The 115,343-nt window shown below is 43.0% G+C and carries 103 protein-coding genes, 4 pseudogenes and 1 riboswitch (2 of these 108 cut by a window edge); of the genes and pseudogenes, 58 read left to right on the plus strand and 49 right to left on the minus strand.

The features are described 5' to 3' along the window. The 3 genes from BCU75_RS07295 to BCU75_RS07305 all read left to right on the plus strand — a co-directional run. Positions 1-206, plus strand: the 3' portion of a protein-coding gene (locus BCU75_RS07295; RefSeq protein WP_102473379.1) for a DUF3861 domain-containing protein. Its footprint begins 100 nt before the window's first position; 206 of the gene's 306 nt are visible here — the last part of the coding sequence; its start codon lies off the left edge, out of view; its stop codon occupies positions 204-206. Positions 207-412: 206 nt separating this feature from the next. After that, a complete protein-coding gene (locus BCU75_RS07300) occupies positions 413-1,177 on the plus strand; it encodes a hydratase (RefSeq protein WP_102473380.1) in 765 nt (254 codons plus the stop codon). 222 nt (positions 1,178-1,399) lie between these two features. Continuing rightward, a complete protein-coding gene (locus BCU75_RS07305) occupies positions 1,400-2,758 on the plus strand; it encodes a Na+/H+ antiporter NhaC family protein (protein WP_102473381.1) in 1,359 nt (452 codons plus the stop codon). Between the two features lie 105 nt (positions 2,759-2,863). On the opposite strand, the gene BCU75_RS07310 is transcribed toward BCU75_RS07305, so the two are convergent. Next, positions 2,864-3,424 (minus strand): cysteine hydrolase family protein, encoded by a 561-nt coding sequence (locus tag BCU75_RS07310; protein ID WP_076676336.1) that lies wholly within the window; start codon positions 3,422-3,424, stop codon positions 2,864-2,866. Positions 3,425-3,531: 107 nt separating this feature from the next. Between BCU75_RS07310 and BCU75_RS07315 the strand changes: the two genes are divergently transcribed. Further along, positions 3,532-4,464 (plus strand): GlxA family transcriptional regulator, encoded by a 933-nt coding sequence (locus BCU75_RS07315; protein WP_102473382.1) that lies wholly within the window; start codon positions 3,532-3,534, stop codon positions 4,462-4,464. Positions 4,465-4,528: 64 nt separating this feature from the next. Here BCU75_RS07315 and BCU75_RS07320 read toward each other — a convergent pair whose 3' ends face one another. The 3 genes from BCU75_RS07320 to BCU75_RS07330 form a co-directional block, all read right to left on the minus strand. Further along, positions 4,529-5,689, minus strand: a complete 1,161-nt coding sequence (locus BCU75_RS07320) for a multidrug effflux MFS transporter (RefSeq protein WP_102473383.1) — start codon at positions 5,687-5,689, stop codon at positions 4,529-4,531. Positions 5,690-6,009: 320 nt separating this feature from the next. Beyond that, the gene (locus BCU75_RS07325; protein ID WP_102473384.1) at positions 6,010-6,390 is read right to left on the minus strand and encodes a hypothetical protein; all 381 of its coding nucleotides are present in this window, start codon (positions 6,388-6,390) and stop codon (positions 6,010-6,012) included. Positions 6,391-6,543: 153 nt separating this feature from the next. Next, a complete protein-coding gene (locus tag BCU75_RS07330) occupies positions 6,544-8,256 on the minus strand; it encodes an RluA family pseudouridine synthase (RefSeq protein ID WP_102473385.1) in 1,713 nt (570 codons plus the stop codon). A gap of 291 nt (positions 8,257-8,547) precedes the next feature. Here BCU75_RS07330 and BCU75_RS07335 point away from each other — a divergent pair, with 291 nt between their 5' ends. Beyond that, positions 8,548-9,000: an NUDIX hydrolase gene (locus BCU75_RS07335; protein WP_102473386.1), complete on the plus strand. Its 453-nt coding sequence runs from the start codon at positions 8,548-8,550 to the stop codon at positions 8,998-9,000. Positions 9,001-9,042: 42 nt separating this feature from the next. Here BCU75_RS07335 and BCU75_RS07340 read toward each other — a convergent pair whose 3' ends face one another. From BCU75_RS07340 to BCU75_RS07375, 8 genes and pseudogenes are all read right to left on the minus strand, one after another. Continuing rightward, positions 9,043-9,597: a nucleotidyltransferase family protein gene (locus BCU75_RS07340; protein WP_102473387.1), complete on the minus strand. Its 555-nt coding sequence runs from the start codon at positions 9,595-9,597 to the stop codon at positions 9,043-9,045. Then, positions 9,598-9,885, minus strand: a complete 288-nt coding sequence (locus BCU75_RS07345) for a putative quinol monooxygenase (RefSeq protein WP_102473599.1) — start codon at positions 9,883-9,885, stop codon at positions 9,598-9,600. Between the two features lie 979 nt (positions 9,886-10,864). Continuing rightward, on the minus strand, positions 10,865-11,722 hold the full coding sequence (locus BCU75_RS07350; RefSeq protein WP_102473388.1) for a hypothetical protein: 858 nt from the start codon (positions 11,720-11,722) through the stop codon (positions 10,865-10,867). Then, positions 11,722-12,576, minus strand: coding sequence for an ABC transporter ATP-binding protein (locus BCU75_RS07355; RefSeq protein ID WP_065105320.1), 855 nt, complete (start codon positions 12,574-12,576; stop codon positions 11,722-11,724). Before BCU75_RS07355 ends, BCU75_RS07350 begins: the two co-directional genes overlap by 1 nt. Beyond that, positions 12,573-12,944: a GntR family transcriptional regulator gene (locus BCU75_RS07360; protein ID WP_102473389.1), complete on the minus strand. Its 372-nt coding sequence runs from the start codon at positions 12,942-12,944 to the stop codon at positions 12,573-12,575. The genes BCU75_RS07355 and BCU75_RS07360 overlap by 4 nt, the downstream gene beginning before the upstream one ends. Positions 12,945-13,168: 224 nt before the next feature. Further along, positions 13,169-14,911, minus strand: a complete 1,743-nt coding sequence (locus BCU75_RS07365) for an EAL domain-containing protein (RefSeq protein ID WP_102473390.1) — start codon at positions 14,909-14,911, stop codon at positions 13,169-13,171. Between the two features lie 838 nt (positions 14,912-15,749). Then, positions 15,750-15,908, minus strand: a pseudogene (locus tag BCU75_RS24545) (type II secretion system protein); the annotation flags it as partial. 10 nt (positions 15,909-15,918) lie between these two features. Beyond that, positions 15,919-17,925, minus strand: a complete 2,007-nt coding sequence (locus tag BCU75_RS07375) for a putative bifunctional diguanylate cyclase/phosphodiesterase (RefSeq protein WP_102473391.1) — start codon at positions 17,923-17,925, stop codon at positions 15,919-15,921. Positions 17,926-18,737: 812 nt separating this feature from the next. On the opposite strand from BCU75_RS07375, the gene BCU75_RS07380 reads away from it, so the two are divergent. Continuing rightward, positions 18,738-19,427, plus strand: a complete 690-nt coding sequence (locus BCU75_RS07380) for a response regulator transcription factor (RefSeq protein WP_076676364.1) — start codon at positions 18,738-18,740, stop codon at positions 19,425-19,427. After that, positions 19,420-20,763: a sensor histidine kinase gene (locus BCU75_RS07385; protein WP_102473392.1), complete on the plus strand. Its 1,344-nt coding sequence runs from the start codon at positions 19,420-19,422 to the stop codon at positions 20,761-20,763. The genes BCU75_RS07380 and BCU75_RS07385 overlap by 8 nt, the downstream gene beginning before the upstream one ends. Positions 20,764-20,896: 133 nt before the next feature. On the opposite strand, the gene BCU75_RS07390 is transcribed toward BCU75_RS07385, so the two are convergent. Beyond that, a complete protein-coding gene (locus tag BCU75_RS07390) occupies positions 20,897-21,442 on the minus strand; it encodes a GNAT family N-acetyltransferase (RefSeq protein WP_102466701.1) in 546 nt (181 codons plus the stop codon). A 226-nt stretch (positions 21,443-21,668) separates the two neighbouring features. On the opposite strand from BCU75_RS07390, the gene BCU75_RS07395 reads away from it, so the two are divergent. Then, complete coding sequence (locus BCU75_RS07395; RefSeq protein WP_076676370.1) at positions 21,669-22,934, plus strand: HD-GYP domain-containing protein; 1,266 nt, start codon at positions 21,669-21,671, stop codon at positions 22,932-22,934. 241 nt (positions 22,935-23,175) lie between these two features. Here the strand turns inward: BCU75_RS07395 and BCU75_RS07400 are convergent, their stop codons facing one another. The 4 genes from BCU75_RS07400 to BCU75_RS07415 all read right to left on the minus strand — a co-directional run bounded on the left by BCU75_RS07400 (position 23,176) and on the right by BCU75_RS07415 (position 25,919). After that, entirely contained in the window at positions 23,176-23,625 is a 450-nt protein-coding gene (locus tag BCU75_RS07400) for a PTS sugar transporter subunit IIA (RefSeq protein WP_198592528.1), read from the minus strand. After that, positions 23,622-24,878 (minus strand): PTS ascorbate transporter subunit IIC, encoded by a 1,257-nt coding sequence (locus BCU75_RS07405; protein WP_004729966.1) that lies wholly within the window; start codon positions 24,876-24,878, stop codon positions 23,622-23,624. The genes BCU75_RS07400 and BCU75_RS07405 overlap by 4 nt, the downstream gene beginning before the upstream one ends. Positions 24,879-24,888: 10 nt before the next feature. Then, on the minus strand, positions 24,889-25,158 hold the full coding sequence (locus BCU75_RS07410) for a PTS sugar transporter subunit IIB (RefSeq protein ID WP_076676374.1): 270 nt from the start codon (positions 25,156-25,158) through the stop codon (positions 24,889-24,891). Positions 25,159-25,442: 284 nt separating this feature from the next. Beyond that, a complete protein-coding gene (locus BCU75_RS07415) occupies positions 25,443-25,919 on the minus strand; it encodes a hypothetical protein (RefSeq protein ID WP_102473393.1) in 477 nt (158 codons plus the stop codon). Positions 25,920-26,531: 612 nt separating this feature from the next. Here BCU75_RS07415 and BCU75_RS07420 point away from each other — a divergent pair. From BCU75_RS07420 to BCU75_RS07430, 3 genes are all read left to right on the plus strand, one after another. Continuing rightward, the gene (locus BCU75_RS07420; RefSeq protein ID WP_076676378.1) at positions 26,532-27,740 is read left to right on the plus strand and encodes a NupC/NupG family nucleoside CNT transporter; all 1,209 of its coding nucleotides are present in this window, start codon (positions 26,532-26,534) and stop codon (positions 27,738-27,740) included. A gap of 337 nt (positions 27,741-28,077) precedes the next feature. Continuing rightward, positions 28,078-28,347, plus strand: coding sequence for a hypothetical protein (locus BCU75_RS07425; protein WP_102473394.1), 270 nt, complete (start codon positions 28,078-28,080; stop codon positions 28,345-28,347). Positions 28,348-28,392: 45 nt separating this feature from the next. Next, positions 28,393-29,004: a class I SAM-dependent methyltransferase gene (locus BCU75_RS07430; RefSeq protein ID WP_102473395.1), complete on the plus strand. Its 612-nt coding sequence runs from the start codon at positions 28,393-28,395 to the stop codon at positions 29,002-29,004. Between the two features lie 96 nt (positions 29,005-29,100). On the opposite strand, the gene BCU75_RS07435 is transcribed toward BCU75_RS07430, so the two are convergent. After that, positions 29,101-30,249: a DUF3541 domain-containing protein gene (locus tag BCU75_RS07435; protein WP_102473396.1), complete on the minus strand. Its 1,149-nt coding sequence runs from the start codon at positions 30,247-30,249 to the stop codon at positions 29,101-29,103. A 283-nt stretch (positions 30,250-30,532) separates the two neighbouring features. Here BCU75_RS07435 and BCU75_RS07440 point away from each other — a divergent pair, with 283 nt between their 5' ends. Together BCU75_RS07440 and BCU75_RS07445 are read left to right on the plus strand one after the other, a co-directional pair. Continuing rightward, positions 30,533-31,888 (plus strand): diguanylate cyclase domain-containing protein, encoded by a 1,356-nt coding sequence (locus tag BCU75_RS07440; protein ID WP_102473397.1) that lies wholly within the window; start codon positions 30,533-30,535, stop codon positions 31,886-31,888. 163 nt (positions 31,889-32,051) lie between these two features. Then, positions 32,052-33,647 (plus strand): DEAD/DEAH box helicase, encoded by a 1,596-nt coding sequence (locus tag BCU75_RS07445; protein ID WP_102473398.1) that lies wholly within the window; start codon positions 32,052-32,054, stop codon positions 33,645-33,647. Between the two features lie 555 nt (positions 33,648-34,202). Here BCU75_RS07445 and BCU75_RS07450 read toward each other — a convergent pair. Next, positions 34,203-35,732 carry a DUF3612 domain-containing protein gene (locus tag BCU75_RS07450; protein WP_102473399.1) on the minus strand — a complete coding sequence of 510 codons (1,530 nt, stop codon included), beginning with the start codon at positions 35,730-35,732 and terminating at the stop codon, positions 34,203-34,205. Positions 35,733-35,901: 169 nt separating this feature from the next. On the opposite strand from BCU75_RS07450, the gene BCU75_RS07455 reads away from it, so the two are divergent. Beyond that, a complete protein-coding gene (locus tag BCU75_RS07455; RefSeq protein WP_076676392.1) occupies positions 35,902-36,498 on the plus strand; it encodes a malate synthase in 597 nt (198 codons plus the stop codon). Positions 36,499-36,687: 189 nt separating this feature from the next. On the opposite strand, the gene BCU75_RS07460 is transcribed toward BCU75_RS07455, so the two are convergent. The 6 genes from BCU75_RS07460 to BCU75_RS07485 form a co-directional block, all read right to left on the minus strand. Continuing rightward, a complete protein-coding gene (locus BCU75_RS07460; RefSeq protein WP_102473400.1) occupies positions 36,688-37,704 on the minus strand; it encodes a GGDEF domain-containing protein in 1,017 nt (338 codons plus the stop codon). A 384-nt stretch (positions 37,705-38,088) separates the two neighbouring features. After that, positions 38,089-38,301, minus strand: coding sequence for a transcription antiterminator/RNA stability regulator CspE (cspE, locus tag BCU75_RS07465; RefSeq protein ID WP_004730009.1), 213 nt, complete (start codon positions 38,299-38,301; stop codon positions 38,089-38,091). A gap of 360 nt (positions 38,302-38,661) precedes the next feature. After that, positions 38,662-39,939 carry a cytosine deaminase gene (locus BCU75_RS07470; protein WP_102473401.1) on the minus strand — a complete coding sequence of 426 codons (1,278 nt, stop codon included), beginning with the start codon at positions 39,937-39,939 and terminating at the stop codon, positions 38,662-38,664. A gap of 9 nt (positions 39,940-39,948) precedes the next feature. Beyond that, positions 39,949-41,187 (minus strand): cytosine permease, encoded by a 1,239-nt coding sequence (codB, locus tag BCU75_RS07475; protein WP_102473402.1) that lies wholly within the window; start codon positions 41,185-41,187, stop codon positions 39,949-39,951. A 741-nt stretch (positions 41,188-41,928) separates the two neighbouring features. Continuing rightward, positions 41,929-43,152: an HlyD family secretion protein gene (locus BCU75_RS07480; RefSeq protein WP_102473403.1), complete on the minus strand. Its 1,224-nt coding sequence runs from the start codon at positions 43,150-43,152 to the stop codon at positions 41,929-41,931. Next, positions 43,146-43,496: an MFS transporter gene (locus BCU75_RS07485; protein WP_102473404.1), complete on the minus strand. Its 351-nt coding sequence runs from the start codon at positions 43,494-43,496 to the stop codon at positions 43,146-43,148. Before BCU75_RS07485 ends, BCU75_RS07480 begins: the two co-directional genes overlap by 7 nt. Before the next feature lie 133 nt (positions 43,497-43,629). Here BCU75_RS07485 and BCU75_RS07490 point away from each other — a divergent pair. After that, positions 43,630-44,636, plus strand: a pseudogene (locus BCU75_RS07490) (helix-turn-helix domain-containing protein). Between the two features lie 20 nt (positions 44,637-44,656). Here BCU75_RS07490 and BCU75_RS07495 read toward each other — a convergent pair. From BCU75_RS07495 to BCU75_RS07505, 3 genes and pseudogenes are all read right to left on the minus strand, one after another. After that, positions 44,657-45,067, minus strand: coding sequence for a hypothetical protein (locus tag BCU75_RS07495; RefSeq protein WP_102466492.1), 411 nt, complete (start codon positions 45,065-45,067; stop codon positions 44,657-44,659). Between the two features lie 33 nt (positions 45,068-45,100). Then, a pseudogene (locus BCU75_RS24820) lies at positions 45,101-45,379 on the minus strand (OmpA family protein); the annotation flags it as partial. A gap of 283 nt (positions 45,380-45,662) precedes the next feature. Continuing rightward, positions 45,663-46,604 carry a LysR family transcriptional regulator gene (locus tag BCU75_RS07505; RefSeq protein WP_076676409.1) on the minus strand — a complete coding sequence of 314 codons (942 nt, stop codon included), beginning with the start codon at positions 46,602-46,604 and terminating at the stop codon, positions 45,663-45,665. A 111-nt stretch (positions 46,605-46,715) separates the two neighbouring features. Here BCU75_RS07505 and BCU75_RS07510 point away from each other — a divergent pair, with 111 nt between their 5' ends. Continuing rightward, positions 46,716-47,528 carry a hypothetical protein gene (locus BCU75_RS07510; RefSeq protein WP_076676411.1) on the plus strand — a complete coding sequence of 271 codons (813 nt, stop codon included), beginning with the start codon at positions 46,716-46,718 and terminating at the stop codon, positions 47,526-47,528. Here the strand turns inward: BCU75_RS07510 and BCU75_RS24195 are convergent. The 3 genes from BCU75_RS24195 to BCU75_RS07520 form a co-directional block, all read right to left on the minus strand. Further along, a complete protein-coding gene (locus tag BCU75_RS24195) occupies positions 47,525-47,722 on the minus strand; it encodes a hypothetical protein (RefSeq protein WP_133148288.1) in 198 nt (65 codons plus the stop codon). The two genes, BCU75_RS07510 and BCU75_RS24195, sit on opposite strands and share 4 nt — an antisense overlap. A gap of 214 nt (positions 47,723-47,936) precedes the next feature. Continuing rightward, on the minus strand, positions 47,937-48,761 hold the full coding sequence (locus BCU75_RS07515; RefSeq protein ID WP_102473406.1) for an SDR family NAD(P)-dependent oxidoreductase: 825 nt from the start codon (positions 48,759-48,761) through the stop codon (positions 47,937-47,939). Positions 48,762-48,903: 142 nt separating this feature from the next. Beyond that, positions 48,904-49,683 carry a helix-turn-helix transcriptional regulator gene (locus tag BCU75_RS07520; RefSeq protein ID WP_076676415.1) on the minus strand — a complete coding sequence of 260 codons (780 nt, stop codon included), beginning with the start codon at positions 49,681-49,683 and terminating at the stop codon, positions 48,904-48,906. Positions 49,684-49,921: 238 nt separating this feature from the next. Between BCU75_RS07520 and BCU75_RS07525 the strand changes: the two genes are divergently transcribed. The 11 genes from BCU75_RS07525 (at position 49,922) to BCU75_RS07575 (ending at position 62,196) form a co-directional block, all read left to right on the plus strand. Continuing rightward, positions 49,922-50,737: an SDR family NAD(P)-dependent oxidoreductase gene (locus tag BCU75_RS07525; protein ID WP_102473407.1), complete on the plus strand. Its 816-nt coding sequence runs from the start codon at positions 49,922-49,924 to the stop codon at positions 50,735-50,737. Positions 50,738-50,918: 181 nt separating this feature from the next. Continuing rightward, positions 50,919-52,499: an arylsulfatase gene (locus BCU75_RS07530; protein WP_102473408.1), complete on the plus strand. Its 1,581-nt coding sequence runs from the start codon at positions 50,919-50,921 to the stop codon at positions 52,497-52,499. Positions 52,500-52,757: 258 nt separating this feature from the next. Next, on the plus strand, positions 52,758-54,062 hold the full coding sequence (locus tag BCU75_RS07535) for an anaerobic sulfatase maturase (RefSeq protein WP_102473409.1): 1,305 nt from the start codon (positions 52,758-52,760) through the stop codon (positions 54,060-54,062). 12 nt (positions 54,063-54,074) lie between these two features. Next, positions 54,075-54,611: a hypothetical protein gene (locus tag BCU75_RS07540; RefSeq protein WP_076676423.1), complete on the plus strand. Its 537-nt coding sequence runs from the start codon at positions 54,075-54,077 to the stop codon at positions 54,609-54,611. Next, complete coding sequence (locus BCU75_RS07545) at positions 54,608-55,636, plus strand: hypothetical protein (RefSeq protein ID WP_102473410.1); 1,029 nt, start codon at positions 54,608-54,610, stop codon at positions 55,634-55,636. The genes BCU75_RS07540 and BCU75_RS07545 overlap by 4 nt, the downstream gene beginning before the upstream one ends. Positions 55,637-55,700: 64 nt before the next feature. After that, positions 55,701-56,768, plus strand: coding sequence for an AAA family ATPase (locus BCU75_RS07550; protein WP_102473411.1), 1,068 nt, complete (start codon positions 55,701-55,703; stop codon positions 56,766-56,768). Next, positions 56,765-57,709: a DUF58 domain-containing protein gene (locus BCU75_RS07555; protein ID WP_102473412.1), complete on the plus strand. Its 945-nt coding sequence runs from the start codon at positions 56,765-56,767 to the stop codon at positions 57,707-57,709. The genes BCU75_RS07550 and BCU75_RS07555 overlap by 4 nt, the downstream gene beginning before the upstream one ends. Further along, complete coding sequence (locus tag BCU75_RS07560) at positions 57,699-58,217, plus strand: DUF4381 domain-containing protein (RefSeq protein WP_102473413.1); 519 nt, start codon at positions 57,699-57,701, stop codon at positions 58,215-58,217. The genes BCU75_RS07555 and BCU75_RS07560 overlap by 11 nt, the downstream gene beginning before the upstream one ends. After that, a complete protein-coding gene (locus tag BCU75_RS07565; protein WP_102473414.1) occupies positions 58,210-59,265 on the plus strand; it encodes a VWA domain-containing protein in 1,056 nt (351 codons plus the stop codon). Before BCU75_RS07560 ends, BCU75_RS07565 begins: the two co-directional genes overlap by 8 nt. Continuing rightward, the gene (locus BCU75_RS07570) at positions 59,262-60,857 is read left to right on the plus strand and encodes a vWA domain-containing protein (protein WP_241905360.1); all 1,596 of its coding nucleotides are present in this window, start codon (positions 59,262-59,264) and stop codon (positions 60,855-60,857) included. The genes BCU75_RS07565 and BCU75_RS07570 overlap by 4 nt, the downstream gene beginning before the upstream one ends. Further along, the gene (locus BCU75_RS07575; RefSeq protein WP_102473415.1) at positions 60,844-62,196 is read left to right on the plus strand and encodes a BatD family protein; all 1,353 of its coding nucleotides are present in this window, start codon (positions 60,844-60,846) and stop codon (positions 62,194-62,196) included. Before BCU75_RS07570 ends, BCU75_RS07575 begins: the two co-directional genes overlap by 14 nt. Before the next feature lie 76 nt (positions 62,197-62,272). On the opposite strand, the gene BCU75_RS07580 is transcribed toward BCU75_RS07575, so the two are convergent. Next, positions 62,273-63,181, minus strand: coding sequence for an urea transporter (locus BCU75_RS07580; RefSeq protein WP_102473416.1), 909 nt, complete (start codon positions 63,179-63,181; stop codon positions 62,273-62,275). 70 nt (positions 63,182-63,251) lie between these two features. Beyond that, positions 63,252-63,911 (minus strand): pyridoxamine 5'-phosphate oxidase family protein, encoded by a 660-nt coding sequence (locus BCU75_RS07585; protein WP_102473417.1) that lies wholly within the window; start codon positions 63,909-63,911, stop codon positions 63,252-63,254. A 90-nt stretch (positions 63,912-64,001) separates the two neighbouring features. Here BCU75_RS07585 and BCU75_RS07590 point away from each other — a divergent pair, with 90 nt between their 5' ends. Next, positions 64,002-65,459, plus strand: a complete 1,458-nt coding sequence (locus BCU75_RS07590; protein ID WP_102473418.1) for a PLP-dependent aminotransferase family protein — start codon at positions 64,002-64,004, stop codon at positions 65,457-65,459. A 69-nt stretch (positions 65,460-65,528) separates the two neighbouring features. Here the strand turns inward: BCU75_RS07590 and yjeH are convergent, their stop codons facing one another. Beyond that, entirely contained in the window at positions 65,529-66,794 is a 1,266-nt protein-coding gene (gene yjeH, locus BCU75_RS07595) for an L-methionine/branched-chain amino acid transporter (protein WP_102473419.1), read from the minus strand. Positions 66,795-67,038: 244 nt separating this feature from the next. Here yjeH and BCU75_RS07600 point away from each other — a divergent pair, with 244 nt between their 5' ends. From BCU75_RS07600 to BCU75_RS07610, 3 genes are all read left to right on the plus strand, one after another. After that, positions 67,039-67,500, plus strand: a complete 462-nt coding sequence (locus BCU75_RS07600) for an Lrp/AsnC family transcriptional regulator (RefSeq protein ID WP_102473601.1) — start codon at positions 67,039-67,041, stop codon at positions 67,498-67,500. Continuing rightward, positions 67,494-68,441, plus strand: coding sequence for a LysR family transcriptional regulator (locus BCU75_RS07605; protein ID WP_102473420.1), 948 nt, complete (start codon positions 67,494-67,496; stop codon positions 68,439-68,441). Before BCU75_RS07600 ends, BCU75_RS07605 begins: the two co-directional genes overlap by 7 nt. 99 nt (positions 68,442-68,540) lie before the next feature. Next, positions 68,541-69,155, plus strand: coding sequence for a LysE family translocator (locus BCU75_RS07610; RefSeq protein ID WP_102473421.1), 615 nt, complete (start codon positions 68,541-68,543; stop codon positions 69,153-69,155). Positions 69,156-69,272: 117 nt separating this feature from the next. Here the strand turns inward: BCU75_RS07610 and BCU75_RS07615 are convergent, their stop codons facing one another. Both BCU75_RS07615 and BCU75_RS07620 read right to left on the minus strand, forming a co-directional pair. Beyond that, a complete protein-coding gene (locus tag BCU75_RS07615) occupies positions 69,273-70,436 on the minus strand; it encodes an alpha/beta hydrolase (RefSeq protein ID WP_102473422.1) in 1,164 nt (387 codons plus the stop codon). Positions 70,437-70,489: 53 nt separating this feature from the next. Next, positions 70,490-70,720 (minus strand): hypothetical protein, encoded by a 231-nt coding sequence (locus BCU75_RS07620; protein ID WP_102466353.1) that lies wholly within the window; start codon positions 70,718-70,720, stop codon positions 70,490-70,492. A 275-nt stretch (positions 70,721-70,995) separates the two neighbouring features. Here BCU75_RS07620 and hcp point away from each other — a divergent pair, with 275 nt between their 5' ends. Further along, positions 70,996-72,657: a hydroxylamine reductase gene (gene hcp / locus BCU75_RS07625; RefSeq protein WP_102473423.1), complete on the plus strand. Its 1,662-nt coding sequence runs from the start codon at positions 70,996-70,998 to the stop codon at positions 72,655-72,657. A 121-nt stretch (positions 72,658-72,778) separates the two neighbouring features. After that, entirely contained in the window at positions 72,779-73,858 is a 1,080-nt protein-coding gene (locus tag BCU75_RS07630; RefSeq protein ID WP_102464984.1) for a hybrid-cluster NAD(P)-dependent oxidoreductase, read from the plus strand. 264 nt (positions 73,859-74,122) lie between these two features. On the opposite strand, the gene BCU75_RS07635 is transcribed toward BCU75_RS07630, so the two are convergent. Then, entirely contained in the window at positions 74,123-75,559 is a 1,437-nt protein-coding gene (locus BCU75_RS07635) for a glyceraldehyde-3-phosphate dehydrogenase (RefSeq protein ID WP_076676469.1), read from the minus strand. Between the two features lie 981 nt (positions 75,560-76,540). Between BCU75_RS07635 and BCU75_RS07640 the strand changes: the two genes are divergently transcribed. Further along, positions 76,541-79,132 (plus strand): ATP-binding protein, encoded by a 2,592-nt coding sequence (locus BCU75_RS07640; RefSeq protein WP_102473424.1) that lies wholly within the window; start codon positions 76,541-76,543, stop codon positions 79,130-79,132. A 32-nt stretch (positions 79,133-79,164) separates the two neighbouring features. Here the strand turns inward: BCU75_RS07640 and BCU75_RS07645 are convergent, their stop codons facing one another. The 3 genes from BCU75_RS07645 to BCU75_RS07655 all read right to left on the minus strand — a co-directional run bounded on the left by BCU75_RS07645 (position 79,165) and on the right by BCU75_RS07655 (position 80,733). After that, entirely contained in the window at positions 79,165-79,401 is a 237-nt protein-coding gene (locus tag BCU75_RS07645) for a hypothetical protein (protein WP_076676474.1), read from the minus strand. 164 nt (positions 79,402-79,565) lie between these two features. Next, entirely contained in the window at positions 79,566-80,192 is a 627-nt protein-coding gene (locus tag BCU75_RS07650; protein WP_102473425.1) for a D-Ala-D-Ala carboxypeptidase family metallohydrolase, read from the minus strand. Between the two features lie 226 nt (positions 80,193-80,418). Continuing rightward, positions 80,419-80,733 (minus strand): DUF496 family protein, encoded by a 315-nt coding sequence (locus BCU75_RS07655; protein ID WP_004730049.1) that lies wholly within the window; start codon positions 80,731-80,733, stop codon positions 80,419-80,421. 195 nt (positions 80,734-80,928) lie between these two features. On the opposite strand from BCU75_RS07655, the gene BCU75_RS07660 reads away from it, so the two are divergent. The 5 genes from BCU75_RS07660 to luxQ all read left to right on the plus strand — a co-directional run bounded on the left by BCU75_RS07660 (position 80,929) and on the right by luxQ (position 86,137). After that, entirely contained in the window at positions 80,929-81,129 is a 201-nt protein-coding gene (locus BCU75_RS07660; RefSeq protein WP_004730052.1) for a hypothetical protein, read from the plus strand. Between the two features lie 63 nt (positions 81,130-81,192). After that, positions 81,193-81,849, plus strand: a complete 657-nt coding sequence (locus tag BCU75_RS07665) for a YceH family protein (RefSeq protein WP_076676482.1) — start codon at positions 81,193-81,195, stop codon at positions 81,847-81,849. Then, the gene (locus BCU75_RS07670) at positions 81,850-82,164 is read left to right on the plus strand and encodes a GIY-YIG nuclease family protein (protein ID WP_076676484.1); all 315 of its coding nucleotides are present in this window, start codon (positions 81,850-81,852) and stop codon (positions 82,162-82,164) included. It abuts the gene before it with no gap. Between the two features lie 308 nt (positions 82,165-82,472). Next, positions 82,473-83,567: an autoinducer 2-binding periplasmic protein LuxP gene (locus BCU75_RS07675; RefSeq protein WP_102473426.1), complete on the plus strand. Its 1,095-nt coding sequence runs from the start codon at positions 82,473-82,475 to the stop codon at positions 83,565-83,567. Next, the gene (luxQ, locus tag BCU75_RS07680) at positions 83,567-86,137 is read left to right on the plus strand and encodes a quorum-sensing autoinducer 2 sensor kinase/phosphatase LuxQ (protein WP_102473427.1); all 2,571 of its coding nucleotides are present in this window, start codon (positions 83,567-83,569) and stop codon (positions 86,135-86,137) included. The genes BCU75_RS07675 and luxQ overlap by 1 nt, the downstream gene beginning before the upstream one ends. 61 nt (positions 86,138-86,198) lie before the next feature. Here luxQ and BCU75_RS07685 read toward each other — a convergent pair whose 3' ends face one another. Further along, positions 86,199-86,858, minus strand: coding sequence for a PilZ domain-containing protein (locus tag BCU75_RS07685; RefSeq protein ID WP_076678369.1), 660 nt, complete (start codon positions 86,856-86,858; stop codon positions 86,199-86,201). Between the two features lie 195 nt (positions 86,859-87,053). Between BCU75_RS07685 and BCU75_RS07690 the strand changes: the two genes are divergently transcribed. Next, entirely contained in the window at positions 87,054-87,404 is a 351-nt protein-coding gene (locus BCU75_RS07690; RefSeq protein ID WP_102473428.1) for a HopJ type III effector protein, read from the plus strand. A 116-nt stretch (positions 87,405-87,520) separates the two neighbouring features. Here the strand turns inward: BCU75_RS07690 and BCU75_RS07695 are convergent, their stop codons facing one another. Beyond that, a complete protein-coding gene (locus tag BCU75_RS07695) occupies positions 87,521-87,829 on the minus strand; it encodes a DUF1289 domain-containing protein (RefSeq protein WP_102473429.1) in 309 nt (102 codons plus the stop codon). Between the two features lie 160 nt (positions 87,830-87,989). Here BCU75_RS07695 and yegD point away from each other — a divergent pair, with 160 nt between their 5' ends. From yegD to BCU75_RS07715, 4 genes are all read left to right on the plus strand, one after another. Beyond that, positions 87,990-89,342, plus strand: coding sequence for a molecular chaperone (gene yegD / locus BCU75_RS07700; protein ID WP_102473430.1), 1,353 nt, complete (start codon positions 87,990-87,992; stop codon positions 89,340-89,342). A 492-nt stretch (positions 89,343-89,834) separates the two neighbouring features. Beyond that, positions 89,835-90,878, plus strand: a complete 1,044-nt coding sequence (locus tag BCU75_RS07705; RefSeq protein ID WP_102473431.1) for a porin — start codon at positions 89,835-89,837, stop codon at positions 90,876-90,878. Positions 90,879-91,218: 340 nt separating this feature from the next. After that, a complete protein-coding gene (locus BCU75_RS07710) occupies positions 91,219-91,851 on the plus strand; it encodes a fumarylacetoacetate hydrolase family protein (RefSeq protein WP_102465170.1) in 633 nt (210 codons plus the stop codon). Positions 91,852-92,021: 170 nt separating this feature from the next. After that, positions 92,022-92,654 (plus strand): LysE family translocator, encoded by a 633-nt coding sequence (locus BCU75_RS07715; protein WP_102473432.1) that lies wholly within the window; start codon positions 92,022-92,024, stop codon positions 92,652-92,654. Positions 92,655-92,776: 122 nt separating this feature from the next. Here BCU75_RS07715 and BCU75_RS07720 read toward each other — a convergent pair whose 3' ends face one another. Then, positions 92,777-94,501 (minus strand): phospho-sugar mutase, encoded by a 1,725-nt coding sequence (locus tag BCU75_RS07720; protein WP_102473433.1) that lies wholly within the window; start codon positions 94,499-94,501, stop codon positions 92,777-92,779. Between the two features lie 489 nt (positions 94,502-94,990). On the opposite strand from BCU75_RS07720, the gene coxB reads away from it, so the two are divergent. Genes coxB through BCU75_RS07740 form a run of 4 tightly spaced genes read left to right on the plus strand, consistent with a single transcriptional unit; the run spans position 94,991 to position 99,517 of the window. Next, entirely contained in the window at positions 94,991-96,250 is a 1,260-nt protein-coding gene (gene coxB, locus BCU75_RS07725) for a cytochrome c oxidase subunit II (RefSeq protein WP_102473434.1), read from the plus strand. Beyond that, positions 96,247-97,908 (plus strand): cytochrome c oxidase subunit I, encoded by a 1,662-nt coding sequence (gene ctaD / locus BCU75_RS07730; protein WP_102465174.1) that lies wholly within the window; start codon positions 96,247-96,249, stop codon positions 97,906-97,908. Before coxB ends, ctaD begins: the two co-directional genes overlap by 4 nt. Positions 97,909-97,919: 11 nt before the next feature. Beyond that, a complete protein-coding gene (locus BCU75_RS07735; protein WP_102473435.1) occupies positions 97,920-98,594 on the plus strand; it encodes a cytochrome c oxidase assembly protein in 675 nt (224 codons plus the stop codon). Positions 98,595-98,632: 38 nt separating this feature from the next. Continuing rightward, positions 98,633-99,517, plus strand: a complete 885-nt coding sequence (locus BCU75_RS07740) for a cytochrome c oxidase subunit 3 (RefSeq protein ID WP_102473436.1) — start codon at positions 98,633-98,635, stop codon at positions 99,515-99,517. 55 nt (positions 99,518-99,572) lie between these two features. Here BCU75_RS07740 and BCU75_RS07745 read toward each other — a convergent pair whose 3' ends face one another. After that, a complete protein-coding gene (locus tag BCU75_RS07745; protein WP_029203703.1) occupies positions 99,573-99,803 on the minus strand; it encodes a DUF2909 family protein in 231 nt (76 codons plus the stop codon). Here BCU75_RS07745 and BCU75_RS07750 point away from each other — a divergent pair. The 4 genes from BCU75_RS07750 (at position 99,691) to cyoE (ending at position 103,377) form a co-directional block, all read left to right on the plus strand. After that, positions 99,691-100,638, plus strand: coding sequence for an SURF1 family protein (locus BCU75_RS07750; protein WP_102473437.1), 948 nt, complete (start codon positions 99,691-99,693; stop codon positions 100,636-100,638). The genes BCU75_RS07745 and BCU75_RS07750 overlap by 113 nt on opposite strands. Further along, positions 100,631-101,239 (plus strand): hypothetical protein, encoded by a 609-nt coding sequence (locus tag BCU75_RS07755; protein ID WP_102473438.1) that lies wholly within the window; start codon positions 100,631-100,633, stop codon positions 101,237-101,239. The genes BCU75_RS07750 and BCU75_RS07755 overlap by 8 nt, the downstream gene beginning before the upstream one ends. Positions 101,240-101,357: 118 nt before the next feature. Next, positions 101,358-102,413 (plus strand): COX15/CtaA family protein, encoded by a 1,056-nt coding sequence (locus BCU75_RS07760; RefSeq protein WP_102473439.1) that lies wholly within the window; start codon positions 101,358-101,360, stop codon positions 102,411-102,413. Further along, positions 102,403-103,377: a heme o synthase gene (gene cyoE, locus BCU75_RS07765; RefSeq protein WP_102473440.1), complete on the plus strand. Its 975-nt coding sequence runs from the start codon at positions 102,403-102,405 to the stop codon at positions 103,375-103,377. The genes BCU75_RS07760 and cyoE overlap by 11 nt, the downstream gene beginning before the upstream one ends. 127 nt (positions 103,378-103,504) lie before the next feature. Here cyoE and gbpA read toward each other — a convergent pair whose 3' ends face one another. Next, positions 103,505-104,971: an N-acetylglucosamine-binding protein GbpA gene (gene gbpA / locus BCU75_RS07770; RefSeq protein ID WP_102473441.1), complete on the minus strand. Its 1,467-nt coding sequence runs from the start codon at positions 104,969-104,971 to the stop codon at positions 103,505-103,507. Between the two features lie 72 nt (positions 104,972-105,043). Further along, positions 105,044-105,133, minus strand: a riboswitch (cyclic di-GMP riboswitch). Between the two features lie 323 nt (positions 105,134-105,456). On the opposite strand from gbpA, the gene BCU75_RS07775 reads away from it, so the two are divergent. The 4 genes and pseudogenes from BCU75_RS07775 (at position 105,457) to aroG (ending at position 107,822) form a co-directional block, all read left to right on the plus strand. After that, the gene (locus tag BCU75_RS07775) at positions 105,457-105,810 is read left to right on the plus strand and encodes a transcriptional regulator (RefSeq protein WP_102473442.1); all 354 of its coding nucleotides are present in this window, start codon (positions 105,457-105,459) and stop codon (positions 105,808-105,810) included. A gap of 72 nt (positions 105,811-105,882) precedes the next feature. Then, positions 105,883-106,229 (plus strand): annotated as a pseudogene (locus BCU75_RS07780) (hypothetical protein). Positions 106,230-106,241: 12 nt separating this feature from the next. Then, positions 106,242-106,457 (plus strand): DUF3820 family protein, encoded by a 216-nt coding sequence (locus BCU75_RS07785; protein WP_004730103.1) that lies wholly within the window; start codon positions 106,242-106,244, stop codon positions 106,455-106,457. A 312-nt stretch (positions 106,458-106,769) separates the two neighbouring features. Continuing rightward, positions 106,770-107,822, plus strand: coding sequence for a 3-deoxy-7-phosphoheptulonate synthase AroG (gene aroG / locus BCU75_RS07790; protein WP_102473443.1), 1,053 nt, complete (start codon positions 106,770-106,772; stop codon positions 107,820-107,822). A 110-nt stretch (positions 107,823-107,932) separates the two neighbouring features. Here the strand turns inward: aroG and BCU75_RS07795 are convergent, their stop codons facing one another. Genes BCU75_RS07795 through BCU75_RS07805 form a run of 3 tightly spaced genes read right to left on the minus strand, consistent with a single transcriptional unit; the run spans position 107,933 to position 112,076 of the window. After that, the gene (locus BCU75_RS07795; protein WP_102473444.1) at positions 107,933-109,354 is read right to left on the minus strand and encodes a phosphomannomutase CpsG; all 1,422 of its coding nucleotides are present in this window, start codon (positions 109,352-109,354) and stop codon (positions 107,933-107,935) included. 16 nt (positions 109,355-109,370) lie between these two features. Beyond that, positions 109,371-110,906, minus strand: coding sequence for a mannose-1-phosphate guanylyltransferase/mannose-6-phosphate isomerase (locus BCU75_RS07800; RefSeq protein ID WP_102473445.1), 1,536 nt, complete (start codon positions 110,904-110,906; stop codon positions 109,371-109,373). A gap of 54 nt (positions 110,907-110,960) precedes the next feature. After that, entirely contained in the window at positions 110,961-112,076 is a 1,116-nt protein-coding gene (locus BCU75_RS07805) for a mechanosensitive ion channel family protein (protein ID WP_102473446.1), read from the minus strand. 187 nt (positions 112,077-112,263) lie between these two features. On the opposite strand from BCU75_RS07805, the gene BCU75_RS07810 reads away from it, so the two are divergent. Both BCU75_RS07810 and BCU75_RS07815 read left to right on the plus strand, forming a co-directional pair. Continuing rightward, the gene (locus BCU75_RS07810) at positions 112,264-112,920 is read left to right on the plus strand and encodes a potassium channel family protein (RefSeq protein WP_017106229.1); all 657 of its coding nucleotides are present in this window, start codon (positions 112,264-112,266) and stop codon (positions 112,918-112,920) included. A 33-nt stretch (positions 112,921-112,953) separates the two neighbouring features. Continuing rightward, on the plus strand, positions 112,954-114,321 hold the full coding sequence (locus tag BCU75_RS07815; protein ID WP_017106228.1) for a TrkH family potassium uptake protein: 1,368 nt from the start codon (positions 112,954-112,956) through the stop codon (positions 114,319-114,321). Positions 114,322-114,419: 98 nt separating this feature from the next. Here BCU75_RS07815 and msrB read toward each other — a convergent pair whose 3' ends face one another. Next, a protein-coding gene (gene msrB, locus BCU75_RS07820; RefSeq protein WP_102473447.1) for a peptide-methionine (R)-S-oxide reductase MsrB crosses the window boundary here: on the minus strand, positions 114,420-115,343 show its 3' portion. The gene runs 219 nt beyond the window's last position; the window shows 924 of its 1,143 coding nt (coding positions 220-1,143); the start codon falls outside the window, past its right edge — the gene reads right to left on this strand; it ends in the stop codon at positions 114,420-114,422.

A 115,343-nucleotide genomic window follows, 5' to 3' on the forward strand; every position in this document is an offset into this window, starting at 1 on the left:
AAGACAGAGAAAACATGTTCGCGATTGTTGAGAAGATCAAACAAGACAGTGGTTTAGACGAGCAATCTGCAGCGCGACTCGGGGTGAGCATCCGCTTACTCGGCCCAATGATGATGCAAGATAGAAAGCACCCTCTGTTTGTTGATTTCATGCCTCACTTCAGAAACTTCATGCAGAATCTGAAGAAGACGTTGAAAGGGCAGTAAAGCCTAATCATCAGTAATACATCGAAAAGCCAGTAACCAACTTACTGGTTTTTTTTGTATTTAAATCAACATAATTTCAGTTGCTTGCGTTTAGAATATGTGGAAATTGATGGCTGAATTTACGGTGTTGCTTCGTTGTTTAATTGTCTATTCAAGCTTCAACAAATCCGATATTATACTGGTCATAAAAATAAAGGTGATATTATATGACAAATGTATTTAAGCAAGCCGCGGAAGAACTGCTAAGTCGTCGAACTGCGGGCACTAAAGCTCCAAGGTTAAACAAACAGTACCGTCCGAACAGCCTAGAAGATGCCTTGAAAATTCAAGCATCAATGATTGATCTTAAGAGCGATAAAGTGGGTGGTTGGAAGTGTTTATTACCTCTTGCCGAAGACAAGTTTATTGTTGCGCCTATCTTTTCGGGCAGCGTTCAACAAGGCGAAGTTTGTGAACTATTTGCAGACAACAACGTTGTTCGCGTAGAACCTGAAATTGCATTTACGCTTGCTAAGAGCCTGCCTGCAAACCAAGAAGGTTACAGCGAAGAGCAAATCAATGAAGCGATTGGTTCTTGCCATATGGCTCTTGAGTTAATGCAATCTCGCTTTGCTGATGACAGCGGCGCTGAGTTCTACGAAAAGCTTGCTGATGGCCTAGTAAACCAAGGTCTGTTCATTGGCCCTGAGATTGACCGCGAAAAAGCGTTCACTTCTGCTGAGATCAATATTGAAGTGACTCAAGGCGAACAAGTTCAAGCATTCGCAGGTAAGCACCCAAATACATTACCACCAAGCCCAATCTACTGGCTGATTAACTACATGACGCGTCGTGGCGTAGATTTCCAAGCGGGTGAAGCAATCATCACGGGTTCTTACTGCGGTATCGTAGAGATGGACTTCGATAAACCAACGACCTTCCACTACGAAGGCATTGGCGAATACCAAGTGACGTTCCAACAAAAACGCTAACTTAGCAAAAGCGGTAAGTTAGCAAAAAGCTAGCTTCTGCGCATACGCTACCTGTTATCTAAAGGTTGCTTACTTGGTTAGTAAGTAGCCTTTTCTATTATGTGATGTTCAATGGCACGCTTATAACTTTGCATTAATTTGGGTGTTTAGACGTCTAGACGTTGACAAGTTCTAAGTGTGACATTAGTCTCTCTTCTCCCTGTTCTATTGCGTTGTCGTTCCATGTCTAATTCAAAAAATTCTAATGCTGTAATTGCACCTTCTGCAGTTGCACTTATCCCTCTGATTGTCTTCCTAACGCTGTTTATTGGCGTGGGCACGTACTTGTCGCTACAAGGTGTCGATTTCGCTTTCTATCAACTGCCAGCGCCGATTGCGGCTTTACCTGCGGTGATGCTAGCGTTGTTGCTAAGCAAAGATAAATTGAACCGTGCTATCGAACAGTTCTTAGGTGGAGTAGGTCACAAAGACATTATTGCAATGTGTATGATCTACCTATTGGCAGGTGCTTTTGCGGCCGTGGCCAAAGCCTCTGGTGGTGTCGACGCGACGGTAAACCTAGGGTTATCGGCGATTCCAACAAGCATGATCCTACCGGGTATCTTCCTAATTTCAGCTTTCATCGCGACAGCAATGGGCACCTCAATGGGTACTATCGCTGCGGTTGCCCCTGTGGCACTAGGCATTGCAGATTCAGCAGGTATGAGCATTCCACTGACGGCTGGTGTTGTTTTAAGTGGCGCGATGTTTGGTGACAACCTTTCTATCATCTCTGATACCACAATTGCCGCGACACGTTCGCAAGGCTGTGAGATGAGAGATAAGTTTAAAGAGAACATCCGCATTGCACTTCCAGCTGCACTTATCGCAATTGTTATCTTTGCTTTCAACAGCACGGCAACTCAAGTGCCTGAAACTGGCCCAATCGAGTGGTTGAAAGTCCTTCCGTACATCACTATTTTGATTCTTGCTGTATCGGGCATGAATGTATTCGTTGTGCTGACGATTGGTATCTTACTGGCGGGTGGCGTGAGCCTAGGTTCTGTTGAGAACTACGGTTTAACGGATTACGCTCAAGATATCTATGCAGGCTTCGGCAACATGCAAGAGATCTTCTTACTGTCGATGCTGATTGGTGGCTTGAGTGAGTTGATGCGTCGTCAAGGTGGATTAGCGTTTCTGACTAATTTAGTGAGCGCTTTGATTCGTGCATTTGGTTCTTCTCACTCTAAGCAAGCCAATGGCCGTGCGAGTGAGCTAGGTATTGCTGGCTTGGTGTCTATGGTTAACGTGTGTACTGCAAACAACACAGTAGCGATCATTGTATCTGGTAGCGTGGCTCGCCAACTGGCGGAAGAGAATGATGTATCTCCACGTCGCTCTGCAAGCTTATTGGATATCTTTTCTTGTGTGATTCAAGGTGTATTGCCTTATGGTGCACAAGTGTTGCTATTAGGTTCGGTATTTAACCTATCGCCTCTAGAGATCGTGTCTAATTCATACTACTGTTTTGCTCTGGCAATCGTAGCTGTGGTTGCTGTGTTTATCAAACACCCAGCACGTCAAGTTGCTAAAGCCTAGTAGTAATTGACCAAACTCAGTCGTAACTCGCTTTGATAAGAAGGCTCCTGAATAGGAGCCTTTTTTGTGTTTGTAATGAACAGACTGAAAATTTCGGCTTACTTGTTAAAGAAGACTTTCAAGCTCATTGGCTGTTGCGACATTGCAGTAACCAAAGCTCAGTGCAGCCATGAATGCGGCATGGACATGCGCTGCTGGAACTTGAACGCCATTGAACTCCATGTCTAAGGTTGTGCAAGCGTCATGCGCTACGTGGCATTCATAGCCCAAATCGGTTGCTGCACGAGTCACAGCATCAATACACATGTGACTCATTGCGCCAACGATGATCAGTTTTTCAACGCCTTGCTCTTTTAGCACCTTGTTCAGTTCGGTGTCTCTAAAGCTATTGATTTGATGCTTTACGATAACAGGTTCGCCTTCTAGCGGAGTCACGCTGCTGTGGATTTGAGCACCGTCTGATTCTGGCAAGAAGAAAGGAGAATCATTCGTCGGAAACTCATGACGTACATGAACCACAGGAAGTTGCTTGTCTCTGAAAGCGGATAATAACTGTGCACCTTTTTCGGCTGCTTTCTCTGTTTCAGACAGCGCCCATTTTGCCCCCTCGTATGAAGGGAAATAGTCATTTTGAAAGTCGATAAGTAGTAGTGCAGTGTTCTTCATAGTCTATACCTTTGTATTTGGTGTATTTGGTGTATTTGGTGTATTGCGGTGTAGGGATATTATGAATACTCTGTAGTTTTTAGCGCACGTCAAAAATGACAGACTCTATGGCAATAGTGACAAAATCAGTAATGGTCGAAATCATCGACTATCCAGGCTCTCTGCAAAGTGCCGTGTTTGGCGTGAAAGAGTTTCTGCAGATGGCAAATTCTCTTGAACCTTCGGCTGAGAAGACTCAATTCAACGTTCAGATCCAAGCGCATGACAGTGTTGGCGTATCGAACACCGATATCATCATACTCCCACCGAATTTAGATGGTTGTTACTATCTAGAGCCGAGTGACACCTTGCTTGAGTACCTGATTGAGTCTCACCAAAGGGGGGCGATACTTTGCTCAGCTTGTGCAGGCGTGTTCATTTTGGCAAAAGCAGGTTTGTTAGAAGGGCGAACCGTGACCACGCACTGGCAAGCGCAGCAGAAGTTTACGGAGCTTTACCCACAGATCGCAGTCGATATCGACAAAATCTTGATTGATGATGCGGATGTGATGACCGCTGGTGGTTTGATGTCGTGGATGGATCTCGCTTTGTTTATCCTGACCAAATACACGACACCGACCAACACTCGTAATCTAGGTAAATATTTGGTGCTTGATACGGGGTTGAGAGAGCAACGTTACTATCATAGCTTTGTGCCGAACTATGCTCACGGTAATGACAAAATTGTGTCGGTGCAGCGTTTTATTCAAAAGAACCATCACCTTTCGTTGTCCCTTGATCAATTGGCTGAAGAAGCGTTCATGACTCGAAGAACCTTTATTCGTCAATTTACCAAGGCGACCAGCTTTACGCCGATTAACTATATCCAACACGTACGTATTCAAAGTGCATGCGAGTTATTGGAAAGCTCCCATAAGCCGGTTGAGCAGATCAGCTACCTAGTTGGTTATGAGGACGTAAATAGCTTTCGTAAGGTCTTTATGAAAATCATTGGCTTAACACCATCAAGATTTCGTTCTAGATTTCTCTCTGAGGAATGATTTTTAATAGTCACTATTCCTCAGGCTTCTTGAATCGTACTGTCAGTGAGCATCTTGGAGAGGCTTAATTCAGCTTCTTAGTCACGAACTCTTTGTTTCTGACCATCAACCACATCAGGCCGCCTAGCGTACCGACGGATAATTGAATAAAGCCTAGGTTTTCAATCAGTGAATCTGGACGGATTGAAACCAACACCATGCCAAGCGAACCACAAATCATGCTGAAGAACTGTATCAGTGCGACGGCAGAGCCCGTGTCATGATCTTGTTGGTTCAACATCAAGTTGGTACCCGGTACTCGCATGATGATCGCCATTAATGTCGCTGGTGCTGCGATGAACATGAAGAACCAAGGGGACAGGTCACCAATGGTTAGGGTAAAGATGCCCGCAAGCGCCAGCAAAGCGAAACATCCTGAGATGACCTTTTGAACCGGCATTCGGTAGGACAACTTCATGTAAATTGTTGGACCAAATGAGGCACATAATGCATTGAATGCAAACGCGTAACTAAACTGTTGTTCGGTCAATCCAAAGTGATCGATGTAGATATAAGAACCCGCCGCAAGAAAACCCATCAACGCCATCGGTATGATAGAGAAAATGACCAGCAGCTTGACGAACGAGCGGTTTTTCATGACCACGCCCATTCTTCCCCATGAGCGAAATATAGAACCTTGGTATTTGTTTTCGAGTGTTTCTCGGTAGCAGCAAGCTAATACTGACGCAAATGCACCAAAAATGGCGAGCGTGACAAACATCATTCGCCAAGACGCTATTTTCAGCAGGAAAGCACCAAATACAGGTGCGACCATCGGCGCGATGATCACCAACGACATGATAGTCGCCATGATCTTTTCGCGTTCTCGGCCGTCATAAAGGTCTTTCACAATGGCAGTTGCGATAACGGTGATAGCACTGCCCGCAAAGGCTTGGAATATACGAGCACCAATCAACTGCTCGATGCTATTGGTCATGGCACATAAGACGCTCGCCACCATATAGCTTGCGATGCCAATGAGTAGAATCGGCTTACGCCCGAACTTTTCACTGAGCGGTCCCCAGAACAACAGGCCAACCGCATAGGTCACGAAGTAGCTGCTCAGGGTTAGGTTGACCATCGATTGGTCGGTATTGAACACTTCAACCATTTGCGGAAGGGCTGGCAAATACAAGTCGATGGTCAATGGAGGAAACGCACTGATGATGACGAGGAAAAATAGCATACCGGTCTTACCCAGTATTGGTTGTGGTTGCTTCAAGGTATTCCCCGCTATCCCATAAAGGGTTTTTAATGGATGTGTGTTGGTTTCAGAAGGTTTAAGACACGCTAGACATGAAGAATGGATTTGCTCAAGAACTTGGCGGAAAATCTCTAATGGCTTGTCTTGGTACTTATTGTATTACAAAATATTATCACTCTTATAGTGAACGAGTTCAACCTGTTAGTGACTAGGTTAGATTACAATGATGATTGATAGATTGTAATGCGGATCGATAGTTTGTAATGCTTATCGAAAGGTTGTAGCAGCTATGAATTAGCTGGTTATCTTTTCTTTGAGCGTTTTTCTACCAAGCCGTTTCGCTCCAAACCACGTCTAACGCTACTGCACAGCTTACCAAAACGGCGCAGTTCTTCGAAGTTGGGGCCTTGGCCAATTGAAATACTGTGCTCCCAGTACATCAACTCACTGTCGACCATCTCTAGTAGCTTCTTAGAGCAACCCGAGCAGTTTCCTTTTGGCCCACAGATAAACGTCTCCGATTCGTAAAGTGGGAGTTCGTTTTTAACTTCTTCAATTAAACTTAGCATTGCCAAATTTAGATTAGGCTTTTTGGTTGCTAGTGGTTTCAAGCTTGGTGCTTGCGCAGTTATCAAAGAAGAAGTTTGTGTGTTGTGGTGCAAATTCAAAGCAGCTGATGACATATCAAAGGCCTCAAGGAGAGAAGAAGGTGGGCATGCTACTCTTCACAACAAAGTGAATCTTGATGTAGTGCAATAAGCGTGGAGATATACCCAAAAGAGGTAGGAGCCACAAGCGGTGTGACTCCTTTTAAAGCTCGGTACTAATGAGAGATTTTAGAATTCAGCGTTGAACTGGAACTCCATCCACTCTTTGGTTACTGGGTGGTGCAGAGCAAGCCTTTCTGCGTGTAAGTGCAGTCGTTCGGCTTTGTTTCCATACAATCCATCACCTAAAATAGGCATGTTAAGCCCTTCTTCATGTGAACAGTGAACACGTAATTGGTGTGTGCGGCCCGTTTTCGGGTGCAGATAAACCTTGGTGGTGTCTTGGTTTCGCTCAATCACTTCCCATTTCGTTTCAGCAGGCTTGCCGTGTTCGAAGCAGACAATCTGACGAGGACGATCGTATAAATCTCCACGGAGTGGTAAGCGAACATAACCTTCATCTTGCTCTAAAACGCCTTCTATCATTGCCACGTAACGTTTTTCAACTTCACGAGTAATGAATTGCTTCTGTAAGCTTTTGTTCGCGCGTCGTGTAAGAGCGAATATCAAGATGCCAGAGGTGGCCATATCTAAGCGGTGGATAACAAATGGCCCTTCAACATCGGGATGCATTTCTTGAACACGAGTGTAGGCCGAATCTTTGATGGTTTTACCCGGTACGGATAGAAAACCTGCTGGTTTATGTACCACGACGATGTGCTCATCTTGGAACAAGATATCGAGGTCTTTTCCTTCCGCAGGGTTTTCTAATAATGGGTTCGGATCCACCTCAAGGCCTTTCATCATATGGCCGAGAATCGGAACGCATTTGCTCTGACAAGATGCATAGTATTTCTTGTGCTTACGGATTTCTGATTTCGGGGAACGACCCCACCAGAATTCAGCAAGCGCCAGTGGTGTGTAACCGTTCAAATAAGCGTACTGAAGTAATTTAGGAGCGGCGCATTCGCCAGAGCCTGCTGGTGGTATCTTGTTGGGGGTGTCTTCAAAGATCTGGTTAAGATCCTCAATGTTACCTTCCGCATTCTGGAAAGCATATTGCGAAAACAGTTTGTGTTGAAGCTGATGAGAAAGGTGCGCTCTTTGCTCTTTTAGTTCAACTAATTGATTAGTAAACACATCAACTTTGATTTGTAACTCGTTTAAGATCTGTTCCCAGTTGAGCTTAAGATATTTTTGCTGATTTTTGTCGGCAACACTAGCCTTGTTTAGCTCGTTATTTAGCTGCTCGAAAGCTTGCTCATCAAGGTTCTCTTTACCTTGTTCTCGCTGTTCTTTACGTGTTTTTCGGCCTTCTATAATCAACAAACGTTGCGCTTCGATCTCCTGTTCTGCCTGTGCTTTTTGTTGTGCCAGTTGCTCGCACAGTTCAAGGTAATCAGCGTTCGCTTGTAGCGCTTTAAATTTCGCATTCACAGCCATCATATCGGCTGTATCTTGATGGAAAAAGCTGTCGCTGCTCAACATGTCGAATACGGGCGGCACAAAGTGAGGCAGTAGGTTTTGGTCGGCGATTTTTCCAGAGAAAGCAGAGAAGTAACCCAATTCACCTTCTGGGCTTCTCACCAACAACACGCCAAACATCTTGCCGCGGCCTGCGTCAGAATCTAAGCCGAAGTCATGCTGCCAGTCGGTTTGAGTTTCTAGATATTGTTGAAGCTGATGAGAGGCGATTTCACACAGTGGGTGCGGTTCGTAGTAGAACGGGAATGTGAAACGCTCAGGCAACGAATATGACTCGATCGGCTGTTGAAAGCGGGTGAAGCAATGCTCAGGTGTGTGGCCGTTATCTGAGTCGTGCGTTGAGTTTGATGAGTGCATAGTCGTCTTAATACTTATATCGTGGTGATAAATGTTTGTGAGTCTACTGTGTATGTTTAAAGGCTTTAAACACAGTACAAGGCGGCGATTCTACTCTTTATCGAAAAGCGCCTCAAATAAGAAATGGTTCTATTACTGGATAGCTAAGCGAGATGGTTAACACTGAACCGATAAGTTATTGCTTGAACTTCATTAATTGATGAGTGGCCTCTCGTTTTTAATCATAGAAGACAACTTCACAAACGAAGGGTGGTAGCCTTGCCGCCCTCTTGTTCAATCTAAGGTAACGTTATGATTCCACTCAATACTTCGATTGTATCCGGTGTCGCTATTTCAGAGATCGACGGACAAATGAAAATGTTATTAATGAAGCGTGTGAAAGGCGAATTTTGGTGCCATGTCGCAGGCTCAATTGAAGCAGGTGAAACAGGCTGGCAGGCTATCGTGCGCGAGTTTGAAGAAGAGACCCAAATTAAAGTGAAAACTTTGTATAATGCGCAGTTTCTGGAGCAGTTTTACGAGGCTCACGTTAATGTGATTCAGCTAATCCCAGTGTTTGCGGTGCTATGCCCGCCCAACCAAACGATTGAACTGAATGACGAACATACAGAGTACCGCTGGTGCGATTTAGAGGAAGCGAAAACACTTGCGCCGTTCCCCAACCAACATGCCGTCTACGATCATATTTGGTCGTATTTTGTCGATAAGCCAGTCAATCCGCTTTATCGAGTGAAATTGAATTAGCTCGATTTAGTCAATGGTTTTAGCTTTGAATTCGAAAGCTAGTTAACTGTGACCAATCGTTAACTTGGGCCAATGAGTTAACCAGTTTTTAGATTGAACTCGTTGGTCAAACACGTCTTTGCTGCGATTGGGGTTCGGTGTGATCTTTAAATCAAACAAACTCTCTAAACCAAAAGCGGAAATACACTCGATTTCTCCTGTCGGGCTTTGCTTTACGGCGACGGCGGTTTCTTTCTCTGGCCAGTAACGCATCGCATCCAATGAACCTTGGTAAGGCCCATCCCCATTTCTGGTGTGCATGTTGGCTTGATTGCGAACTTGCCAGTTGAGTTCAGGTAACCACTCTTGAAGCTGAACCTCGTATCGAAGAGCCGATTCGTAATAGGTATCGCTGGGATCAAAGTAGATCACATCAATATCATTAAGTGGAGTCGGGGAAGCATAGTTATGTAGGTAGTCCCAAACGAGGTTTCTTACAAAGCCCGCAGCAACATAGCACTGCGGTAAATCCAGCTGAGCGATACAGTCTAAAACCTGCATTCGCAAGGGATCTTGTTTGATCAGCCTGGCTATGCGGTCGGCTAATAGCTCGGACATTTATGAAGTAGTAACGTCTGTTATTTGATAATGACGAGTCACGTTCTTGGAGATTTCACCCCACTCAGAAGTTTTTACTCGCTGTTGGTGCGCTTCAAACGCCTCACGGCTAGTGAATTCTTCATAAACTTCAAAACGATTAGGTTGAAGTGAGCTTTGACTGACTCGAAACACGATACAACCGGGTTCTGAGAGTGTGAGTTCCTTATGAACAACCAGCGCTTGTGTGACGGCTTCTAGGTCGTTGTCTGGCACAAGAATATGCCCTTGTAGAATGACTTTACTCATAATCACGTCCATTTGATTTTATCCATTACTGTCTTTTTCTATTAAAAGCTCTTCCGTTACAAACATAATCCCATTTTGAGTTTGTGTCGTATAGGCCTGTGGAATAAAAAATAGTCAATACAAAAAGCACGCTAGTTACGTTGTCACTATAATTGGAAGAAAGACAAATATTACGTGAGAAAGGCCAGTTAATGGCAGGAGCAGGAAAGGCAAATTATTGGGAACTAAATCCGTGTTAGTCCGGTCTATTAAATACGTATCACTGAACTGTATTGATACTGAAATGAATTTGTCATCTGAGATAACTAATCTAAATTTCGAACAACGGCTTAAGAGATTGAATTGAGCCATAGTTGATAACTAGGTCATACTTTGATGTAAATGGTACTCAAAACTCTATATATTTTGTGATTTGTATCATTGATCTGGCCGTCAAACACCGTTAGATTCGAATAGTTGGCAATAAAAATAGCTCATGAAGAGCAGTTAAAGAAAAGGAAATATCCCTTATGAAAAAAATGAGAAGAGCACAGCTTCATCGCGTTCGCATCCAATACTGGAAAGACACAGCGAAAGAAGCTTCAAAGAAATAAGCTTTAAATCGTAAAGCTTTAAAAAAGCTGAACAGCTTAATCAAATGTGAAACGCAACAAACCGATTTCAATAGCGCTCTCAAGGACCTTCATCTGGTCGGCGACTAAAGAAATCATCCCCCAAAGAGCTGGCAGGCATTAATAATAATGCAATTTAATGTCAGCTCATTAATACCTCCTAGTTTATCCTCACTCAGCACTCTGAAGCAAAACCAAAACCAACCACCAATCCGTATCTTTGCCTCTATCACGAAAACCGTTGTTATAATTCAAAGCACCTAACAATAAAACAGCAGCCAATAAAAAAGCTCCCGATTTCTCAGAAGCTTTGATTTAGATTTTGATATCTGATTTGGTTACCCGTTGAGGGCTCAGAATAAGTGACTCTATCGTTGGAACAGCGTCTTCAAGCTCACATCGTCCGTTCTATTTAGCTTTAGGCTCAGCAGATAGCCGCCAACACCAATCAGTACATAAATACCCAAAGACAAAACCGGCGCTTCTGCAATCACGCTGAATGGATTGCTTGCTGTGAGTAGATTCATCGGCAGTGAAGCGATGAGAGAGAAGAAGTCATTGATGCCATAAAATCCCAACACGGCGACAGACAGAAACTTAATCGCATAGCTTGAGATGAAAATGACAAGCAATGGAGAGTTTACCAGTTGTGAAATCGCCAGAGTAACCGTTGCTAATGGCAGCAGAACTAACGCAATTAGCATCATTCGTCCAAAGAACACCAACCAATTGCTCAGCACATAAAGCAGTGATTGCTGCTCTACTATCAATGCCAATTGTTGTTCGCTTGAAACGTTCAGTACCCAAAACAGGAAGTCAGCGAATAGAACTAATAGCGCGCAGATAGCCGGAATAACCACTAGACCGAAGCCTAGCTTCACGCCGTGAGTCATTGCATTGGATACTGGCATACTTCTCCAAAACATCGAACTGCCTTCTTGGCGCTCTTTACGCAGTGTTTTGGGGATGTAAAGCGTCGAAAGTATGAGTGAAATAAGGCCAGCACCAAAGTAGATCACTGAGTTGAGGTCTTGTGCGAACTCTCTGTGGATGTCGCTCACGTCACCATTCACTTCCATTTGGAAGAAAAACTCATGCTGCGCTGCGCCATTGAAAAACAAACTAACGAACAGTAAGAAACCACATAACGCGATAAATAGAGGTAATCGAGTGTTAATTTTGTGCTCGATCAGTTCTTTTTCTAGCATATAAAAAGTTGGGTGCATTATGCCTTCTCCGTCTGTGTTGCAAGGAATAGGTCTGCGAGACCAACGTTGTAGATGTTACCCAATGATTCAACTTGCGCTTTGTATTGGCCTTCCAATAACCACTTAGTGGTTCCTAGCCCAGGCTGTGAGGTCAGTGGGTTGAGTTTCTGGATTTCGCTTGAGTGGTTGTTTGCGACATCGATAATGAAATAGTCGTTCTCGATGTCTTCCATGCTCTTTTGCAGCACACAATGGCCTTGTTTCAGAATCAACACATCCGTTAATAGGTGTTCAATCTCTGAAACTTCATGACTGGCGATGATCATCGCGCGTTCGCCGTCATGGAACCACTCTAGGAGGTGGCGATAAAAAGTATCGCGGTAGAGCAAATCTAGACCTAGCGTTGGCTCATCTAAGATCAACACCTGAGTGTCGGTCGCGATGATAATCGCAAGGTGAAGCTGTACCTTCATCCCTTTAGAAAGCTGTTTGATCGTTGAAGACAGTTTAATGTTGGTGCTACTTAACGTTTGTTCTGCTTTTTGCTTGTTGAAGCTTGGGTGAACGCCTTGTGTGTATCGAAGTAGTTGCTTTACTGTCATCCACTCAGGCAATACGTTCACATCTGAAATGTACGATAAGTGCAACATGAGTTCAGCGTGCTGGTGGATAGGGTGGTAGCCATTTACTTCAATCTCACCTTGATAGTTGTGCCCACCAAGCAGTGATTTGATCAATGTCGATTTACCTGCGCCATTGTGACCTAGCAGCCCAAGCACTTGCCCCGGCTTTAACTCAAAGCTGATGTTCTCGACACCCACTTGATTTGAATAGGTTTTGGTTACGTTTTTCACTGAAAGTAAAGTACTCATGACTTGTCCTTTATATGTTGTTCTAGCTGTTTCACGAGTTCTTCGACACTCATATCAATTATGCCTAGCGTCTCAGCGATGGCTGGGATCTGTGTGTTGATGAATGATTGATGTGCGGACTCTTTCAATTTTTGAAGTGCCCCTTCGGCCACATACATGCCTTGGCCGCGTTTTTTCTCGACTAAGTCTTCATCAACCAGTAACTGATAGCTTTTCATGACAGTAAGGTGGTTGATCTTAAGATCGGCAGCAACCGTACGCACAGAGGGTAATGCTTGTTGCTCTAACCAAACACCTTGAAGAATTTGGTCACTGATCTTGGTGGCAAGTTGCCTAAAGATCGGTTGGTCGTCTTTCCATTCGGTCATAATTAAAACTGCATGGTGATATACATGTGTATAACACTATCCTATTTATTCAAATTGGCAAGGTTTTTATATAACGTATTAGGATATTTTATTGTCTAGATAAAAATGTTTGGTAGGAATAGGGGACTTGAAGCCCACTTCCTTGTCGGCTCTCAAGCAGTTGTATTAGAGGTCGTTATTTGAATGGAAAATCGTTGCTTATCAACATTTCAAATAGGGAGGCTTTACTCATCAGATTTACTGGGTCTGCTATACAGGTAACCTTGATGCAAGTTGTAGCCCAATTGACACAAGATATATTGTTGTCTGCGCGTCTCGACACCTTCATAGATCATTGTGATATTTGATAAGCGTCCAATCTCTGAGATATTAAGCAATACACCCTGGTGGTGCTCTCCTGACTCGATATCCTTAACAAAGCAGCGATCCAGTTTTAGATAGGTAGGAGAGATAACATTGATGATTTCGATGTTGTTATTACCCGTACCAAAGTCATCCAATGCAATGGTGATACCAAGCTTTTTGATATCATTAATGTTATCGATAACCTCACATCCATAGCCAATGTTCGAATATTCAGTAATCTCGACGACAAATTCATTCGCTTCCATTGCCGCTAAATGCTCTCTGAGTCTTGCGAAGTTAGATCCCACTAACGCACTCGGACACACGTTGACACCATAGATCTCATGGCTGTTGTGTAATTTGGCTTTTCTGACCGTCTCGATGAGTAAGATAGTGTGGAAGGTGAGTAAATTGGTTCGTCTCATGGTGTTGATGAAGCTTAAAACACCGACGTTACGAACTCGAGATAGCAACTCGTAATACAGAACGCTGTTGTCTTCAGTGTTGATTATGGGCTCTTCCTCAAAGGAGATGTGTTTCCAACGAAATAGGTAGAGCACAAAACCTAGAATATAGGAGCGATAAAGCAGTGTGGCGAGAATCAGAGAAAGCGCGGTCCACAGTGCGATAATATCGTCACTGAAGAAGGTGATGGTTGCACCGGTTGGTAGAAGTGTTTGATAGATAGCTTTACTTTCTTCACCAAGGTTTAGAATGTAATAACCATTCTTCTGAATAGAGACTGAGTCAACTAACAGAGGTAACAATGAGTTATTGTACCTAGCTTCAATAGAGCGTTTAGAAATACGTACAGTAAGGTCAATGTCACGCTTAGTATCGACGAAACGTGAATAAGCGAAATCGGCACTATCGTAAAAGTCATCGACGTTATCAAGGTCTACCATTTTCGAGCGTGTTTTGGATATATAGCATGAACCATAAGACGTGGTCATGATGACAGAATCAAGGTTGAGAGAGTGCCTTAATGAGTGTACTGCTCCTTGGTTATCGCAACCATAGGTCATGACCTCTTCTGCAATATGTCTGGTGTTTTCGCTGTATTCATCTGCAATCTTCGTCGTATAAAGGATTTGGAAAAAGTAGATAACGAAGAGGAAAAATAAAGAGATGCTGAACACGGTTATCAGAGCCTTAATCAACTCTCGATGATAAGTGTTGAACATCATCTTCAACATTTCTATCTGACTGGGCTTGAATTGATTGATGTCGTACTTTGGTGCGACGCAGTTTGTAGAGCTCTTATCGAGATCGATGAAGTAACCCACCTTATAAAGGTTAGAGATAAGTTCGCTATTATTATCTATCTTTGCTTTTTTACATAAGTTTCGATACTTCTTTCTTATTGAGGCGATGATGTTTTTTAGTGCATATAAACTAAACTCTTCATCAAAATGTAATTTAAAAGACTCTTCAACATCTCGTGCAGATTGAGGACTAGATATTGATGAGTGCTCAATAAGGTATTTGAATACAAAACTCTCTTTACTATTAAGACTTTCCTCTGATATCTTATTACTGTTGTTCTTTATATATATTTTTTCTTCATTGTAGATCAGTTGCAAGCTCTCATTATTGTTGTTTATATTGAAAGAACAGTGCATGGCTCAACTCCTAAGCGACAGTTATTATATTTATGTGATTGATGTGTATTGGCTGGGATTTTCATTCAACCTAAGAGTCCTTTCCAAATAATATAACTAAAATGTCACCATTTTCTCTTAAGGTGTTGATACTAATCGCAGAATTTGGGTTTGAATGAAAGGTTATGGAGATGTTCACCCAAAAGCTGAATTTATAAATGAAAGCCAATGATTTACAAGGGATTAAGAGGATTTATCCATTTGTTTTGGTATTTATCCATTTCATAGCTTCTATGCGCAAGGTTTAGCTACTGGGTTTAGAGGTTTCTAATGTAGCTTTTAATGGTATTCATTCAATTTATTGATGTGTAAGATTTATCAGAATTTTTCAAGATAAAATTAGATTATGCCAATTTATGTGATATTAATATTTATTTAATTGAGAGATGATTTTAGCCATTAAATTATATGGCTAGATGATGGAATTGATAATATTGTATTTTGAGTTTACTTTATCTTTATTTTTGCGTGTTGTTAAATAATGAAACGTTTAGGTAGGAAGCTTTAAATAGCGCGAGAGTGCTATTTACACCTATCTGTTTATGAAAGGTATTTAATAAAAACACTGTTGATATCTATATCAGACATGCACCTATGTAGATCGTTATAGGCTAATTATATAAAATAAGATATGAATTAATCTAGTGTTATATGGTAAACAGCACTTAAAGATATAAATAGCAACAAGTTAGCCCTATTCGTATTGTTTTTGAACAAATGTTATCGTAACTACATGATATTCCAAGATCTGTCTCGATGGCTTAGTACTAACTCCAGAATGATTACAATCGTTGAGTATTTAACATGCGCCATCAAGTACGACGATTTGAGGTTCTTTTTCTGGTTGATAGAGTACCTGACAAAAGTCACCTTCAGGTGAATAGGTGTAGTTGTCTGCGTCAAAAGAGATAGCAGCTACTCTTTCGGCATTGCTGCCAGAATCTACTTCTTTGTTGATAAATAAATTTTTAAATGTTTATTAATCGACCCGTTAAAAATTGTCTTTCGACTTCATTTGACGGGATGGGCTTACTAAACAAGAACCCTTGAAGATACTGGTATCCGCAATCGATTAAGAACGCTTTTTGCGTTTCGGTTTCGACGCCTTCAGCAACTACTTTTAGCCCCAATTTGTCGCAAATAGCATGGGTGGCTTGGACTATTGCTTTGCTCCCTTTGTGCGAGCCATGGACAAAACTTTTATCGAGTTTAACGGTGCTAATTGGCAGGTCATGCAACATTGAAAGTGAGGAGTACCCTGTACCGAAGTCGTCAAGGTGAAGTTCTACGCCCAATTTTGATATATCACTTAAAGCTTGTCTGACTTCACCATGCTTGAAGATCATGGAAGACTCTGTGATTTCAAGGGCAATGCTTTGTGGTTGGATGTTGTAGAAGTTCAGCATTGCCGATAGCTGTTCGGCAAAGGTAGCGTGCATCTGAATGCTTGAGATATTGATGCTCATCATCAACTCATTATTAAACTCTCGTTGCCACATCGATAACTGTTTGAGTGCGGAATTGAGAACCCACTTCCCGAGCGGAACTATTTGCCCACTTTCCTCCGCTAAGGTAATAAACTCGTCAGGAGCGATGTTACCTAGTTCTTCGTCCGACCATCGAAGTAAGGCTTCAAATCCTTTCACTTTGTCGCTGTTAATGTTCATTATCGGTTGGTAATAAAGGTTGAGGTCGTCGTTCTCTAAGGCATGTGTGAGTCGATGACGGATCTCTACCTTGCGGTGAAGGGTCTGTGCTAAGCAAGGTGTAAAAGTTTGAAATCGATTTCGTCCATTTGCCTTGGCAATATGCATCGCCATACCCGCTTGCTTGAGAAGTGACTCTTGATCGACGGCACTATCTGGGAAATGAGCGGTACCGATGCTGCAACCAACGGATAAAGTGCCAATCCCTCTGATGTGAAAACTCCTGTTCAAGGCATCAATAATACGAGAGCAGAGTAGCGGGATATTATGATTTCGACAGGTGTGAGCAATAACAATAAATTCGTCTCCACCAAATCGACCGATCATGCACGTTTCGTCGACGAGGTGTTTAAGACGTTCACCCACCTGCTTAAGTAGTTGGTCACCGACGCTGTGTCCATAAGTATCATTGACCAATTTGAAGCCATCAAGGTCGACAAACATCAACTCAAAGGGCGAGCGATAGGCAATACTGGTTTCCAAAAGGTTGGTGATTCCTCGGCGGTTGTAAAGCTCAGTTAAACAGTCGTGCTCGGCGTTGTATCTGGCTTTGATCAACTTTTCTTTTTGTTTAGTTGTACAGGTGAGGTTTAACAGCAGCTCGCTCTTATCAAATAACCACTTTCCTTGAACGTCAAAGTGATGGGTTTTGCCATCTATTTCGCAGCTGACTTCTTCTAAAATCTCGCGGCCTTTGCGCGCAGCAAACAACCATTGTGCTGCCGCCTCCTCGCTTGAAACGAAATCGGATAGGGTACTAAACGGTGAGCCATAGTTTTGAAAGAATTCGGAGTTAGCACTCACTACGTTTCCTGAGTTACCAAATAGAAGGGATAGATTTGCGCCATCAGAGCAAGCTAGGTCGTGTTTTAGGCTGCTCTCTTCGGCAATGACTTGTACCAACATCCCAGTTCGACTATCGGGCAATGGGATCCCCGAAAATAGGCATAATGCACGTTTAGAAATGTAGTTTGGCGTGAAGTTCCACCATGTTTTGATGCTTTCGTTACGTAGAAATTGTCTTTGGTATTCTTCCAGTGTTGCTTCTATCGCTTTTGACATCTCGACACTAAAGTCACGTGATGTCAGTTCAAACAGAGACTCAGATTCCCAGAGGGGGAGGGCGCTGCTATTTGCCCAAGTTATTCTTTTATTATCAATGTCATATATCCAAATAGGACACTTGAGATGCTCGAAAGGTTGATAATTGGTCATCATATTGAACTCGGTGAACAGATGTGTTGGTCGGACAGTGCCTACCGAACTCATGCGTTCAGCAGGCGCTTATTAATTTGAATTGAGGTCTTTAACAACTGCTAAGAAGCTGTGTTGAAGAAGAACAAGCGCTATAGAAAGTGCTGCGTTATAGAACTCACAGTTGAAGACCATCTTTTGAAGAATGTTATTTTTGGTGCGACCTGAATGGTTACCCAAGAATTTGCCTGCGCTTGAATCGGATTCACTATTTGTTGCTTATTGCTATCAGCTATTAACTGAGTTGAAAATGAAGCGGCGCCAGTCTGTAACAGTGAAAGCGGTTTAATCATCTTAAAGTGGGACCTTTGAGGTAGTGGTTATTACCAAACTCTGGAGTAAGTTATCAATGTTATGAATATTACTTGAAGAAGTTACTGCTTAATAGCGCCTGCCGCGGTCCTAAAAATGCAAAACACTGAGTGGTGGACAAAGTGATCGATTTCCTTCGGCTGTCGAACGCTAGAGTCGGATTTTAAACCTCTAAATATGTCATTTGTCAGTGATATTAACCGCCAAGTCATTACTATTTGGAGGGTTGATTTGATCGGGTTTTGTAAACGCCTTAAATGTAAGTGCGAGTAAGAAAATAAAGCAAACGTAAGCGTTGTAGAGGCAATTGAAACACTACAAATAGCGAATTATTGATGGTTAAGCCTCATAAACCAATGAGCACTGGTGGATGAACACTGCGTTTTGTAAACGTGTATGTACAAAAGTGATTACAATGTTTTGCGTACGGTAAAAATGAGGCTCGAATCACAACATTGATGATATATGACCAGTATATATACTGCCCTCGCTTTTAATAAATACTGGTGATAGGAATGTCGAAAACCAAAGTGCTCATTGTCGAAGATGACCAAGAGATAGCTCGTTTAACTACGCTTTACCTAGAAGCTGAAGGCTACGATGTTAGCGTTGTGCATGAAGGGAATTTAGCACTTGAAGCAATCCGCAGTATTGAACCTGATTTAGTTCTGCTGGACTTGATGCTTCCAGGCATGAGTGGCGCTCAAATTTGCCGTCAGGCTCGTGAGTTTTACAATGGAATAATTTTAGTGTTGACCGCCTCTGCCGATGAAATGAGTGAGGTAAGCTTGTTTAAGTTTGGCGCGGATGATTACGTTGCAAAGCCTATTCGGGGCCATGCCTTGTTGGCGCGAATTGAAGCGTTATTACGTCGAGCTGCTCCTATTGCTATCGCGCCAGAAAATACGCCTGAAAAGCAATGCGATATTGTGGTCAATAATATCGCTCAAAGTGCCACTTTGTATGGGCAAAATCTTAAGCTTACTTCTGCCGAGTTTGAAATCTTAAATCTTCTTGTTAATAACATCTGTCAGGTCGTCACTCGAGATCAATGTTGTCAGTTGTTTCGAGGAATTGACTATGCGTTTAATGACCGCTCGATTGATATGCGAGTATCTGGTTTACGCCGAAAGCTGCGTATTCACGCAAAAGACAAGCAATTGATCCGCACGGTTCGCAATAAAGGGTACATGCTGGTTGCGTAAGTTCATTGCTACGAAACTTCGCTCAGTTTCGATGTTTGCTCGTTTATACCTTGGGATTGTGACTGGGATGTCGGCGACGATATTCTTGTTTTTGAACCTGGGTGAAGGGCACATGCGACGTGACGAGATTGAAACGTTCCTTAATGATGGCATTTACTTTGCTGAGCAGTATGTTCGTCAACACCATCAGGAAAACTCGCTATATAAAGAGCTCGATAGAACAGGCTACCAACAATTTTATATCTTCAATTTACGCCTGTTGAAAAATTGGTCGGGAGAGGCTCCTTGCCAACGATGTAAGTTATATACGACCTTGAACGGTGTGCCGATCTACCTCAGTGATAACAATCTCTATTCGGCGGTGTTTCAGTTGCCAAATTCAGAATCTAGCTTTGCGTTCAGTGAGGTAGGGGACTTTTTCTCTCCTGAGATTGAATGGTATGAGGATTCAGAAAGGCACTTTTTATTAGGGCTGTTATTGGCTGTCATTGTGGTGATTGGCGCAAGTGTTTACTTACCTGTGAGGCGGTTTCAAGAAAGAATAGAGCTATTGGTTGATAAACAGAAGCAGTTTGGTAAGGGAAAGCTCAGTACTCGATCTGACTTGGACGATGTCCATCCTGTTTCTGAATTGGCCAGAAGCTTTAATTTCATGGCTGAAGAAATAGAGAGCAAAGTAAAACAAAGTCATATCTTTGCGCAAGCTATCCCTCATGAGGTACGTACTCCGTTGAGTCGAATTCAACTAGCGACCGATATTTTGAGAAGGGGAGCACCCGAGAATCAGCAGGTTCTTTTCGATGATATTGATACCTACATTGAAGATATCAACGAGCTCACTTCAGAAATTATCATGTTGTCGAAATTGAATGTCATGGATAACTCTTTCTTTGAACTGGTAAAAGTAAGAGCCAACTTATTTGAATATTGTTTAGACCGGATTCGTTACTCCGAACTGGATAACGTGACTTTCGAATCAAATGTAAAGCAAGATTGCTCCATTAAATGCGACTGTTCGATGGCGCGTTTGGTGTTTGATAACATTCTTAAGAATGCAGGCAATTACACGCAAGACAAAGTATGGATGACTCTGGATGAGAACTCAGAAAATTGGCTAGTTCTCATTGAAGATAACGGTTGTGGAATACCAGAGGATAGGCGTGACGAAGTATTTCTTCCGTTTTCTCGCTTGGATTCTAGCAGAACGTCAACTACAGGTGGTTTGGGTTTAGGCCTCGCGATTGCGATTTCGGCGGCTAAAAAGCTTTCTTGGGATATCAAAATTGACGACAGCAACCATGGTGGAGCTAAGCTCAGTATCGTAATTCCAAAGTAGCGTAAATGACTTCTAGTAAGTAACGGGTCAGTTAGGCTCATAAAAAATGAAAGCCACGATTAAATATCGTGGCTTTTTACTAATATCAACTTACCAATTTACTACCATTAACTTGTCAAATAACAAATCAGGGTTAGGTGTTGTTGGCGTGTGAACGATGCAAGCCATAAATCGCGTGGTCAATGATGCGGCCATTCAAGTTCTCATTGCGAGTTATAATACCTTCTAACGTGAAATGTAAGCGCTCACAAACCTTGCGACTGCTTTGATTGCCAGTTGCTGCTGATATCTCTACTTTTTCCATATCTAACTCATTGAAAGCGATATCAATCAGTTTTTCGACCACACGGGTGACAATCCCTTTACCTTGATATGGATTAGACAACCAGTAGCCTATCGTGACTTTTTGCTTGCTATGGTCAATGGTGTTAAAGCTACAGTTACCGACGATACTGTTTTGATACACAATCGCACATGTCATGCTTTTGCCTTCAGCGTAATCGTGCAGAGAGCGCTGGATGAAAATCCTAAAGTCTTGCTCGGTTTTACAATGTGGCGGCCAGGCGAGCCACTGGCTTAGGTACTCATTTTGGTTCTGTGAGATCTCGGCGTAGTGAGTGGCGAAACTCTCTTCAACCAATGCGATGGATAGTTCGTTATCGATAACCGTTTTAAACATGTATTTCCTTTTCTTTTGGCTGATGAATTTAGTGACTTTCGGTCGGCAGGCTATAATGTCGCATGATTTTTAATATGCAACCACTTGTGGCACGAATTTTTCGTGATACGTTAGTTCTATCACGAAACTCATTAAACCTTACAATAGTTGTGTATATAATCATTACCTATGCATTAGTATTAGCAACCTAAATATATAAAAAATATAAAAATTCTAGGCTTAAATAATGAATCAACATTGCCAAGAGGTAACCGTAGACCTAAGAAAGGCTCTATTTGGTGTTGCTAAGGCGCTTGATAACGTCGGCTTCGAAAGCAAAAATCATGGGCAGCGGGTCGGTTATATCGCGTATCGATGTGCTCTGAGTGTCGGATGGGAAGAAGAGCAGGCGCAACTTGCGTTTTCATTAGGGTTAATTCACGACTGTGGCGTATCGCAAATTGATGAGCAGCTCAGCCTGACTTCTGGGTTTGTTCCAGATTCGAGCTATCATCATTGCCAAAAGGGGTATCAAATTTTAAAGGAGTGCCCGGTTCTTTCTATATTCGCTAAGCCAGTTCTTTATCATCACACCCCTTGGTTTGAGCTAAAGAGCATGCACATTAGTGAACTAGAAAAAGAGCTGGCCGCAATCGTAATGCTTGCCGATAGAGTCGATTATCTATATGGCATAACCTCTTCTGATCGTTACGGAAACCTAACACCAGATGGAAAAGTGAGCATTATTGAACGTTTGACCGAACAAGCGGATGAGATGTTCGAAACCAACCTTGTACAACATATGTGTGAGTTGGTTGATTTGGATGATTTTTGGTTCTCGATGGAAATCCCTTATATCGAGAACATGAGGGATAACTTTGAACCTGTACCGTTCTTCTCTCAACAAATGTCTTTGGATGAGACGGTGGCCTTTGCCGAGTTTATTGCTAATGTTGTTGATACCAAGAGTTCATTTACCTTTAAGCACTCTTTGAAGGTTGGCCAGCTTTCTGAATATCTCGCCAAGCAGTTGGGTTATTCATACACAACTCAGCGTAAACTCTATTTAGCGGGTCTAGTTCATGACATAGGTAAACTGCAAACACCTAATGACATTCTACATAAGCCAGATTTACTGACCGAAGAAGAGTATTGCTGCATTAAGCGCCATGCAACGGACACTCGATTTGCACTGCAGGAGCTGTTTAGTTCTCCTCAGGTTTGCCAATGGGCATCTAATCATCATGAAAGGCTAGATGGCTCAGGTTACCCGATGGGTAAAACGGCGGAAGATCTGGATCAACCAAGTCGGATCGTCGCTGTGGTGGACGTATTCCAAGCATTATCTCAGTCACGCCCTTATCGTGCGGGTATGACGTTAGAACAGACCTTAGCGATTTTGACGGATCACGTAGACAACTATAAGTTGGATAGAGAAGTGTTTGAATGTCTTAAAAAGCACGCGCAATACTGTTTCGAGTTATCAACTGATAAAAGAATGTACGCGTTTTAACGCTAGTGAATGCTTATTGGGTGTGAGGCATTGGTGTGATGCACTTGTTAGTCATGCATTTGTAAGCCATACATTTTTGTAAACCATGCCTTTTTGTAAATCATGAATTGGCAAGCCATGCGTTTCAATTCATGCTAAAAGATAAATGACTAAGCACCAGAAACAGAAAAGCGATAGCCTCGGCTATCGCTTTTTTAATGGGGGCTCTCAAGAGATAAATATCAGGGTTTAAACCTCGAGATTAGTATCGCTTTAAGATCTCGATGATCTCTTGCTCTGTTTCCGCTGCGATAATGGCATCAATGTCATCATCATTTTGGAACAACTCCGATAGCGCCATAATAGTATGGATATGGCTATCTGAGTCCATCGCTGCCAGAGTAATTGAGAGGTAAACATCACCGTTATCTTCCGACTCTAAATCAACACCCTTTTTGAATACCGTCACTTGTAGAGATGCTTCGTTCACACCATCTTCAGGACGAGCATGAGGCATCGCAATCTTTGGTGCTAGAACATAGTACGCGCCAATGTCCTTGTGCTTTTGTTTGATAGCTTCAACATAGCTTGCTTCAATTTTGTTGCTTGCTAGCAGTGTTGAACAGGTTAAATCAATCGCAGCATCAACCGTTAGGTTTTCGTCAGAGTTGATGATAACGCCTTGGTTACCGATTAAATCGAATAGGCTCATGAAACAATCCATCCTAGAATCAGACCAACTACACCGAAGTCGAAGTCAGCAAAGGTTGTTGCTTCAAGACCCAGGCCACCCAGTACAGGAAGTAGCAGCATCGGTAGGAAAGAGATACACAGACCTTGCGTGAATGAACCTAGGATTGCGCCACGTAAACCGCCAGTTGCGTTACCGTAAACACCTGCCGCACCACCTACGAAGAAGTGTGGAACCACGCCCGCTACAATGATTGTCCAACCAAGTGCACCTTGTACTGCCATTGCTAGTAGACCAGCAGCGAAAGAACAAAGGAAACCGATAAGTACCGCGTTTGGCGCTACAGGGAATACCATTGGGCAATCTAGAGCAGGTTTTGCACCCGGAACTAGTTTGTCAGAGATCCCTTTAAATGCAGGAACGATTTCAGCAATTAACATCTTCACACCTTGCAATACGATGTAAACACCACCTGCAAAGATTAGAGATTGCATGAAGGTAAATACAACCCAGTTTTGACCGCTTGATACTGTTTCTACAAACTCGCCGCCCGCAATAATAGATGCAAGCATGAAGAAGATTGCCATTGTTGTTGCTACCGCTACTGGCGTATCACGTAGGAACATTAAGCTCTTAGGAACTTGGATGTCTTCTGTTGATTTTGATGTGTCACCGAATTTGCTACCAATGAAGCCAGACACGATGTAAGACAATGTCGAGAAGTGACCGATAGCCAGTTGATCAGTACCCATTACTTTTTCAGTGTACTTTTGACCTAGTGCTGGCATCACAACCATTAATGTACCCACAATAATAGAGCCGATTGCGACTAGAGCTGTGCCTTCAATGTTTGCTGTAGACAGAATTACCGCTACTAACATAGACATGAACATTGTGTGGTGACCCGTTAAGAAAATATATTTTAAAGGAGTAATACGAGCCAATAAAATATTCACAACGAATGCGAAGAACATAATTAGAGCCATTTCATAACCGAATGCTTCTTGTGCTAATGCAACAATTGCTTCGTTATTTGGAATAACACCACTTACGCCGAATGCTTCAGTAAATACAACTGAGAAGTTATTTAGTGCGCCAACAAGAGCGCCAGCACCAAAACCTAAAATTAGGAAACCCATTACGGTTTTAATTGTGCCTTTTAGAATGGTAGAAATATCAGCTTTTTGTGCGACAAGGCCAATGAAAGCAATTAAACCTACCATGATTGCTGGCTCTTTTAATAAGCCGAGCATGAACTCGAAAAAGTTTTGCATAATTTTGACCTTACATGAAAGTTTTTAGTTGTTCTTCGATTGATGCTTTGTCAAAAATATTTTTAAGGCTGATGATGTTCTCTTTCCCGCCTTCTTTTAGTTGGTTTGCAACGTCTGTTGCAGCTACCCAAATATCAGCATTGCTTGATGCAGCTGAAGATAGATCTTCGTGATCAATTTCTGCTTCGAAACCGATTTTTTTAGCCACTTCTTTTACTGCCATTTCCATCATTAGTGAAGTACCAAGGCCGTTACCGCAAACTACAAGAATCTTTTTCATAATATTTGTCTCAATTGGATTTTAGGGGTTGAGAAACTGCGTTCTCTTATTGTGTGAGAGCATAGTAATGGAAATATTCAGATTTCAATAAGATCTACATCACAAAGCGAAAATGAGATTGTGATGGAGATCTCGTTAGGTTGTGTTAAAGATCGAGAGTGAGATCTTGATCAAATTTAACTTTTTACTCGAATATGCAACGTATTTTATTGAGAATGGTGCGCTTATTTATTTGAGGCGTTAAGGTATAAATGTCGAGAGGATTTATTTAGGAAAATGGACAATTAATCGTATCGACCGTAATCGGTAAGCATTTTCTTAAGCATACTATTAACGTCTTTGGTCTTTTTACTTCTTTTGGTTAGTTGGCTAAGAGAAGTCGGTTTTGGAGCCTCCGTTTTCTCATTATCAACTTCTTCAGTTTTATCTTTCATTTTTTGTACGGCTGGTAATAACATCCGAATTTCTTCGTTATTCCTATTGGTTAGTACCACAATATTTTCAGATTCAACTTGGGTAATGGTTAATATTCCATGTTTAACGGATTCAACCTTTTCACCAATCATAATAGATTCAGGTGCGACAGAACGGTCGGTTAACTGACCTGTACGTAATTTCGCCGCACTGATAGCGCGGATATTTCCGGTGTTTTCAAACGCGACAATAACAGTATAGGTATTATAATATTCAACTACTGTCACATAGCCATGTCTATTTGTTTTGAATTTAGCTCCATTGTTCATGTCGTGCGGAGCTTCCATTTTCTTCAAGTGTTTCCTCTCTTAGTCTCGATGGCTGTTATATCTAATCAGCTCTATTAGTATTTTATAGATAATTATTTGGTGAGATCATACAAAGTATATACGCATCTAAACTTAAGATGAATCTTGAAGTGCCGTGAAATGAGGCAGAGCACAGAAAAGGGATAAGAATTACACAGAATTAACCGAGTGATTACGCTCGTACGTTTAAAGGCTTAACATTGCAAATTCAACCTCATACAGGTTGTTTACAGTTTTTATGCATACAAATGACGATAAACACAGCGTTTTGTTTAATCCTTGACCGCGCGATCGTTTGCGTCAAAAAATGTGATGAAAGTCTCACTTAACTGTTTATACTTCTTTTCCGGTTTTAAGCCGGTGCTTAGCCAATACAAGCCGTCACATGGATATGTGAATGACCCCACGGACCGGACCAGCTACGTTCCACTGCTTGTATAAGGTGATTTTTACATGAACAACTCGTTGTTACAGTCGCTAACGTTGTTAGCTCCTTCATCGCGTAGCGTTTTGCTTGCGGTTCTTTGTCCTATTCCTTTGATGTCATTCGTTTGGCTCATGTTCACTCTTTAAGGATTACTAGGACACATTATGAATATTCTATTTGGTCTTGTCGGTGTTATTGCACTGATTGCTTGCGCATGTCTGCTATCTGAGAGCCGCTCTTCTATTAACTGGAAAACGGTCTCTCGTGCACTATTACTTCAAATCGGCTTCGCTGCTTTGGTGTTGTATTTCCCGTGGGGACAATTGGCACTAACGAGCATGAGCAATGGTGTTTCAAGCCTGCTTGGTTTTGCTGACGTTGGTATCGCTTTCCTTTTTGGCGATCTTGCTACTGAAGGTTTCATTTTTGCGATTCGCGTACTTCCAATCATTATCTTCTTCAGTGCTTTGATCTCTGCGCTTTATTACTTAGGTGTCATGCAGAAAGTGATTCAAGTTCTTGGTGGCGCCGTGCAAAAACTGCTAGGTACCAGTAAAGCTGAATCTCTAGTTGCAACAGGTAATATCTTCCTTTCTCAGGGTGAGTCTCCTCTTCTTATTCGTCCCTTTTTAAAGTCTATGACTCGTTCTGAACTGTTTGCTGTAATGGCGGGCGGCATGGCGTCAGTGGCCGGTAGTGTGCTGGGTGGTTATGCAGGACTAGGTGTTGAACTTAAATACCTGATCGCAGCAAGCTTCATGGCGGCTCCGGGCAGCCTATTGATGGCGAAGATCATTGTTCCTGAGCGCAGTACGCCAAGTGATTACGAGCACATTGAGCTAGATAAAGCTGACCAAAGCAACGTGATCGATGCATTGGCAAGTGGCGCAATGAACGGTATGAAAGTGGCGGTAGCTGTCGGTACTATGCTGGTCGCATTCGTGAGTGTGATTGCAATGGTGAACACGGGTTTGGAAAGCCTAGGCGAAATGTTCGGTTTTGCGGGTATTACACTGCAAGCTATCTTCGGTTACCTGTTCTCGCCTCTTGCGTGGCTAATTGGTATCCCGAGTGATGAAGTATTAATGGCGGGTTCTTACATCGGTCAGAAGATCGTGATGAACGAGTTTGTTGCTTTCATCGACTTCGTTGAGAACAAAGCTCTGCTATCTGAACATAGCCAAGTCATTGTGACTTTTGCTCTATGTGGCTTTGCTAACATTGGTTCTATCGCAATTCAATTAGGTTCGATTGGTGTAATGGCACCAGAGCGTCGTGCAGAAGTGGCAAACTTAGGTTTGAAAGCGGTAGCGGCTGGTACGCTAGCAAACCTAATGAGTGCATGTTTAGCGGGTATCTTCATCCTGCTTTAAGCTAGATTAAGTTAAAGTAGCTAGATTCAATAAAAGCGCTTAAATTTAGTAAAAGCGGGTATCTTACTTACGGAGTTTACGTAAGAAGGGTATCCGCTTTTTTGTGCCTGCTGGTTAGGTTGATTCAGATTCAAACCACTACTTTCATTACTCTGCAGTGTATAAGGCTCACTCGGAAGAGTAATAGAGCAAGTCCATTTTATCCGATATACTTGAATATCATTAGGTTGCGATTAATATCGTTCGGTTTCGGCTAAGAACATTCGGTTTCGACTAAGCACATCCGCTTTCGATTAAGAATAATGGCAACCAAGTCCAATAAATCAAAGGTCTCCCCATGAACATGCGCGTTCTCATCGGTCTTATCACTGCCTTTATCGGCTTGTTTGCGATGGTTTATCTTATTGCTGGTGGTACTCAGTTTCCTATCTCTCAGTGGCCGCAAGAGGCTTACCACGGTTTAGTCTTCAGCATCGTATGGGGCACTGGTGTCGCCGCATCGGTGGGGCATTTCTTCTCGGCATTGGTGTTTGTGACTGTTGCAGTGGTTTGCTATGCGATTGGTTATAAGATCGGTGGGCTCTTTTCTTCCAATTCTAACGCTTAATCTCACTAAGGTGTGCTGATGTTCATTACAGTGGGACAGATTTGAATGCACTGGTGTGATCGTTGGAAGGTGTATCGCTATCACCGAAAGCAGACTAAGCGCTCAAATGGCGACCAAGCCAAAGCTCTAGGTTGGACTAGCGAAGAGAGTCAATTGTGTCGCTTTGAAGTGATCGCTCGTTCGGCTGACTTCGAAAAGAAAAGTGTTTTGGATTTGGGCTGTGGTTATGGCGAGCTGTTTGCACTGCTCGACAGTATCTATCGAATTCAATCGTACACAGGCGTTGATCAACACGCAGACTTTCTGAAAAAGGCCAAGCAAAACTACACTGAAGATCGTTGTCAGTTTTTGTCGGGAGACATGAGCAAAATGAGCCTTGAGGTGCACGATATTGTTATCGCCAGTGGCTCGTTGAATTATATCTCCCGTGATTCTGATTACCTGACAAACATGATTACTCGTATGTATGAATTGGCGAATCACACGGTGATCTTCAATCTGTTGAACTCAAGTTATTATCCATCACGAAATACCTTAATGAGTTATCACCCTCAAGGTGTCTATCGCTTCTGTAAAACGCTTTGTGATGATGTCTCTTTGATAGAAGGTTACGCAGAAGGGGATTTCACGATAGTGATGAACAAAGCCGTGTTCTGAGTCTGAATGAAGTGTTGGTGTGGTAAGAATTAAAAAAGCCGCATGCCTTGAGAGGTTTGCGGCTTTTTAGGTTTTTATAGATGAACTCCGGAGTTTCTATTTACTCAATGGCTGGTTTTCAATTAGCCCATACGGAATCGTAGTAAACACTTTAGGATTGCCTTTTAACGTCGGTGCTTCGTTCACTTGTTGCCAATCGAGTAACATGATTGCTAACACGTTGCGGTGTTCACCGTACTCAAGGTCAAAGTCGCCGGTGATAGAAGGGATCATTCCTTGTTTCTCATCGATAGAAGCTTGAATCGCGAGTCGAGTCTTTTCGACAACCGGGTCATTTTCTAGGCCTGCGAGTAAGAAGGTTAATCCAACTTCTGCAATTACATCTTCTTTAGCGCGCAACAGAATCGTATCGATGTTCTCTCTGAAATAATCGTAGATCCATTGATGATCTTGTTCACTTACTTGATGCTGATAGTACTCGGAATCACCAAAGATGACGTGTGTCATGCCATAGAGCTTGTTGCCGAATTGCTGGCTTGAAAGCTTCCTGTCTTCATCGTCTGGGTAAGCTTTTTTAAAGGTGTCGACGAACTCATCAACGACATCTTGCTCACTCAGTTGGCGTAGCCAGTAGACCTGATTGGCGAGTTGAGCCGCCCACGCTTTCACCATGTCTTCGTTGGTGACGTATCGTGAAAAGTCATAACGACGAATGATCTCACGCAACTTGGCATCGTTCTTGTGCTCTAAACCGTATTCATTGGCACGTGCCATTGAGCCAAGAAGGTCAACACCAAGGTAGAGGTATTCTGGCATGTGCTTGGTGATGTTGTAGCGTCGAACACTGCGCTCGTCATTATCGCCAACATAAGAAGCAACGCGCTTCTCCGAGTAGAGTACGATTTGTTCCATGGTATGAACGTCATTCGACAGGGTGCTGAGCTTACTTGCCACTCGTGCCATGTCACTCCATACCGCAGCAGAATATTTATCATCTAATGTTTGTCGATACATACGTAAACCATAATGACCCTCTTTGAAGGCGGGCAGGGTATACAGTTGTTTTTCATAGGTAGAACGAATGAGGTTTGCAGATTGTTTGAAAGATTGTTCATGAGAGTGGAGAGAATCTGCTTGGGTTTGAATTCTCGGTACATTTGTTGCAAGAGCGTTCTCTTGTGCGTGAACAGCGACCGTAACTGAGGTTGATAGCAATGTGCACAGTGTAATCGTTTTTAGCTTCATGTCGTGAGGTACCAAGCTGATTAATAGTCTGTGTAAAATAACACCGATGAATCATTTGATGTAAGGTTTGAGTCAATACAATGCAAGGTTTATAAGGTTTACTAACATTTTTTGACTAAGCAATTAGTATAGGCAACAAACCTGAAGTGATGAATGGCACAATATTTGATCGATAGTAGACGTTAGTATAGATTTTTAGTGACTTAGCGGCATACTGGAAGAATAAGCCAGAAATGAGCCGTCATAAGGCAGTATATAGAACAAAAGTGTTAGAGGTTCGTAAATGCCAAGTGGTTCTAGCAAGCAGTGGTCTGCCAAAGTAGTATCTTTTCTTTTTTTCCTTGCGATAGTTGGTGCGATTGAGTTCTTTCACGCCAAGCAATTAAATTTTCTTAAGAATGAATCTTATTCTGAGGGGAAAAAACAATTATCCATTATTCGTTCTCGGATCGAAGCTGCGATCGTGTCAGATATGTACGTCCTCAACAACTTCTCGACTTTAGTGACCATCAACCCTGATGGTAACGTTAATAATTGGGACAAGATTGCTGAGAATATCATTCAAGATGGCTTTCATATTCGACTGATCGGACTCGCCAAAGATGACATTCTAAACTTTGTTTACCCTTTGGAAGGCAACGAGCAGGTTCTCGGTATCAATTATCGTGATCACCCAAATCAGTGGGAGTCCGTTGAGATCGCTCGTAATATTGGCAACACGTTTATCGCTGGCCCTTTCGAATTGTTCCAAGGTGGTCAAGCACTCATCACGCGAACTCCGATCTTTCTAGACCCGCCTTTCAATCAAAATTATTGGGGTGTTTCGAGTGCTGTTATTGGCTTAGATGAGCTGTTTGAAGATGTCGGAATTGGGGACATTGAGAAAAAATACGAACTCGCGATACGTGGTGCAAATAGTTCGGGCAAAGGTGGCGCCGTCTTTTATGGTATTCAGAACGTATTTGACAATGCGTTTGCCACCGAACAAGTGAGTTTTCCATACGGTGGTTGGTACCTTGCTCTTTCTGGTAACGAGCATGTATTGATGGACGTACCTTGGTATCGTATCTACGGGGTAAGGCTGGTGGGCTACACCATTATGCTAGTATTAGCATTTGCCTTCTTAACTATTTATCGTCTGTACCGTATTGCAGATAGCCGCTCTATGCATGATGAACTTACCAAGCTACCGAATCGTCGATACTTCATGTATAGCCTAAGGCTGGCATTTAAGACCTCCCAAAAACAAAGGCCGAGAACCTTTGCAGTTGTAAATATCGACCTCAATGGTTTCAAAGCAATCAACGATACCTTCGGTCATGCGGCTGGTGATCAAGTGTTAGTTGAATGTGCTAAGCGCATTAAGAGTGAGTTGCGCGTTTCAGATATTGTCGCAAGGATAGGAGGGGATGAGTTCTTAGTCTTGTTACCCCGCATCATGGATGATCAACATGTCTCTTCGATTGTCGATAAGCTTAGAAGAGAGATATGTACGACACCTGTTATCTACGAGGCGCACTCTATTTATCTTCGAATTAGCGTTGGTTGGGTAATTCATAATAAAAACTATGATGATGTCGATGCACTCTTGAAAGCCGCTGATGAAAAAATGTACCAACAGAAGCGCCAAGTTATCTAAGTTGAATATGGTCAATGATTAGAATTTAGTTGCTGAATGTGGGGAAAAGCCTCAGAATACCGCGCTTTGCTTCGTATCAATGATTTGATAAGCAAAAGCTGCAGCAATACGCCTTCATGGGGTGTTGCTCATACTAAATGTTATTCAACTGAGAAAATAATTTATGAGTTTTACCTCCCTTGGCCTTTCTGAACCGATCCTTAAAGCTATTGAAGCACAAGGTTACGATAAGCCATCACCAATCCAAGAGAAAGCCGTACCAGCTGTCCTAACGGGCAAAGATGTTATGGCCGCTGCTCAAACAGGTACAGGTAAAACTGCAGGCTTCACGTTACCTATTCTTGAAATGTTATCAAAAGGCTCTCGCGTACGTCAGAATCAAGTTCGTGCATTGATCTTAACACCAACTCGTGAGCTTGCAGCACAAGTGAATGGCAGTGTGGTTAAGTACGGTATTAATCTACCTCTGACTTCTACGGTTGTATTCGGTGGCGTGAAAATTAATCCTCAGATGCAAAAACTGCGTAAAGGCAGTGATGTACTGGTAGCAACACCGGGTCGTCTACTTGACTTATATAACCAAAATGCAGTGCGTTTTGATCAGCTAGAGATCCTAGTTTTAGATGAAGCTGACCGCATGCTAGACATGGGTTTCATTCGCGACATCCGTAAGATCTTGGCTTTCTTGCCTAAGAAACGTCAGAACCTACTGTTCTCAGCAACTTTCTCAGATGATATTCGAGGCTTGGCAAAAGGCCTAGTCAACAACCCAGTTGAAATCTCGGTGAGCCCTGCGAACTCAACGGCACCAACCGTTGAACAAAGTATTTATCCAGTAGATAAGAAGAAAAAAGCCCCAATGCTAGCTAAGCTGATCAAAGATAATGATTGGCGACAAGTACTGGTGTTTAGCAAAACAAAACATGGCGCGAACAAACTTTCACACTTCCTTGACGAGCAAGGCATCACTGCGGCACCTATTCATGGTAACAAGAGCCAAGGCGCGCGTACTAAGGCCCTAGAGAACTTCAAAACAGGTAAGGTACGAGTACTAGTAGCGACCGATATCGCTGCTCGTGGTATCGATATTCCGCAACTACCTCAAGTGGTTAATTTCGATCTTCCAAACGTATCAGAAGATTACGTTCACCGTATTGGTCGTACTGGCCGTGCTGGTGAAGTTGGTAAAGCAATTTCATTGGTGTGTGCTGATGAAGTAGGTGAACTGTTTGGTATCGAGCGCCTTATTCAGCAGGTGCTTGAACGCCGTGAACTTGAAGGTTTTGCACCTGTAAACAAGTTGCCAGAATCTCGTTTGGATTCGCGTCCGATTAAGGCTAAGAAACCGAAAAAGACACGCGAACACTCGGATGGTCAACGTTCTGGCGAGAATGCTCGTGGGCATAAACCAGCAGGTAAGAATAAGCGTCATGTCTCTGGTTCAGGTTCTGCTCCTAAACGTAAGCCTAATGCGAGCAAGCCTAACTCCGGCAACAAAGCTTCTGACAGCAACTCAACAGCTGCGGGTGATGATAAATCTTTAAGAAACAATGGCAGTAACTATAAGCGCGGTAATGCAGCTAACAAGCCTTCTACGAATAGTTCTGGTAAGCCAGCTGGCGCAGGTAAACCTAAGAAGTCTGGTTTCGGTGTAGGTAATGGTTCGAGCAAACCGTCTAACAAATCAGCAGGTAACAAGCCTACAGGCAACAAGCCTTCACCATCTAGAAGCCGTTCTAAGCCTGCACCTCAGAAATAGGTGTTCTTTGGTAGACTGAAAGGTTGAGAAGGTAACTTTGTAGCGATTCAGTAACGAGAATTACTTTTAAGCAGGTTCTTGTTCACTAGTGAATTTCTGCAATCTAACTTAAATAAGCGCGAATATTGATTTTCAATATTCGCGTTTTTTTATGGGTATTATTTTGCGAATTAGAAGTGATTTTTTTGGCGCATGAAACTATTGAATCAACAGGAAATACGGCATTGATAAGAAGGGTAATGATTCGTTAATGATTTATTAATAACAACATAATCACTAGCGTTTTTATGGATTTTTGCAATTTGCAATTTCAGTTTGCAAAACAAGCAGGGGTTTATGGCCAATACGTGTTCAGATGCTTAGTAAATACGTACTTTAAAAGTTGGCACGTATGCTGCATTAATAATGGTGACCCTTCTTAAGCCGAGGGTCACCTAGCCAACTGACGTTGTTAGTGAACCCATATTGTTCACACAAAATATATAACCAATCACCTTTATTGTGGTTGGTTTTTTTTTGCCTGAATTTTAAGTTCTACTTGTTGGTTTTACTTTTTTACTCACCACACTTTGAGTAACAGCTTGGTTGGCGTGGGCACTCTCCACCTCTGGAGCAGATAAGCCTAGCCTCTGTCTCAATTCCACGTTCAATCCAATTTATATTTAGAATCTTGGCTACTGTCGTGAGATCTTTTTTGATGTTACGTGGGATTACTACAGAGCCACCATTGTTGACGCATGACGCTTTAAGCTGCTCAGCTATGTCTCTTGAATTACCGCCTTGAGCGTCAATCGCTGGGTTTAAATCTATACCAGCGCACAGTACACGGTTGTTACCCGCAGGATCCGTCATATTGATGGATTCACAGCAATAGATTCTTGGCTCATCCCCTACATTTAGAATGGATATTTGAGCTGAGCTACCTGCCCGAGGTTCTGATAATCGACGAAACACAGCCCAATGTTGACATGGGTCGGCGACCGTTCTCATGTTCCCCCAAGGCAGTGGAATCCCGTTCCCGCGGTATACCGCTTTGAGTTTCCCCGGGCCATAAGCATCAAAGTAGTGCCAATGAGGGTAGGGCGATACTACCGTCATTCTACGCATCGCAACAGAGGGGGAAACCCCCGCTCTTTTGTGAACGTCTATTTCGTAACCAGTGCGGTCAAGCAGCTGTCTAAACGGGACTTTCGGGCACAGAAGTGCTCCAGCAAAGAAACTGGATTCAAAGTCTCGCCACGCTTGCAGAATGTCTTGAGAGTTCAGCTGTGAAGAGCCTGAAACCTGGTTGTCATCCCATGTGTTGTTGTTACCGACCGACAACACACTCTTTAGGCCTTCTTTGCTATGCAGAATGCAATGGCCGATATAAACCGAGAGATCGTATTTCAGACGAGTTGGATACTCTTTGAGTATCTCGTTTAAAAAGATCGTGCCGGGAGGCTCAAAGAATGAAGTAACCAGTTGCTTGGCATTAATTCCGAGCTCATCAACAACGTCCTGCGGCGTGCGCGTAACCCAGCGGATGTTAATTCCGAGGGTTCTAGCGATGTCTATAAGGTCTTCTACGCTCAGGTTAAGGCGTTTTAGGCCAACTTCCTCTGCGGCACGTTCAAGGTCAGGGAAGTGGTTCTGGTTACTCTCTTGGTGTGCCCTAATCAAGAGGTGCGCAAACTGACGACCTGAGATCCCCGTTTGTGACAGCATCTCAGGAATCGCAATCTGCAGGATGTCGTTGGAGAAAAGAAAGCTAGGCTCGAGTGCCATGCCATTTATCCCACCACGATTCCCTTTGTCAGGTGCAATGGCTTGTTGTTCTGATTCGTCGTCGAGGAACCACGTTGGGGTCTTCTGAAAAACCTGCGCAATCACTTCCAGCATGTCGATGCTTGGCACACGCTTTCCACGTTCAATCATTGAAAGGTAAGAAACGGAAGGTGCGTATTCTGGGTTGATTCTAATACAACGCGCAGACAGATCTTCCATCGTTAAATGGTTACGTTTTCTTAGGTTACGTATTTTCGTACCTAGGAAATGAGACTGACGAACTAAACTTTTTGACAAGGCCATATTTGTAAAATTCACATTGTAAAATTTTTGTTGTGAAATTGTATGTAAAAAAGCGCTAATCTACAAACTAAGCAATTCACAAAATGACAAATAAGTTAAACGTTAGTTTGGAATAATTGCTCTAGGACACATTTTTGCTGTAGAAATCGGTGGTTATCACCGGGCTAGTCAAGAGGGAAAGACTATGAATATGCTTACATTCGATAAAACAGAAATCCAAAAACAATCAAAACCATTTATCGCTGAAGCTGTCTTTGCCGTGGAGACAATCAGTGCCAACCAGCAAACAGAGAAGCAAGTGAAAGCAAAACAGCTGCTTGATCGACTGTTCCCACTAGAGAATGGTTCACATCAAGACGTAACCAGCTACGTAGTTGATTACCGCCATATCATGGCTTACTTTAAAGATGGTCAGCACAGCGGTCTAAAGCACCCTAAACAGTTTGTAGCGTACATGGGGGAGAAGAATGACCCAGACTCTATCTTGTTCCGAGATGGCAGTGGCAGTCACTTAGAAGTGATGTTTGGTTGTCATAAAGGGACGGGTTGCATTGAGTTGGTGGAGATTGATGACATTCAGTTAGAGTCATGCACCACGTTCGGCCAATCGCCAATGGAAGCAACGACCACGATACGCGAAGAGACCATTGCAGCAATGCGCCATTGGATCAGTTTGATTCAAGGTGATGCAAAGGGTAAACCAAAGGCATGCAGCGAAGATAAAGAGTTCAGAGCAAAGAGTGGTGAAGATTACTGCCTGAATTACTGCTACCAACTTTAGTCGTATGAAATAAGGTTTGGAACACTGAAAGGTTTAAACCCAGTAAGTACTAAGCCGATACATATAGCCAACGGAAAAGCCCCAAAGAATAACGTAATAGTGAGTCTTTGGGGCATTTTTGGGTTCTTTCTCAAATGTATATCAATTCGTGCTCGCTGGTTCTAATTGAGTAGAATCAGCGGAGAAACCTTACAGAGGCATGACTCGGTTACGGCCGAGTGATTTCGCTTCGTAAAGTAGCCTATCGGCTCGTTCGATCAGTGATTGTGATGACTCACCGGGTTCAAGTTCAGCTACACCAAACGATGCGGTGATACTACCGACTTGTTCACCACTACGACGATCTTTAATAGACAGCTTTTCTAGAGAGCGTCGATTAGTATCAGCGAGCTGACGAGCAATACGCAAAGATCTGTTTGGCACGATGAGAGCGAACTCTTCACCACCAAATCGATAAGCAGAAATACCCTCACGGCTACTCAACTTCAGCTTGCGAGCTATCCCTTTAAGAACCATATCGCCAAACAAGTGGCCATAGGTATCATTGAAATTTTTAAAATGATCGATGTCGAGAAGAATCAAACACAAAGATTCTTTCGCTTCACACAAGGTTTCTATATCACGGTCGAAAGAGCGACGGTTATAGAGTGTCGTTGTGCTGTCAAAGAGTGCATCTTTCTGTACTTCTACAAGCTGGGTTTTAAGCTTGGTAATTTCTGATGTAGCAGAGTGCAGCTGAGAATTTAGAAACTGAGTAGAGTGACGAATATGACGAGACTCAGAAACTAACTGACGAACCAACGACATGACTTCGTCGAGCGATAAACTTTCATTATCAACACGAGCCAAATCCTCGAAGCTTTTATCGATCATGTCAGAGAAAGCTGAGGTGTCGGTGAGAGTATCATTCATTGAATTCGATACTTCAGAAACTAACAGTTCTAGGTTAGCGCGAAGATCGTTGATATTGGTTTCAGATTTGCTCGCAACATAATTGTTGTAAAGCTGTTCACCGACGGCTGGAGGACAAATGCCGTAGTGTTCTAAAATACCATCCATGTCTTTAGTAAGCTGTGGGATAGCATTATCGACATAGGTGTACCAAAGTGCGTAATTTGCAGGTGTGGTAGACACTCTGTTCTTCATCATAAGAGGTACCGCTTTTTTTAGATTAGCGGTGGATTTCTGGAATTCGTCTTTTTTCATTATTTTTACTGCAGATACCAAACTAACTCGAGCCACTTGTGGACAAGGTTAGCGGATTTCGCAGGTCTTTGCTTTAAAAATTATATGATTAATAGATGAGGATTGGATAAATAACTCATTTTTATTATGAATATCGATTGCGCATTCATAAATGGTGGCTAATGGTTTGTTCTTTAACCATATTTTTGGTTATTCACTATGGAACACTGGTTGAGTTTTGTATTAAAACTTTAGTAAGGGGGGAGCACGGTGATCTCGTGATCGATTGGAGAAGTAACGCTGAAACTTGTATCGAGAAAGGGAAAGGATGAAAATATTTATGAGCAGATACAAAAAAGCGCCGAAAAAATCAGCGCTTTAAAATTCTTTTTAGCTAAAAGCTAATTATTGAGCAACAACGTTTGCTGCTTGTAGGCCTTTTTGACCGTTTTCAACTTCGAAAGAAACCTTTTGGCCTTCTTTCAGAGTTTTGAAACCTTCTGAAGCGATTGCACGGAAGTGTACGAATACGTCAGCACCGCCGTTGTCTTGAGAAATGAAACCGAAACCTTTCTCTTCGTTAAACCATTTTACAGTGCCAGTATTTGTGTTAGACATAATTTGTCCCTTATTCATAAATTTTCTAAATTGTTGATTGCATTACTGCAATGCGCTGATAATTGAATTATTTAATATTGCTAAGAAATAAGGAAAAACTACTTACAAAAACGGGTAACGATTTTACATGTCATTTTTTACTATTTATCTAACTTAAATAACTCCGGCTAACAGAGCGAATGCATGTTAACACAGTCTTTCCGGTTGTACACTCATTGATTGAGAAATCAGCGAGTTTTTTTGTCATGTTGTGCTCGTTAACAAAACCAACTGAAATAGCGGTTGGTTTTATAAAATTGCATGAAATGACAAATTAAAAAGGAAGCCTAAGCCTCCTTTTCCTCATTAGTATAGACGATATTATCGTTTGAAGTTGATATCTTCAGTCTTATCTAAATTAATTTTTGTTTTAGCTGGTTGAGTCTCTGCTATTACTTTGCCGTGGCGAATAGAGAACTGAACAGGTACTTGGCGACGAACAGCATCAAAGCCATTGTCCGCAGGTAAGATCAGTAGGCTACCAGGCTTACCTTCTTCAATACCGTAGTTGTCTTGTATGTTCAATGTACGAGCTGAGTTCTTGCTGATTAAATCAAGTGAGGTGTTTATTTGGTCGTAACCCATAACCTGTGTTACGTGCAGCCCCATGTGCAGAACTTGAAGCATATTCGCTGTGCCTAGCGGGTACCAAGGGTCAAACACGTCATCATGGCCGAAACACACATTGATGTTAGCCGCTAGCATCTCCTTAACACGAGTGACACCACGGCGCTTCGGATAGTCATCGAAACGACCTTGTAAGTGAATGTTCACTAACGGGTTCGCGACGAAGTTAATACCCGACATCTTTAACAGACGGAATAGGCGAGATGCGTAAGCACCATTGTAAGAACCCATTGCAGTAGTATGGCTTGCCGTTACTTTTTCACCCATGTCGAATTTATGAGCAAGGGCCGCCAGTGTTTCAACAAAGCGAGATTGCTCGTCATCGATTTCATCACAGTGAACGTCGATCAGGCAGTCGTACTTGCGTGCAAGCTCGAACGCATAGTGCAGAGATTCAACACCATATTCACGAGTGAATTCGAAGTGAGGGATAGCACCGATAACATCGGCACCGATCTTTACTGCTTCTTCAAGCAGTTCTTTGCCGTTAGGGTATGAAAGAATACCTTCCTGAGGGAATGCAACGATCTGGATGTCGACCCACTCTTTCATCTCTTCACGAACTTCAACCATCGCTCTTAATGCAACTAACGTAGGGTCTGATACATCTACGTGAGTACGCACGTGTTGAACACCGTTAGCTATTTGCCATTTCAGTGTTTGCTTGGCACGAGACTTTACGTCTTCAATTGATAACAATTCTTTACGCTCAGCCCAACGCTCAATACCTTCAAACAAAGTACCAGAGATGTTCCAGTTAGGTTCTCCAGCCGTTTGCGTAGTATCTAGGTGAATATGCGGTTCACAGAAAGGAGAAACTGCAATGCCACCTTCAGCATCAAGGATCTCACCTTGATGATTGATTGGTGCGTCATTATCGAGAATGCGAGAAAATTGACCATTTTCAATCAGGATTTGTTTCAAGCCATCTTGGTCTTGAAGCTTCGCGTTCTTGATTAATAAGGTTGTCATAGTGTGTCCTTAAGCGGCCTGAGATTTCAGAGCGTTTTTATTCAATAGAGGGTTAAGCACGAGGTAACTGATCGCACCACCAAACACGGCGTTCAAAGGAACGATACCAGGAAGGAAGTGACCAGCGGCTACGCCTGTTGCTACCGCGATAATGCCAGCCCAGTTAACGGTTTGGAACTCTGCTTTTGCAAAATCTTTGTAACGTTTACGGTTCGCAAAGAAGTCGGCGATGATTACGCCACCAATCGGTGGAATTGCCAGCGAAAGGAAGGTTAACCAGCCGACGAAGTTGTTGTATAACCAAAGCGCGAAAATCGTACCTACGATGCCATTAATGATAGACATTGTAGTACTTGAGCGACCAGTGATGTTGGATAAACCAAGACCTGACGCATAAAGTGCGTTTTCATTGGTTGTCCAGATGTTCAAGCCTAAAACGATGATGGCAGGAAGAAGTAGTCCTTGCGCAATCATCACATCTGAAATGTCAGAGAGACCCGTGGCTGCTGCACCGGCTGCACCAAAGATAAACATCAGTGAGTTACCGATGAAGAACGCGACCATTGTAATTAATACTGCGCTCGCTGGCTTTTTACCAAAGCGAACGAAATCGGCAGTCAGCGTCCCTGCACTCACAAACGAACCCACAACCATTGCTAATGCCATTGAAAAATCCATTGGCGTCTCAGGCTTAATCAGTTGCAGCTGTTCTAACCCGCCAACACTGTCTACCGCAGTCAGAACTGAGTAACCACCCAGAATGGCAATCGCTGGAACCGCAATCGCTGAAAGTACCATTAGCGCTTTAATACCGAAGTACACCGTACCCGTCATCAACAAGCCAGATACAATAATCAAGGTGTTGGTATCAATCCCCGTTGCTTTCTGGACTGGAATGGCAAACATTGCAACGCCCACACCAAACCAACCGACTTGTGTACCACCAAGTAGAGCCGAAGGGAGCCATGAGCCTTTAGTACCGAAAGAAAAACGAGCAAGAAGGTGAGTAGAGAGGCCAGTAGATGAGCCGATGTAGCCAAGAAAAGAAGTGTAAATACCGAGAATTAGGTTACCGATGAGAACGGCGAGGAAGAAATCGTTGAATGAAAGACCAGTCCCGAGTGAACCACCTGTCCACATACTTGCAGAGAAGAAAGTGAGTCCAAGCATTACCATGGTCAGTGAAGCGACTCCTTTTCTCGCCGATGTAGGAACCGGCCCAAGACTGTAGTTATTATCAGCAGCCATTTTTTACCTCCGCAAATGATCAAAATTAGAATTAACGGTCGCCGTATTGCAGGCAAACGTGCGCATTATGGTGATATAAATGACGCAGTCAATGCTAATCTTGTCAATAAAAGCGGTTTGGGACCAGTTATTGGACTAAAGTTGCTATAAAACATAAGGTTATATTTTGTATTTTTTTATTAAAATAAATAGAAAACGTTTTCTATAACGCATCAGATGTCTTTTGATTGTGGTTGGCTATGGATGTTGATTATTATGTTTATGAATGGGTATCTGTATACTGGGTGGGTGATGTTTCTCAAATTGCAGGCAAAAAAATAGCCAATCGCAATAATCGCAATTGGCTTATATATATCGTGAACAAGAATAGGTTCACTAACAACGTCAGTTGGCTAGGTGACCCTCGGCTTAAGAAGGGTCGTTATATACATTGCAGTTAGTGTGCCAACTTTTAAAACCACGTAAAACGGTGGTTTTATAGCAATCTGGTGCGTATTTAAGCGTTTATTTCGCGTTTTCGTAATGGTTGGTTGCATTTTGCAATCGCATTTTGCGATCTGGTGTAATTTAGTGGAAGGAAAAACAGATAAAAGAGAATGTTGAATGTTGAATGTTGAATGTTGCTTAAATTCTCATTTTTGGAGGGTTCTTTCTGAAGCTTAGACCCTAGAATTAAGATACTAGAAAGCCCGTGCGATCTGAGAAAGTACGGGCTTTGTATGGTTGCACCTAAGATAAGTTTTAGATGGAGTAGAAGAAGTACAGTTGCGACTTCATTCTAATGATGATCCCGCGTATTACGTCTAGGAACGCCATAAAGCTGATAGGTTTCTCACCGCTAACCCACGCTAACCCGACAGAACCAACCGGAATATCGTAACCCTCTGCTTCGTCAATTTTTAAACGAACAAAGTGGTGCTTGTTCTGAAGATTTTTGCCTGTAGTAACGCGAACCTGCTCATCAATACCGAGCAAAGTTGCTTGCGCTTCTCCTGTCGCTTCTACAATGCCTTCTACGGTTGCAGAGAATACTTTCCCGGGGTATACCGCTGTCGCAAATTCTGCTGGCTGACCTACCTTAATATTGCGAATCGCTTGGTGATTGACTCGCATTAAAACGTACTTCTCTTCGGTATACATTTGGATACGAGGCATCAGCGAAACTCGTTGTCCTTCACGAAGAATAAAGTTCGTCACAAAGCCATCGGTCGGTGCTGTTACTTTCGTGCTGTTAAGATCCCATTGCGCTTGCGCCAGAGTTGCCTTGGCTGAATCGACCTCTGTTTGTTTCTTGCTAACGTTGGTTTCAGCTTTGTGGATGTTTAATTTCGCGCTCTCGGCATCGACTTCTTTCTTGTTGAGTTGAGATTCCAATGTAGTGACGTTATGTGTCGCTAAATCTACCTTTGCTATTTGTTGGTCTATGTCGGTTTCTGTAATCGTATGTTCTACAACACTGTTTTGTTTCTGATAACGGTCAAGCGTCTTAGATTGCAGCACTAGGTCTGTCTTTGCTGACTCTATCTGTGCAATAGATGTTTTGATGTCTTCTAGCGCCGATTGATAGCTAATTCTAGCAATGCTGACTTCTTGGCGAGCTGTGTCTAAAGCGACTTCCGTTGACTCAAGTTGAACGCTTGCTTTGTCTCTCACAATCACATATTTAGTGTCATCAATTTCGTAAAGAAGTTGCCCTTCAACCACATCTTGGTTTGGACTGATGTGAACCTTGGTGGTTTTTCCTTTGACCGCTGTTGAGTCCGGACGCAGTTGAATATGCGGGGATTGGACAACTGAACCACCCGAGAGATCCATTGGAGTGAAGTTGATTAATCCAACCCATACGAACAGCAACCAAGATGTACCACCAAGGTAAGAAAAAGCCTTGGTGCCTTTGTTCCATGGCATGCCGACTAGTCTAAGTAAGTAAATAAACAGTGCCCAAATAGCTAAGCCTTCTAACATACTGGGCTCTCCTCATTTTTATCGTTTTGTTCTGGCGGTACATCAGACGTTGCCGGCGCTTTCCACGTGTCTCTCAGGTTGATGATGGCTTTTTCCATATCTACAAAGGCCAAGATCACGGCGAGTACCCATACCCAGTGCCAGATAAAACCAATCCAGGTTAATGCGGTGATTAAGCCGAGTTGTTGGTGCTCTTTGCTGTGAGCTTTATTGATTGGTAATTCATGCACACGCCAGAACCCGTAACATGCAGCAGCGATAGTTGCGATCAATACAACGCCTGCTACGACGTGTAGAGCAGTATCGGCGCCGGTACCGACAAATGGGACACTCACTAAACTCATTGATAAACCCTAGGTTAAATTGAGCACAGAGTGTGATTGATATCAGATTTAGAGGTTGAAAATTTACTAATTATTTCAATAACAATGACAATATGATTTGATCTGTCATTTTTACTTTGAGGTTTGGTAGCTAATGAACAATTGTAACTTCTTAAGGGCATTAGGGATTTTGGGTATTTATCAACACGCAACGATTAATAAGCTCGTGAATGTAGAGAGATTAGGTATCCCCAAGTCGGTATTTAATAACCCAATGAGCCTTATTCCCGTCAGCGAGGTAGACAAATGGTATGGTGTGCTTGAACAGCAAACTGGCGATTCCGACATTATTTTGAAGCTTGCTGATAGGGTGGATATTGAAAGGCTAGGTCCTCTCTCAAACTGGTTTTTCTCAGGGCATGATCTGGCTTCTACCATACGTCGAGTTAACATCGGGTTGCACTGCTTGCAGTCAGGTGCTTTTCTCTATGGTGCCAAGTCGGTAAGTTGATTAAATGGTGCTACGACAACCCTGCTTACACAGAGGCGGGCAAGGTTCATGACTCAATCCGAGTCGCCATTTTTATGATGAAGATATTAAGACGTTACTTGGGAGACGACTTTACTCCCGCAGCCATATCTATCTCAGGTTATCGAGAAAACACTCAACTTTATCAAGAGTATTTTGGATGTAACATTCAATGGGGACAACCACGAACGGAAATTTGGATACCGGGTCATTTGCGGCTCTCGATCAATCAGTCACCTTCCGTAGGCAAGATGAGTTTGGCGATGAATTTTCATGACTTAGATAACTATCTTAATATGCCGGATGCCGGTGATGAACATAAGGTTACTTATGAGATGATCAATTACAGCCGACATTTCGGCCTGCCCACCTTACATAAAGTTTCCAGTCTACTCGGTTTATCCGAACAGCAGTTCCAGCGACGATTACACAAATTGGGTGTTAACTTTTCTACCATCATGGGATACGCGTTAAGCAACGTGGCGGTGGAACTATTGTTGTATTCAGTGCCGATAGAAGAAGTCGCGACGAGGCTAGGCTACACCAACGTCGCGAGTTTTAATCGGATGTTTAAGAAACATCGAGGCCTGACACCCAGGCAATATGTGGAGCGCTTGAAAAACGATCTTTGAGTAGCAAACCTTCTCTCGGCTTAAGCGGTCACATTTTTTCTGATCTTGTAGTTTTCGTACCAGTAGCCAAGTGTGTAGGTACAAATGATGATATCTGTGACGGCGAATGGAATAAAACTAGCGTTCAAATGTGCTGTTTCTGGGTTGAAAAAGTTACTCACATATAAGTAGACCATGAATAATTTTTCAATAAATGAATAGAGAACAATAGGTGCGCGCCAGCTAGGTTTAAATGCTGATAACACAATGAAGAAGCCCATTAGTCCTACCATGATGCCCCAGTGGCGAAACAAAAATACGTAGTTTGAATCGAAGGGCAGGTTATTCATGCCCATAAGAGCTTGTTCAGGATCGATAGCGTAGACGACGGCAGACATGGTGATTATGCCGCCAACAGTCAAAAATGGTTTGAGGTATTTATTAAAAAACATCGAATTGCCTTATTTCATTGAGAGGATATTGATTTATATACGACGGTTACACGTTCGATCTTCTGCGTTGATTTTCCACAAACAGGGCAGCGCACTGTAGCCTTTTGTATTAAATCGGCCATTAGGTACTTGTTGGCTCACCTGGTAATCGCCGACTGATTTAGCTTGTTTCTTAGATAAAGTTTGATTGGGTATATCGCGACCTTTGCTATCCGTGTGACCAATGACCTCTTTGCGCGTATCAGGGTATTCGCCAAGTACGATAGCGATGCCGTTAACGGTCGAGTAAATAGAACTGTCTAGTCGGTAAGATTCTGTCTCAAATCCGAATCCCCAATGGTTACATTAGAGCGCTGTGTGGCCTTACAGGGTAAACATGCCTAGATATACAAGAGCCAGTAGTTGTGGTTTTTTGTTCATTATTGCTATACCAAACATCTATATCTTGGATGCGATCTTACTAAAGTGGCCTGCTAAAACATGCAGTAAGATCTACTGCATTTTACGCATTCGAACCCGTGTAAATGTACTCCAAACGTTTCTGATGATTTCGCGATACGATGCAAATTTCGTACGATATACTGGTTGCGTAACACTATATTGATTGAGTTACACCATGCTGATTGCGTAGCGCCATGCTAATTGCCTCAATGCAGTGTTCATAAAGCGATGTACGGTGATTTTTTTCTAGATAGTAAACCGCATGACTTCGTGAGTTCGGTATATAGTCTTTTAACCAACTAGGTTGATGAAAAGCCACTCTATGTTTCGCCATGCTCGACGATAGATTTTCAGCAATAACAAGTAAGTCAGAATGTTCCACTAAATTTGTCAGAACCGACATGCTGGCCGAGCGATACTGAAAATCAAAAATGTCAGGATAGTTCTTCTTTAGTTTTGCACCGTAGTCAGGAAGACCAGGGACAAACATACCGCCACATGGATAACTCTTGAACATCTCTAACGAGCAATTGGTTTGGCATATAGGGTGATCGAGTCGAGATATAATCACGGGTTGGCTAGGAGTCAATGGTACGGCACGAATCGCTTTACTCGTATCTGTCGGGTGAAAGTTAACCCCAAGCTGTACACGTTCATCTAATATGTCTTGCTGGGTGTCATCATCCCAAATCGTAATATTCAATCGTAGTTTAGGAAAGTGGTTGAGCATAATTGAACTGGTCAATTCATTTGCAATCGCTTCTAGTAAAACACTAGATACAGCAACTGTTATTTCACCATCAAATGTTTTCGGATCGGTAAATAGATTATTAGACAGTTTTTCATCAAGAAATTTTATTTGTTGCTGTAAGCTCTCTCCTATCACATCCGCTTTCTGTGTTGCATGTAATTTTGACCCTGAGCTATAAAACAACTTATCACCAGTATATTCTCGTATTTTACTTAGAGTTTGGCTTACTGCCGATTGGCTAATGCCTAAATATTCCGCGGCCTTTAAAGTATTCCTGTATGTATATACGGCTTCGAATACACGAAGGTAATTCAGATTTAATAGGTTGTTATAGCTACTCTTCATGGTGTTTATTTTTCCTAAATAAGATTTACTAATTGTCGCTATAAGTAGCGCTATTCATAACCTTTATTTATTCTCACGGCATTCAAGTTATGATTGTAAAGGTATCGAATAATGCGTCATTTAAGTTCTCTGTTTTCTTTAGTAGCGTTGACCAGCGCTGCTATTTCCTCACCAGCATTGGCTAGTGAAAACCATGATGAATATCATGATGCGGATCCTCGCAATAGTAGCCGACGAGCCGCTGTGTTTTCAGATGACCAAGGCGAGCTAAAGCTGTTGGCTGGTGGCGGGTTCAGCGGGCTTACCAGTGATATTTCTCAATCGGTAGGCTTTGCTGAATACTACACTCAGTCTGAAAATGCTCGCATACGTGGTGCGCATTTTGATCACTTTGGTGGTGTTTATGTCGACGTCTATCATTTAGCCGATGCAGCAAACATGTATACGTCTGGTTATATGCTGCCTTTGGCTAGCAAAGATGGCACATTGTTTTTTCCATCAGTTAATTACACCTATGTAGATTTCAAAACAGATGATATTGCAACCTTAATGAACTCCAGATTAGCTCTGTCAGGAGGTTATCCGCCTTCGTTACCAAAAGGAGTAACGTCAGGTAACATCAAGCAACTCATTGGTGGCGATGATGCACACCTTGGTTCTGTTAACATGTACGCACTTCACCCTTGGAACGATACACACTTCTCTGTCTTCAACATAAATCTTGGCTCATCTTATAGTGGTGCTGAAATGCAAGTAGCCAACCTTATGTGGATACAAGGGATCAAAACCAAAGTCGCAGACAAAGACTTCAATATTATGTTTGAGCTGAAATACGACGTTCTCTCTATCCAAAATGATGCAACACATTTAGATGAAACATCAGAAGAAGTTACCGCATCCATTGGTATCGATTACCGATTCTAAAAGACGGGGAAAGAACGTTGATCACCTTGTTCAACGTTCTGATTCACTTGTCGAACATGAAAAATACCAATCGAAGGCATTAGCGTGTTTGCGCTTGCGTTGCCATCGCGTGTGTTTAAATGGCTGTCATCAATGGATGCACCGGTATCGTCCATTTGTAAGTAGAGTGCCATTATGTTGAGCGTTGTTCTCATATTTAGTGAGCTCGACGAGCAGTAAGTACAGACCAGTAGTGAGCATGAATAGTCACGAATAAAATAGGTGAGTGGTCACTTAGTTGGCCAAATGCATTTTAACCATGACATCATTCGTAATAAGGTTCATCGAACGAGCTTGTGTGGATAATAAGCACTTGTTAGTGAATAAGTTATTCGATGGTTGAAGCATCTATTCATTGGATAAATCGGCTTAACTGCTAATTCTATGGATTAGTTTTAAGAATATTTTTCCCATAGCACGCTCACCAATAACGGATTGTGCCCACCACATTAAACGTGCATCCCAAGTGCTGCGGTAACTCAGTTTTGGATTCGCTGCCATGCCTGCTTTGATCATGATCTTCACTGTAGATGTTGGAGAAACCCCTTTGCTATAAGCTTGGTCCAGGAAACGATGTGATTTTTTCACTAGTGGGGCGTATTCAGGTAGCGAGTTGCTATCTAACATGTCACCTAATTGGATTGCATCGAATTCTGTCTGTACACAACCGGGTTCAATAGTGATGATTTTAATATTAAAATCAGCGACTTCTTGTGCGAGCCCTTTGGCTAACCCATTGAGTGCATGCTTACTGGCCGAGTACCAAGAGTTCATACTTGTTGAGACGCGACCAGCAATCGATGTAGTGAATATTAAGCGCCCACCCCCTTGTTGACGCATGATAGGTAATGCGGATCGAGCCACCCGAGCTGCTCCAAATAAATTGGTATCAAGCTGTTGTTTTGCTTTCTCTATCGAGGTGTCTTCGACAGGACCTGCAATTGCGTATCCTGCATTGGCATAGACGATATCAATACCTGATTGCTCGCTCATGATTTTGTCAAAGATAGCTTGTACATCGCTTTCATTTCGTACATCAACAGCGAGTACTTTTGCGCCTTTTTCAGCAAGAGGCTGAAGTCTATCAATGCGACGAGCTGCGCAATAGACGATGTGGTTTTGTGTCAGGAGTGTTTCAACGAGTTCGAAGCCAATACCCGATGAGGCGCCAAGGACCAGTATTCTTTTTTGCATCTTATGCCTACCATTAGTGTTGGTTAAAGCGGGATGCAGAGGATGTTATTCGAGTGTTCAGGGAGGGAGTAGAGTAAATTTACTGAGTTTTAAAAAGGTGCTTCAGAGAGCACCTTCAGAGAAAAGTAGAATAAGCGAACGTTTATCCATCAATACCTAGGCCGTTTCTGAGCGCGAACTGAACTAATTCGGTATTACTTTCTAGTTCAAGAAGATCAATCATTCGATACTTATGTGACTCAATCGTTCTTGGGCTTAAGAACAGTTTTTCAGCGCATTGCTTTGCTGTGAGGCCTTGTGCCAATAGAGTTAACACGGTGCATTGTTTCTTACTCAACCTCAGCAGTTTCTCGTTTTCATCAAACAGCTTTTCTGTTCCGTGGTTCAGGCTACGAGTGACTGTGGAGTGTTGCCAGTAAACAAGCCAGGTGTCACAAAGCAGTTTGAGTCTTTTTAGCTCTTGTTGAGTGATTTCTGGTTCATCATCGCTGAATCTAGCAAACGCTAACGCGCCCCATGTTTGACCAAATAGTTCTAAACGCACAATACCATGCCATCGAGCACCTTCATCATAAAGTGCTCTTAGTGGTTCAATCTTTGAATTTTTAAGACCCTCACAATCGAAGATTTGATATTCCTGTTTAGAGCGAAGCAAATTGAGATAATCCAAATAGTTACCGAGTAAAAATCTGGGTTTATCTAATTCGGGAATATTCGGTCGTGAAACAGAGATAGTCTTGCCGTCATTCAACAAAATCATTGAATTAGGGAAAAGGGTGATTCTGTCTAACCTAAACCATTCAATACCTTGCAAAGCCAACTCTCGAAACTTCGCGTTGAAATCTTTAGGTTGGCAAGAGGTCATTGCCGCAATTTGTGAATGAAGAAGCTCTTCGTAATCTGGAGGGTTGATGTTTCGCATAATAAGCTCGCTTGGTGTCCTATTTAATAAGATAACTTGTCAGTCAGAAAAGTGTCAATTTCTTCTTCAAAAATACGAGCATTCACTCTAAATGCAGTATTTCTTACCGTATAACTCCGAGCAATATCGCCATAACATCATTGCAAACCTGCATTTGAAGTATTCAGGTTAGGCCTGTATTAGAAAAATATTTGGTTATTTGAATGAGAAATAACCAAATATTTTTAGTCGGAGATCAATGATGAAAAGCGTTATGAACAAAACCGTTTTGGTTACAGGCGGGGCAATGGGCATGGGTAAGGCGTACGTTGAGCGCGCTGTTAATGATGGTGCTAAGCATGTGGTTATTTGGGATCTTAACGAAGCCGAGATGGAAAAAGTTAAGGATGAATTTAAAGGCAGTAAAACGTCTATTCATACCTTTGTCGTGAATGTAACCGATACCGATCTTATCTATGAAACGGCCCAAGTTGTGTTGGATGAGATCGGCCCCGTCCACCTGTTAATTAACAATGCTGGCATTGTATTCTCCGAACATTTCATTGAGCATCAGCGTAAAAGCATAGATCTTTCAATGCAAATCAACAGCATAGCTCCAATGCATATCACTCGTGCATTTTTGCCGGCAATGGCCGAAGAGTTCGACTGTCATATTGTGAATATTTCGTCTGGTGCGGGTTATATGTATTGTCCCAAAATTGCGGTTTATTGCAGCAGTAAGTGGGCAATGGTTGGGTGGTCAAACTCATTGCGCGTTGAGTTAGCAGAATCGCTACCTCATATTAATGTAACAACCGTCAACCCTGGGCATATTAACACTGGGATGTTCGATGGTGCACATTCTAAATTAATGCCAGAGATTACAACTGATGAAATGGTTAATGCTGTTTGGAATGGAATTAAGAAAAACAAAATCAGCGTTGCTCGTCCACGTTTGGTTGGTTTAATTCCTCTTATACGAGGCCTCATTGGTTTCAAAGGTTACGACTGGCTATCAAAAATTAGTGGAACGAATGATTTTATGGCTGGCCATAACGATCAAAGAAAAAACTAAACAAATTATTCGGCTAATTAAATTAGTAGTATTACTGCTTTTTATTTTTAATTAATCGAACATCAATAACACTTTTTCTAAATTTATTAATTATTCAGTAATTGTACTGATTCACTTTTCTTTTATATTCCAAATAATAGTCAGTGACATCAATACTTCTACTTAAAATAAGGTCTAGGTCATGTTCAAGAAAAAAACTTTCCTACAACTTGCTGTGGGCGCTGCATTAGCAACGACTTCAATGGCGAGCTTTGCAACTACAGATACATCACGTCCGAATATTCTGGCTATTTGGGGTGATGATATCGGTATTGATAACATCTCTGCGTATACGCGTGGTCAAGCGGGTCACTGGACTCCAAATATCGACCGTATCGCTAATGAAGGTGTGTTATTTACTGACTTTTATGGCGAGAACTCATGTACTGCAGGTCGCTCAGCATTTATCACGGGTCAGCACCCAATGCGTACGGGTTTGACTAAAGTAGGTATGCCTGGCGCTGCTGAAGGTATGAAGCCGGAAGATCCAACTATCGCAACGATGCTAAAAGACAAAGGCTACATGACAGGTCAATTTGGTAAAAACCACCTTGGTGACCGTGATGAGCATTTACCAACGGAGCATGGTTTTGACGAGTTCATGGGTAGCCTATACCACCTAAACGCGGAACAAGAACCAGAGCATCCAGATTACCCGTCGGAGCCTGGGTTTAAAAAGCGTTTTGGTCCTCGAGGCGTGATCCACGCTTATGCTGATGGACGTATCGAAGACACTGGTGCACTAACCATTAAGCGTATGGAAACGGTAGATGAAGAGTTCCTTGAGGGAGCACTAGATTTCATTGACCGCGCACATAAAGAGAAAAAACCGTTCTTCGTATGGTTCAACTCAACGCGTATGCACGTTTGGACTCACCTAAAAGAAGAATCAAAAGGTCTTTCTAAGCGTGGTGGTCTATACGGTGACGGCATGGTTGAGCATGACAACATGGTTGGTCAACTGCTTGACAAACTAGACGAGCTTAAAATTGCTGATAACACCATCGTTTCTTACACTACAGATAACGGCGCAGAAAAATGGTCTTGGCCAGATGGTGCGACATCACGTTACTACGGTGAGAAGAACTCTACGTGGGAAGGAGGTTTCCGCGTACCAGCAATGATGCGCTGGCCTTCTAAGATCCCGGCAGGAACAGTGGCAAATGAAATTGCTGCGCACAATGACTGGGCTCCAACTTTCCTTGCTGCTGCAGGCGAAGAAAACCTAGTTGCTGACCTTAAGAAAGGCAAAAAGTTAAACAGCAAGGAGTACAAAGTACATCTAGACGGTTACAACCTAATGCCTGCTCTTAAGAAAGGTAACAACACGACAGCAGACAACAGTGCTGATTGGCCGCGTAAAGGTTTCGTATACGCAGCGGATGATGGCCATATTTCAGCAGTACGTATGGGCGATTACAAAGTAATGTTTACTGTCAACACTTGTCACAGTATCGAAACTTGGATGTGTCAGTTTGATGAGTTGCGTTTCCCATACATCTTCAACCTTCGTCAAGACCCGTATGAGAATGCGCACAAAGATGGTATTGGATACTCGAAATGGCAAGTAGAGCACCTACCGTACATGTACTTAGGCGCAGCTTACACAGCTCAATTCCTACAGACATTTAATGAGTTCCCACCACGTCAAGTTCCGGGTTCTTGGTCTATTGATAAGACTGTTGAAAAAATGCAAATTTGGCAACGTGCTCAGTACCAATAAGATAGGTTGAGAAATTCGTTCATAAACGAACGAACAAGTGAATCAACTGAGTTATCACGGTTGGTTTTTTGAAAACCTCTTTAAAAAGCGATCCTTGTGATCGCTTTTTTTATTTTTATAGCTCAGGAATAGAATCAGTAATACTACTGATTACGCCAGGAAAACGTTGTTGAATAATGGTCAAAGAGAATCGGTATAGGCTTCAAACTTAGGGAAGTAATCGCACAGTGAATGTGAGTGAACGAGAAGAGGAATAACATGACCCAATCAGCTCAGCACAACACCAGTATGTTGCCTAAAGCAGCACCCGCGAAACGAATGAATATCATGACTAAGCCAATTGGCTCAGCGTGTAATATTGATTGCACTTACTGTTATTACCTAAGTAAGGAAGAATTGCTTGGACATGAACGAGGCTGTCAAACTCAAATGACAGAAGAGATGCTCGACACGTACATCAAAACCTATATTGAGCAACATAACTTTCCTGAAATCGTTTTTCATTGGCAGGGCGGTGAACCTACTTTACTCGGGGTGAATTTCTTTCGTGATGTGGTTCGTCTGCAAAAAAAATATCGTCCGAATGGCGTGAAAATTGAAAACAATTTGCAAACCAACGGAACGTTATTGAACGATGAGTGGGGCAAGTTCTTAAGCAAGAACCATTTTATGGTCGGCTTGAGCATTGATGGGCCTGAAATGATTCACAATGCTTACCGCACCAACCGCTCTGGGCGAGGGACGTTTAAGCAGACCATGAAAGGCGTCGATATTCTGCATAAACACAACGTTAACTTCGCGACGCTGACGTGTGTAAACAACCTGACTGGTTCCAACCCTCTTGACGTTTACCGTTTCCTGAGAGATGAGATTCGCTCACCTCAAATGCAATTCATCCCAATTGTTGAACCCAAATCGTTTCGTGATACGGCACCACAAAAGTGGGCTGACGAAGACGTGATATTTCAAGGTATGCCAGAAACTGAACCTAGCCACCCAAACTCGATTGTAGAGTCATGGTGCGTATCCGCTCACCAATGGGGCGACTTCCTATGCACCATCTTTGATGAATGGTTGGAGAACGATATTGGCAAAGTGAATGTCCCGTATTTTGAAGCTGCAGTTGAAACTTGGATGGGTCGAGTTAACCCGCTTTGTACTCTCGCGCCAATGTGTGGGAAAGGGTTGGCAATAGAGCACAACGGCGATGTGTTTGCTTGTGACCACTACGTTTACCCTGAATATAAACTTGGCAATATCAATGATGCCAAGCTTGAAGATATGCAATTTTCTAAGGGCCAGGAAGAGTTTGGTCGTGCGAAAGAATCGTCGTTACCAAAGCAGTGCCGTGAGTGTACGTATCAGTTTGCTTGTTTTGGTGAGTGTCCAAAAAATCGTTTTATTAAAACTTTGGATGGAGAAGCCGGCCTGAACTATTTGTGCGCTGGGTGGAAGCATTTCTTTTCACACATTGATCCCTATATCTCAATGGTTGTCGCCACAATGGGTTACCCAGTAAACAAAGGCATCAATAGTGATGCGATGAAGATTAAATTTAAATAGAGGCACTACGTAATGAAATTAAAAACTGCTGTGTTACTCGTCGCTGCATTTATTAGCCAAACGGCTACCGCTCAAACTGATGAAGCTTTGTCTACAGACTCTCTATTCAACCAGACGTCGGTAAAAGCTGTAATTGATATGGCTTTCCGCACTAAAAGTGAACGCTATACTGAATTTGCTACGCTGTTTAATCTTTGTCAAAAGTTGCCTAAAAACCCTCAATGTGGTGAAAAATACGAAGCAAAGCGCACAAGCTACGAGGTAGCAAAAGCGAATCACGATGTACTACTCATGACCAACAATCCTCAATTTATTGCTTTGATGATGCCGCCATCTAACTACGACGAAGTCGTTACTGCTTTAAAAACATTAGGTTATTTGAAGAAAAACCAAGGAAATGTTGAATACGCCCAAACACTGGATGCTTTGAATCAATGGCTTGTATTGCATAACTTTTCTAAAACAGAAGACATTTACCTCATGCATGCTCTTTTGGTGAGGGCTGAAGAGTTATCTCAGCAATTACAAATAGAGCGTCACTCAGTATGAACAACCGGTTAGTTAATGGCAGAGCTACGGTGTTCATCATTATTGGAATACTGTTTAGTGTGCCGTCTGCGTTATCTTTAGCTGCAGATGTTCAACTTTTAGGTGATTCAGGTAGTCAAGTTATCGCTGTCTCTGAACAACGCGAACAGTTGCTAGCCGAATATTCGCAAGATGAATCGTTAACTCTAGACCAACGTATCGCAGCAACTGTCAATTTAGGGATGTATTACGGCCCTAATTCAATTATCGCAGTGGCGCGAGCATCACGATCTGAATTTCCCCAAATGCGCTTGGCTGCGATACAAGCGGCAGAGCAATGGCAGGGGAAAGCCAAGTGGGATGTGGTTGCACCAATGCTAAACGATGTTGACCGTGATGTAGAAGCGCAGGCAGTTCGGACATTGGTTGTACTCTGGCCACAGCTTGCCGGTGAATATTTAGAGCGTTTAAGCCCTGCAACCGAAAAGCACCTTTCATTATTAGCTAATGACTTGAATGGTAACTTAGAGCGAGCTTGGATTTATACATTGCAGAACAAACACCGAGAGGCTGAATCGATTTACTCGGGCTTATTCGAATCTCATAAACAACCTAGAGTTGCTATCGCTTATGCAGAGTATCTGAAAAGTATTGATGACGATGAACGCGCTCAAGCGATCTTAAAACAAACGCTACTGGAGTCTCCTACTTCAGCGATGTTGCACTATAGCCTTGGGTTGTCTTACTTACGCTCTAGTGAAAGCGCGATGGCATTGGGCCATTTAAAAGAAGCTTATGAACTTGAGCCGACTAGCGGTTCATATGGATATATTTACGCAACTGTGGTTCGAGAAACAGACGCTGAAACCGCGATCAGTGTTTATAGAACTATTTATAAAAACCATGCTCAACCCACCTACTTATACGCTTTGTGTGAAACCTTGTTAAGTTCGGGTAAAGATGCTGATGAGTGTCTCACCGAACTTGAAGTTGTCGCACCCCAAGATGTTGTATCAAAACTAAAAAAAATCTATCTGCCAAATTAAAATGACGTAGGTCTCCCTTATGAAGGAGATCTGCGTATTTAGGCAAGCCCTACAAGGTAACGTTATGTCTACAGATACTCGATCAATCATTTGCCAACTCATTGAACAGACGAATCATTCCATTATCGGCCAAGCTCATGTCACTCAATCGATGATGATTGCATTGCTGACGGGAGGACACATTCTATTGGAAGGCCTTCCGGGTACAGCGAAAACTCGAGCCGCTAAAATATTGTCTGAACGGTTAAACCTCGCTTTCAGCCGTGTCCAATTTACGCCTGATCTGCTTCCTTCAGATGTCACGGGCACGCAGATTTATCATCAAGAACAGACGAAGTTGACGTTCCAAGCTGGGCCCATTTTCAGCTCTATGGTGTTGGCGGATGAAATTAATAGAGCACCCGCCAAGGTTCAGGCCGCACTTTTAGAAGCGATGGCAGAAGGTACAGTGACGGTTGCCGGTGAAACGATGTCGCTACCAGAGCCATTTTTAGTCATCGCAACGCAGAATCCGGTTGAACAGGAAGGAACCTATCCGCTACCAGAAGCGCAGATGGATCGTTTCATGATGAAGGTAAACGTTGACTATCCAGATCGAGAATCTGAAATGTTAATCATTGACTTGGTTCGCCAAGAGGAACTTGGATCCATCAATGGCGAAGAGAAAGAAACGACAGACGCAGAAAGTGATACGGACATTGATACGAATGCGCGAGAACAACATGAATCTGAACTACTACACGCGGCATTTGAAGGCTGTGCTCAGCATATCGCTGATGGTAAAGAAGCAGTAAAACGAATCCATACATCGCAACCCATCAAGCAATACATTGTTGATCTTGTTATGGCGACACGATTCCCACATTTGTATCCAGATTCTAATTTGGACAAGTGGATTGATGTTGGAGTCAGTCCTCGTGCATCCATTGCTTTGGACAAATGCAGCCGCGCACATGCGTGGCTCGCAGGGCGCGATTACGTCACTCCCGATGATGTGAGAACCGTCGTTGTTTCGGTGTTAGGCCATCGAATTACCCCAAGTTTTGATGCCTTATCGAATTCGGTGAGTACTGAGCAAATCGTTGATGAGCTGTTGCTCAATGTGCCTCTTTCTAGGAAGTGTTGGTTATGAATCCATTTGATGACGCAAGAGTCGTTACCTCTTTTGAATCTCTGATGGCGATGAAATTGAAATCGACAGGTTTCTCTTTGCCGCCAATGGCTAAAAGTCGTTCTCGACAAGCCGGTAACTATTTATCTCGTTACCGTGGTCGAGGGCTTAACTTTGAAGAGTTTCGTCATTATCAAATGGGAGACGACATTCGCAGCATCGACTGGAATGTGACACAACGAATGCGCGAGCCCTATGTCAGAGTTCAAAGTGAAGAGAAAGATTTACCCGTGGTGTTGCTTATCGATCAGCGCAGTAGCATGTTTTTTTCTTCGGTCGATACAATGAAATCGGTAGCGGCAGCTCAGGTCGCTGCTTGCTGCGCTTGGAAAGTTTCAAAAGACGGAGACCGCATCGGCGCGTTGATCTTCTCAAATGATCAGCTGCACTGGCATAAACCTCAGCGTCATCCGGCTCATGTTTCTCGAATCATCCAGTCTTTGGCATCGGCGAATCAAGCTCTGTCTCGTCCAGATGACAAGGACAAAAACCGTGTTCATTCGGGGCTATCGGATGCTTTAACAAAGCTGATTAAGCAAAAGTTGAAAGGCTGTTTGATTGTGATGATAAGTGATTTTAATGATGCGAAAGAACAAGATGTTCAGCGGATAAAATGGCTAAAACAGCACAATGATTTGATGGGAGTTGCGGTGAATGATCCTATGGAATTTGAGCTTCAATTCTCTCAGCCTATCCATATCAGTGATGGTGAGTGGCAGCTCTTGGCTGATACTTCGCTAAACCAGAAACTTCATCGGTACAACCAAATGACACAACAAGGATATCAAGACATACATCAGCTGATGAGCGCTGGTGGCATTGATGTTGTTAGGTTAGATACCTCTGGTCATCACATTGCTGATTTTGTCAAAAAAATGAGTGGGGGCTACCGTGTCAGATAATCGAATGTTACTCAAAGGTTTCATCGATCCTGTGGCGAATATTGACGTCAGTTGGCTTCCATCGACGGTTGGTTGGAAAGTCGTCTTCATTTTAACGATGAGCTGGGTTGTTTGGAAATCGTTCCAATTCTTACGCATTTATAAAGCCAATAAGTATCGCCGTGTGGCTGTGCGAACGATTAATGCAAGTCGAGGTAATGTGGAGGGGAATGCGAAAGGTAGTGATGAATTACAACAAGAACTGCGTAGGATTAACCGCGTAGTAAAGCGAGTGGCTTGTTGCTCCTATCCAAAGAGTAAGGTTGCTATGCTCAGTGGTGATGAATGGAGCGAGTTTCTCACTGATTCTTCACTGGGGGCCGTTTTTAATCACGCGCTATTAAGCCAATGGCAAAATGATATTTACAAGGCCTCATCGGATTATGACTGGACTGATAGAGAATTAAGCGAGATACGAACAAGTTCTGTTGTCTGGATTAAAACTCATACGAGGGCTTCAAATGATTGAATTTGAATATCTTTGGGCCTTCTTGTTACTGCCCTTACCGATTTTGGTTTACCTTTTTGCCCCAAGTCATCAAGTTCCACAAGTAGCACTCAAAGTGCCTTTTTTTGATGCGCTGATATCAAGCTTAGGGCTGAATGCAGATAAAGGTTCGAATCAACTAAAAGCGGGTATTTGGCAACGTTCTTCTGTGCTTCTTGGATGGTTATTGGTGGTCTCTGCCGCAGCAAAACCCGTTTGGTTAGGCCCAGAGGAAACCCGAGATTTGGCCGGACGGGATGTGATGATAGTTCTGGATCTATCTGGTTCTATGGCAACGGATGATTTCTCTAATCGCGCGGGTGAACAAGTGACGCGTTTAGCGGCTTCAAAAACGGTATTGAATACGTTCAGCCAAAAGAGAGAAGGGGATCGGTTAGGTCTAATCGTGTTCGGAGATTCGGCTTTTTTGCAATCACCTTTCACGGTCGATCATTCGGCATGGCTTGCGCTACTTGATGAAACTGAACCTGCGATGGCCGGGCAAAGTACACACTTGGGTGATGCGATCGGCTTAGGTATCAAAACCTTTCTGTCAGAAAAGCAACCGGAAGACACTCGACAACAACCTGATCTCGATACCGTTGAACGGTTTAATCGTAATCATCTGATGATTGTACTCACGGATGGCAATGATACAGACAGCTTAGTTCCACCCATTGATGCGGCTAAAGTTGCAGCGGCACACGGTATTAAAATTCATCTTGTGGCGATGGGTAGCCCCAATACGTCAGGTGAACAAGCCATAGATATAGATGTTATTGATACTGTCGCCAAGTTAACGGGAGGGCGCAGCTTTTTAGCGATGTCGCCTACGGAGCTAGACAAAGTATACGACACGATAAATGAGCTTGAACCGAGTGTATTTGAAAGTTACCGATACCAACCTAAGCAAAGCCTTCATTACTTGCCTTTACTCATCGCATTTGTTTATCACCTGCTGTTCATGATAGTTCGCACCATCTTGAATCTTTACACCAAGTCATCGGCTCATAATATGGAGCAAATATGATAGGAAACTTCCATTTTTTGCGACCTGAATGGCTATTGCTCATTGTGCCATTGTTCGCTGTATTATTGATCAATTGGCGTCGGAGCCAGAAGCGACATTCATGGGTCACGCACCTACCGAAGCACTTGTCTGATGCTTTGCGAGTGGGTGAATCGTCTCGGATTAAGCATCTTCCTATCTTGTTGCTGGGTGTCATTGGAATCATCTCGGTCGTGGTAGGTGCAGGACCAAGTTGGTATCGACAATCGTCGCCCTTTGCTGAAGACACTACGCCTTTAGTCGTTGTGCTTGATGTTTCCGAGTCAATGCTGCAGCAAGACGTTGCTCCAAGTCGGTTGTTTCGAGCGAAGAAAAAGATAGCTGAGTTAATCGACCTACAAGGAAAAGGGAAAACGGCTTTGGTCGTTTACTCAGGTACTGCGCACTTAGCGATGCCTTTGACGCAAGATATTGAGGTGTTCACGCCCTTGTTGGACGCAATTCAGCCCAATGTGATGCCAAGGGAAGGTAAGTTTGCTGAATATACTTTGCCTGTTATCAATAAACTGATATCAGAAACGGATATGGCCACAGTATTACTGGTGACAGACGCTGTTAACCAACAAGCGTATCGCAGCTATCAAGATTATTTCAATGAAACAGGACATCAACTACTTATTTATGGGGTTGGTAATTCAGATGTTCCATCACCGTTGCCAATGGAAGCTAAAAAACTGTCGAGTTTAGCCAGTGCGGTGCATGGGGACTTTATTGCTTTCACACAAGATGACCAAGATATCCAAGACTTAAGTGGACAGATCACGTCTTTTGCTGAACTGTCCGCTGATCAAGCGGAACCTTGGTTTGACGCCAGCTATCCTTTGGTGTGGTTGGTTTTGGTGCCTTATTTACTGTGGTTTAGAAAAGGTTGGTTGGTTCAATGGTGCTTCGTTGCATCGGTATTTTATAGTGCTGTTTACAGTCCGAACTTGTATGCCGCCGAGTTTTCGTTGGCCGACATCTGGCTAACAAAAGATCAGCAGGGTGCTTTGTATTATCGAGAGCAAGACTATCAGCAAGCGGCACAAGTTTTTGACAATGAATATTGGAAAGCAACGGCCTACTATCAAGCTGGAGAATATGAAGTTGCACAACAATTTTACATGCGCAGTGACACCTTGCAGAGTCAATTAGGTGCGGCGGCCTCGTTGGTCAATCTAAAAGAGTTTGTTGCTGCAAGATCGTTATACCGAGATATTTTGGAACAATTTCCAGGGCAACAAGAAGCACGCCACAATCTAAAAATAGTAGAAGACGTGATTGCTTACATTGATAATTTTACCGATGGGCAATCCGAAAGTAGTGAGCGCCAAGTGAGCCGAGAAAATGGTGATAAGCCGAAGCGGTCCGAGGGTGTTGAACAGCAAGTTGAACAAGACCAAGTGATTCAAGAAGTACTATCGGCTGAAGATATATTGAATGATCCTCGAGCCAATGATAAATGGATGAAACGTGTTCAAAGTGATTTGTCTAACTTCATTACCACTAAGTTCGCGTTGCAGCACCAACAGGGGCTATCCAATAAAACGGAGTGGAACGATGTTTCAAAGTAGGTCAATTCAGCTTTTGTGTTTGGTTATTAACCTAGTGAGTCATTGTGCTTATAGCCAGCCTTCAGCTCACAGCCAAAATCCTGTTTACAGCTCAAACCCTGTTTATAACCAAGAAACGGTTTATAGCCAAAAAACGGTTTATAACGAGCAGCTAGCTTCGCTCTATGAACAAGGCAATGTGAAACTTAATGCTTGGCTGAGTCATGCCAGTTCGGATATTGCAGTGCATGAGCAGGTCACTCTCAATATCGAAGTGATGACCGATACATGGTTCACTCAAGGCACCAAGGTGCATCGTGTCGAAGTGGATAATGCGGTCGTGTTGCCGATCAGCTCGTTTGCCGTCAATTCTACAGTGCGTATTGATGGGAAGGTTTACTCCAGCCAGCTTTGGGAGATCGTGCTTTACCCACTGCAGAGCGGAGAGTATCTAATCCCGCCAGTCGCGCTTGAAGTTGGGGTAAAGCAGGGACGCAATAGTGTCGAAGGGATTGTGATGACCAAAGCATTGTCTTTTGACGTACATAAGCCGTCGGTCAATATGATGCCTGTTCGAAAATGGTTAACCGGAAAAGAAGCCAAGATCGAAGAGAAATGGACATTTATCTCTCAGAATGAACAGTCGCAAAGTCTAGAAGGTAAGCTCAAAGTGGGTGATGCCATTACTCGTGAAATTACGCTATCAGCACAAGATACGATCAGTATGCTTTTGCCTGAAGTTGTCGTGCGACCGGATACCTCAGAAAATGAATTTTTGTTTTATCGCGAATCAACAAAATACAATGACAGCGAGCAAAGAGGGGTACGTCAGGCACAAAGCTTTGAGAAAGTGACTTATATCGTTAATAGCGCGGGTGACGTCACGATTCCTGCTATTCGTATATTTTGGTGGGATTCTGAATCTCAAATAGAAAAAAAACTCATCCTTCCAGAGCAACGCTTGGATGTATCACACACGTTTACGTCTCTTCTAAAAGAGTACAAAGTGGAAATTAGCGTAAGTATTGGTTTTCTCTTATTGGTGGTTTTTGGGTGTGTTTCTTTTTATCGGTTCGTTAAAACTCAACCAAATAACAAATGGGTTTCTTTAGCTCGCGCCACCTATAACAAAGATATCGTTTTATATGAAACGGCGGTGTATCAGATTTTACTGGTGCATTTTCAACGCAGGGTGTTGGCTATAAATCAAGAATCAGTCGAGGGTATTGGGTTGATATGGCGAAAATATCAAAAAAGCGCAATGAGAGAGCAACTGGTGAACGGTGATTGCTCACGATTTCTTTTAGCAAAAACGCTGTTAACGCTGCTCATTTCGGCTAGGGCTTCTCATGCTGGCTAGAGCTACTCGTGTTGGCTAAAGCTACTCATGTCTGCTAGATCTAATTATGTCGGATAGAACAGGCAATGGAGCGTCGTTAACTTGAAAATTGTCTATTTATCCATCGGGATAGATAGACGATGGCCCAAGCACTGATAATAAATGGGGCGGTGAGCGGCAATAAAGAGAAAGTATGAAAGCCTAATGTGATGAGACAAGTAAAAAGGATACCAACAACAATCAATGGCCAAGTAATCTGTTGATAGAGAACGAGCGCTAAAGTCACCAATACGGCATTGTAACCATACAACCCTTGCTCTAGGTATTCATTTGGAACGCCAATCATATTGCTAAATAAGGTACTAATAACAACCGCAGTAACCACCCACATCGCATGCTTGGCGCTGTTGAACGCGACGGCAAACAACATGACTAACCCCGATAGTTCATTGTTGATAAAGCTAACTTGGCTTATGCCCTTGAGAAACGGTATTACGGTACTTGGTGGCTGGAACCAGTCACATAAATCATTCTTTGAAATTGTGATTAAGCTTGATGGGGTAGTTGAAGCATCAAAGATCGCGAAATTGAATATTGCGTAGATTAAGTAGATCAACCAAGACACGAGCACGAAGGCGCTGGTGTAACCTCGATAAACTTTGAATCGAAACACGATATGAGCAAGAGGTACGGTAAGCAGTGCGCCAACTGCGGTAACCAAGATTAACCACGGCGTCACACCAAAAAAATTGCCAATGAACAAAGCAACGAGTGCGCCGTTTAAAGCATACAATCCATTATCGATATTTAGTGTGGGTTTGTTGGTGTATTTGGCTAGCCAGTAGCTACAAGCTGCGCCGAATAAGGTAAGAACGGCCAGTGAAAGCGATTCAAGCGTAATGGCAAATAATAGCAAAAGAGACGTTATGACAGAGGGCGTGAAATAGACTTGCCCAATACCATTGAGCAAGCCTTGAAGTGGGAGAATGTCCTTATTCTTCTGCATTTTCTGACTATGTTGAATTTTTGATAAGTAAGATTGTATACAATTTTATCGCGTTGACCATTATAGAAGACTAATTCTGATACCAACGTTCGCCATAGGCTGCTTGGTAATCCGGCTTGTCGACAAGGCCTTCTTGCTCTGGAACCGTTTCTAATGGCCCTACGACCGTTCGATAAGGCAACACGCCCGCCCATACTGGGATATCCATATCAACTTTATCGTCATTCACTCCATGTTTACCAATCTTCACGGAGGCTTCCGTTAAAGGTATCGCCAATAGCTCGGTCGCGGTGAGCTCTTTCTCATTACTGAGCCTGACTTCATCGGTTCTTCCCGGCGCGATTTTCTCAATAAAGATATTCAACAAGCGATCCTTTTCTTGGTTGTCATCGATGACTGAAAATGACCCCAACACCACAGCAGAACGATAATGCGCACTATGATGAAATGCCGAACGAGCTAACACCCAACCATCGAACAAAGTGAACGTTAAACAGGTTGGCTCTCCTTTTTTTAAGCCTTTCAACAAGCGGCTGTTTTTTGCGCCATGGATGTAGACCATATCATCCACTCGCCACGCGAGCATAGGGATAACCATCGGGCCTTGTTCACCTTCTAGTGCAATGTGCGCGATTAAGCTTTCATCAATGATTTGATGCAGTTTTTCTTGTTCAAATACGGCTTTGTGAGCCCCTTTTTTAATCGTGGTTCTTTTCGTGTTAGATAACATAATCGCTCCTTAATCATTGCCTTTTGATTAATGTAGCGATTAACTGGTCTATTAAATAGGGCCACTTTTAAACACTATTTGGATCCAGTTATGCAGCCTATTGATGTCGGTGATCTACAGTTAGACGAACAACACGAGACGCGCCAAACCGCCTTGTTTCACGCGATCAGAGAGAAGATCGTCCAAGATTTATGGAGCAAAGGCAGTAAGTTACCTTCAACGCGTAAGTTGGCGCTTGAGTTGTCGGTGAGCCGAAATACGGTAATTTACGCGTATGAACAACTGGTCACCGAAGGTTATATCGAGAGTAAACAAGGTTCAGGCTTTTATGTGTCGGTTGAGCAGCCAGAACACTTCCTAAGTTTGCCTCAGCCGAAGCGTGTTCAGGATGTACAGGTTAAGCACGTGGTAAGTCAACCGAGCGCAAACATAGCCACGCCTAACGACATTAACCGCAGCTTTGCCCCCGGAGTTCCTGATTTAGATGCATTCCCTTTTGCTAAGTGGCAGAGGCTATTACAACGTCACTCTACGCGTCAGAACATTGCGGGCAATCAAGACGTTCAAGGAAGTCTAGCCTTGAGGGAAGCGCTCAGCGGTTACCTAGCGAGCAGTCGCTCGGTTCATTGCAGTGCCGATAGAATCATCATCACCGCAGGTGCGCAGCAGGCAATCTCCATAGGTTTGATGGCAACGTTAGCGATGGGCGACAAAATTCTTGTGGAAGAACCCGGCTACCGACAAGTGCATAAAATCATCGATCTGTTGAGGCTAGAGCTAGACGGTGTGAGTGTGCGTGAAAAGGCGGGGCTAGATATTGAAAAAGTGCTGTCCAGTAATGCTAAGGCTCTCTATGTCACGCCGAGTAACCAATACCCGATGGGAACGACGCTTAATACTGAACAACGCCTCAAATTGATCGACTGGGCCAATAAACATCAGTCTTGGATCGTTGAGGATGATTACGACAGTGAGTTTCAGTTTGCTCACCGCCCTTATACCAGCATGCAAGGCTTGGCGGGAAAGTTAGGGTTCGATGATCGCATCATCTATGTCGGTTCCCTGAGTAAGGTGATGTTCAATGGCCTTCGACTAGGTTATTTGGTGGTGCCAGAAAGTCTGGTGGCGAAGTGTCTTGAGATTAAAGATGCGCTCACTGGAGACACGGCGTCACATACACAAGAAGCGCTGGCGGATTTTGTTCGCGAAGGCGATTTATTGCGTCATATTAGAAAGATGCGTCGTTCTTACAAACTCAAATACGAAGCGATGATCGAGGCTATTAATCTTGAATTCAGTGGTGATCTTGAGGTTATCAGTCAAGCTGCAGGGCTGCATGTGACGGTGAAGTGGTATCGCGGGATATCAGAACAAGAGTGGAGCCGTAGAGCGGATCAAGAAAATATTGTAATTAGACCGTTTGATTTTTATGAATACGGCTCGAGTGCTGCGCGTGATTGGAATGCCGTGGTATTGGGGTTCAGTAACATTCGTTTGGATGATATTAAGCCGAAGATCAAAGCGATCGCTCGGCTTTTTTATCAGTAGCGTTGTGGCTTTTATAAATAGTTGTCGGCATTAGTTGCATTAACTACATTAATGCATGAGGTTCTATGTTTATAGTTTGTCGATAGAAACCGTCGGCTTACCTAACCACTTGCGCCAAGGTAGTGACAATGTCACAAAAACAGTCACAGCATAGAGCATCGACCATCCAAGACAGATAAACACTAGAGTACATATAACCAAAGCTGCCATTGCTGTGTATCTCGACGTGCCGTTTAACAAGCGACAAGCCGCTAACATTGCAAGCAAGTAGACCAGAACAAAAATACCGTTAGCAAGCTTGAGAAAGAACTCTAGATCCAAATCCGACAGCTCTCCAATTACACACGAGATAAGCGCGATAAAGCCAATTGCCAAAGTTGGGTAAAGTGGTACACCACGTCGATTGAGCTTCGCCATTCTACTTTCCGGTCTGTGTTGGCGTGCTTGAGCCCATATCATGCGTGATAAGCTTTGAGTATAAAGGTTCAGGCTTGCAAAACATGCAAAGAACCCTAGAACGCTAATCACCGTTTTCAAGCCATTTCCAAATAATTGCTCAGTCACCCATGGGATTGAAGTTGCGTCAAACTCAGGTGAGCCGTACGCACCAATTTTGAGTATTACCACGGAACAAGCCCAATAGACGATGCCTGCGATAAAGCATCCGGCAATGATCGCGATGGGAAAATCACGTTGTGGGTTTTTAAACTCTTCACCCATGTGAGCAAAGGCTTCTATTCCAACAAAGCACCAAAACATAACCGCAAGCGCCGCGCCAAGTGACCAGACTGAATCTGATGTTATTGTCGGAATCGCAATATCAGCGGTGCCGATGTCGGCTTTCCATACAAAAGCACCAACCAAAGCAAAGATCGACAAAGCAATGATGGTTTGTAGTCGGCCAGAAGACTTACTGCCCATCAAATTGACGGCAATAAGCAGAGCGACGGTAAAGGACTGAGCGCCAAGTGGTGTGTCGAGTGGTGTTGGTAACAGTTGTTGAGCGAAGCCGCCTGCTAAGGCAATAGCTGCTGGAATGCCCACTGGAACAACACTGACGAATAACCACGCCACGCTAGTTTCTAACCGCTCACTAAAGGCCTGACGAACAAAATAAGCCGTGCCACCCGCATTGGGAAAACGCTTTCCCAATGATGCAAAGGTTAGGGCGATCGGACAAATGGCGATAAACAGAATTAACCAAGCTAACAGTGATAATTGCCCTGCGATTCCTGCTGCGATAGCTGGAATCATGAATAACCCGGTACCTAACAAAGTGGTCGAGAGTTGTCCGATTCCTGAGATCAGCGTGATTTCTTGTTTGAGTTGCGTCATTCGCTATCCTTGCTGGTGGTGCGGTGTTGTCGTTATTTAAAATGGAGGTGCAGAGTGCATACTCTGCACTGTGTTTGAAAGCATACATTGTCGCTATCAATAATACAGCTAGCGAAACGTCTTAAGACACCGTCATTTTAACGTTATTAACTTGATTGAACGTGAAAGTGTTGGCTGTTCTATCGAGGAGAATTGTGTCAAATTAGTCTCTATAAATAGAACAATAATGGAAGTTATCGTAATCATGGATAAGTTTGATCGCCAAATTTTAGATATCCTCAAAATTAACGCTCGATGCTCAGTGAGTGATATTGCTAGAGATGTGAGCCTTTCTCGCTCTGCAGTCAATGCCAGAATTAAGAAATTAGAAAACGATAAGGTGATTACAGGATACTGCGCGCAGATAGTAGAACCTGATCAAGCTAAGAACGTGAGCGCTTATATTACATTGAAGTTTGATCTATCGAGCAGCGACCATAGCTGTGAGTCTTACGCGAAACGTATCCAGAGTATTGATGGTGTTCAGTGCTGCCATTCGATCAGTGGAGAGACTGATATGATGTTGTACGTTGAAGTGGAGAGCATGGAACGCTTGAATCAAGTCCGCGATCAATTGCAAAGCTACTCAGACCTACGTCACCTCATGACGCATACGGTTTTGACTGAGTTTTTTAACAAGCAGAATTCGCAAGGTCGTTCATGTTAGGTAATATGAATTTAAATTTGCTGCGTTCTCTGCATGTGCTTCTTGAAGAGTGCCATGTAAGCCGAGCAGCACAGCGATTAAACATTACGCAGTCTGCGGTTAGCCGCCAACTTAATCAGCTACGAGATTTATGTGGTGATCCTCTTCTTGTTCGTGATGGCAACAAGCTGGTTCCTACCAATCGTGCTGTGTTGCTTAAAGGTAAGCTCGATGATTTGCTTGGTGAGTTTGACCACTTATTAGATGATAAACCCTTTAACCCACAAGACTGGCAAGGTGAGTTGGTGTTGTCTTCGAGTGACTATGTAGCTCAGTATATTCTTCCTGTGATTGTGTCTGAGGTATCGGCAGAAGCCCCAAACATTAATTTGGCGTATCGTTTGTGGCAGCCCAATTATCTTGAAGCACTGAACGAGTTGGGTATTCACTTAGCTTCGAGCATGTTTCCCAAAAAGCCAGAGCACGTATCGAGCATTAAGCTTGGTGAAGATAAGTCTGTATGCTTAATGCGCAAGTCTCACCCATTAGCTCAACAATCGACTTTGAGTGCAGAAGATATTGTTAACTACTCTCACATCAAAGTGACGGGTGGCGGAGATAAAGACAGCTACGCTGATATTGCATTGAAGAAACAAGGGCTCAAGCGCAGAGTCGCTTTGCAGGTTCCGTTTTTCTCGTCAGCAGGAACGGTATTGATGCAAGATGACTATCTGATGATCGTCCCTGAACATATAGCTTATAATTTGGGCCGACACCTCGATACTACTTATTTTTCTTTGCCGTTTGATACGGAAATGCATACATATTGGTTAATGTGGCACCCCAAGTACGACAACGACTCTGCTCACAAGTGGGCACGAGAGAAGGCATTCCAAGCTATGCAAAAGTCGAGTTACAATATCAGTATGACTTCAAATCATAAGTATGATGATAACCTTTGATTTCAAATAATACCTTCTGCGCATTATTGTAAGCATTAAGCATTAAATATTAAGTGTAGAGCGTTTAACTGGAACGCATGGTTTACTAGGAATGGAATGATGACAGTAACAATTTGGTTTTCTTTATTAGCGATCTGTTTGTTGGGTGCAATGTCCCCGGGCCCAAGTTTGGCAATGATCGCTAAGCATAGTTTGGCTGGTGGTCGTATGAATGGCCTCATAGCCGCTTGGTCACACGCAATGGGCATTGGCATTTATGCGTTCGCAACGATTGTCGGTTTAGCGGTGTTACTTGAACAATCTCCGATGCTGTTTAAAGGGATTAGTTTGGCGGGTGCTGTGTATCTGCTTTATCTCGGCGTGAATGCGTTGCGCTCAAAAGGCGGTGTCGCAGCGAAACTGGAAGCGGGTGAACGGATGAGCTATATGCAGTCTGCTCGTGAGGCTTTCTTGATCTCTATTTTGAGCCCAAAGATCGCGCTGTTCTTTATTGCATTGTTTAGCCAATTTGTTGCCTTAGGCAACGAACTTACCAATCAGGTCATTATTGTTTCAACGCCACTCATTGTTGACGGCCTTTGGTACACATTTATCACGTTGGTGTTGTCTAGCCCTCTGATCGTCGAGCGTATTCGTTCGAAAGCGCAGTTGATCGATCGACTTTCAGGTATCGTCTTGATTCTGCTGGCGGTTCGTGTTGTGTGGACGATTTAGTGACAGAAGCTCTTCTTTGATAAATGACTAACGAGATTCAATAAAAAAGGCTCAAGGGAATTATCCAATGAGCCTTTTTTATATTTGAAGAATAGTTTCTAGGGTGTCTAGGGCGTGCTAGCCAGTTGAGTTCAATACTGTATCGAGTTTCTTCATCGATTCAGAGAAGTAAGGGTTGTAAGTTAACCTAGCGTGGTTTTTCCCATCTTCTTGATATCCCCATGCGGAATACCAAATTTCACTCTCTTCAGCGCATTGTGCTTCAAACCCTTCCGCTTGTCCGTTCGAACATATCTTTTCACTACCATTAATACCGTAATACGGATTATTTGGTGAAAACAGTAAGCCCATATGGGAGCCGTTTGAGATTCGTTGTTCAGGGAGTTTCATGCTGTATTGAACCGATCTTGGGTCGTCGAGCTGTGTTTCTCCTTGCCAAACTAAGACATTGTTTGGGTTTGGCATCGAATTTGTAAATGCTTGCTGAACGAAGTTTGTGTCTATCACACTGTCGCCTTCACTCATCATAATGAATACAGGTTTATCGAAACTCTGGGATGCTAGATCGCTGCGAACGACCTTCGAAGTCTGGTAATAAACTGAAGCGCCATTCATTGGTAACGAGTTGTAACGCAATACATTGTCTTCTGGATCTTGATCCGCCCAAGTAACGAAGTAGCTAGCAAACCCTGCATATTTCACCGCAGAAGAACTGGGTTGAAAGGCGGGGGAGAACAACAATAGACCTTCGATATTTGAATCTTTGATAGCTTGCGAAGTCACAAGGTTAGCCCCAGTCGAATAGCCTCCAAGCCACACTGAATCATATTCTTGTTCTAATAGTTTCGTATGATGATCTACAACACCTTGCCAATCTTCTAAGCTAGGTTGCATTAAATCGCCTACACGACTTCCGTGACCGGGAAGTAATATCGTTCTTACCAGGTAACCTTGTTCAGCTAAATGCGTAGCAATGTCTTTGAATGAATATGGAGAATCGCCAAGTCCATGGACCAATAATACGGCTTTGCCATTCGGTGACGTGGGCTTGTATTCAGTTGGTGAGTTAAGCTGAACTTCAAGTTGTTTATCTTCGGTTATGAATACCCGGTTTTTTAGCAGCCAATCTTGAGTTTCATTGACGTAGGCTTTAAAGCTGTCTTGTTGATATTCAGGTAAGTTTGGTGATACTTCGTAAGCGGGTATTGATGTCTCGTTGGAGCAACCAACGAGACTTAAAGTCGTTAAGGCGAGCAGCGTTAGAATGGTATTTCTATGCATTTTTTAATGTTGTCTCTGTTGTGCTTTCACTATGTCTGAAACTAAAGTTTAGATTACTTTCTGCTTGAAAGGTCTTCATATTCGCCTTCAATAAAGCCAGAATCGCTGTTTGATGAGTGACGAGCGTTCATATGAGCGGCAAACCCCTGTTTCTTCATTTGATTTTGAATGCGTTTGCCCGTGATTAAAGCTGCAATAGCCAAAGGAATTGCGAGAATCAAGCTAGTGAATAGCGCCAATAGGCCAGTAAACAACGCAACAATCGTAACTAATATATTTTTCATGTTCATTCCTCTTTTTCTATGTTGTTACTATATCGCTTCTATTCTGAACGAAACATGAACACCGTTAATTAATCTCAGAGAGTCACTATGACACGGGTGTGTGTGGATTGAGGGCTTAGATGTAGTCATAATCACGCACTAAAAATATGGAATAAAATTAAAGTCAATAAAATCAGGTGCTTAAAAGTTGGCACGGTTGATGCTCTATAGGGTTTGGAATAAGTCACTGTAAGCAAAGCACTTACAGCTAATAAAAATTATTACTGGAGCCCCTCATGTTCTGTATTCAATGTGAACAAACGATTCAAACCCCAACCGTAAAAGGCTGTTCTTTCGCACAAGGTATGTGTGGTAAAACCTCGGAAGTATCTGACCTTCAAGACGTGTTGGTGCATTCTCTTCAAGGTGTATCTTTTTGGGCTAATTTAGGTCGCACTTGCGATATTATTGATACTGAAGTTGATGAGTGGGCGCCAAAAGCGTTTTTCGCAACATTGACTAACGTTAACTTCGACCCTGCTCGTATTATCGAATTCGCACAACAGTCTCACGAATTTAAGCAACGTTTAGAGCAGAAAGTTCGTGCAGCAGCAACGCTGATTGGTTTTGAAATCCCAGCGCTTTCTTCGGCTGCTCAGTTCGATCTTCCAACAGACTCTTCAGAGCTACTCGCTTTAGCACCACAAGCCGCTGTTAACCGTGGCCACGATTCTCAACACGAAGACGTAATTGGTCTTCGTCTTCTATGCCTTTACGGCCTAAAAGGTGCGGCAGCGTACATGGAGCACGCTCGTGTTCTTGGTCAAACTGACGATGCTATTTTTGCTGAATACCACGAAATCATGGCGTTCTTGGGTACAGATCCAACAGATCTTAAGCAATTGCTTGATACATCAATGCAGATTGGCTTGATGAACTACAAAGTCATGGAAATGTTGGACAAAGGCGAGACTGATACATTTGGTCACCCGCAACCAACAACAGTGAACGTGAAAACTAAGAAAGGTCACTGTATTCTTGTTTCTGGTCACGATCTGCATGATCTAGAAAAGATCCTTCAACAAACTGAAGGTAAAGGCATCAACGTTTACACTAACGGTGAGATGCTACCTGCACACGGTTACCCTGAACTAAACAAGTACCCACACCTTGCGGGTAACTACGGCAGCGCTTGGCAGAACCAGCAAAAAGAATTTGCGAACTTCCCTGGCGCAATCGTAATGACGTCAAACTGCCTGCTTAACCCTGATGTGGGTTCATACGCTGACCGTCTATACACTCGTAGCATCGTAGGTTGGCCTGGTGTGGCTCACCTTGAAGGTGATGATTTCAGTGCTGTAATCGACTGTGCACTCGCGCAAGAAGGCTTCAAGCACGACGAAATCGAACAGATGATTACTGTAGGCTTCGGTCGCAATGCATTGATGGCAGCGGCTCCTGCCGTTATTGAGCAAGTTAAAGAAGGCAACATCAAGCACTTCTTCCTAGTGGGTGGTTGTGATGGTGATAAATCAGAGCGTAGCTACTACACGGACTTCACAGCACAAGCACCAGAAGATTCAGTAATCCTGACACTTGCATGTGGTAAATTCCGTTTCAATAAGAACCAATTTGGTGACATTAACGGTATCCCACGCCTGTTAGATGTTGGCCAATGTAATGATGCTTACTCGGCGATTCAGCTTGCTATCGCACTGTCTCAAGAGTTTGATTGCGGTATCAACGAACTGCCGTTAACGCTAGTTCTATCTTGGTTCGAGCAAAAAGCGATTGTTATCCTGCTTACTTTGTTTGCTCTTGGCGTTAAAGGCATTTACACAGGCCCAACGGCACCTGCCTTCTTAACTGAAAACTTACTAAAGATTATGCAAGATGAGTTCGATATGCGTTCTATCTCAACGCCAGAACAAGATCTTAAAACAATCTTAGCGGCTTAATTTAAGCCAACCCAAGCCTCGTTGTTGTTTCGGTTCTTTCTAAGAACATACAACGACGGGGCTTTTTAGATTTAAATCTTCAGTCATTTAATCATTTAGTCATTAGCAAGGTGCGTGAACTATGTATGCATGGTCGGATAGCGATTCAATTAATTTAGTATGTTTAAAGAAATGGCATGAGACGGCAGATACGGTCAGCTTTGAGCTAGGCAGTGTTCCACAAGACCTACATTTCAATTTTAAGCCAGGGCAATTCATCACTCTGGGTTTAGATATGCCGACGAAAACTGACTATCGTGCATACTCTGTTGCTTCTTGCCCGGAAGATAACCGCTTAAAGTTGACAGTGAAGCGTGTTGATGGCGGTTTAGTCTCCAACTTTATTGTCGATGAGCTTGATGAAGGCGATGAAGTTTCCGTGTTGAAGCCTGCTGGCGCGTTTAACTGTATTGACTGCATGCCGACAGCAACTAAAAAAGTGACGCTAGTGAGTGCAGGCTGTGGTATCACACCTGTTATGGCTATGGTGAAATATTGGTTGTCTCAAGACAGTGATATCGAAATTGATTTCGTTCATATGGCGCGCAATAAGCGTGAGACGATCTATTTTGAAGAGCTTCATCAGTTGGATGAAACCCACGCTAACTTCAACCTTAAGTTATTGCTAAAGGATAATGAAGGCACTCTGGCTCCTCAAGGTCGACTGGATAAGAATTGGTTGGTGACATTGAGCCCTGATATCTTAGACAGAACCGTTTACTTATGTGGCCCTGTTGGCTTTATGCAAGACATCGAAAGCTACCTGAAAGAACTTGAGTTCAATATGGACAATTTCTATCAAGAGAGCTTCACGCCAGCGGTTCAAAGCAATAATGCATTAGCCAATACCGATACTGCTTCAGATGAATCACAGGCAGAAGCGTCTGCGGATTCGGATAGTGCTGTTAAGGTGTTTGTGCCTGCATTTGGCGCTGAAGTTGAAGCAGAAGTTGGCACACCATTAGCTGATTCGTTAGAAAACGCAGGCGTTCCAATTATCATTGCTTGTCGTAGCGGTATTTGCGGTTCGTGTAAGTGCAAAGTAACCAAGGGTTCGGTGGAATCAAGCAGCCAAGAGACATTGACACCAGAACAGATTGAGCAGGGTTACGTACTCGCGTGTTCAAGCACGATTCAGTCAGATGTTGAAGTTGAGTTGTAGCAGATGTGAAGCGAGACTTTGTTAAAGCGACAAAGACGAAATCAACGCAATTGACATGAAAAGTTAGTGTAGCAGATGTAAAAAGGCCACTTAGATCCGATAGAGAGAGCAGATCTAAGTGGCAACCTTCCTGTTTATACGGGGGAGTAAAACAAGAAGGATTGCAAAGTCCATTACAGACTTCGCAGATATAATTATTATGTTGTGGAGCTGGTTACCTAAAACTGTTTATAGAATCTAAGCAATTTACTGGGTCTAAGCAATTTATACTTCAGGGTAAGTCTTGTAACGAACACCCATCATCTGTTCCATACAGTGAACAACCTGGCAGCTGTAGCCAAATTCATTGTCATACCAAATATAGAGAACAGCGCGGTTGTCTTGCGCGATAGTTGCAACACCGTCAACCACACCTGGGTGACGAGAACCCACTAAGTCCGTAGATACAATCTCAGTTGAATCGGTGTAATCAATTTGCGCAGATAAAGTCGAAGATAGCGCCATTTCACGCAGATATTCGTTCAACTCTTCTTTGGTTGTGCCTTTCTCAAGGTTTAGGTTTGCTACTGCCATTGATACGTTTGGCGTAGGTACGCGAATCGCATTACCTGTTAGCTTACCTTCCATTTCCGGCATCGCTTTTGATACCGCTTTAGCAGCACCAGTCGATGTTAGTACCATGTTCAATGACGCAGCACGGCCACGACGATCACCTGAGTGGAAGTTATCGATCAGGTTTTGATCATTGGTAAATGAGTGAACCGTTTCGATGTGACCCGATAGGACACCAAACTTGTCGTGAACCGCTTTTAATACTGGCGTAATCGCGTTTGTTGTACAGCTTGCTGCTGAAATGATCGTGTCTTCTGGTTGAATCACATTTTCATTCACACCAAATACAACGTTCTTGATGTCGCCTTTGCCAGGCGCAGTCAGTAGTACTTTCTTCGCACCGTTACACGCAACGTGTTGGCTTAGGCCTTCAGCGTCACGCCATACACCCGTGTTATCAACCACAAGAGCGTTTTCAATACCGTAAGTCGTGTAGTCCACTTCTTCAGGTTTGTTTGCGTAGATAACTTGAATGAAGTTACCGTTTACGATGATTGCTTTACGCTCTTGGTCTACAACGATGCTGCCGTTGAACTGGCCATGAACTGAGTCACGTCGCAGTAAGCTTGCACGCTTTTCTAAATCACCGTCTTTACCGCCACGTACTACAATTGCACGTAAACGTAGTGGGTAGCCTGGGCCACTTTTCTCGATTAATAGACGAGTCAGCAGTCGGCCAATACGACCAAAACCATACAAGACAACATCGCGAGGTTCTGTCATCGCATCGCCTTGAAGCGATTCAATGAGTGCAGTTTGTAGGAAATCATCCAACCCGTGTGTGTCTTCGCGATCTTGCCAGAATGAATGCGCAAGGCGACCAACATCGATACGACATGGAGACAAGTCCATAGAGAGAAGGTGTTGAATGATTGGTTGAGTCTGTTCTGCGGTCAGCGGGGAACCAGTGTAACGTTTTGCGATACGGTGAGCTTTGATGATGTCGATAGTTGTCGCGTTAACTAGGGTCTTACCGAAGAGGATAACTTCTACGCCTTTTTGACGGTATAACTGACCTAAAGTTGGAGCGATGGATTCAGCAATGGTTTGACTAGTTTGCCAGTCTAGGAGGTGCTTTTCGGGACTCATCTTTACTCGGGACCTTTCACGTTAAGTTTCTGCATTCATGGCGGTTGTAGGGAAGCCAATCAACATAGGGGATTTGAGGCATCAGGCTGCGGTCTATATTGCCACTTAAATGTGCTTGATATGCCTTGTGTGTAACTTGTAATTTTTATGTGGCAGGATTGTAAGGTACGACGGGTTATTCTGCTAGGAAAAATAAATGCAGATAAAATATCTGTGAATTGGCTTTATATTAGCTATAAATCAAGCTTAAAGTGTCGATAAAGACTATTGACTTTAACAATCTGTAGCACTTATTTTTCGCCAAAAAATACTCAAATCAAAATATAATATGTAATGAAAGTTATAGTGATCATTAAAGATGTGATCATTGACCCAAGTTACACGTAAACAGTAAACGATAAGTAAGGTAATCAACGCCTTTTCTTGTTCGACCTTTGAATAAGACGAATTCGAGTGCGAAAAGTGCATGACGCAAACGATTAGATCTCACAAATTTCACTTAACTTTGGTGTTTGTTGGTTTATAGAGTTATTACTCACAGCCTTGTGGCGCCGAGATACGTAGTCGTTTGCTTAATATACGAGTGATAATAACTGGATAAAACTTGCTTTGTTAAACTTCACTTGTTCGTACCTCGTTTGCATACAACTCTCTCACCTATACATCCTCCTGTTTAAATATCTTGTGTTTAGATCTCGCTTGTTTAAAGCACACTTGTTTGCAGCATATATGTTTAAGTGCATCTGTTTGAATAGCAGCTCTCCTTTAAAGCCTAAGTATTAAGGCTGATTGATCATAATTTTCCGTTATGGGCTCAGAGTATCGTTTGTTCATATCCAATTTGATCAATAAGTCCTGTTAATGTCCTATTCTTAACTTGGGCTAGGTAAAATTACTTTCGGGAAGGGAGTCGTTATAAAAATGATAAATATGTCAATTAGATGGCGTCTTATATTTCTTTCCACGGTTTCTGTATTCATCATGTTTGGTTTTACAGTCAATGAAGTGCTCAAGAATGATACGAAGATGAATCACCTTGAAACAACACGTATTAAGATTGAAGCGCTTCAATCTTTTAATACAGTTTCAAGTAATGCTTATCGATGGTTGGTTCTGTCTGATGATTCTTCAGAGAAAGATCTGCTGCTTTTAAAGTTGCAAACTGATTTGGCTAGACTCGCTCAGTACGAGAAACAGCTTCAACGGTTCGACAGCAATTGGACTGTTGAACCACAGTTGATTGAGCTTAAGAGTGTGTTAGCGGAACTCGCTAGCGTAACCTCTAGTATCAACAGCGATACATTACAGGTTACTGGCAACAACACGCAGTTGACAGAGCATGCCTTCGCCTTGTTAAAAAACGTGTTAATGGAGCTATCTGAATATCGCATTAACATCGTGGATGAAAAGATCAGTCAAGCTGACGCGATGTTTATCAATCTTACTCACTACGTGTTCTGGACTCAGCGAGAAGCTTGGTTGAGTTACCGTTTGTATCGTTCTCCAGAGCTGATAGATCAATATTTATTGAGTTATGTTGGTGCTTTAGAACGGCAGCAACAGTTATTAGATACGTTTTTCCGATCAGGAAGCCGCTCGCCTCAAATTAGAAAGCTGTTAAGTACTTTTTCTAACGATGAATTTCAAAACCGTTTTACAGCTAGAATCCTCAAAGGTGACTTCTCGTCGCCTGAAATATATGAACATGTGGAAGGTTTAGAGCGAAAGAAGTTAGCGATCTCCAAGGCAGTGAGTGCTTACACTAAGCAGTTGCAGTTTGATTTGACCAAAAATATAGCGCTGCAAAAAAGGCAAACCTTGGTTATGACATTGCTTATTCTTGTCGTTTCAGGTGTGTTGTTATGGCTTGGTGTTGCGACGTCTCTTCGCTTAAATAAAAACTTATCATTGATACTCAAAGGGGTATCTGATTGTGCTGACAGTGATGGAAAGCCTACAGCTATCCAAATTTCAGGGAACGATGAGCTTGCTGAATTCACTCAAACTCTAAACCGAGTAATGGAACGTAATTATCATCACAACAAAGAACTGATAACCGCAAAAGAAGATGCGGTTTCAGCCAATAAGGCCAAAAGTGCATTTTTAGCGAATATGTCCCATGAGATTCGCACGCCACTCAACGGGATTATCGGCATGGCAGAGATCTTATCTCAAAGCCAATTGAGCGCGAATCAGCAAGAAGTGTTAGGAGATATAGAATCGTCTTCTCACTCGCTGCTGGTTCTGCTCAATGACATTCTTGACCTGTCCAAAATCGAGTCGGGCAACTTAATGTTATCGCCACACAATGCCGATCTACGAGAAGCTGTGTATGACTCTGTGAGTGTGATTTTATCCAAAGCAATAAGTAAAGATATCGAACTCGACATTAATATTGACTCCCAAACCCCACCGCAGCTGTTCTTCGATGAGTACCGCGTGAGACAAGTGCTAACTAATTTGTTGTCTAACTCCATCAAGTTCACGTCAAAGGGCACTATTACGACGGACATTGCATACACACCTATGTCTTTGGGTAGAGGCAAGCTGGAATGCAGTGTGTCTGATACCGGGATTGGGATTGAGCCAGAGAAGCTAGAGTCCATATTTGAACCTTTCACTCAAGAAGACGGCAGTATCACTCGTCAATTTGGCGGTACTGGTTTAGGGCTTGCGATCTGTCGCCAGCTTGTGGACTTGATGGGCGGATACATTACCGCGCGCTCGGTGAAAGGAGAGGGATCTACATTCACTTTTTGTTTGTATGTCGATGTTGTAGAAGCGCCTGTTCAAACTTTCGATAATCTGAGCCGAGCGACCATCATCTCGAACTCTTTTAATTACCTCGATCAGCTGGTTAAAGAGTGTGAGCGTTTGAATGTTCGAGCCAATGTTGTGTCATCCATTTCGGATCTTGACGAAAGCCTGAAAGAAAGTGACTTCATACTTTATTGTCATACGCTGCATCACTCCATGGATAAAGATCTTGCGACGCTGAAGGCGTTATACCCTTTGGCTCGCGTCATCGTGTGTCAGCATCATCTCTTTAAAACCAATCTAATCACAGAAACGGTTCACTCAACTCATACATTGCCATTCTTGGGTCGACGTTTCTTAAATAGCTTACAATCGCTTGATGTCGGTGAAGAACAAGCGCCGGCGGTGGAAGCAAAAGATGAAGAGGTTCGCTCTCTGAATCGACGTATTCTGATTGTTGAAGACAACCTGATGAATCAGAAAATTGCGAGCTTCTTCCTTGAGCAAGCGGGTTACGAATATTTGATTGCCAGTAATGGCCAAGAAGCGGTGGATGTGATCACTCAAGGCGCTCAGTTTGATGCCATCTTAATGGACTGCATGATGCCTGTTATGGATGGTATAACGGCGACTCGTGCGATTCGACAGTGGGAGATTGACCAACAAGCTGCGCCATTACCTATCATTGCTTTAACTGCCAGTGTGCTGGAAGAAGACATCAAAGATTGCTTTGAAGCGGGCATGAATGCCTATCTGCCGAAACCTTATAAATCCCACCAATTGTATGACCTTTTCAGTAGCCTTGATATTGTCTAACTGGCTCATTATCAAGGCTAGCACTGTGCGATTTAGCGAACTTCTAACCCAAGGTTGTATTGCGCAAGGCAGCGACCGACATAACTAATCTTTAGTAATGCAGCCACTAAGATCGTGCTGATGTGTGCGACAATTTGAATTGGAAGTGAAAAGTGATCGGCCATCGGATAAGCAACAATAATACTGAGTAGCATAAGCAAGGCGGTGATCGCTAGAGTGAAATTTGATACAGAAAGTAGAGTTTGGAAGCGTTGAGTCATCGTCTTCATATTGAATTCCTAATTGCTATTAATAATTATGATACTTGTTATCAATAGCAATTAGCGTTCCACTTACATTTTCTCATAAAATCATAAGCTTAAAATTAAACTGATGACCTTGTTGGTCATAATGACTCGGCCTAATTGTGTGTCTTTATGACTTTATTGTGTTTTTACCACTGTCTAAACCCACAAGTATCGATATGGAATCGAACACCAGAATACAAACCCAACCCAACGTTGTTTTTTTGCCCAAATTCTGCATGAATCTTTTTAAGTTTTACGTGTAGATCTTTGCGAGTAATATCATTCGCAGGAACTAAGTCTAAGGCGCAGAATTCCAAGTGTTTACTTCGCAGTGCGCCGCCAGCTTGTTGATTATAGATATTGGTTCGCTCTCCTGACACAGGGATAACGACGCCAATTTCAGGCTCAATATATTGTTGTATGTACCTTAGGGTATTGACCATGCTTGGCACATGTTTCTTATTGGGAAGGGTAAACAGAGTCGTATTACTCATTGCCCAATCCGTGCCTTGCAACAAGACTAAATGTAGAGGCATGCTCTGTGTGATGCCGTTATCGTTGAGTTGTTGACCTATTGCTTTGACTTGATCTTGGGCGTGGTTAAGGAGCATCCAACCTCGAAATGCTGATCGGGTCGGAACCTTGTAGCCATGAACATCGACCACGAGATCGTCATAAGTGATTTCGGTTTCTTCGGTATAAAGTTTCTCAAATTTTTCAGGGTAAGGTTGTGTCGTTGATAACGCCAAGGTAATCAGAATGCTTCCGTACATAAAGTCTCTCCATCGCTAGTGTACACTCGTTATTTAGCTTGATACTGCTGTTGAGTTTCATTCATTTTGCTTAGGTACGCTTAAGTCTAGACGATTAGGTTTAAATGCTTAGGTCTAGATACTTAGGTTTAGATGCTTAAGTATAGACACTGGAGTTTAGGTACAAAAAAACCCACTTCAAAGAGTGGGCTACTAACATTGTTGCAAGTAAATTCGCTAGGTTAGATTACTTCTTACCTTGAGTTTGCTTGTCTTCTTCTGTTAGTTCACGAATGCGGCGGCTGATGTCGCGACGAGCTTTAGAGATCTCTGCACTCTTGATGATGTGATCATCAACGCGGTCTTCGTAGTCAGCTTTCATGTTTTTGATAATGCCTAGGATCTCGTCGTGAGTCATCTCTGGCTTGATGTAATCAAGTAGGTTATCAAGAAGGTCAACACGCTTGCGGTTGTCGCGAACTTTCTTTTCGTTGTCTAAAAGTTCACGCTTAAGTTTGTTCTTACGTCGTGCTTGGTTAACAATTTCAAATACGCTGCTCATAGATTCCTTTTCCTAATCGTCAAATACGTTGTCTGGTTCTGATTAAAGCACATCAGTTACTGTTGTAACAGTCTTTAGATCAAAGCAAAAGTAAGGTTGTATAATTATTCGGCACTCTCGCTCAAGTGCGATTGTTTTTATCTCACTGTTCAAGTTAGTATCCAGTATAGACACGGCATTGATACGAAATGTGAAATGAATCAACAACAATTGGAAACAGAAGATTTGGGCGACGATGTCACTGAACCTTCGGCAGAGCAAAACAAGCTTCGTGATGCGTATGTACAAGAACGTACTTATTTGGAAGTCGTGGAAATAGAGCTAAACCGTTCTAAGATCATAATGATTGATGAACAGGGCAGAAAGAAACGAGTACCGATTTTGTCTGAGCATTAGCCATTACTGGCTGCATTGTTAAATGTTGAGATGGAATTATCAAAATAATAAAAAGGAAAAACGATGAACACAGTACTTTCCCCAATTGAAGCGAGAATTATCGGTTGCTTGATCGAGAAAGAAGTCACTACTCCTGATCATTATCCGTTGACGTTAAACAGCTTAACGACTGCATGTAACCAAAAGAGTAACCGTGAACCAGTTCTCTCTTTGTCTGAGTCGGACGTTTTAGATGCGGTTGATGGTTTGATAGCTCGTCGTATGGTGAGTGATGAGAGCAGCTTCAATAGCCGTGTTAATAAGTATCAGCATCGTTTCTGCAATACTGAATTTGGTGATTTGCAATTTACAGAACAAGAACGTGCAATCATCTGCTGTATGCTGCTTCGTGGTGCGCAAACGCCTGGCGAACTGCGCACTCGTACCGGTCGTCTTGCTAATTTTAGTGATGTGAAAGAGGTTGAATCGACACTCGATAAATTAGCCGTAAGAGAAGCGGGCGCTTTAGTCGTAAAGTTACCACGTGAAGCGGGTAAACGTGAATCACGCTATCAACACTTATTGAGTGGTGAAGTGGATGTTGAAGCGTTTGCGACGTTATCGGTAAGTGCGGCTGCACCCTCTGCGACAAGCGAAAAATTGGAAGAGCTTGAGTCAGAGGTTGCAAGCTTGCGAGCTGAAGTCGCAGAGCTAAAAGAATTGGTTGAATCACTACTTTAGATGACGTCTTCTAATAAAAACGCGGATTGGGTCGTATATCTAATCCGCAATAAAAACAACGCACTTTATTGCGGTATCACCAATAATTTGGATCGTCGATTTGAACAACATCAAACGGGTAAAGGCGCCAAAGCCTTAAAAGGTAAAGGCCCGCTTAAGCTAGTTTGGAGTTTTGGTGTTGGGTCCAAAAGTGAGGCGTTGAAAATCGAATACGCGATCAAACAATTACCAAAGTCTCGCAAAGAAAAACTGGTATCACTCAAACTAATTATTGAGTGGCAACAAGACAAAATTCAATATATCGAAGTCTCATAATTCATAGCTAAAACGTTTGTTATTGATTAAATCTTAATAATGTAAAATCTGACATTGATTCATTCTAAGTTATTGATTATATATGTTAATTTTTTCTTATTTTGATGGCCTTATATCATCATCTAATTCGTTATTCTTAACCTCTATTCCAAATTAACAGATCGCTCATTTAGAATGTCGTTCTAATTAGTGCTAGGCGCTATCATTTATCATCGTTGTCCTACATAATATCTTTGAGCCATACAAAGAGATGGTGTCATGCTAGGTTAAAAAATGAGCCAAAGTAGCTCATATAAAACGAGAAAAATATGAAACGTTTACTGATGTTGTTTGGACTTGCCGTATTTTCTGCATCCGCTCTATCCCATGGTACTCATGTCCTCAATGGGTACTGGGAATACCAAGATTATCTTTCCAGTTTTCCAGAGCAAAAAGCATTGACCGACAAAATGGTCGAAGCTGTGCAAAATCACCCCGTGCCATTGAGAAGAATTCAAGACAAGCCGATCACGATTTCGGTGGTGTATCCGGGTCAACAGATCTCTGACTACTGGGTTCGCAATATTCAAGCTTTTGAGAAACGTCTCGATAAGCTGAAAATTCGCTACCAAATAAATCAGGTATTTACTCGGGTCAATGCTGATTTATCTCAAACGAGTATCTCATTGCAAGAAGCGATTGAGAACAAAACGGATTACTTGATTTTCACATTAGACACCACGCGACACCGCAAGTTTATTGAGCACGTGTTGAGCTCTACTGACACCAAACTGATTCTGCAGAACATCACAACCCCAGTACGTGCTTGGGCTGATAGACAGCCGTTCATGTATGTGGGTTTTGATCATGCGACAGGTAGTTTAAAATTAGCGGATTACTTTAAAAAAGTGAGCAAACCAGACAGCAAATATTCTGTTTTATATTACTCCCAAGGCTACATCAGTGATGCTCGTGGAGATACCTTTATCCATGATGTGAACACTGACACAAACTTTGCCCTTAAATCTTCGTTTTACACGAAATCAGATAAAAAGAGTGGTTACCAAGCGGCTAAAATCAGCATAGCGAACGATAAGGATCTAGACTTTATTTATGCATGTGCAACCGATGTCGCTCTGGGCGCTGCAGAAGCCATTCGTGAATCTGGGCGAGATATTTTAGTTAATGGCTGGGGAGGCGGATCCGCTGAACTTGAAGCCATTGCAAGAGGCGATTTAGATGTGACAGTCATGCGTATGAATGACGATACTGGTATCGCGATGGCAGAAGCGATCAAATGGGATTTAGACGGGTTGAAAGTTCCTACCGTTTACTCTGGCGAATTTGAAGTAGTGACCAAACAAGATTCACCAGAACGTATTTCAGAACTTAAGCAGCGAGCATTTAGGTACTCAGGTCAATAATGAAGAAAAGCTACGCCAGTACACCCAGGAACACCTTAGCTAAACTCATTACGCGTATCATTATTTTAGTGATAGGCTTGATGGCACTTGGCGTACTTATTCATAATTATGAAACTAGCAGTAATATCGTAAAGCAAGAGACGAATCGAACGGTCCAGCAAACCTCTAGCTTGATCCAAAATATGTTTGATTACCGTTTGTCTGTGCTGCAAATTCATCAAGACAGTAGCTCACACAGCGAAACTCTAAGAGAGTATTTTGATACCCGCAATGAAGAAGCTCTGAGTTATTTTTTTTTCGGTGTTGATCAAAGAGAGCCGGATCATGCGCCGGATCTTCGGTTTGTTTCTACTCATGACGGTTTGGCATGGGAAGATGGCAATGGCCAGTTTTATGGTTTGGATGAGTCCAACTTTAAACATATCTCTGATGAGGTTTCATTCAGTAGTAACTGGCATTTCATTAAAGTAATAACAACTATTGGTAAACGTCATTTGTTGGCTCGTCGGACTCCTATTGTGGATAACAAAACAGGGGAAGTTCTTGGTCAGCTCTATATCGCGATCGTACTTGATAACAACTTCTCTCTGGCTGAGTCTATTCAGAAGGGCAGTAATTGCGAAAATATCGTTATTGAAGCGCACGGTACACCGGTTACGTCGACATTCAGTGGCGATGAAAGTTACACAATAACGAATATCCTCAACTACAAAATGTACGAGCAACTACCTCGTCATTTCGTCACCATCGCAACCATTAAGATCAATGCCGTTGAAACGCCTCTCACCATTCGAGCTGTCCAAAAGAACACTAATTTCATTGCATTAGAAGAGAACTATGAGCGTGCGATCATTGTTGTGATTGTGGTGATCATATTGATGTCTTTCTTTGCGCGAGCTTGGATTCAAAGAAAAGTGGCTGCTGAACTTGATAAATTGATGGACTTTACTCGCTCAGCCAGTGACGGGGAAGAGTACAATAAGTTCGATGGCTCCAGCATTTTCGAGTTTCATCATATTGGTTGCACCCTTGAGGATACGTTTGAACGTTTGTCTGAACAGAACCAAAAGTTCCAAGATCTCTTTAACTTTGCTCATTCACCTATTTTGGTTTGGTCTGAAAAAGGTGACTTAATTCAAATGAACCCCGCTGCTCGTATGGCGCTTTTTGACGCCGATGACACTTACGGTTCGGTGGCTCAAGAGTTTGAGCATCGTATGCTGCCCAATATTCAGATGGTGGTTCAAGGTTCTAAACTGACGGGCATTAATGTGCCAATTGGTGAGAAGGTGTTTCGTTGGAACATGTCTGCAATTCGCGTTGAACATGGTATTACGGGAGTTGTGGTTCAAGGGCAAGATATCACTAAGCTGATAGAAGCAGAGAGACAGGCCGATCGAGCAAGAGAAGAAGCTGAACACCTTGCGAATGTGCGGGCTGATTTCCTAGCTAAGATGAGCCATGAGATTCGTACACCGCTTAACGGTATTCTTGGTGTTTCTCAGTTGCTGAAGCGCTCTATACACAGTGACGATAATCGTGAACAGGTGGATGTGCTTTGTAATAGTGCGGAACACTTACTGGCGGTACTTAACGATATCTTGGACTTCTCAAAAATAGAGCAGGGGCAGTTCAATATTCAAAAGAAAGACTTCCGTTTGGGGGAGTTAGTTAATACCTTAGATAGTATCTATCGTCCACTCTGCGGAGATAAATCGATCACGTTTACTATTGTCAATCACTTGGCTGATGACATTGAAATAAACACCGACCAAGTGCGCCTGAATCAAATCATGTTTAATCTGGTGAGCAATGCTCTAAAGTTCACTCACCAAGGCGGTATTTCCGTTAGCTTTGAACTCGAAAGTATCTTTAACTCAGACCACGCCAGTTTGATCGTTCGAGTGAAAGATACTGGTATTGGTATTGATGAAAGTAAGATTGATGCTGTATTTGAACCCTTTGTTCAAGCCGAGGAGACCACAACTCGTGAATATGGTGGGACAGGGCTAGGCTTAACGATTGTAAAAAATCTTGTCGATATGTTGGAAGGAGATATTCAAGTCCGCAGCGAGATAAACCAAGGTTCGGAGTTCATTATAGAGATTCCAGTTGAAGTGCACTCTAAATCGCAGCAGGACTTGAAGCTACAGACGGATATCGAACCAGAGGCGCTGTTTAGTCGATCTTTGAACGTATTGCTGGTGGAAGACAATCACACCAATGCTTTTATTGCACAGGCTTTCTGCAAGAAATATGGCATGGTGGTGACATGGGCAAAAGACGGTTTAGATGCGATAGAAATGGCCAAGGCAACAGACTATGACCTTATCTTGATGGACAACCAACTTCCCAATCTTGGTGGTGTTGAAACCACCCAGCAACTCAGGGATGATATTGGTATCACAGCCCCGATTTATGCGTGCACAGCTGATGCTCAAGCGTCGACAAGAGACAGTTTTATGGCTGCTGGGGCGAATTATGTGATTGTGAAACCCATTAAAGAACAGTCACTACATCAAGCATTTGTCCATTTCAAAAACTCATATTGGGATGTAACGAACCACTGATCTAAATCTTTGAAAGTATTGCAGAACAAGTATTGTGAATAAACTTTACCTGAACTCGTATTTATACAAAGCCAGCAACAAATGCTTGCTCCAACAGCAGCGTTTTTAACTCGTCACTCATATCTAAGTGTTCAGGGAACTGAATGCCTAGTAGCCAACCTTGGCCATGTCTTTTTTTGCTTACCACGTTGTAGGCCTGTTCGTTATCTAAGTGCTCACTTAAAACAGAGTTTACTTGTATCTTCCAACCGACATCGATATCCGATTGTTGCGTAATATAGACACCGCAACCCGAAACAGAAAAATCGACCAGAGTGGCATCTAATGACAAAGTATCAAAGGTAACTTCACAGCTGAGTCGTACCTTATATCTTTCGTGCTCACGGATAGGCTTAGTCGCAAAGCTTGAAGGCGGACGAAGGAAAATAAGGTGCGCAGGTGAGGTGATATGAGCCAGTACATTGGTTTTAAACGCGACAATGTGCCCAAGTTCGGTGTCGGTGATGGCACGAACAATAATATCCACGTTGATGAGTTTTCTGAGCGTCAGAGCTTCTGTCGCTTTTTGTGAAAGCTCAAGGATAAGATACTGTTCTTCTTTATGGCCGATATAAAGTGTACTGATCGGGATCGAGTCATCTGGGCCAAATTCCAATACACCTGCTGTTTTTGTACCTGGTTTAAGGTATCTGAACAGTTCTAAGTTTTTATCTTTATGCATATTCGTTACTGAACAATGTTAATCGTCTGATAAAATAATATAACGTCCTGATAAGACTATGTCATTAGTTTCATTGAAGTAATTATCATGATAAACCCAAAAAAGTGAATCGTTGTTCCAAGTAAACAACGGCTTACTCTTACAGAAAAACAAGATACACTGTTGTCAGATATGTACTTGATGGAGAAATAGTAAATGGAACTGGAAACCTTATTAAATACTCTGGCTGAAACCCCAGAAGGCGTGCAATTTGAAGATACAATGCAAGTGATCGAAGCTCACTATGTTTTTACGGAGAGTGAATTTCGCAATGGTGATGTAGTGAATGAAGTCGGGCAGAATAATGGTTCGTGTAAGATTTTTGCTTTTGGTTTAGAGCAAGGCTTATCAGCGGAACAAACTCTTGCTTGCTTTGGCCAGTTTTATCGTAACGATGTATTAGGTTTTCCAGAGAACACCGACCATCAAAATATTCGTAACTTCATGGTTCATGGTTGGAGCGGTATACAGTTTTCTCAGCCTTCGCTGGTTGCAAAAACGAAGTAGACACTAACCAAGTAAATCTCAGTATTTTGAAGCGAGAAAATAACCTCTCGCTTTTTTGTATATGTTGAACCGGTACGTAACCTGCTAAATAGGTTCTAAACTACCGAACAGGTAACCTACTGAATAGGCAGTTCAGACAAGCATTTTCTACACATACAAATACCTGCTTTTGGAATGCTACCGGTATCACGCTTCTCTAACTCGAAGCACCAACACGTTTCTTTTCCCGCGCTGATATCGCATTGTGCAGGCTCACTGCACTGTGGACATTGATGAGTTGAATTAATGCCACTCAGGTTGTTCATCACCGATTCTCGTTTGTCTTCAGATAAGTATTTCCAGCCTATAATTTCATCCATTGTTCGATGGCAGCCACTGCATATACCACCATTATTTTTACAAGCCGCTCGGCAAGGTGTTTTCATTTATCTGACCCGTGATTCATTTGTGCTGAAATGTAGCATATTTGTTTCCCTTTGCAGAGCCCTGTAAAACTAGAAATGACCCAGTAAAATCAACAAATGACCTCGTAATTTTTAGAGTTTTCATGTAGCATCTCGCCCCTTTTGTTGAGTGGGGGATACTATGTTTATTGGATTTGATTATGGAACAGCGAACTGTTCTGTTGCAGCGATGGTTAATGGAGAGCCAAGCCTGTTACCACTAGAAGGTAACAACCATTATATTCCCTCAACCGTTTTTGCTCCTACTCGTGAAAGCGTTTCTGAGCATCTCTTTCGCCATTTGAATATCAAACCGAGTGATGCGATCGGTGAGCAAGTGTTACGACGTGCGATTGCGCTGAATCGAGAAGAGAGTATCGATTTGGTACCAGAAGATATGGCATTTGGTCAGGCAGCGTTGGATCTTTATTTGGAAGACCCTCGCGACGTTTATTACGTTAAGTCTCCTAAGTCTTTTCTTGGCGCAAGTGGGTTGCATGATGTTCAGATGAGTTTCTTCGAAGATTTGGTGTGCGCCATGATGGCCAATATTAAACGCCAAGCCGAACTATCGACTCAAGAGCAGATCCAACAAGCCGTTATCGGCCGACCAATTAACTTTCATGGCCGAGGTGGTCAAGAAGCAAACAGACAAGCTGAAGATATACTCTCACGCGCTGCTAAGCGTGCCGGCTTCCTTGATATCGCTTTTCAATTTGAACCCGTCGCAGCAGGTCTTGATTACGAAAGTACCCTGACTGAAAACCAAACGGTATTGGTTGTGGATATTGGCGGTGGTACTACCGATTGCTCATTATTAGAAATGGGACCAACCTGGTCTGGTAAAGCGGACCGCACCCAGAGCTTGTTGGCACACAGTGGACAAAGGGTAGGGGGGAATGATCTTGATATTTACCTTGCCTTTAAACAACTGATGTCACCTTTCGGTATGGGCAGCAAAGGCATTTCAGGTATTGATATGCCACTGACTCAATTCTGGAATCCAATCGCGATCAATAATGTCGAAGCTCAAAAGAACTTCTATTCTCGCGAAAATCTAGCAGCCTTGAAGTTGCTTCGTAAAGAAGCTTCAGATCCTCAAAAGCTAGACCGTTTGATGAAGGTTTATCACGATACTTTAGGTTACGGCATTGTACGCAGAGCTGAAGAAGCCAAGATTGCATTAGCAGAATCATCTCTATATCGAGCAGCGATTAATGTGGCTTCTGAATTGATCGAAGTGGACATTTCCGTTGGGCAGATGGTTGAAGCTATTGAATCGCCAAAGTCTAAGATGATTGAGTTGGTTAAAGAAGCCATTCAACAAGGCCAGAAAAAGCCGGATGTAATTTACATGACAGGTGGTTCAGCCCGTTCGCCGATACTTCGTGAAGCAGTGCAGCAAGCCGTACCAAATGTACCGATCGTAAGTGGTAACTACTTCGGTTCAGTAACCTCTGGTTTAGCTCGTTGGGCCGAGGTTTGCTTCAAATAAGAATTTAATACTGTGTTATTAAGGGCAACCAGTCGCTGATTGGTTGCCCTTTTTTGTATTTACTCTATTGAACTTTCAATTGAGCAATTTCTCCTAGCTCAAATCGGGAATTGTTTCACAAAGCTAAATATTTCAACTGGGTTCTGCATGTTACAAGATGTTTCAGAGTTGAAGGTTCGCCTCTCTATGGTCTGATGAGTCAATTTTGAAATGGATTTTTAATGCTTTTTTAGTGACTAAAAAATCAAAAAAGATCGAGGTTTTTGTCTCAATAAATAAAAAAGCCCATCGGTAAACCTCTATTTAATTTATTGTTTTAAAAGGATTTTTTGTTTTTTATAGCGTGATTTTTTTAAATTTTATATATTTTAATGCAACTTTTTTGTCATTCGTATATTAGTGTTTGCCTACTTGTTAAATGCAGGTAACAACTTCTCCGTAAGCACGAGGTTGTTAGTGAATAACTCACCCAGTTACATAATGGATATGACAATGAATAAGAAACTTTTAGCGCTAGCAATTTCTGGTGCAGTATTTGGTACACAGGCAGTTGCTGTAGAACTTTACAACGAAGACGGCACAACATTCTCAGTTGGCGGGCACGTTTCAGTTGCAGTTGGCGATGTAAACAGTGATGACCGCCTTAACAGCGATGACATCGGTGTTGAGTCTGTATCTCCACGTATTAACTTCGGTGCAACTCATGAGCTAGGCAACGGCTTCACTGCTGACGCTAAAGGTGAATGGGCGCTAAACATGCTTGACGGTGGTGATGAGTCATTCACAACTCGTCTTGGTTACGTTGGTCTTTCTCATGATGACTACGGCCGCGCTGCAGTGGGTACTCAATGGGCACCTTACTACAACGTTGCTGGTGTTGCTGATATGCCAATCGCATTCGCAAACGACTTCATCTACGAAGATCACGGTAACCTAGGTACTGGTCGTGGTGAAGAGATGGTGAGCTACGGTAACGCTATCGATTTCGGTGACGCTGGTTCTCTAAGCGCTGCTGTTGCATGGCAAGGTCGTAAAGCTGACGGTGCAAATGAATACGGTAACCGTGGTCAAATTGCTTTGAACTACGCTATTGCTGACGTTACTGCAAACTACGCTTACAATACTGGTGATGTTAAGTACTCAGGTATTACGGGTTCTAAAACAGCTGATTCACACGTACTAAGTGCAACTTATGGTTCATATGGCGCTGAAGGTCTTTACCTTGCTGGTGTTTACGCAATGAACGGTTACATGAACTCATACAAAGGTGATGTTCTTGAAGAGACAGTTGCGATTGAATTGCTAGCTTCTTACGCTCTTTCTAACAGCCTTAACCTAAGCGTTAACTACGAAGCAGTCGAAGATGATAAGAAGAGCGAGACTGTGTACAGCACAACTGCTTTACAAGCTGAATACAACTTCACGTCTCAGTTCGTAGGCTTTGCTGGTTACCAATTTGATCTACAAGGTTCTGGTTCTACTTACAAAGAAAAAGCTGATGACCAGTGGCTACTTGGTGCTCGTTACTACCTATAAGTCGCAAACTAATTTAGCATAGTGTTTACTCCTTAAGTTTACCTTTTAGGATACTGTCCTAGACACCATGCTAAGCCCTCTCAAGCCTTTTGGTTAGAGAGGGCTTTTTTCGTTTTAATGCTCTTCAAATCTAACTGTCTCTTTTAGTTTCATTTTCTCTAATTTATGCAAGCTTATGACTCTACTTCTAGTGGAGCGATCGAGATACTCACTTAAAAGTATTCAAATCATCGAATTGAGCTAAAGATCAGAATTTAGAGATCGGTAACCTTCTTGTCGAAGATTCTCTCATTATGTTGCGGTAAACTTTGCACTCCAAAAAATAGTGCAGGGACAAACTATGAGCAGCGTTGTAGATCAGGAACAATTGATGAATTCAAAACGAACAGCAACACCGACCAAAGTGCTGTGTGTTGGGCGTAACTATGTTGATCATATTGAAGAACTCAACAATGCTATCCCTGACTCGATGGTGGTTTTTAACAAACCGAATACCAGCGTTACTTCTACCTTAAGTTCTTTTCATCAAGAAGCTCTGCACTACGAAGCTGAAATCTGTTTCATCGTTGAAAAAGGTGAATTTTCGGCGGTGGGGTTAGGGTTAGATCTGACCAAACGTGAGCTTCAAAGTAACTTGAAAGCGAAAGGCTTACCTTGGGAGCGCGCCAAAGCGTTTGATGGTTCGGCTGTGTTTAGTCGTTTTGTTCCAACCGATAACTTAGACCTTACAGACTTGAATCTAGAACTGTTTATTAACTGTGTTCGCGTTCAAAAAGGACACGTTGAACAGATGCTATATTCCCCGCAAACTATCCTCGAAGAACTGTCCTCTTACACGACACTGCTCGACGGTGATGTGGTCATGACAGGCACTCCTAAAGGCGTTGGAGAAGTACACCGCGGTGATATCTTCCTTGGTCGCCTTAAGTGTGGAGAAACCACATTGATTGAGATCGAATGGGTAGCGAGTTAATCATATTGTTTTTTTTAGTTAATCATATTTATTTTTAGTTAATAACTTGGCTTTATTGACTGGTACTGGTTGTTAGTTCGAACATTTAATCATCAAATAGCTGATTGTATCTGGAAGGGTATTTGTAATTGATATAAAATCCGGCTCCGTTTTTATCAATACTGAAACCCATGATCGACTTAACCATCTTACCTGTTTACTTGACTGCCGTTGTTGCACTTCTCCTTTTACCTGGTCCTGATATGTTACTCATCGCGAGCTCAAGTATGAGCTATGGCCGCAAGGTCGGTGTGTTTGCGAGCTTAGGGAATGCGACTTCTGGAATCATCCTGACAGTATTAGCAGCAATGGGTGTTTCAGCGTTGATTGCGATGAGCCCGATTGCTCTAAAAGCCCTTCATCTATTAGGTGGCACTTACTTATTAAAGATGGGGTGGGATTGTCTTCGAACAGAGCAGGGCGACGCGCCTGAGTTAAGCGATAATCGTGCTGCAAAAGCCTACTACCAACGAGCACTTATTAGTAACCTGCTCAATCCTAAAGCGTTGGTTTTCTTCGTGATGTTCTTACCGCAGTTTGTGTCGACGAATATTGAAGCGACTTCGGGTGAGCAGATGCTCGTTCTGGGTTTACTGCTGAATGTGCTAGGTTTGACGTTCAACTTTTTGCTTGTGACGTTAGTGGGTACGATTGGTAAATCTTTGGTAGAAAATGCTAAATTTCGCACTTATCAGCAGAAAGTGATGGGCGGAGTTTTTATCGTGTTGGCGGTGTGGATGCTGTCTTCTTTCGTTACCTCGTAGACTGTAACTCAAACAGTTTGTCGGGGTTAGCCGCCGATACAAAAATGGACGCTTCGAGCGTCCATTTTTTGTTTTCAACTGTATTTTACTTTCAACCACGATAGATTGAAAACACCAAATCGCTAAGAATTCAGTTCTTTCTGGTGTTGTTCGATGAGCTTATCCATGTACTCTTCACCGCGCTTACGAGTATCGTCATAGGTTTCTGTCCCTTCAAACTTTGTTACCGTCTCGTAGTAAACCTTAACTTTTGGCTCTGTTCCTGAAGGGCGGACGATAATACGTGAACCATCTTCGAGGTGATAAATCAACACGTCACTCGATGGCAAGTTAATGGTCTCAGTCTCGCCGTCCACGATGTATCGCAAAGATGATTGCAGGTCTTCAATCACAGAGACAGTGACACCACCTATCAATTTGGGTTGTGCTGCTCTGAGTTTAGAGCCAATCGATGGTGAATCAGGGTTAAGAGCAATACTTCGCTGCGCGTTGGTATGGACACCATGTTCCAATGAAATCTGAGCGAGGAGATCCCAAACGGTACGACCTTGAGACTTTAACTCTTCTACCAATTGGGCAAAAACAACGATAGCAGACAGGCCATCTTTATCACGAACCTGAGTACCAATCGTGTAACCAAGTGCTTCCTCGTAGGCGAACAAAAACTCGTTGTTTTCGTCTTCTAATTGCATGCCAATATTAGCTAACCATTTGAAACCAGTCAGTGTTTGGAAATAAGTCGCACCATGAGATTCCGCCACCTTTTCAAGCAGAGTTGAAGAGACGATACTGTTGCCAACTAATTGGTTTTTGGTATGAGGCTTTGATAGCAAGTAATGCGCGAATAGCACACCCACTTGGTCGCCTGTCAGCATCTTGTACGAAGCATCGTCGGTTCTAGCTGTATCGTCAGTTCTAACAGCAACGGCAAATCGGTCTGCATCTGGGTCATTGGCACAAGCTATGTCTGCATCGACACTTTTCGCTAGGTTTATCACCAGATCCATCGCGCCTTTTTCTTCCGGGTTCGGGAAGTTTACCGTCGGGAAGTGACCATCAGGTTCTCTTTGTTCCGGCACACTGAATACCTTGTGGAACCCTGCATCATGGAGAAGATCTTCTGCCATTTGCGCGCCTACACCATGCATTGCCGTGTAGGTAATGGTTATGTTTGCTGATTCGATATTGTTGTTTACATGTGGACTCTGATTGATCGCAGCGCGATAAGTTTGATAATAGCCCTCGGTTAGCCACACTAACTTACCTTGTTTCTCTGCATCACTTAGGCTGAGTAGAGGGATAGGCTTCGTCGAGGCTATTTCAATTTCAGCAGCGATACCTGCATCGTGAGGGGGAATGATTTGTGCGCCATTTTCCCAGTACACTTTGAAACCATTGTACTCCGGTGGGTTATGGCTGGCCGTCACTACAACAGCGGCCGCAGCGTTGAAGTGTTCAATACCAAAGGCAATAATCGGTGTTGCCGCCACGTTCGCGGTCAAATAAACCTTAATTCCTAAGGCTGTCAGTACTGAAGCGGTATCGATGGCGAATTGTTTAGAGTCTAGACGTCCGTCATACCCCACAACCACACCACGAATCGCCGTATTGGCAATATGTTCTATTAAATAGTGACCTAATCCGGTTGTTGTTTCTTGTATGACTAAACGGTTCATTCGATTTGGACCGCACCCAACTTTGCCGCGCAGTCCCGCCGTTCCGAATTCTAATCGTTGAATAAAACGGTCTTCAATTTCATCGTGCATTCCCTCATCGATAAGGTATTGAAGCTCTTCACGAGTTCTTGGGTCTGGGTCTCTCGCTAACCAGTTCATTGCATCTTGCATAATCACTAAACCTTTTCATATCGGGGTGTCTTTCTGTTGATTTAATTTAAATGATACTGATTATCATTTCTATGAAAGCAATCGTAAAACTCGATTTAAAATAAATTCCAACAGCAAGGGAAAGGCACATGGGTAAAGCCACTTTGAATAATTGACTGTTTAGTAAGTAAACTTACCTTGAACAATTGGATATCACTAACTAGCCTTTTACATAAATATAACAAATTTTAACATATTCGTCGTTTTTGAATCTTTTATGGGAACCTCTAACGCTTTTGACCCGTATTAGTTCACAGGTTGATATGAGGTAAGCAGTGCGTTTGCAGGCTATTTCCATGTGAGATGTAGATTGAGATTCAGCCTTTTCATGTGAAGTTGGAGCAACAATGAATCTAGTCCCGCTCGTAATGACATTTAGATCGTAGTGAAACAGCTCGCAACGACATTTAGGTCGCAAGTATCCAATTAGGAAGGATAAGGAGAGATCTTTTGAAAAGATTATTGGTCAGGCTAATGTGGCTTTTGAATAGTTTTGTTGTGGTTTTAGTATCGCCTCTAGTACATGCAACTAGTGAATACAATATGACACAAGGTGTTACTGAGATCAGCGGCAAAGTGTATGAACTCCATATGCTTATCTTCTACATCTGTTGTGCGATCGCGTTCGCCGTTTTTGGTGTGATGTTTTATTCGATTTTGAGACATAGAAAGTCGAAGGGCGCGGTAGCTGCACATTTTCATGAAAGCACCAAAGTAGAAATCCTTTGGACCATCATTCCGATTATTATCCTCATCGCTATGGCTATTCCTGCAACAAAAACTTTGATAGCGATGGAAGATACCTCCCAGTCAGATCTAACGATTAAAATTACCGGCTCACAATGGAAATGGCATTACAGCTATTTTGGTGAAGACGTTGAGTTTTTCAGTCTTTTGGCCACTAGCGATAAAGAGATAGAAGGCATCGAAGTGAAAGGGGCACATTATTTGTTAGAAGTTGATAAGCCTCTAGTACTGCCAATCAATCGCAAAGTTCGTTTCTTGATGACTTCCGATGACGTTATCCACTCATGGTGGGTACCAGCTTTCGCGGTTAAGAAAGATACTATTCCCGGTTTCATAAACGAGGCGTGGACAAAGATCGATGAGCCTGGTGTTTATCGAGGCCAATGTGCTGAGTTGTGTGGCCGCGCTCATGGTTTCATGCCAATCGTGGTCCATGCCATGGAAGAAGCCGAGTTTGACGCATGGTTAGCAGAACAAAAAGAATTGGCGATAGCCGCACAGCAAGCGGCGCAAGATGCACTAGATGCGTCACTTTCCTTAGATGAATTGAATGTCATCGGTGAAGAAGTTTACAAAACTCGTTGCGCCGTTTGTCATCAAGTCAACGGAGAAGGTATTCCTGGCGCATTTCCCGCGATTAAGGGAAGCCCTATTGCCCTTGGTGATGTGGATGTTCACATTGACACGATTGTTTATGGTCGTGGTGGCACAGCAATGCAGGCGTTCGATAATCAGTTAACCGAAAAAGAGATAGCAGCGGTTATTACTTATCAAAGAAATGCATGGGGTAATGACGCAGGTGATGTGGTTCAGGCTTCAGATGTGAACGCTTATAAGGCGAGACAAGCAGGCGGAGATCAAGCTGCTGGCGAACAAGGTTTAACGGACGAAACGCAAGGTTCTACGGATACAACGCAAGGCTTAATGGATGAAGCACAAAACGATGCTAAGGAGCAGTTATGAGTTCACCAATTAATAAGCCGGTGAAATCGGCTCCAGCAGAAGACCAAACATTGAGCCATTCTGCCGAAGGTACGCTGGACAATAATGATTTGCCTGTTGATGATCACGACTCGCATGCAGCACCTAAAGGTTGGGCGCGATGGCTGTATTCAACCAATCATAAAGACATAGGTACACTTTATTTGTGGTTCAGTTTTGCGATGTTCTTAACGGGCGGAGCCATGGCAATGGTGATCCGTGCGGAGCTATTCCAACCTGGGTTACAACTCGTTGAGCCAGATTTCTTCAACCAGATGACCACTGTTCATGGTTTGATAATGGTGTTTGGTGCGGTGATGCCTGCATTTACAGGCTTAGCTAACTGGATGATTCCAATGATGATCGGCGCTCCAGATATGGCTTTGCCGAGAATGAACAACCTCAGTTTCTGGATTCTGCCTTTTGCTTTTCTAATTTTAATCGGATCTTTGTTTACTGAAGGAGGCGGCCCAAGTTTTGGTTGGACATTTTATGCGCCGCTCTCAACGACTTATGGTCCTGATAGTACAGCGTTGTTTGTGTTTTCCGTCCATATTATGGGGATCAGTTCTATCATGGGAGCGATTAACGTCATCGTAACCATTGTGAATATGCGCGCACCGGGAATGACTTGGTTCAAGCTACCAATGTTCGTATGGACTTGGTTGATTACCGCTTTCCTATTGATCGCCGTCATGCCCGTGCTCGCGGGAGCCGTCACCATGGTATTGACGGATAAGTATTTTGGGACGAGCTTTTTTGATGCCGCTGGTGGTGGGGACCCGGTGATGTTCCAGCATATATTTTGGTTCTTTGGACACCCAGAAGTGTACATCATGATCTTACCGTCTTTCGGTATTGTCTCGGCCATCATTCCAGCATTTAGTGGCAAGCGCTTATTTGGCTACCACTCGATGGTGTACGCGACTTGTAGTATCGCACTACTGTCATTCTTGGTTTGGGCGCATCACATGTTTACCACGGGTATGCCGGTATTTGCCGAGTTATTCTTCATGTATTGCACCATGCTGATTGCGGTGCCTACGGGAGTTAAAGTGTTTAACTGGGTGGCGACCATGTGGCGGGGGGCTTTAACTTTTGAAACGCCAATGCTGTTTGCTATCGCATTTATCGTTCTGTTTACGATTGGTGGGTTATCTGGATTGATGCTCGCGATTGTTCCTGCTGATTTCCAATACCATGACACCTATTTTGTTGTGGCTCACTTCCATTATGTTCTGGTGACAGGTGCCGTGTTCTCAATTATGGCAGCGGCCTATTACTGGCTGCCTAAGTGGACAGGGCATATGTACGACCACAAGCTCAGCTTATGGCATTTCTGGACGTCGGTGATATCGGTCAATGTTCTGTTTTTCCCAATGCACTTCTTAGGGTTAGCCGGAATGCCGCGTCGTATTCCGGATTATGCGATTCAGTTTGCTGATGTTAACCAAGTGGTGTCTATAGGGGGATTTGCCTTTGGTTTGTCTCAGCTGATCTTCTTATGGCTAGTCGTTAAGTGTGTGAAAGGCGGAGAGCCTGCGCCGAGCAAACCTTGGGACAGAGCTGAAGGTCTAGAGTGGACCGTTCCTAGCCCAGCGCCTCACCATACTTTTACTCATCCACCTAAAGTTGATTAAAGGGAGGAGCCATGAGTGATAAGCAAAGCGATCTAAATCAAGAGACACAGCAGTCCAAGAACCTGTCTAAGAAGCGATCGACTAAAAAGCTGACAGGCTATTTAGTCTTGAGTGTGGTTGCGATGTTTGGTTTCGGCTTTGCTTTGGTGCCGCTCTACGATGTGATGTGTGACGCCTTAGGGATAAATGGCAAAACCAATACGGTTTCTGCCGTTCAGCCTCAGGGAATGCAGCCCGACTACTCTCGTACGGTCCGAGTTGAATTCATGTCTCATATTAAGCCAGATATGCCTTGGCAATTTTCGCCTGAGGTTCGAGTGTTAGAGGTTCACCCTGGTGAGGTAGTGCAAACCAATTACATTGCTAAAAACCTATCTGGAGTCTCATTGGTTGGGCAAGCCGTACCATCGGTTTCTCCAGGTATGGGGGCAACTTACTTCAATAAGATGGAATGCTTTTGTTTCAATCAGCAACCATTGGATGGGCACAAAACCGCTGAAATGGGGTTGATATTTTACATTGAGCCCGATATTCCAGAATCGATACATACGCTTACGCTCTCTTACACGTTATTCAATATCACGAGTCAGGTGAGTAGAGAGACAAGTAAGCCTGAAGTGAGCACATCAACATTGAGCACACTACAATCTGGCTCACCAAAAGCGAGCACACTCGCAAGTAACTAGGGATTTACAGAACCAGTATCAACATAAGGAGTTGAGCGATGAGTTCTAAAAAGGAAGTTTATTTCGTTCCACATCAAAGCCACTGGCCATTAGTGGTTGCTGTTGCTTTGTTTTTGGTCGCGGTTGGTGCTGGCTTAACGGTGCAAAACATGGGTACCGATGCCGCTGGTGGCGTGTTTGGAAAAGCGGTGCTGTTAGTTGGGTTTTGTGTATTGCTTTTCATGCTTGCGGGTTGGTTTAGCAATGTAATCACGGAATCATTGAGTGGTCTCTATTCTGAGCAAATATCTCGTTCTTTTAGACAAGGAATGAGTTGGTTCATCTTTTCCGAAATCATGTTCTTCGGCGCTTTCTTTGGCGCGCTTTTCTACGCTCGAATGATTTCTGTCCCTTGGATTGGTGGGGCGGGCAACAATGCAATGACTCACGAAGTGTTGTGGCCGATGTTTCAATCAATGTGGCCGTTGACGACGACACCGGATGGTGTGACAACAGAAGCGATGGCTTGGCAAGGTATCCCGCTTAAAAACACCATTATCCTGCTGCTCTCCTCTGTGACGCTGCACATGGCACATATCAGTCTTGAACAAAATAAGCGTATGGCTTTGATCGTATGGCTGGAAATAACCATTGTTCTGGCTGGATTTTTCCTGTTCTTCCAAGTTGAAGAGTATCTTCACGCTTATCAAGAGATGGGACTGACACTTCAATCCGGTATCTATGGCAATACCTTCTTCTTATTGACGGGATTCCATGGTTTGCATGTTTGTTTAGGAACGATCTTTTTGATTGTGTTGCTGGCAAGGGTTGCGAAAGACCACTTCACGCCGAAAGACCATTTTGCGTTTCAAGCGGGCAGTTGGTATTGGCACTTTGTTGATGTGGTTTGGCTAGGGTTGTTCGTATTTGTTTATGTGCTTTAACGACATATGCAGATCTAATCCCATATGCAGCCCAAACTGCTGAGCCTACTGGAGATTAATAGGGGCGGGGGTTGGGAGTTATCACTCCTGATCCCAAAGCAAGTAACAACAGTAGCACGACAACGGCTGACCACATGACACGACGACCCAAGAAGTGACTCAGCCTTTTGCCATTGTGTTTACCTGAGGCGATTTGGATTAGACCTTTCATCAAATTGAAAGCGATAAAAAACAACAAAGCGACCAATACAATTTTAAATAACAACACAAAGGTAGATGACGCCATAGTGATAACTCCAAACCGATTGATTGATGATGAACACAAGTTCCGCAGTAAAGGTTTTTGGATAGCGGTTGTTTTAACTGTGGTTTCAGTCAGCATTTTAATCAAGTTGGGTTTGTGGCAGTTAGACAGAGGTAACGAGAAATTACGCTATGAACAACAGCTATCAGAAAGAGCGCAGCAATCGTCACAATCTTTAGGTGTCATTATTTCTGAGTGGCAAGACTCTCGTTTACCGGCGCAAGAGTCATTGAATCCTCAAGCTCTAAATGGACTAAAGGTCGATGTTGAAATAGTAAATAAGAGTGGTTTGATACTCTTGTTAGACAACCAGATTAACCAAGGAAAGGTAGGGTACGTGATTTACATGTTGGGTGAGGTTCAATCTCAAGAGAAAGGGGATCAGCTTTTACATAAAAAGCAGTTGTTGATCGATCTTGGGTTTGTTGCAGCGAGCCGTGACAGAAGAGAACTCCCACAACTAGGAAGCATCGCACTACCAACCAATATGTCAGGGCGTTTGTATACACGTTCGGTGAATCCTTTAAGCCATGAGTTGGCTTTAGAAAATACGACACCAAATAGAATCCAAAACCTAAACATAACAGCGTTATCAGAGTACACAGGACAAGACGTTTTACCCTTTATCTTCCAACCGCAAAGCTTAGAATCATGGCCTTATGAGTTGTTATGGCGACCGACGGCAATGAAATCTGAGAAGCACTTCGGTTACTCATTTCAATGGTTTGTAATGGCAACTGTGCTTTTGTTTTTGATGATTTTGGTTGGCTATCGGTATCTCAAAACAACGCCTAATACAGGAAATAAAGATGGATAAGTCTCAAGCACAAGTGAACAGGGAAAGTACCGAAGAAAACACGGCTGAGCTTAAAGGCCGTCGTACTAAAGGGCGTTTGGTATTAATCGGAATGGTTTTAATTTTCGCTTTGCCAGCCATTATCGCCAAAACTGTGTTGGATCAGAATTGGTATACATCAGGTGTCACTAACTCAGGCGAATTGGTAGAACCAAGAGTCACGCTCGCGGATTTTGGTGTAACGATACCTATGGCTGGAGAGGGGTGGTTAGTGGGTTATATCGCTCCCACAGAGTGCGAAAGCTTGTGCGAACAACAGCTCCATTATTTGAATCAAAGCTACTTGGCGTTAGGGAAAAACAAAGAGCGAGTGACCGCTGTTGTTTTCGTCTCAGAAGGTAACTCGTTGTCGGGTTCGTTCAATAAGCCTGATCTGTCTTTGTTAGCGGGTGGTGATCAGTTAAGTACTGAGTTTGCGCCTGCTTCCATTGTCATAATTGACCCATTAGGGCAATTGGTTATGGAATACAAAAGCGTTTCTGACCCGTCGCAGTTAGTTGGTCAATCCAAAGGCATGATTCATGATCTAAGAAAGTTACTCAAGCTGTCACGTGTTGGGTAGTAGATAAGCTTAAAGTTAATAAGCTTAAGTTGATAACCTTGAGTTTACAAGCTTTAGCAGATTGCGTTAATGCTTGAGTGTTATTAGCCGAAAGGGAATAAGTATAGGGAGATAAGTGATGCCGAATAAAGTCCCCGATTTACTCATACACGTGATGAGATTAACTATTTTGTTAACCCTTACCGTGATTGTGCTCGGCGCTTATACCCGTTTGTCTGATGCTGGCCTTGGCTGCCCTGATTGGCCGGGGTGTTATGGAAAAATCACCGTTCCCTCTGACGCACTGGCGGTGAATCAAGCCAATCTGCAATTTCCAGAGCGTGCTCTCGAATCAGGCAAAGCATGGATAGAGATGATCCATCGTTACTTTGCAGGAACATTAGGGCTGCTTATCTTTGTCGTTGTTGCTTGGTGTATCAAAAGGAACATCACACCGATTGGATTACCATTACTTATCTCTGCAACCGTGATCTTTCAAGCCTTATTAGGGATGTGGACGGTGACGCTCAAGTTGATGCCCGTTGTCGTTATGGCGCATTTGATGGGAGGCTTCACGCTGCTGTCGTTGTTGTGTCTGCTCTACTGTCGTTTGTCTCAATTCCAAAGCCGTTTTGGTGAGGCTTCGTACACGTCTTCACTTAAAGTCTCAGCGCTATTCGGGCTACTCATTGTGGTCGGGCAGATACTACTTGGTGGTTGGACATCGTCGAACTATGCCGCTTTGGTGTGTACTCAATTACCCATCTGTGAAGGTAACTGGGCGAATTATCTCGACTTCAAAAATGCGTTCGATTTTGCTCAACACGGACATGATAACTATGAGTTTGGTGTGTTGGAATATCCCGCAAGGCTCACCATACATGTCATGCACAGGTTCGGGGCTATTGTGGCATCGTTAACGGTGCTGATGATCGTGTACCAGCTATGGAAATTTGGCCAAGCGCCTCACCAAAAGCTGAGCGTGATTGTCACAATCGTCTTGTTTACTCAAATCAGCCTTGGGATCAGTAACGTATGGTTTCATTTACCCATTTCAGTTGCGGTTTTGCATAACCTAGTCGCAGCGATGTTACTCATTAGCATGGTAGTGACCAACTTTGTGGTTTGGCAACGCAAACCGAGTGAGAGCTTGGTGAAGAACAGTGTATTACAAGGAGGTAATCATGGTCAGTAGAACGTCAACACAACATGGAGTGGTGGTTCAAGACGTAGCCTCAAGTCCTAAGATAGCAATCAGCAATGATATCGCTTTAAGCAATGAAATGGCGGGAAAAAACAAAGCTGTTTGGAAAGTCTACTTAACACTCACTAAACCCAAAGTAGTGGCTTTGATGCTGCTGACGGCATTGGTTGGGATGTGTTTGGCTGTGCCTAATGGATTGCCTTTACAACAAACTCTGTTCGGGATGATTGGGATAGGGTTAATGGCAGGTTCGGCAGCAGCGTTTAACCATTTGATCGACAAAAAGATCGATGGACAAATGACTCGAACAAATCGGCGACCTTTACCATCCGGTGAACTGAGTAGTGCGCGCGTGTTCAGCTTTGCCGCGGGTATCGGCTTACTTGGTTTCGTCACGCTTGTGGTGTGGGTCAATCAACTCACCGCTTGGTTAACCTTTGCTAGCTTATTAGGTTACGCGGTGATTTATACCATGTATTTGAAACGAGCGACGCCGCAAAACATCGTGATAGCCGGAATTGCTGGCGCTATGCCACCCTTATTAGGCTGGACGGCCGTAACCAATGAACTGCATTCAAACGCTTGGTTGTTGGTGATGATCATCTTTATTTGGACCCCTCCGCACTTCTGGGCGTTGGCAATTCATCGTCGTGACGAGTATGCCAAAGTGAACATCCCCATGCTGCCTGTGACCCACGGAATCGAATACACCAAGACTTCTATTTTGCTCTATACCTTGTTGCTTAGCATCGTATGTATATTGCCTGTATTGGTCGGCATGAGCAGTTGGATATATCTAACTGCCTCATTGGTACTCAACGGCGGGTTTGTCTATCACGCTTGGGTGCTCAAGTATCGTGATGAGCCTAATATGGCGATGAAGACCTTTAAGTTCTCTATTTATCATCTCATGATTTTGTTTGTTGCTCTGTTGGCGGATCATTATTTGCTCTGATTATTAGTTTTAAATAAGATCACTTAACCCTTACTAAACAAGAAAACGGATGCCTTAAGCATCCGTTTTTGTTTATTTAGCTAATTGCTAAAGCTTATTTACTCGAAAGTGTGTCACTCGCTAGCAATTAATCCACTTTGTTCCAAGCATCTTGCCAGTGTGAACCGACACCTGGTTCGTACTGAGTTGCTGTTGGAGCCCATTGAACACAGTAACCAGAGTATGGGAACTCTTTACACTGATAAACACCGCCATCACTACTTAGTACTTTAGTACCGGCTGTGTAAGACTCTATGTTTTCTGGGAACACGAAGTCATAGTCGCCGGCTGGTGGAGGCGTTTGCTCGTCCATTAAATGGAAATCAAGCGTGTTCTGATCCACTAAGTTACCTTGGTCATCTTTCGTCACGATCACAAGCATGTGGTGGCCTGCTTCCGACTTAGATAGAGTCAGTTGAACATCTTCAACTTGTCCGTCTGCTAGTTCAGATTTCTGAGATGCAAGTGCTTCTCGGTGATGATTGTAAACGGTAAGTTCAGCTTGAATATCGCCAGTTGCCGCTAATGTAAGATCAAGCTGTGTAGGTTGATTCTCATCAATAACATACTCTGATTCTAGGCCTGTTACTTCTAGATCATGATCTGGCTCTGGAGTATCAATCTTGTAGCCGATTTCTACACTGTTAAAGCCAGAGCCAGCTTTTAGATAAACAGGGTTAGTGCCGTACACTGGCGCGAAATCACCTTGGTCATTTAATTGACCTGATTTGATTTGCGTTTGCTCTTGATTGATCTTAGAAGCAAGCGAGTAAGACCAGTTGTTTGCTTTACCTTGCTCAGAACTTTCAATCACTAGCTCTGTACTGTATGAAGCGTTCTCACCTGATTGGTCGAAGACTCGAGTGTAAACTGCGTCGCCAATGTTGAGATCTTGTGTTGGGTTAATTTGACCACCTTGATCCCAATCCGGGATAACAGGGCCATCACCGTCAAACTTCACATCGATAACGTTGTAGAAAGCTGCAGCAGTGTCACCCACATCCCATACAGCAAGGATCACCTGATAACCTTCACGTTCTGGGACATTACACAAGTGGCTTACTTGCATCGGTGGTTGTTCCATATTGCCTTCGACGACGCAGAATGGCGTTAAATCAAAAGAGCTGCGCGCCAAAGGTTGGTTTGGGTTCCAATCTGGTTGAGTAATGTAATATTTCCAATCACGGGTTTTGTGGTTCGCTGTGAACGTCCACTCAAAGTATTGAGAACCAGATTTGATCGGGCGCTTAACCCAGCGATCGGCTGTTTGCTCATCTAGTGCTGCAGCTAAAGAAGATTGTGCACTAGCAATTTTGCCATCGGTTGGGCCGCTTTCAGGGAAGCCTTCAGGGCCTTCTACACTTTGTGGTTCATATTGAATACCACCACAGTCTGTGTTTTTTTGTTGTGTATCACTCGCTGGGAATTTACACAACGCGACACGGCTTTCTGCTACGCCATTATCGTATGCCGAGACATAACCGTGACCGAAGCTTGCACCACTTACGCTAAGTAGTGATAACGCGATGAGTGATTTTTTTGGGAGTTGTTTCATTATTTGTCCTTACTGTATTTGGCCGACAAAAAAGAGAACACTCCGGCATGCATTTACACTTAAATCCTATTAAGTGGCGGCCCCGCTATCATAGACAGAATATTTGTCGACAGACCGGTGGCTTTGCGTCCTATTCTTTCAAATAGTTTGCCAGAAGTGCGCTTGAGCAAACGAAATGTAGCCAACCAGTTTTATAAATGCGAACCAATAGATTGAAATGTGGAATGCTAATCTCGAACTTTTAATTCTTAATACAAATTAACTTGCTAAATGTTTATTGAGTTAATGTATAAATTATTGATATAAATGAAGAAAGTATTTACTCTAATCGTTTTAGTGAATGATTTCTTGTTATAAAATCCCGTTCCTTAAAAGAGTTGGGCGCATATCAAAACCAAACCTTTGATTTCCACTAACCAAACTCTGACATGCTATGTATGAAAAGCCGGACAATTGATTTGCATGAGCTATATAAAGGAGTCGGTATGGAGTTCACAGAACTAGATAGAGATGCGTTGTATCAAACGTGGATGTCGCACAAATCGAGAATGCGAATTACGCAGATGGAGTTTTCAAAAAAGCTAGGGATGAACCAGCTGGATTTTTCTAGAGTGCTAAAAGGCGAGACGCCATTAACCATGTCTTTCGCTAGTCACTTTTGTCGTTTACTTCATTTAGAGCCTCGGAATGTGTTTCCTTCACTTAAAGAAGGTAATGATTCTGGGCCTAAAGTGGTCTACCTGAAAAGTAGAATGAGCGTTGATGGTGAGATCCAAAATGCTTATATCGAAGGAAATCAGGTAATCGTAGAGTATGCGCACACCGTTCAGAATGACTAATTTTGGAGTTAGTTCTGAGCCTCCCCCCTTTTTCTACAACCCTCTAAGAGCCTTTTACTTGTTGCAACTAGCATCTTCTTGCTTGGTTATGAAGATGGCCTAATTGAAACCGCAACTAAATTCGCCAGTTATGAAGATTTTCAGCCTGGCCCTGACGGAGGCATTGACTTAGTTTGGGCAAGGATTGGGCTACGTGATGCGCAGTGATTGAGAACCAAGTTAGACGACGAAGATTCTATGGTGATTGACCAAAAATTTGTCTTAGCAGAAGAAGGCACTTCGTTGTTTACAGTTCTCGACCGAGAAGCAGGAAATAAAGACGTTTCAACTATGATTGATTCGCTGATGATGCCAAAGATGCGATCAACTATTGGGTTGAACGTTTAGGTGATACTCTACAGAATATCGATGACGCCTAGAAAGAGCCTGTAATGCTAGAGAAAGAGAACCTGATCAAACTTGCCAGAATGCAAATGCCGTTTGGCAAGTACGCCGGTCGTACATTGATTGACTTACCTGAAGAATATTTGCTGTGGTTCGATAAAAAGGGATTCCCGTCTGGTGAACTAGGTGACTTATTAAAACTATGCCTTGCTCTGAAAATTGAAGGGCTTGATAGCGTTGTTAAGCCATTGAAAAGAATGTAATTAGAAAAAGCTCACGTTAATGACGTGAGCTTTTTTGTTTTTAAGTTCTACACAATTTCAGATGCATGGTGAAGCTTGAAGAACAACTGCTCTTACCTCCCTATAAATTACGCAATCGATGGCGTGTAAATAATGTTATACAGGGTGTTTTAAATATAAAACACAAAAAAAATTGCGTTTATTTTTAATTAGTGATTGAAACTAGAGTTTTTACTAGTTAAGTTACAGGGAACAAGAAGATTAGTGCTGATAGAAAGTTACGTGAGACAACGTGCATTCAGCTCAAGGATAGAAAAAAGGAAGAAGTAAGCAATGTTCCAGACTGATGATGTAAGAATTAACAAAGTAAAAGAGTTATTACCACCTGTTGCTGTTTTAGAAAAGTTTCCAGCGACAGAAGTTGCTTCTTCTACAACCTTTGAAAGCCGCAAAGCGATCCACAATATTCTAGAAGAAAGCGACGACCGCTTGCTTGTTATTGTTGGCCCATGTTCTATTCACGATACAGAAGCTGCGCTTGAATATGGTAAACGTTTGAAAGTGCTACGCGACGAACTCGGCGACAATCTTGAAATCGTAATGCGTGTTTACTTTGAAAAGCCACGTACAACGGTTGGTTGGAAAGGCCTAATCAATGACCCATACATGAACGATACGTTCAAACTAAATGATGGTCTTCGACTTGGACGTAAGTTGCTTCTTGATCTAACTGATCTTGGTATGCCCACGGCGAGTGAATTCCTGGATATGATCACGCCTCAATACGTTGCTGACTTAATCAGCTGGGGCGCAATTGGCGCACGTACGACAGAATCTCAAGTTCACCGTGAACTGGCTTCAGGCCTATCTTGCCCAGTTGGCTTTAAGAATGGCACGGATGGCAATATCAAGATCGCAACAGACGCAATTCGCTCTGCCAGCGCTTCTCACCACTTCTTATCGGTAACTAAGTACGGGCACTCAGCTATTATTGAAACAGTGGGTAACCCTGACTGTCATATCATCCTACGTGGTGGTAAAGAACCTAACTACAGCGCTGAGCATGTAGGTAAAATCAAAGAAGAACTAGCAGCATCAGGCCTTCCACAGAAAGTAATGATTGATTTCAGCCACGCAAATAGCTCTAAGCAGTTTAAGCGTCAAATGAACGTTTCTGATGATGTGAGCGCGCAAATCTCAGGCGGTGACAAAGCTATCTTTGGTGTGATGATTGAATCTCACCTTGTTGAAGGTCGTCAGGACCTAGTTGAGGGTAAAGCGGCGACATATGGTCAATCCGTTACTGACGCATGTATTGGTTGGGAAGATACTGAAACAGTACTTCGCCAGTTGGCAGGCGCTGTTGAAGCTCGCCGCAACAAATAGACTAATTACAGTCAGCGACTAAGCGACTGAAAATTCAAAGCCCTTATTAGCCGTTGCTAGTAAGGGCTTTTTTGTGGTTCTTAGTTGTAAACGGAAACTGCCTTGTACTATTAAGTGAGAAAAGACAGTAACTCGTCGACCTTAAGTGACAGTAAAGCTATGTCTTTTGTGGTTTCCACATTGAGGCGTATCAATGGCTCGGTATTGGACTTTCTTAAGTTGAAGCGCCATGTCCCCATATTCATGCTGAGCCCGTCTGTGTGATCGATCTCAACAGCATTATCTTGATAGTGTGACAACACACAAGCCATGACTTGTTCTGAGTCTGAAACTCTGCGATTTATCTCTCCGGAAGAGGGGAATCTATTCATACTTGCACTGGTCAATTGATGAAGAGACTGTTGGGTTTTCGACATCAATTCAATAACCAGTAGCCAAGGAATCATTCCTGAATCACAGTACCCAAAATCACGAAAATAATGGTGCGCACTCATTTCACCGCCGTACACAGCGTTCAATTCTCTCATCTTCTCTTTTATGAGAGCATGTCCGGCTTTGACTGCAACAGCCTTCCCTCCAAGTTTATTGGCGACTTCAATCGTGTTCCATGTCATACGCATATCGTGCAACACCGTGGCGCTAGGTTCTTTTAACAAGAATGCTTCAGCGAGCAACCCGACAATATAGTAACCCTCAATGTAATTGCCTTTTTCGTCAAAGAAAAAACAACGGTCGAAATCCCCATCCCAAGCAATACCAAGATCGGCTGAGTGACGTAAAACGGCATCCCTAGTGGCTGCTTGGTTTTCTTTAATCAATGGGTTAGGAATACCATTAGGGAATGTTCCGTCAGGAGTATGGTGAACCTTGATGAAGGAGATCGGAATGTCGAGCGTTGTAAAGCGAGCTTCCAAATCATCAATGATACGCCCTGTGACGCCGTTCCCTGCGTTCACCACTATCTTCATTGGTGAAAGCTTAGAAAGTGTTATATAGGAGAGCAGGTGGTCTACATAGGGAACCAGAATATTGGTCGATATGTTGGAGTTATTTGATTGAACATGGACGATCGGCAAATCGGCGTTCAGCTCTTGATACAGTTCTTTAATGCGTCGTTTGATTTTATCTAAACCACTGTTTTTACTGATGGGGCTAGCGTCAGCACCGACTAATTTCATTCCGTTGTAATTGATTGGGTTATGGCTGGCTGTGATTTGTATTCCGCCAATCGCTTTTAGGTGACGAGTCGCAAAGTAGACTTCTTCAGTGCCAGTTATCCCAAGTTCAATGACGCTTATCCCGGACTCGATTAAGCCTGCAGTAATGGCTTCTTGCAGTGACAAAGACGTTTCACGGTTGTCTCGGCCAATAACGACTGGACGCCATGCATCTGGAGTCTTGGCATTTTGTGATAGGAGGTATTCACCAAAAGCCTTTCCAAGCAGATAGGCAAAACGCTCATTGATTTGGTTACCAATGATGCCGCGAATGTCGTTGTTCTTAAAGCAGCTAAGATCTAATGTTGGTTTCATTTGATTGTCGCCGCTTCTATTTCGATTTGTTGTTTTGGGATGAATCAGATTGTTGGCTTCGAGCATCTCGCCCATAACTATCTTGATATCGAATGATATCGTCTTCACTTAAATGGCTGCCAGTTTGAACTTCAATCATTTCAAGAGGTGTCTCGCCTGGGTTCTCTAGGCAGTGAATGTGACCTAAAGGGATGTAAGTCGATTGATCTTCTTCGATCAAATACGTTTTTTCGTCGTTGGTTACCTTTGCAGCCCCTGCCACTACCACCCAATGTTCAGCTCTGTGGTGATGCATTTGCAGCGACAACTTATGACCAGGTTTGACGGTAATGCGTTTCACTTTGTCACGTTTACCTAGATCGATAACATCGTATTTACCCCAAGGTCTAAATACCTCGCGATGATGAATATGCTCTGTTCGACCTGCTTGATTTAGTTGATTAACAATTGATTTAACACCCTGAACCTTGTCTTTATCTGCGACTAATATGGCGTCTTTGGTCTCTACAATAATCAGGTTATCGACACCTACAGTAGCAACTAGCTTGTTTTCAGCATGGATGTAGTTGTGTTGAGAGTCGACGGTTAACACGTCACCTTCAATGACGTTATTGTGTTCGTCTTTGTCGCTTACATCCCAGATAGCAGACCACGAGCCAATATCATTCCAACCAACATCCATTGGGATCACTGCCGCGTGTGAGGTTTTTTCCATCACAGCATAATCGATAGAATCGCTTGGGCTGCTTTTAAATGCTTCAGCGTCGATACGGATAAAATCGAGGTCGGCATTTTGCTTTGCAAGAGCGAATTTACAAGCAGCCAAGATTTCTGGGTTATGTTCAGCGAGTTCTTTAAGATAGCGTGATGCCTTAAACATGAACATACCACTGTTCCATAGGTACTGTTCTGAACGGATGTATGCTTCTGCGGTTACTTTGTTTGGCTTTTCTACAAAGCATTCAATGGTGTAGGCGTGATGGACTGGTTGCTCTGTAGCGTTAGTTTCTAGTTGTAGGCTAGAGGGAAGTGGTTGCCCTTGTTTGATATAACCATAGCCCGTTTCTGGCGCGTTCGGAGTGATCCCGAATGTCACCAGTTTGCCTTGTTTGGCGTAATCAACACCATGGCTAATTACTTGTTGGAATTCAGAGGTTTTAGCGATGTGGTGATCGGCAGCCAACACTAATAAAATAGGATCAGATCCGTGCGATTTTTCATCGGTTGATTTACTTAGAGCTTGCAGGGCAGCAAGCGCAATGGCTGGTGCTGTATTTCTACCTACAGGCTCTAGTAGGATTCCACTGTGTTTGATATTCGCGGCGCGAACTTGCTCTGCAGCAATAAAGCGGTGTTCTTCATTACAGATGATGAGTGGGGCAGCGCAGGTGCTATCTATTAAGTGCCTCTCAAGCCCTTTTAGGCGTTGAAGTGTTTGCTGAAGCATCGACTGTTCGCCAGCAATATTCAGGAATTGCTTAGGATAGAGCTCTCGAGACAGTGGCCAGAGGCGGCTTCCAGAGCCGCCAGCTAGGATGACAGGTAAAATCATAGAATGGTAATTAGGCGTAAAGGGTTACTAACACCATGTTACCACGCTTATGGTTTATCGATGAGCTTCAGGACTCGAATTCATTACACCTTGAGAATCGTTGATGTCTTGCGCTTCAATCTTAAGTGTTTGTGTTGGGAAGGCGATATCAGCATTGTGCTTATGGATAATCGCTAATACCTGCAATAAAACATCTTGTTTCACTTCGTGGTATCTCACCCAATTAACCGTCTTGGTGAAGGTGTAGATAAAGAAGTTCAGGGTTGATGGTCCGAATTTATCAAAGTTAACAATCAAGGTCTGCTTGGCATCAATGTCAGGGTGCGTTTCAAGCATGGCTTTTACGTCATTCACAATCAGAGCAAGCTTGTTTGCGTCTTGATAGCGAAGCCCAAACGTTTCATTGATTCTGCGGTTCAACATTCTTGATGGGTTCTCCACCACAATGTTACTGAACACAGAGTTCGGCACGTACAAAGGACGCTTATCAAAGGTGCGAATGATGGTCATACGCCAGCCAATGCGTTCAACTGTCCCTTCGATTTGGCGGTCAGGTGAGCGTATCCAATCGCCAACTTTAAATGGGCGGTCGAAGTAAATCATCATGCCACCGAAGAAGTTCGACAGTAAGTCTTTAGCCGCTAAACCGACGATCAAGCCACCCACACCACCAAAGGTGAGTAAGCCGGAAAGGCTGAGCCCAAACGCCTGCATGATGGTCAGGCCGCCCATCACCATAAAGAACAAGCGAGCGACTTTCGCGATAGCCTGAACGGTGGTTTCGTCCCTGGTCTTCTGTTCTAAGACATATACTTCAGAGTTGCTGATCATTCGCAACGTGAACCAAACAAAAGTACAGATGATCAGTATGTGCTTAAGCGTTTTTAACCAGTTGATTTCATTGCCAAATTGATCTTGAAGGATTAGGCCAATAGACACAGTAGCAGGCCAACACCAAAGTAACGTACTGACAGGCGTTTTTAGAGCCTCTAGCAGTAGGTCGTCCCAGTGGAATGGAGTTTTCTTAACCAGAATTTCTAAGCGATTATGGATAATTCGCCAAGCTACCCAAGCGAGAAAACTCGCAATAGTGATGAATAGGACGCTGTTTGCCCAATCACTATGGCTCTGGTTGATGTAGGTTTGTACTTGGGTTATGAATTCATTCATTGTGTGTGCTGCCGCAGAAATTATGAATTGGAAATTAGCAGAAACTCGAGTTGTTCTCTACCTTTATAAATCAAGCGATTATGACAATAGTATAACCTTATTCTTGCAGAACTAACTTTTTTTGAGATAGAAACTAATGTAGGTTTGGCTATCCCCGTGTAATTAAAATTTCTAAACAGGATTTCAAATGAGCGACAAACAATATGCAGTTATCGGTTTAGGGCGATTTGGTCTGTCTGTTTGCAAAGAGCTGCAAAGTTCAGGCGCACAGGTACTGGCCGTCGATATTGATGAAGAGCGAGTGAAAGAAGCAGCGGCTTTTGTTTCACAAGCGATTGTTGCGAACTGCACGAGCGAAGAGACAGTAAAAGAGTTAAGACTCGATGATTACGATATGGTGATGGTATCGATAGGCTCTGACGTTAACTCAAGCATTCTAACGACCTTGGTGGTGAAAGAATCTGGAGCAAAAGCAGTTTGGGTTAAGGCGAATGATAAGTTCCACGGCAAGATCCTCTCTAAGATTGGTGCTGACCATATCATCATGCCGGAGCGAGATATGGGTATTCGTGTTGCTCGTAAGATGCTGGACAGACGCGTTCTCGAATTTATCGACCTTGGCAGTGGCTTAGCGATGACAGAAATCGTTATTGGCTCAAAGTTTTTAGGTAAGCAACTTCGCGACCTAAAGCTGTGCAAAGAGGTAGGGGTTGAAGTACTTGGCTTCAAGCGCGGCCCGAACCTAACCAAAGCACCTGAACTGGATGTCAGTTTAGAAATCGGTGATGTGGTGATCATCGCAGGGCCGAAAGAGACCTTGTCTAGAAAGCTGCGCAATTGGTAACTGATAATAAGTAATTGGTAATAAGGTAACCGTATGAATTCGTTGAAACGAAAAGGTACTTTCTACACGCTCAATACAGATAAAAAGCCGCGCAAAGGCTCAGAGCCAAAGATTATCCTTACGAGTTTCTTAGGTGTTCTTATCCCTTCTGCAATCTTGTTGACGCTGCCAGTCTTTTCTGTAACCGGACTTAGTTTTACAGATGCGCTGTTTACTGCCACATCCGCAATCAGTGTGACAGGCTTGGGTGTTGTCGATACGGGTGAACATTTCACTCTGGCGGGCAAAATACTGCTGATGTTTTTGATGCAAGTCGGCGGTTTAGGGCAGATGACCCTGTCTGCAGTGCTGCTCTATATGTTTGGCGTTAGATTAAGTCTCAAGCAACAAGCCTTGGCGAAGGAAGCGCTGGGTCAAGATCGTAAGATTAATCTCCGTAAGTTAGTTAAGAAGATCATCATCTTTGCGTTGGTGGCGGAATTTGTCGGTTTTGTATTGCTCTGTTTCCGTTGGGTTCCAGAAATGGGATGGGCAACGGGGAGCTTTTATGCGCTCTTTCACGCTATATCTGCATTCAATAACGCAGGCTTCGCGCTGTTCTCAGACAGTATGATGAGTTTTGTTGATGATCCATTGGTGATTTGTACTTTGGCGGGTTTATTCATCTTTGGTGGATTAGGCTTCACGGTAGTGGGGGACTTATCGAGTAACTGGCGTAAAGGCTTCCAGCACTTGCATCTGCACACTAAGATCATGTTGACCGCAACACCAACTTTGTTGTTGGTGGGTACGGTGATGTTTTGGTTATTGGAGAGGAATAACTCAGCGACCATGGAAGGCCTTTCTATCCAAGGTCAGTGGTTAGCGGCTTTTTTCCAATCGGCGAGTGCTCGTACCGCTGGTTTCAACAGTGTCGATTTGTCTCAGTATACGCAACCGGCATTATTGGTGATGATCGTACTGATGTTGATTGGTGCTGGTTCGACTTCTACTGGTGGTGGTATTAAGGTCTCGACCTTTGCGGTTGCGTTTGTCGCAACTTGGACATTCTTGCGTCAGAAAAAGCATGTCGTGATGTTTAAGCGCACCGTGACTTGGCAAGCGGTAACAAAGTCTTTGGCCATTATTGTGGTCAGTGGGGCGTTATTAACCACTGCGATGTTTTTGTTAATGCTTACTGAAAAGGCAGCGTTTGATCGAGTTATGTTTGAGGTGATTTCAGCCTTTGCAACGGTTGGCTTAACAGCTGGCTTAACCGCGAACCTGACTGAGCCCGGTAAATACATCATGATTGTCGTTATGGTGATTGGACGTATCGGTCCCTTGACCTTGGCTTATATGCTAGCTCGCCCAGAACCTTCCTTATTGAAATATCCCGAAGATACTGTGTTAACGGGTTAATAACGTTAGCAGGCTAATGAATCACATTTTGTCAGTAATAACAAAGCCAGCGATATGCTAGCTTTGTTATTATAGGTGTAGCTCTAATTTCTTAGTATTTAGCCTTCGAACATTTCAATATATTCTTCATAGCCTTCTTCAGCCAATTTATCTGCTGGGATAAAGCGCATAGCGGCTGAGTTCATGCAGTAGCGTAAACCTGTTGGCTTTGGACCATCTTTAAATACATGTCCTAGATGAGAATCACCAAATTTACTGCGAACCTCTGTTCTTGGGTAAAGCAGCTTGTAGTCCGTAGTCGTTACGACATAAGCCTCGCTGATTGGCTGTGTAAAGCTCGGCCAACCTGTGCCTGATTTGTATTTGTCTTTTGAAGAGAACAAAGGCTCACCCGTTACGATATCAACGTAAATACCTTCTTGCTTGTTATCCCAGTATTTGTTGTCAAATGGGCGCTCTGTCGCGTCGTCTTGTGTAACATCGTATTGCAGTGAAGTTAGAGACGCTTTGATCTCTGCATCAGACGGTTTGCTGTATGTCTTAGCATTAGCTGTCGCATTTTTGCCATCGATGATTTGGCGGATCGTTTTCGGATTTTCTTTTCTATCATCACCGAAGATTTTATCTAGGTATTGATCACGACCAGAAGCGTAGCGGTAGTAGTTATAACGAACCTTGCTCTTCTTGTAATAATCTTGATGGTAATCTTCTGCTGGCCAGAATTTTTCAAACTTAATCAGTTCTGTTTTTAATGGTTCACCAAAGATTTGAGCCTTATCGATTTCCATCATGAAGTTCTGAGCGACGTCTTTTTGCTCCTGGTTATGATAGAAAACAGCAGGTCGATATTGTGGACCTCTGTCAACGAATGAACCTTTGTCATCAGTTGGATCGATGTGTCTGAAGAATTGGTCAAGCACCTGTTCGTAGCTAACCACATCAGGGTTATAAGTCACGTTGATCACTTCGATGTGACCAGACTTACCCGATGATACCTGCTTGTAGGTTGGGTTTTCTAGCTC

Source organism: Vibrio splendidus (assembly GCF_002873455.1).
In the GTDB taxonomy this organism is placed as follows: domain Bacteria; phylum Pseudomonadota; class Gammaproteobacteria; order Enterobacterales; family Vibrionaceae; genus Vibrio; species Vibrio splendidus_J.

Excerpts from the sequence above, each read along its gene's own strand:
- BCU75_RS07755 (WP_102473438.1), top strand. The coding sequence starts at position 100,631 with ATGGATAAGTCTCAAGCACAAGTGAACAGGGAAAGTACCGAAGAAAAC.
- BCU75_RS07390 (WP_102466701.1), bottom strand. The coding sequence starts at position 21,442 with ATGTTTAAAACGGTTATCGATAACGAACTATCCATCGCATTGGTTGAA.
- BCU75_RS07800 (WP_102473445.1), bottom strand. The coding sequence starts at position 110,906 with ATGATTTTACCTGTCATCCTAGCTGGCGGCTCTGGAAGCCGCCTCTGG.
- BCU75_RS07315 (WP_102473382.1), top strand. The coding sequence starts at position 3,532 with ATGGCAATAGTGACAAAATCAGTAATGGTCGAAATCATCGACTATCCA.
- BCU75_RS07350 (WP_102473388.1), bottom strand. The coding sequence starts at position 11,722 with ATGCACCCAACTTTTTATATGCTAGAAAAAGAACTGATCGAGCACAAA.
- BCU75_RS07575 (WP_102473415.1), top strand. The coding sequence starts at position 60,844 with ATGTTTCAAAGTAGGTCAATTCAGCTTTTGTGTTTGGTTATTAACCTA.
- BCU75_RS07400 (WP_198592528.1), bottom strand. The coding sequence starts at position 23,625 with ATGAGCCTATTCGATTTAATCGGTAACCAAGGCGTTATCATCAACTCT.
- BCU75_RS07325 (WP_102473384.1), bottom strand. The coding sequence starts at position 6,390 with ATGTCATCAGCTGCTTTGAATTTGCACCACAACACACAAACTTCTTCT.
- BCU75_RS07690 (WP_102473428.1), top strand. The coding sequence starts at position 87,054 with ATGGAACTGGAAACCTTATTAAATACTCTGGCTGAAACCCCAGAAGGC.
- BCU75_RS07395 (WP_076676370.1), top strand. The coding sequence starts at position 21,669 with ATGAATCAACATTGCCAAGAGGTAACCGTAGACCTAAGAAAGGCTCTA.
- luxQ (WP_102473427.1), top strand. The coding sequence starts at position 83,567 with ATGAAGAAAAGCTACGCCAGTACACCCAGGAACACCTTAGCTAAACTC.
- BCU75_RS07510 (WP_076676411.1), top strand. The coding sequence starts at position 46,716 with ATGCGTCATTTAAGTTCTCTGTTTTCTTTAGTAGCGTTGACCAGCGCT.
- BCU75_RS07460 (WP_102473400.1), bottom strand. The coding sequence starts at position 37,704 with ATGAAAAAAGACGAATTCCAGAAATCCACCGCTAATCTAAAAAAAGCG.
- BCU75_RS07375 (WP_102473391.1), bottom strand. The coding sequence starts at position 17,925 with ATGAGTTCGGTAGGCACTGTCCGACCAACACATCTGTTCACCGAGTTC.
- BCU75_RS07455 (WP_076676392.1), top strand. The coding sequence starts at position 35,902 with ATGAATATGCTTACATTCGATAAAACAGAAATCCAAAAACAATCAAAA.
- hcp (WP_102473423.1), top strand. The coding sequence starts at position 70,996 with ATGTTCTGTATTCAATGTGAACAAACGATTCAAACCCCAACCGTAAAA.
- BCU75_RS07310 (WP_076676336.1), bottom strand. The coding sequence starts at position 3,424 with ATGAAGAACACTGCACTACTACTTATCGACTTTCAAAATGACTATTTC.
- yjeH (WP_102473419.1), bottom strand. The coding sequence starts at position 66,794 with ATGACGCAACTCAAACAAGAAATCACGCTGATCTCAGGAATCGGACAA.
- BCU75_RS24195 (WP_133148288.1), bottom strand. The coding sequence starts at position 47,722 with ATGAGAACAACGCTCAACATAATGGCACTCTACTTACAAATGGACGAT.
- BCU75_RS07590 (WP_102473418.1), top strand. The coding sequence starts at position 64,002 with ATGCAGCCTATTGATGTCGGTGATCTACAGTTAGACGAACAACACGAG.
- BCU75_RS07665 (WP_076676482.1), top strand. The coding sequence starts at position 81,193 with ATGAACACAGTACTTTCCCCAATTGAAGCGAGAATTATCGGTTGCTTG.
- BCU75_RS07655 (WP_004730049.1), bottom strand. The coding sequence starts at position 80,733 with ATGAGCAGCGTATTTGAAATTGTTAACCAAGCACGACGTAAGAACAAA.
- BCU75_RS07410 (WP_076676374.1), bottom strand. The coding sequence starts at position 25,158 with ATGAAAAAGATTCTTGTAGTTTGCGGTAACGGCCTTGGTACTTCACTA.
- cspE (WP_004730009.1), bottom strand. The coding sequence starts at position 38,301 with ATGTCTAACACAAATACTGGCACTGTAAAATGGTTTAACGAAGAGAAA.
- BCU75_RS07675 (WP_102473426.1), top strand. The coding sequence starts at position 82,473 with ATGAAACGTTTACTGATGTTGTTTGGACTTGCCGTATTTTCTGCATCC.
- BCU75_RS07480 (WP_102473403.1), bottom strand. The coding sequence starts at position 43,152 with ATGTTAGAAGGCTTAGCTATTTGGGCACTGTTTATTTACTTACTTAGA.
- BCU75_RS07605 (WP_102473420.1), top strand. The coding sequence starts at position 67,494 with ATGTTAGGTAATATGAATTTAAATTTGCTGCGTTCTCTGCATGTGCTT.
- BCU75_RS07365 (WP_102473390.1), bottom strand. The coding sequence starts at position 14,911 with ATGCACTGTTCTTTCAATATAAACAACAATAATGAGAGCTTGCAACTG.
- BCU75_RS07710 (WP_102465170.1), top strand. The coding sequence starts at position 91,219 with ATGAGCAGCGTTGTAGATCAGGAACAATTGATGAATTCAAAACGAACA.
- BCU75_RS07805 (WP_102473446.1), bottom strand. The coding sequence starts at position 112,076 with ATGAATGAATTCATAACCCAAGTACAAACCTACATCAACCAGAGCCAT.
- BCU75_RS07555 (WP_102473412.1), top strand. The coding sequence starts at position 56,765 with ATGAATCCATTTGATGACGCAAGAGTCGTTACCTCTTTTGAATCTCTG.
- BCU75_RS07695 (WP_102473429.1), bottom strand. The coding sequence starts at position 87,829 with ATGAAAACACCTTGCCGAGCGGCTTGTAAAAATAATGGTGGTATATGC.
- BCU75_RS07580 (WP_102473416.1), bottom strand. The coding sequence starts at position 63,181 with ATGCAGAAGAATAAGGACATTCTCCCACTTCAAGGCTTGCTCAATGGT.
- BCU75_RS07615 (WP_102473422.1), bottom strand. The coding sequence starts at position 70,436 with ATGCATAGAAATACCATTCTAACGCTGCTCGCCTTAACGACTTTAAGT.
- BCU75_RS07795 (WP_102473444.1), bottom strand. The coding sequence starts at position 109,354 with ATGAAACCAACATTAGATCTTAGCTGCTTTAAGAACAACGACATTCGC.
- BCU75_RS07420 (WP_076676378.1), top strand. The coding sequence starts at position 26,532 with ATGAATATTCTATTTGGTCTTGTCGGTGTTATTGCACTGATTGCTTGC.
- BCU75_RS07660 (WP_004730052.1), top strand. The coding sequence starts at position 80,929 with ATGAATCAACAACAATTGGAAACAGAAGATTTGGGCGACGATGTCACT.
- BCU75_RS07300 (WP_102473380.1), top strand. The coding sequence starts at position 413 with ATGACAAATGTATTTAAGCAAGCCGCGGAAGAACTGCTAAGTCGTCGA.
- codB (WP_102473402.1), bottom strand. The coding sequence starts at position 41,187 with ATGGCTGCTGATAATAACTACAGTCTTGGGCCGGTTCCTACATCGGCG.
- BCU75_RS07640 (WP_102473424.1), top strand. The coding sequence starts at position 76,541 with ATGTTTGGTTTTACAGTCAATGAAGTGCTCAAGAATGATACGAAGATG.
- BCU75_RS07470 (WP_102473401.1), bottom strand. The coding sequence starts at position 39,939 with ATGACAACCTTATTAATCAAGAACGCGAAGCTTCAAGACCAAGATGGC.
- BCU75_RS07330 (WP_102473385.1), bottom strand. The coding sequence starts at position 8,256 with ATGCACTCATCAAACTCAACGCACGACTCAGATAACGGCCACACACCT.
- BCU75_RS07360 (WP_102473389.1), bottom strand. The coding sequence starts at position 12,944 with ATGACCGAATGGAAAGACGACCAACCGATCTTTAGGCAACTTGCCACC.
- BCU75_RS07685 (WP_076678369.1), bottom strand. The coding sequence starts at position 86,858 with ATGCATAAAGATAAAAACTTAGAACTGTTCAGATACCTTAAACCAGGT.
- BCU75_RS07735 (WP_102473435.1), top strand. The coding sequence starts at position 97,920 with ATGAGTGATAAGCAAAGCGATCTAAATCAAGAGACACAGCAGTCCAAG.
- BCU75_RS07520 (WP_076676415.1), bottom strand. The coding sequence starts at position 49,683 with ATGCGAAACATCAACCCTCCAGATTACGAAGAGCTTCTTCATTCACAA.
- BCU75_RS07815 (WP_017106228.1), top strand. The coding sequence starts at position 112,954 with ATGAATTCGTTGAAACGAAAAGGTACTTTCTACACGCTCAATACAGAT.
- BCU75_RS07600 (WP_102473601.1), top strand. The coding sequence starts at position 67,039 with ATGGATAAGTTTGATCGCCAAATTTTAGATATCCTCAAAATTAACGCT.
- BCU75_RS07635 (WP_076676469.1), bottom strand. The coding sequence starts at position 75,559 with ATGAGTCCCGAAAAGCACCTCCTAGACTGGCAAACTAGTCAAACCATT.
- BCU75_RS07425 (WP_102473394.1), top strand. The coding sequence starts at position 28,078 with ATGAACATGCGCGTTCTCATCGGTCTTATCACTGCCTTTATCGGCTTG.
- BCU75_RS07570 (WP_241905360.1), top strand. The coding sequence starts at position 59,262 with ATGATAGGAAACTTCCATTTTTTGCGACCTGAATGGCTATTGCTCATT.
- BCU75_RS07740 (WP_102473436.1), top strand. The coding sequence starts at position 98,633 with ATGAGTTCTAAAAAGGAAGTTTATTTCGTTCCACATCAAAGCCACTGG.
- yegD (WP_102473430.1), top strand. The coding sequence starts at position 87,990 with ATGTTTATTGGATTTGATTATGGAACAGCGAACTGTTCTGTTGCAGCG.
- BCU75_RS07650 (WP_102473425.1), bottom strand. The coding sequence starts at position 80,192 with ATGTACGGAAGCATTCTGATTACCTTGGCGTTATCAACGACACAACCT.
- BCU75_RS07610 (WP_102473421.1), top strand. The coding sequence starts at position 68,541 with ATGACAGTAACAATTTGGTTTTCTTTATTAGCGATCTGTTTGTTGGGT.
- aroG (WP_102473443.1), top strand. The coding sequence starts at position 106,770 with ATGTTCCAGACTGATGATGTAAGAATTAACAAAGTAAAAGAGTTATTA.
- BCU75_RS07515 (WP_102473406.1), bottom strand. The coding sequence starts at position 48,761 with ATGCAAAAAAGAATACTGGTCCTTGGCGCCTCATCGGGTATTGGCTTC.
- BCU75_RS07540 (WP_076676423.1), top strand. The coding sequence starts at position 54,075 with ATGAAATTAAAAACTGCTGTGTTACTCGTCGCTGCATTTATTAGCCAA.
- BCU75_RS07335 (WP_102473386.1), top strand. The coding sequence starts at position 8,548 with ATGATTCCACTCAATACTTCGATTGTATCCGGTGTCGCTATTTCAGAG.
- BCU75_RS07585 (WP_102473417.1), bottom strand. The coding sequence starts at position 63,911 with ATGTTATCTAACACGAAAAGAACCACGATTAAAAAAGGGGCTCACAAA.
- BCU75_RS07670 (WP_076676484.1), top strand. The coding sequence starts at position 81,850 with ATGACGTCTTCTAATAAAAACGCGGATTGGGTCGTATATCTAATCCGC.
- BCU75_RS07550 (WP_102473411.1), top strand. The coding sequence starts at position 55,701 with ATGTCTACAGATACTCGATCAATCATTTGCCAACTCATTGAACAGACG.
- BCU75_RS07775 (WP_102473442.1), top strand. The coding sequence starts at position 105,457 with ATGGAGTTCACAGAACTAGATAGAGATGCGTTGTATCAAACGTGGATG.
- BCU75_RS07415 (WP_102473393.1), bottom strand. The coding sequence starts at position 25,919 with ATGGAAGCTCCGCACGACATGAACAATGGAGCTAAATTCAAAACAAAT.
- BCU75_RS07745 (WP_029203703.1), bottom strand. The coding sequence starts at position 99,803 with ATGGCGTCATCTACCTTTGTGTTGTTATTTAAAATTGTATTGGTCGCT.
- BCU75_RS07435 (WP_102473396.1), bottom strand. The coding sequence starts at position 30,249 with ATGAAGCTAAAAACGATTACACTGTGCACATTGCTATCAACCTCAGTT.
- BCU75_RS07720 (WP_102473433.1), bottom strand. The coding sequence starts at position 94,501 with ATGCAAGATGCAATGAACTGGTTAGCGAGAGACCCAGACCCAAGAACT.
- BCU75_RS07505 (WP_076676409.1), bottom strand. The coding sequence starts at position 46,604 with ATGAAGAGTAGCTATAACAACCTATTAAATCTGAATTACCTTCGTGTA.
- BCU75_RS07565 (WP_102473414.1), top strand. The coding sequence starts at position 58,210 with ATGATTGAATTTGAATATCTTTGGGCCTTCTTGTTACTGCCCTTACCG.
- BCU75_RS07380 (WP_076676364.1), top strand. The coding sequence starts at position 18,738 with ATGTCGAAAACCAAAGTGCTCATTGTCGAAGATGACCAAGAGATAGCT.
- BCU75_RS07405 (WP_004729966.1), bottom strand. The coding sequence starts at position 24,878 with ATGCAAAACTTTTTCGAGTTCATGCTCGGCTTATTAAAAGAGCCAGCA.
- BCU75_RS07810 (WP_017106229.1), top strand. The coding sequence starts at position 112,264 with ATGAGCGACAAACAATATGCAGTTATCGGTTTAGGGCGATTTGGTCTG.
- BCU75_RS07715 (WP_102473432.1), top strand. The coding sequence starts at position 92,022 with ATGATCGACTTAACCATCTTACCTGTTTACTTGACTGCCGTTGTTGCA.
- BCU75_RS07440 (WP_102473397.1), top strand. The coding sequence starts at position 30,533 with ATGCCAAGTGGTTCTAGCAAGCAGTGGTCTGCCAAAGTAGTATCTTTT.
- BCU75_RS07495 (WP_102466492.1), bottom strand. The coding sequence starts at position 45,067 with ATGTTTTTTAATAAATACCTCAAACCATTTTTGACTGTTGGCGGCATA.
- BCU75_RS07445 (WP_102473398.1), top strand. The coding sequence starts at position 32,052 with ATGAGTTTTACCTCCCTTGGCCTTTCTGAACCGATCCTTAAAGCTATT.
- BCU75_RS07760 (WP_102473439.1), top strand. The coding sequence starts at position 101,358 with ATGCCGAATAAAGTCCCCGATTTACTCATACACGTGATGAGATTAACT.
- BCU75_RS07530 (WP_102473408.1), top strand. The coding sequence starts at position 50,919 with ATGTTCAAGAAAAAAACTTTCCTACAACTTGCTGTGGGCGCTGCATTA.
- BCU75_RS07305 (WP_102473381.1), top strand. The coding sequence starts at position 1,400 with ATGTCTAATTCAAAAAATTCTAATGCTGTAATTGCACCTTCTGCAGTT.
- BCU75_RS07705 (WP_102473431.1), top strand. The coding sequence starts at position 89,835 with ATGAATAAGAAACTTTTAGCGCTAGCAATTTCTGGTGCAGTATTTGGT.
- BCU75_RS07320 (WP_102473383.1), bottom strand. The coding sequence starts at position 5,689 with ATGCTATTTTTCCTCGTCATCATCAGTGCGTTTCCTCCATTGACCATC.
- gbpA (WP_102473441.1), bottom strand. The coding sequence starts at position 104,971 with ATGAAACAACTCCCAAAAAAATCACTCATCGCGTTATCACTACTTAGC.
- BCU75_RS07620 (WP_102466353.1), bottom strand. The coding sequence starts at position 70,720 with ATGAAAAATATATTAGTTACGATTGTTGCGTTGTTTACTGGCCTATTG.
- BCU75_RS07525 (WP_102473407.1), top strand. The coding sequence starts at position 49,922 with ATGATGAAAAGCGTTATGAACAAAACCGTTTTGGTTACAGGCGGGGCA.
- BCU75_RS07630 (WP_102464984.1), top strand. The coding sequence starts at position 72,779 with ATGTATGCATGGTCGGATAGCGATTCAATTAATTTAGTATGTTTAAAG.
- cyoE (WP_102473440.1), top strand. The coding sequence starts at position 102,403 with ATGGTCAGTAGAACGTCAACACAACATGGAGTGGTGGTTCAAGACGTA.
- BCU75_RS07535 (WP_102473409.1), top strand. The coding sequence starts at position 52,758 with ATGACCCAATCAGCTCAGCACAACACCAGTATGTTGCCTAAAGCAGCA.
- BCU75_RS07345 (WP_102473599.1), bottom strand. The coding sequence starts at position 9,885 with ATGAGTAAAGTCATTCTACAAGGGCATATTCTTGTGCCAGACAACGAC.
- BCU75_RS07340 (WP_102473387.1), bottom strand. The coding sequence starts at position 9,597 with ATGTCCGAGCTATTAGCCGACCGCATAGCCAGGCTGATCAAACAAGAT.
- ctaD (WP_102465174.1), top strand. The coding sequence starts at position 96,247 with ATGAGTTCACCAATTAATAAGCCGGTGAAATCGGCTCCAGCAGAAGAC.
- BCU75_RS07645 (WP_076676474.1), bottom strand. The coding sequence starts at position 79,401 with ATGAAGACGATGACTCAACGCTTCCAAACTCTACTTTCTGTATCAAAT.
- BCU75_RS07485 (WP_102473404.1), bottom strand. The coding sequence starts at position 43,496 with ATGAGTTTAGTGAGTGTCCCATTTGTCGGTACCGGCGCCGATACTGCT.
- BCU75_RS07785 (WP_004730103.1), top strand. The coding sequence starts at position 106,242 with ATGCTAGAGAAAGAGAACCTGATCAAACTTGCCAGAATGCAAATGCCG.
- BCU75_RS07430 (WP_102473395.1), top strand. The coding sequence starts at position 28,393 with ATGCACTGGTGTGATCGTTGGAAGGTGTATCGCTATCACCGAAAGCAG.
- BCU75_RS07355 (WP_065105320.1), bottom strand. The coding sequence starts at position 12,576 with ATGAGTACTTTACTTTCAGTGAAAAACGTAACCAAAACCTATTCAAAT.
- BCU75_RS07545 (WP_102473410.1), top strand. The coding sequence starts at position 54,608 with ATGAACAACCGGTTAGTTAATGGCAGAGCTACGGTGTTCATCATTATT.